This window comes from Marinifilum fragile, assembly GCF_963677365.1.
In the GTDB taxonomy this organism is placed as follows: Bacteria; Bacteroidota; Bacteroidia; order Bacteroidales; family Marinifilaceae; genus Marinifilum; species Marinifilum fragile.
Genome location: NZ_OY781962.1, coordinates 634,387 through 749,729, shown reverse-complemented (window position 1 = coordinate 749,729; position 115,343 = coordinate 634,387). Strand labels below are relative to the sequence as shown.

The window sequence follows — 115,343 nt, the reverse complement described above, 5'->3', positions numbered from 1 at the left end:
TCCACGATTAATAGCCAATAACGCCTCATCATTAGCCGATTCAACACCATACTCTATTGCAATGTAATGGTGCTTCGCCAACTCTTCCAAGTAATCCAACACCTCATTACTTACACAATCAGGTCTGGTTCCAATAACCAAGCCTACCACCTTCTTATGAGCCAATGCTTCCTCATACAGCTCTTTTATTTTATCAATATGACCATAGGTATTAGAATATGCCTGAAAATAAGCCAGGTATTTCTGGGTTTTGTATTTGGCATTAAAAAAATCAATCCCTTCCTCAATTTGCCTTGTAATTGTTTTTCGCGGACTGCAATATTCAGGATTAAAACTATTGTTATTGCAATATGTACAACCCCCAACACCCTTACTCCCATCACGATTGGGACAGGTAAAACCAGCATCTATTGATACTTTTTGAATCCTTTCAGCAAATCGTTTTTTGAAATAAGAAGGAAAATCATTGTAACGTCCTTCATGTCCCCATGGGTAAGTAATGTCAGCCATTTATCATTTATTTTGCGACAAAAATACAAATAGAATTTTAATTCAAAACTGAGCAAGTATATTTTGATTCCTCCCAGTTAATATGGCATATAGAATACTGACTGCTACAAGCCCCTTTTCATTACAATTAAAATAATTTGACTGTATTGCATAATTTTTTTCATTATTAAAGCTACATACTTTTCATTTTTGAAAGTATTCTTTATCTTGCTTCGGACACTTTAATAAAACTTTAAACATGTTTTCAGAACAAGATCTATCTCAATTTCAATCTAAAGGAATTTCTGTTGAAAAAATCGAAGAACAGATTAACAACTTCAAAAATGGTTTTCCAAAGATGAAACTGAAAAAGCCGGCTACCATTGAAGACGGTATTACCAAAATTCAAGATGAAGAACTTGAGATTTACGAAGAAGTGTATAACACACATTCTAAAAATCTTGAACTTTTAAAGTTTGTTCCTGCCTCTGGTGCAGCATCAAGAATGTTTAAAATCCTTTATGATTTTCTAAACACATATCAGGATACTGAAGATGAATACCTGAAGTTCCTATGCAACAAAGGACCTGAAACCATGTTCAATTTCTTTGACCATTTGGAAGATTTTGCCTTTTACGGGGATCTTAAAAATGCAATGATTGAAGAAGGTTTGGACCTGGATAAAATGGCTGATAAAAATAAATTCAAAGAAATTTTATCCATGCTTCTTAACAGCAAAGGTCTTAATTACGGCAACTTGCCAAAAGGATTATTAAAATTCCACAGATACAAGCATTATTCAAGAACAGCCTTCGAAGAACATTTGGTTGAAGCTCTAAACTATGCCAAAGATGAAGCTGGCAATGCCAACATCCATTTAACTGTATCCGAAGATCACAAAGAATTGTTCCAGGAACGTTTTAACAAAACCAAAGATACGTTTGAAGAGAAATATCAAGGCAATTTGAATGTATCCTACTCAGTACAAAAATCTTCTACAGATACAATCGCAGTTGACATTAACGATGAACCTTTCCGCAACGAAGATGGATCAATTCTGTTTCGTCCAGGTGGTCATGGAGCGTTAATTGAAAATCTTAATGAACTTAAGGCAGATATCATATTCGTTAAAAATATCGATAATGTTGTTCCGGACAGGTTAAAGGAAACAACCTACAAGTTTAAAAAGGTTTTAGCGGGTCTATTGTTGGAAATGCAATCAATCATTTTCGATTATTTAAATTTATTGGAAGAAGACCAAGAGATCTCTGAAGATACACTTCAAGAGATGCTAACTTTTCTGGAAGAAAAACTTTGTACTACACCGCCAGCCAAATTGAAAAAAGATAATACGGATAAGGTTAAAAAGTACTTGTTGGAAAAATTCAACCGACCAATTCGTGTTTGTGGAATGGTGAAAAATGAAGGTGAACCAGGTGGAGGTCCTTTCTGGGCCAGAAATACAGATGGTTCAGTTTCTTTGCAGATTATTGAAGGTTCTCAAATTGATAAGTCAGACGTAAGACAGAAAAATATTTTTGAAAGAGCCACACACTTTAATCCTGTTGATTTGATTTGTGGCACTAAGGATTACAAAGGAAACAAATTTGACTTGCGCCAATTTATTGACCCTCAAACTGGTTTCATCTCTGAAAAATCAAACAATGGCAAAGATTTAAAAGCCATGGAACTTCCGGGACTTTGGAATGGTGCCATGTCAGACTGGAACACCATATTTGTTGAAGTTCCTATCATTACCTTCAATCCAGTTAAAACCATTTTCGATTTATTACGAATAGAACACCGAAACTTATAATTAACAAAGGTCTTGCAATGCAAGACCTTTTATTTTTTAGCCCAATGCAAGATTTTTAGTAATAAAAACACCCAATTTGTTAATATCTTACAACTTGGTATTTTTAAAATTAATCCTACTTTTGCAATGCAGTAATCATTTTAATTTGATAAATGATAGATAATACGGAAAACTATCTTGATGGTGATGTACTTACGATAGTAAGTAGATATGAAGAAATGATTAAAGCGAATAAGCTTTACTACTTTGATGTTCACGAATTTGAAAGCATCATAGATCATTATATCGAAAAAAATAAATTTAGCGATGCGGTTAAAGTTACCAACATTGCTTGTAAGCAGCATCCTACTGCCATCTCAATTCAAATTAAAAAAGCTCAGGTATTAATCAATCGTGGGCAACATCTCGAAGCATTGGCAATCCTTAATAAAATTCAGGGAATAGAATCTTCCAACAAGGAGATTTGGCTTTTAAAAGGCAATATCTACAACCTGATGGGAAAACACAAAAGTGCCAAAAAACAATTCGATAAAGCTTTAACGAAAGATCATGAAAACCGGGAAGATCTTCTTTTCAGAATTGCTATGGCTTTCGAACAACTAAATCAATTCGATTTGGCGATTGGTTACTTAGAGGAAGCCTTAAGACTTAATGAAGAAGATTCTGAAGTACTTTTTGAACTGGGATATTGCTACGAGAAACTTGGTTTGGATGAGCAAAGTATCGATACTTACATTAAATTTCTGGATATAAATCCTTTTTCAGATAATGCATGGTACAACATCGGGATTGTTTACAATCGCCTGGCGAAGTTCCCAAAGGCAATAGAAGCATACGAATTTGCTTTGGCGGTAAACCCACAGCACAGTAAGGCTTACTTTAACCTGGCAAATGCACTAGCGAATTCTGGAAAATTTGAGGAGGCCATAAAACAATACATCGAATATTTGGATTTTGAAGATGATCACGCTTCAACCTATTCATATATTGGAGAATGTTTCGAAAAGTTGAATGAATACGATCAAGCACTCAACTATTACGAAACGGCCATAAAAACAAACGAAGAACTTCCTGACCCATGGTTTGGAATGGGACTGATCCTAATGTATCAGGACAAAATTGATGAAAGTTTGGTTTATCTTGAGAAGGCTAATAAATTGGATGATGCCAACCCTGATTATTGGTTTGCTTTGGCATCGGCTTATTCAAGATCACAAACTCCTCAAAAAGCAGTTCGTGCCTTTCGCGAAGCAATTGATTTAGATCCTTATGATCCAACCTTCTCAATAACTTTAGCGGAATTCTATCATCAGAACGAAAAGCTTGAAACTGCCATTGATGTTCTTTTGGAAAGTTGTGGATACAATCCGGAATCGCCAGAACTTTTAAACAATTTGGCTGCCTATTATATGCTTTCGGGTGATTTAAATGCAACAGAGCATTACATTAAGAAATCAACGGATATTGATGCCGAAAACCTGAAAGAAATCTTCATTCAGTTTCCTGAACTAGAAGAAAATTCACAATTCAAGAAGATTATTGCGGCTTACTCCGCTTAAAAACATATTGCACTTAATCTCACGCACAAAACAATTATGCCTAGAAAAATTAAAGATTATGTTCTTATTGCCCTAAAAGGAGTGGGAATGGGAGCTGCTGACGTTGTACCTGGAGTTTCGGGTGGAACCATTGCTTTTATAACGGGAATTTACGAAGAATTAATCAACACCATTAAATCGGTAAATCTAAACACTATTAAGCTTCTTTTACAATTTAAATTGAAGGATTTCTGGAAAGCCGTTAATGGGAATTTTCTTTTGGCTTTACTATCAGGCATTGGATTCAGTTTCTACACATTGGCCAAACTTGTGAAGCACTTATTGGAAACACAACCCATTTTGATTTGGTCTTTCTTTTTTGGTCTAATTGTAGCTTCGGCAATTGTGGTGGCCCGCAAAATTACAGAGTGGAAAGCCAGAACCATAATTGCCATGATTATAGGTACTGTTATAGCTTATATGGTTGTCGAATTAACACCAGCCGAAGCTCCAACCAGCTACTGGTTTTTATTTCTATCTGGCGCTTTGGCAATTTGTGCGATGATTCTTCCGGGAATCTCAGGTGCATTTATCCTGGTTTTGTTGGGATCATACAATCATATTTTAAGCGCATTGAGTAGTTTTAAAATTGATATAATTGCTACAGTGGCTGCAGGTGCTGGTTTGGGTATCCTAAGCTTCTCTCACCTATTAAGTTGGTTGCTTAAAAAATATCACAACATGACTATCGGTTTACTTTCAGGATTCATGATTGGATCATTAAACAAAGTGTGGCCCTGGAAAGAAACCATTACCACAAGAATTGACCGACATGGTGAAGTGGTTCCTGTACTTCAAAAAAACATTTTACCAGGAACTTTTGAATCTTTGCAAGCGCAAGATTCACAACTGTACTTCGCCTTAATTTTAGCTCTAGCAGGATTCTTGCTAATTTGGATTATGGAAAAATATTCTCCTGAAGAATCAAAATAAACATCAACCATTAAATCGAATTAACCACAATGAACACCTACGGCATTCTTGGATATCCTTTGGGACATTCCTTCTCGAAAAAGTATTTTGAAGAAAAATTTAATGAATTAAACATCGAAGCTGAATTTCTGAATTTTGAGCTTCCTTCTATTCAGGATTTGCCTAAAACCTTGGATGAAAACAATCGTCTTAAGGGATTTTGCGTAACCATTCCATACAAAGAAGAGGTTATTCCGTTTTTGGATGAAATCGATCCTTTGGCCGCTAAATTGGGTGCTGTAAACTCGGTTCAGATTATTAAAAATGGTGATAAAATCAAACTGAAAGGGTTCAATACAGATATTTATGGATTTCAGGAATCACTAAAGGAATTTATTGGAGGAAACAGACCAAAAGCCTTGATTCTTGGAACGGGTGGAGCATCGAAAGCCGTAGCGGGTGGCTTGGAGGACTTGGGCATAGCATACCAGTTCGTAAGTCGATCAGCCAAAGAAAACCAATTCACCTACGAGCAATTGACACAGGAAATCATAGAAGATTATAAGTTAATCGTAAACTGCTCTCCTCTGGGCACATTTCCAAAGGAAGACACTTGTCCTGACATTCCATACCAGCACTTAAGTAAGGAACACTTTCTTTACGATTTGGTGTACAATCCTGCCGAAACCCTATTTATGAAAAAAGGCGCAGAACAAGGAGCCAAAACGCACAATGGATTAAAAATGCTGCACCTACAGGCAGAAAAGAATTGGATCATCTGGAACGAATTATAATTACGAATGAAAAATTACGAATTACGAGTAGGGCTAATTTCTATCGTAATTCGTAATTAAAAATTCGTAATTGATTTAAATGTCATACTTCACCGTAAACAAGAAATACCTTGGTTGCACGAAGTAGGTTGACGAAGTAAATGAGAAATCATTCTCACTATTCCTATCCAAAGAATCCGTATCCAAAAGGTTCTTTCCTTTGATGCCAAACTCCCACTTGCTATCCTGCTTTCTGTAGGTTAAATCAGCTTCTAAAAAACTATACTTATTCTCTATAGTCTTGTTCTTATCGGTATAAGAATAAAAATCGTAATCTGCTGTAAGAATAAAGTTTTTTAGGAAAGCCATATCTAATCTTACGAATGGACGCTTGGTATAATAGGTGCTTGTTGTTGCTCCTCTATCATATTTATTGATGCTATAATTATATCCAAATTCAACATTTGGAGCATTCTTAAAATTTGTACCTACAGAACCTGTGTAGTTCTGATTAAACGACTCCGACTTTGTTGGTTGAGATTTCACCAAATTGTTATATTCGCTCCAGGAAACATTAGCTTTAGCCGATACTTTTATATTCTTGAATGTTCGTTGGTATCTTGCATTGGCGCTTAATGACTCATCTGACAAATCAGAATTAATGGTTGAACTAATCTGGTTAATACCAATCGGAATCACATTATTCTTAAATCCTTCTACGCTTTTGGTATAGCTAATATTCGCGAACATGTGTGTAAAGTTGAACATGTTAAAACTAAAGAAGTTCAAAGATACATTGTGCTTTAAAGCGCTTTCCAATTCAGGATTTCCACCGTACACCGAATTGTAATTGTTCAGCACAAATGCTTCTGCATATTTCGCCACATCGGTAAAAGTTCTGGTAATTCTGTAGTTGAATCGCAAATTTTCCGATTTCTTCAACTGCATATTGATATAAACATCCGGCAATACAGAAGTCAAATCATCCTTTACTTTCTTACCATGCTGCGTACTCTTGGTTTCGTATTGATGAAGCGTAAGCCCAGGATTAAAAGTGAACATTCCCGCTTTTAGTTTGTAGTGAAATCCGAAAAACAAATCAGAAACATTGAACTTCACATCATTTTTAAATTCATCACCTGCCATTTCCAAATCAGATCCTTCATCCAATTTTTGGAATATCTCCGTATCGTAATTCTGATGATTCTGCGTAGTTCCCAGCGTAAACTGCAGGTTGCTCTTGTCACCGGTAACCAAATAGTAATCCAGCTTTGCATCTACCTTATTGGTAACAATTCTCTTCTCCTGATTCATATTGTACAAACTCACTGAATTATCTACAGGAAATAGTGTTGTAAAGGCAAACTCATCACGAATCGAATTGTAAAACGGATCCTCATTTTGATACAAATGCTGACCTTCGAAAGCAAATATGTTCTTATCATTTGCGGTATAATAGATTTTAGCAGATTGTTGCAAGGTAATTGGTTCCTGCTGTTTCAACTGATAAATTTTATCCAATTCATCATTAACCGTCGACTCTACATCTTCTTCTTCTTCATCCTTAGATTGCTTCACAAAAATGTCGTAATCAAACTGAAAGTTTGCATTTGGCTTGTACACTGAATTGAATTTGAACAAACCCAGCTCTGCATCCTGATCGTTCCTGGTAATGCTTTTTTCCACCTGCGATTGATTATCCTCCAACTCATATGTAGTTATTTTCTGAGTCTCCATTAATGTTCCCGTATAAGAATAGATTCCAAATCCACCAATATCCCAAGTATCTTTCAACGCATAACTAAAGTTCAAAGCTTCAAATCTGGTTTCGATATCCTTGGCTCGATTATTTTGAGCTGTAGAAATTCCCAAAGAATTCCCTCCCACGCTAATGGAACTTCCTCCTCCTGGATTAAATCCTCTAAAACCACCCGTAAAATTCATGAAGTCTCTTCGGGTAAAAGGAACCTCACCAATATTATTGGCATCGGTAATCAGGTTTAAACTGAATTTAGGGCTGTAATAAAACAGTTTGGGATGCGCCAAATACTTCTCATCAGGACCTGCACCAGCTGTGAACTCACCAAACCAAAACTTATCCTTCCCTTTCTTCAGTCTAATATTCAAAGCAATATTATCCTCGTCGTTTGTAAGGCCTCTCATTTGGCCAATTTCATTGTAGTTTCTTAGCACTTCCACCTTACTTACTGCATCGGCTGGAATGTTATCGGCAGCAATTTTAGAATCGCCATCGAAGAAATCCTTTCCTTCCACCATCACTTTTTGCACCTGCTTCCCTTCTACTTCAATCTGTCCATCCTCGTTCATTTCCACTCCTGGCAGAGTAACCAGAACATCTTTCAGTTTGCGCTCAGTTCCCACAGTAAACGAATCAGTATCGTAAACAATGGTATCGCCTTTCACCATTACAGGCATGGTGTACGTTACATCAACCTCGTTCAACATGCTGTTCTCTTCCGACATGCTAACATCATGACTTCCATCTTCTGTAGTAGCCTCGTATCGGAATTCTTTAGCAGCATAGCCAATAAAACTCACCTTAATATTGTACACCGAACCTGACTTCAACTTCACCTTATACAAACCACTATGATTGGTAACACAATACGATTCCAACAAGTTCGTCTCCGCATTTATTGCAATTACATTGGCCATTTCGATGGCCTTACCAGAATCATCCGTAACGATTCCTTTAAGATTGACATTCTCCTGCGCAAAAGTCATAAGACTTGCACACAACAATACCAATATGAAAAAATACTTTTTCATGATTTTCCTTTTATTAAATGAAGTAGTGGGTTGATATGTTATTTAGTTTAAGCTTTCTTACCCTCCTCTGTCTGTCGACTCCCGATAGCTATCGCGAATCCCCTAAAAGGGGAGAAACTAAAAATCAGCGTTTTTTCCTATAACTGATCATTGTTTACTGATCACTGCTAATGCATTCCTCTTCCGCCTCCAGGTCTCATGCTTCTAAAATTCTCACGCATCTCTTTCATTTTCTTGCGCGATATCTCATCATATTCAGCCTGACTCACCTCTTTTCCTTTCTTAGGTTCTTTGATTTCAATCTTCTCTTTCGGATTCATCACAATTTTTGAACATAGAATACTGGTTCTGCCATCATTCAATTCCATGATTAGACCAGGCAATCCCCAATATTCTCCCGGACCTTGATTCACAGGAATCTCAGGACAATACCAAGCTACAATTTCAATCTCCTTTTCAATCACCTCAGGCTCTTTATCATCCGCTTGCTCGTCTCTACTCCCGCGCTGAAAAAAGGCCCTCATATTAGGCTCACTCACATGTTTCACCGCAGTAGCCTTATAAGCTGTGTAATTGCCAATCTTTTTGGTTTCTGCCTGCATTTGCCATTGTAGCTTTGGCAAACTATCGTTCACTAAAAAAATCTTTCCAAACAAATCTTTTGATACTGCATATTTTCCCGACTTCACATTCTTGTAGTAATCTTCACCACCAGCACCCATCATCATTCCCATTCGCATGCCGCCTCGGCCCTGTCCCATTCCTGGCTGTTCCAACTTTTCTTCCTGTTTGTATACCGATTCGGTTCTGTTAAAACTTAAGATGTAGGTTCTCTCGCTCATCTGTTTCATACGTTCCAGAATCATCTTTTTTCGATCTTCAGGAATTTGTCTTCCTCCAAAATCCATATTAATGGTGGTTTTACTTTCATAGTAAGCTTTACCCTGAAAGTCTTGAGCAAATAAGCTGTTTCCAAAAACAAGGAAACAAGCAAATGCGAATAGAAATTTCTTCATGATGTACAATGTATGTTCGTTATGCTGCTATGACTTCCATTTTTGCAAATGGTTTAAAACTAGAATCTAAAAAATCTCAATAATACCAATTGCAGTATCTAATTAGCCAATTAGTAATTTTGGCTCTGTATAATTTATATTTGGTATCCCTTTATAATTACCCTCTACTTTGTTTGTTCTATTTTAATGGGCATGGGAAGATCAGGCTGCTTATGCACAGAAAACTTTTAGAAAGACGGGGAAGCTGAGAACTTGTTCGAAGATCACCCCGCCGCACTTAAAGTTTTCAAGTATAAGTGGTTTGAGCTTACACGCCCTAGATTTTTTGCATCCTTTTCCATCGATGGAACCGACCGAAGGGAGCTCATGAATTCCTTAATAAAGAAATTATTTAATGAATAAAAAGGATGAGCCTTGCGGCTTGAGCATTATGAATGCTAATAGAAGGAATTAGATTTATAGGGCTCATTTAATAGTGTAATTAGTATTAAACTTTACTTGGGTAGATTTTTGTTAGTTAAGGTGGTTTTAATAATTTCGGGCATTCTTAGGAATTTAAACCTACTGACAACAAATGCAAGCAAGCAAATACATATACACCTACATCTACGACAATCACGAAAGTGATCTTTGCAAACTAGAATCAAAGTATCTTTTCAACCAGGAAGAAAAGGACAAGCTATTGATTTCTGATATCAAGATAGAACCTTCGTGCAGTGCTTTCATCCGAAAAAGAGTTGATGTTCAACTGCAGTCAGAGGATTATTTGGAACTGATCGAGAAAATCAAAAATGAAAAGATCTCGGTAGATGATTTCAAGGTGGAATATGTGGTTTTAAATGGCGACAAAACCAAGTACAAGGATCGTCTGGACAAACTAAGAGATGTTGGCTACAATATTAATGGCATGCCCGAATATTACAAGCCAAAAATCACTTATGCCATTTGTTATCACGAAGGAACCTGGTATTTTGGAACCTTGCTTAAAAATGATTTTGCCTGGGAGAAACACAACAAAAAACCATTCTCCTATAGCAATTCAATCAATATTAACATTGCCAAAGCATTGGTAATCCTGGCTGCCAAAACCAATAAGGAAACAAAACTGTTGGATGCCTGCTGCGGTGTTGGTACCATTATGCTCGAAGCCTGTTTTGCCGGATACCATATTGAAGGTAATGATATCAACTGGAAGGTATGCCGACAAGCGCGCCAAAACCTTGCTCATTTCAACTACGATACAACAGTGTATCGCTCGGATATTAAAGATATCGAGAACAGGTACGATGCTGCCATTATTGATTTGCCATACAATTTGTTTAGCTATGCTGATGAGAACACCATCTCCCATATCATCGAGTCGTCAACCAAACTAACCGATCGATTGGTGATTGTTTCTACCACAGACATTTCTGAAATTGTAAACAATGCAGGCATGAGCATAACCGATCATTGCAGTGTTCGCAAAAAGGAGAAAGCAAATTTCGCCAGAAGAATTTGGGTTTGCGAAAAAGCGAACTGATCCATTATAGAGGAAGAAAATACAAGCTATTAAAAGATAACTTTCAAAGAGGGTGTCCAAAAAGTTCAATATTATTGTCATTCTGAGTTTAGCGAAGAATCTGTCCCTTTGATTAACAGATGTTTCTCTTCATTCAACATGACATTGTATTCGATTGAACTTACTTTTTGGACACCCTCTTTTCTTTTGCCATTCATTTACCATCCATAATCATCACACTTAAACCACAAACTTTAGCAATAGATTGTTTTGTTAATTAATGTGCTTTTCATAAATTCGGAAATCGTAATAGGATCAATCAGTTTGTACAGAAATGCTCTCTTGCAAAAAACAAAAGTGCATTTGAAACAACATAGTCTATTACATACTGAATTCATGACCATTACTCAAAACAACAGATAAGAAAAATATGGTGCATTGCACTTTACACAAATGTTGTGTTTCATGCAAGAGCAGCATTGTAGATATTTAAATCTCAGTTAGAATGAAATGACGATTCCAGTTAAAAAATATGATGTAAAAAAAGGTTTAGAAAAGTACATGCCAAGTTTACTCAGATTGATTGGTAATCAAAATATCTCATGGACTTCAATAAATTCAGGACTTCTAAATCATCTACAAAAAGTAAGGAGTGAACTTAAAGAATCAGGGGAATCGGAAATTATTAAAGAAACGACATTCTATAGTTTTCTGGTTGGTAATACTCAAGGAAAGAAAGAAACAGCACCAATGTTTGATTTCTTTGAGACAATTTTTTCTGAATTAAACGAAAGATTATCAGATAAAGAGCTGGTTCATTTACATAAAATGGTCAAGTTTGTTTTATCCAATTTTGATTATAGGTATTTGAATTTTATTGGTGAATTAGCAACCTTGAATGCATACAAATCAACAGGGAAATATTCACTGCTAAACATTGAAGAAAAAATTTATTCTAAGAAAGGTGTTAGAGCGGATTTGTTTATGCGGAGGGTTTCTGATAAAAGAGAGTTTCTTGTTGAAATTGTAAATATTCATTTGGAAAATAGAAACCTAAATGATTCTTCAAAAATTAAGCATCATATTGAGAGTAAGCTTAAGTTGAAAATAGACAAGACATTCTTTGAATCTCCCAAAAGAGAGATTTATATTCAGCCTGTTGTTTGGATTGAAAGTCTAGAACAAATACAAATTATCTCCGAACTTTATCGTAAGAAGAAGATTGCAATGGATAATGTATATGTTCCTATGTGTTATATGACTTATCAATTAAGCAATGGTGATTATGAGCATAGATTCGAATATGTGACGACTATTTTGGAAGAAGAACAGAAAAAAGGTAATTGGATATCAAGAATGTTGCATGGAATTTCAATTAAGAAAAGATGAATATTATAAAGCACGAAAACACAACAATATGTATAAGTAATAGCGGTTTATGTGGGTATTCGGGCGGTAGTGGTTCTAATCAACCCCGCCAAATCTGCCGATTTGACTATTTAGATAAGGTGCAGCTTTGGCTCCTTAGTAACTTGATACGAAACCGCTTTAAAATCCGCTACTACTCATACATTTAACGTTGTGGGTAATGCAAAAAGAGCTTCGTGCAAAATGACAGAGATAGAAATATATATAAACAAATACGCTCAAGATAAACTGACTGATTCCGAGATTATGGAATGGTTTGACAGTTTTGAATTATCGAAGCAAAAAGAGATTCGTGATAAGTTAATTATATTCACGGAACAATCACATCCAACAGACGAAATGATTTCTACTGCGATTCAGACTGCCCCTATTAATGACACAATGACACCTGTGGTAATTTTCAAAACACAGACTTTTAAAATAGCAATGAATAAAATTGAGAACTTGCCTGATTCTGAGTTGAGGAAGTCATTTGTAATCATGTTGAATATATTTAAAACAGCAGATATGCATAGACGAGAGACTGATTGTAAAAATGGATGTACTCATTTTTGGCATAATATTAAGGACTTATGAATTCTGATTTGATTATAATAAAAGCAAAATTTAAGCTCTATCGAACAGATAATGGTGCTCGAAAAACTCCGATTATTACTGGCTATCGACCTAATCATGTATTTGAGTATAAAGAAAATTCAAATGACTTTATTGCAACATATATCGGAGATGTAAATTTTGAAGGACAAGAGTTTTTAACTCCTGGGGAATCGATTATTACTACAGTCCGATTTTTAAGACATGGTGACATTGAGCGATTTATCCAAATCGGTCGGATTTGGTGGATTCATGAAGGAAGAAATAAGGTTGGAGAAGCAGAAATAATTGAAATATAAAGCACATACCCACGACACTCCGCTATAGCGCATAGCAGGGTCAGCCACTGCTGGTGAGCGATTCTATCGCATTCCATTTTTTAAACAGAACCACACGAGAGGAATAGTGCGGTAGCAGAGGCTGATTTAAAAAAATAAAACAAACATTCATTTGTATCATGAGGTCTGTTTTTACTAATTCCCAATACCTATTTCCGCAACATTAAAAACCTGTTCCGCACACGAAGAAATGGTTTCCGCACACCGAGGTACCCTTTCCGCACAGCCAGGTACCCCTTCAGCACGCCGATTTTCTTCTTCAGCACGCAAAGGTGAGCCTTCCGCACACAAGGGGACCCCTTCCGCACACAGGGGAAGTTCTTCAGCACACAAGTTTGGTTCTTCAGCACACGAGGGAACCCCTTCCGCACACCAAATTACTGCTTCCTTTGCATAAAGGAAATACTCACCTTTGTAGCGGAAAGGGTAAAATACTGTTCTGAAAGATGATTTTCACGAACGGACCAATCACCTAATGTTACGGAATAACAAAAAGGCTTTGCGGAACAAGAAAACCATGTAAAAGAGTCTTACAAACTCAGGATAATTGATCTCAATGAAAACAACTTTTACACATGTCAGCCATTCAAGTATTGAAAGCTAACTGGTATAAGAAGACTTTTATATTCCAATTGAAATTATACGTTTATTCACGTAAGCCTTTCATAAATAATATCCCTAATATTGTAACATGATTTTGCATGTGGCACTTATAATATCAGTACTATTACAATTTGGGGCATTTTATATCACAATAAAATTAATCCCTAAAACAAAGTTCAACAGCTCCTGGATACTAATATCCACTGGGTTTTTGTTAATGGCGATCAGACGATGTATCGAACTGGTTCAGCTGTGGACCGCACCTCCAAATACCGATATTTTTACGCTCGCCAACTGGATTGCTGTTTTTATTTCACTTTTAATGTTCTTTGGCGCGTTCTACATCCGAAGAATTTTTCAGCTTCAGGATCAAATTAATAAACTTCGAAAAGATAGTGAAGCCAAAATATTAAATGCAGTGATTAAAACAGAGGAGAACGAACGTCAGATTTTTGCAAAAGAGCTGCACGATGGTTTAGGTCCAATTTTATCGAGCATTAAGATGACTGTTTCTGCCATAAACAATAGCATGGTTCATCCAAAAAACGCAGAACTACTGCAAAAAGTCGACCATGCTACCAATGAAGCCATTCTTTCGATTAAAGAGCTATCGAACAAATTAAGCCCCCACATTCTTGAGCGATTCGGATTGGAAAAGGCCATTAAAACATTCATTGACGGCATACATCTACCCGAACAGATTCAGATATCTCTAAATTTGAAATTGAATCATGCAAAGGGTGATTATAATATGGAAATTGTGATTTACAGGGTTATTGGAGAGTTAATAACCAACACAATAAAACATGCCAATGCCTCTAAAATTGACATATCTCTTTTACAATACCAACACAAATTGCAGTTAATTTATACTGATAATGGTAAGGCTTATTCTCCTTTACAGGATAACACGGAAGGGATGGGTATCTCGAATATCAAATCGAGGGTTCGATCATTAAATGGCACTGTTCAGATGAATAATAAACAACACAGAGGTTGTTATGTGAAAATTGAAATTCCTGAAAAATGAAATCAGTACTAAAAATTGCTGTAGTCGACGATCATGAACTATTCAGAGAAGGATTAAAGTTTCTTCTTGAACAGCAAATGGAAAATTGTGAAATCAAAGAAGCTGGCAATGGAAAGGATTTAATGACACTTTTATCGGATTGGTATGCTGATATTGTTTTAATGGATATCGAAATGCCTGTAATGAATGGAATTGAATCAAGCAAAGAGGTATGCAAAAAATACCCCAATACAAAAATCATTGCCCTTTCGATGCACGCCAATGAGAACTATTATTCGGAAATGATTAATGCAGGTGCAAAAGCTTTCCTGCTTAAAAACTCCAAATTCGAAGAGGTTCAACAAGCCATTGAAGCGGTAATCAACGACAATAGCTTTTTCTCCACTGAAATTCTCGAAAGCATCTTTAAAAACCTGAGTCATAAATACAACAACAAATCTGATCTTACCCAAAGAGAAATAGAGATTCTTTATAATATCTGTAAAGGGCTATCCAACCACGAAATTGCAAACCAATTATGCATAAGCAAACGCACCGTTGACAAACATCGCGAAAACTTACTCTTAAAAACTCAATCAAAAAACACAGCCTCTCTTGTTGTTTACGCCATCAAGCATCACATTTTCGAAGTGTAATTAATTAGCCAGGTTCAAGCTAAAATACGCACATATACCTACAACATTACGCTTAAGAACTGTTCCATTCCCAATTATCGGATGATATTTTTGTTTTCTATAAAATCAAAATATTCATTCTATGTTAATTCCATTTTTAATACCATTTGTCATTGCAATTTTTTTATCCATTACCATGGGAGGAAGTGGTACTGCTCCTGCGTTTTCGGCTGCCTACGGAGCTAATGTCATCAAAAAGAATTTAATTCCCGGTTTATTCGGCTTAATGGTATTTCTTGGTGCAATTATAGGAGGCAAAGAAACGGCTAAAACCATTGGAAAAGGTTTGCTTAGTCCCGAACTGATGAGCTTTTCGATTGTATCCATTATTTTGCTCTCAGTAGCTTTTTCATTGCTCATTGCCAATCTATTTGGAATCCCACAATCTACCAGTCAGGCAACCGTTATGGCGGTTACCGCACCTGCTTTGTATTTCGATTCCTTAAATTCAGACAAACTACTGTTTGAAATCATTCCAACATGGTTTGTTATGCCACTGCTCTCTTTTGCACTGGCATACATGGCCGGGAAATACATCTACAGGCCCATTCGAAAACGGGGTTATACCATCTCCAAAAAAATAAATAACAGCTATATTTTAAAAGGTTTGATCCTTGCAATGTCGATGTATGTTGCTTTTTCAATAGGAACAAACAATGTTGCCAATGCAGCAGGTCCCCTTTCATCCATGGCGTGTATCGAGCTTAATGTTGCAAAAAATCAATATCTACAAGTGTTAATACTTGCTACACTAATTGTAGCGCCAAGTTTTAGTATTGGCAGTTCCATATTTGGAGATAAAATTGTTCAAAATACAGGAAAGCAAATTGTTCTGTTTGGCAAAATAGAAGCTGTAATTATTGCATTCATTTCGGCCAGTCTTCTTCTTGGTGCATCCTTAATAAAAGGGATACCCACCTCTTTGGTTCAGCTGAACGTTGGAGCAATAATCGGTATTGGAGTTGCCAAACTAGGTTTTCGTAACATATTCAAAAAAACTGAAGTCGATCGTTTTTTTATCATGTGGATCATCGCTCCAATTATCGCATTCTTACTATCCCTGTTTTTCACCTATTTGATCGATCATTCCGGATTACTTCACATTCAATAAAATGTACCTTACAATTTAGCTCTCCTCATTTGAGGAGAATGATCTGCAAGTTTTCTTTTCCAGCTACAAATCTCTAATGGATTCGGGATAATCAATTTCAGCCAAAAACAATCCATGACCGGGAACCGATGAACCTGCATTCGATCGGTTCTTGCTTTCAATTACCTTGCGGAACTCCTCCATGTTCATTTTTCCTCGGCCTACCTCAACCAAAGTACCTACGATGGCACGAACCATATTGCGAAGGAAACGATCGGCCTTAACGGTAAACACCAACTCATCGCCATTATCCTTCCATTCTGCCTGGTAAATTTTGCAGTTATTGGTTTTCACATCGGTGTGCAGCTTGCTAAAGCTGGTAAAATCTTCAAATTCGAACAGAATTTTAGCCGCCTCGTTCATTTTTTGCACATCCAATTCGTAAGTTAGCTTCCAGTGCGATTCCAATCGAAAAGGATTCTTCTCTTTGGTGATAAAGTAATGATAGGTTCTGGCGGTAGCATCAAAACGTGTATGTGCCTCTTCCCTCACCTGAAAAGTTTGCTTAATGGCAATATCGTGAGGCAAAAAACGATTCAAACGAAAGCTTAATTTATCGCAATCAAAAGTCACTTGCTCATCCACATCAAAATGTGCATAAAAATCACTGGCATGAACCCCTGTATCGGTTCTACCACAACCCACCACATTAATTTCACAATTTAAAATGGTAGATAGCGCCTTATTCAACACCTCCTGCACTGTAATTGCATTAGGTTGAATCTGCCATCCATGATAATTTGTGCCTTTATAGCTTAACCTGATAAAATATCGTTTGTTCAAATCGTAGAGTTTTTCTTTAATCTGGGACAAAAATAGTAAAAAGAACAAAAGTCCAACAGTTCAATAGTCGAAGAGTCTTGCAGAGCAAAAAGCATTCAGCTCCTTTATCCTTTATCCTTTATCCTTTATCCTTGGGTTTTGCGAATTGCAATTTGGGATTTAAGTCTTGAAGCATTCAAAACGTTAACACTTTTTAACGGCCTCAAACTTTTATAAAATCATCAAAAATTTATCTTTGTAGAGGTTTTTCGGGAAACCGGAACATTTTATGTCAAAATTAAAGTAAACAAATTAATATTTCTATGATCCAAACAGTTGATATCAAAGAGCTAAATGAGCGTATCCAAAGAGAAAGTTCTTTTGTGGATATGATTTCTATGGAGATGAACAAAGTTATTGTTGGACAGAAACACCTTGTTGAAAGCCTTTTAATTGGTATGCTTTCCAATGGTCACATTCTATTGGAAGGGGTTCCTGGTTTGGCAAAAACACTTGCCATTAACACACTTTCAACTACTATCGATGCGGACTTTAGCCGTATTCAGTTTACTCCGGACCTTTTGCCTGCCGATTTATTGGGTACAATGATCTACAGCCAGAAGAAAGAGGAGTTCGTGGTGAAAAAAGGACCTATCTTTGCCAACTTCATTCTTGCCGATGAGATCAACCGTGCTCCTGCAAAAGTACAGGCTGCTTTATTGGAGGCTATGCAAGAACGTCAGATTACCATTGGCGACACTACTTATAAACTGGAAGAACCATTCTTGGTAATGGCAACTCAGAACCCGATTGAGCAAGAAGGTACCTACCCGCTTCCTGAAGCACAGGTTGACCGTTTCATGCTAAAGGTTGTTATCAATTATCCTAAAAAAGAGGAAGAGCAGTTAATCATGCGTCAGAATCTTTTGAAGGCATTTCCTAAAGCATCACAAATCTTAAAACCAGAAGATATCATTAAAGCACGAGATGTGGTTAAGGATGTTTACATGGATGAAAAGATTGAAAAATATATTGTTGATATCATTTTCGCAACTCGTTTCCCTGGTGATTACGGATTGGAAAAATACAACGAAATGATTGCATTTGGTGGATCGCCTCGTGCAAGTATCTCTTTGGCATCTGCAGCAAAAGCCTATGCTTTTATCAAGCGTAGAGGATATGTAATTCCTGAAGACATTCGTGCTGTAGCTCACGATGTGTTGCGCCACAGAATTGGATTGACTTACGAAGCAGAAGCAAATAACATTACCAGCGAAAATATCATTAGCGAAATTCTAAATACTGTTGAAGTACCGTAGCAAGCAATTATCAATTAGTAATTGTTAATTAATAATTATTCATTCTTAATTGAACTATGGAGACTAGTGAATTATTAAAACGCGTAAGGCAAATTGAGATCAAAACCAGAGGTCTTTCCCGCAATATTTTTGCGGGTGAGTATCACTCTGCGTTTAAAGGTCGAGGAATGACTTTCGCTGAGGTTCGCGAATATCAGTATGGTGACGATATCCGAAACATCGACTGGAATGTTACCGCGCGCTACAACAATCCATACGTAAAGCTGTTCGAAGAGGAACGTGAGCTTACCGTAATGTTGATGATTGACGTGAGTGGTAGCCGTGAGTTTGGTACCATGTCGAAACTGAAGAAGAATCAGATTACCGAAATTGCCGCTGTTTTGGCATTCTCTGCAATCCAAAACAACGATAAAATTGGGGTGATTTTCTTTTCGGATACCATCGAGAAATTTATCCCTCCTAAAAAGGGGAAAACTCATATCCTGAGAATTATTCGTGAGTTAATCGATTTTCAACCTGAACACCGAAGTACTGATATCAGCAATGCATTGCGATATTTGACCAATGCCATTAAAAAGCGTTGTACCACTTTCGTGATATCAGACTTTATCGATGATAAGGATTATGAAAATGCTTTGACCATTGCGAACAAAAAACACGATGTGGTGGCACTTAAAATTTACGATCAACGCGAAACGGAACTTCCTTCCATTGGCTTGATTAAAATTAAAGATGCCGAAACAGGAGAATACTCCTGGGTAGATACATCGAACAAAAAAGTTCGTGAAAAATATGCCGGGTGGTGGCGCAAGCAAGAAGAAAATACCACCGAAGTTTTTAAGCGTTCGGGAGTTGATGTGGCTAACATCAGAACCGATCAGGATTACGTAAGATCACTGATCAACTTATTCCAACGTAGAGGACACTAAAATCAGGTAACTGAGAACTATGGCAAATCAAATAAAAAAACATATTAACTTCCTGACAAAAGCTTTTGCTTTTACATTGGTATTTGCTTCGGTATTATTCTCACACAATTCGTTTGCACAAAACGATGGAGGAATCAATTACGGAGTAAAACTGGATACCAATGTAATTGTAATTGGAGATCAGATTAATTTGCAATTATCGGTTGAGCAACCAAAGGAGCTTAAAATTGGCTTCCCTGTTTTTTCCGATAGCATTGTAAATGGAGTTGAAATTATTAAGCAAACTCCTCAGGATACAACTGCTCTTGACAATGGCGTAATTAAGGTGAATAAGAATTATACCATTACCTCATTCGATGGCGGAGTATACAAGTTAAAACCTTTCGAATTTCAAGTGTACGACAATGTAAATACCATTTTACGTACCGATACCTTGTTGTTAGGCGTTAAAACCATGCAAATTGATACAACAAAAGGAAATTTCGACATTGTTATGCCGATTCAAACGCCAGTATCATTTGCAGAAATTGCTCCTTGGCTATTGGGAGGATTACTGGTACTTGCACTAATTGTATTCCTAATCTGGTATTTCAGATTCCGACAGAAAGATGAACCTTTATTTGCTATATCGAAACCAATTGAACCTGCTCATGTTATTGCGCTGAAGAAATTGGATGAGATCAAACAGCAAAAGTTGTGGCAAGGAGGAAAAGTAAAACAGTTCCACTCAGATTTAACGGATACCATTAGAACTTATCTTGATGAAAGATATAACATGTCTACTCAAGAGTCGACTACTGATGAAATTCTTCAGGCAGTTAAATCGGTTGAAGTAAACAACAAGTGGCATGCGAATCTTAGAGAGATTCTTGAACGTGCCGATTTGGCCAAATTCGCCAAATTCCAACCTCTTCCAAACGAAAACGAACAAAGTTTGAAATATGCCTACCAAATCATTGAATCAACCATTTTGGTAGAAAAGGAAGAGGAGAAAAAAGAGGAAGAATCGGAACAAGAAGATAAATCTGAGGATAACAAGTAAACATTGAAACAATAGACTATGAGTTCTATAGAATTTGCAAATCCGGAATATTTCTACCTTTTGTTGCTTCTGCTGCCATTAATTACATGGTACATTCTGAAGGACAAAAATGCTCATGCAAGTATTCAGGTTTCAACTGTAAAAAGTTTTAATGCTGCTCCTAAAACTTACAAATACTATTTGCGTCATGCGCTGATTGTGTTTCGTGTTTTGGCAATAGCATTTATCGTTATAGCGCTGGCTCGTCCGCAGTCGAGCAATAAATTTCAGGATACCATTACCGAAGGGATCGACATTGTAATGTCTTTGGATATTTCGAGTAGTATGTTGGCTCGTGATTTTGAGCCAGATCGTCTGGAAGCTGCCAAAGATGTAGCAACACAATTTATTACAGGTCGCCCTGAGGATAAAATTGGCTTGGTTATTTTTAGTGGAGAAAGTTTTACGCAATGTCCGCTAACTACCGATCATGCAGTATTGATTAATCTGTTCAAGGATATCCAAAGTGGTATGATTGAAGATGGTACTGCCATTGGTTTGGGTTTGGCAAATGCGGTGAACCGATTAAAGGACAGTGAAGCTAAATCGAGAGTGGTAATCCTACTTACCGATGGTGATAACAATCGAGGTGAAATTGCACCTTTAACAGCTGCTGAGCTGGCCAAATCATTTGGCATTCGTGTGTACACCATTGGGATTGGGACCAGAGGAATGGCTCCCTACCCTGTGCAAACGGCTTTTGGTATCAGCATGAGAAACATGCCGGTTAAGTTTGATGAATCTGTTCTGAAAGAAATTGCAGAAATGACTGGTGGACAATATTTCCGTGCAACAGACAACAACAAGTTAAAGGCAATTTATGCTGAAATTGATAAGCTTGAGAAAAGTAAAATTGAAGTAAAACAATACAGCACCAAAAGTGAAGAGTTCTTAATCTTTGCGATGTTTGGCGCATTGTTTTTACTGTTAGAGATTGCATTACGCAATTCAGTATTAAGGAACATTCCTTAATTGTAATTATTTGATAAACCGAAAATCATTGATAAATGGATCAGTTTCGTTTCGATCATCCTGAATTTCTATACTTATTCGTACTCATACCAATATTGGTGGTGTTGTACTGGGTAAGCCATGTAATTAAGAAAAAAGCTTTACAAAAATTTGGCGAGATGAACATCATCGCTAATTTGATGCCTTATGCATCATTTACCAGGCCTGTTTACAAATTTTCAATTTTGATATTGGCTTTAAGCTTTATCATTATTGGTGTGGCAGGTCCACAATTTGGGTCAAAGCTTCAGAAAATAAAAAGAAAAGGTGTTGAGGTAATCATTGCATTGGATGTTTCCAACTCGATGATGGCACAAGACATTCAGCCCAATCGTTTGGAGCGTGCTAAACGTGCCATTTCGAAAATGGTTGACAAACTAAACAACGATAAAGTTGGCCTGATTGTTTTTGCAGGTGAAGCCTATACTCAATTGCCAATTACAACGGATTACGCTTCAGCCAAACTGTTCTTGTCTTCCATTAGTACTGATATTGTTCCAATTCAGGGAACAGCTATTGGTTCTGCAATTACACTGGCAACCCGAAGTTTTACTCCGGATAGCGAAGCCAGTAAAGCCATTATTGTGATTACTGACGGTGAAAACCATGAAGATGATGCTGTACAGGCAGCTAACATGGCTAAGGAAATGGGAATTGCAGTTCATACCATTGCAATGGGTTCGCCTGAGGGTGCTCCTATTCCATTGGGGGCTGGTTCCAGTGATTTCAGACGAGACGACGAAGGAAACATAGTGATTTCAAAACTGGATCAGCAAATGGTTGAGGAAATTGCAACTGCAGGAGGTGGAAAAGCAGTTATTGCGAACAACACAACCACTGGTTTAAACGTTCTATTTAAAGAAATCAATAAAATGGATAAAACAGAATTGGAAGCTAAAGTGTATACTGCTTACGATGAGAAGTTTCAGATATTTTTGGCCATCGGTTTGTTGCTTTTATTCATTGAATTCCTTGTTTTGGAACGTAAGAATCGTCATTTAAAAGACATTAATTTATTTAATCCATCGAAGTAGAACGATACAAATCCTCACTTATGAAAAAAGTATTATTGATATTCATTAGCTTGATTTGTCTTCTAAGCATGGAGGCAGTAGCCCAAAAGGAAAGAAAGTTTATTCGCTCGGGGAATGAACTTTTCGAGGGAGAGAAATTTGAAAATTCGGAAGTTGAATACCGTAAAGCTTTGGATAAGAAAATCAATTCTTATGAGGCAGGATTCAATTTGGGTGATGCATTGTACAAGCAAAAAAAATACGAAGAAGCTCTAAAACAGTTCCAAACTTTGGCTGTTAATGAAAAGAATCCTGAAAAGCTAGGTCACCTGTTTCACAATATGGGAAACACACTTTTGGAAAATAAAAAGATTGATGAAAGTATTGAAGCTTATAAACAATCTTTGCGTTACAATCCAAATTCCCCGGAAACCAAATACAACCTGGAATATGCTCGCCAAATGAAAAAGAAACAGGAAGAGCAGCAGAAAAAACAAGATCAGAATAAAGATCAAAATAAGGATCAGAAAGATCAGGACAAAAAAGACCAGGACAAGAAGGATCAAGATAAAAAGGACCAGGATAAGAAAGATCAAGACAAAAAAGATCAGGACAAGAAGGACCAGAATAAAAATAAAGATCAACAAGACAAAGGAGATAAGGATAAAGACAAGGAAAAACAACAACAGCAACAACCTAAAATCTCGAAAGATGATGCCAAACGCTTGCTGGAAGCTTTAGAGAACGATGAGAAAAAAGTTCAGGAGAAAGTACAAAAAGCAAAAGCCCAAGCGATGAAAGCGAAAAAAACCAAAATCAAAAAGGATTGGTAATTGCTTGTTCAATATTGAACTTAAATGATGATTTATAAGTACATTTGTGCGAGATTTTTCATCAAGAAAAAATAAAACAAACACATCTGAAAAACAGAATATTACGGATGAAGAAAATATTTTTCTTACTATTAGCAACATTATTCATTACTTCTGCTTCTTTAGCAGAAGAAGTTAAATTTACAGCTACAGCACCCCGAGTGGTTGAAGTGGGCGAGCAATTTCGATTGGTTTATACGGTAAACGAAAAAGCCAAAGACATTCAGTTGCCTTCTTTATCCGGTTTTAGAGTTTTAATGGGACCTTCGACTTCTCGTAACTCCAGCTCACAATACATTAATGGGAAATGGAGTTCGTCAACTACGTATACTTACACATACGTATTATTGGCCGAAAAAGAAGGGAAATTTACTGTAAACCCAGCCAAAATTAAAGTAAAAGGCTATGACTTTAGTTCCAATTCGGTGAGTATTGAGGTGGTTAAAGCCAACGAAAAACCTCAAAACAATCAAAGCAATCAATCTTCACAGGCAGCTGCCAATAAAATTACACAGGCCAATTTGTTTGTAAAGGTTGATGTGGATCGAAAGAACGTTTATATGGGCGAACATGTTGTTGCTACCATTAAGGTTTATACTCGTTTAAACATTGCTGGATTTGGCGACTCGAAATTTCCATCGTTCAACGGATTTCTGAGTCAAGAAATTCCAACATCGGGACAAATATCTCTGCAAAGAGAAAATGTGAATGGCACCATTTACAATACTGGTGTAATCCGTAAATTGATTCTGTTCCCTCAGCATACAGGAAACATTACCATAGATCCATTTGAATTGGAATGTATCATTCGTCAAAGCAGATCCAGTGGTAACAGAGGATTCTTTGATGATTTCTTTGATAACTATCAGGACATTCGAGTTCCAAGAAAAAGTAAGCCGGTTACCATTCGCGTGAAAGAGTTTCCTGCCAACAAACCAGCAAGTTTTGATGGTGCAGTTGGTAGCTTTAGAATGTCAGCAACTATTGACAAAGACTCTCTTCAAGCTAATGATGCGATCACCCTAAAAGTTAATATTTCGGGGAATGGTAACTTGAAACTAATTAATCCACCGGAATTTGATTTTCCTGCAGATTTTGAGGTTTATGATCCTAAAACCAATCAGGATTTAAAGAGCACTGCAAAAGGAATGACCGGTTCAACAACCTTTGAGTATTTGATTATTCCTCGTCATGCCGGGGATTATGAAATTCCTCCTGTAGACTTTAGTTTCTTTGATCCAAAAGCAGGAATTTACCGTACACGATCAACTCCAAAATTCAATATCAAAGTTGGAAAAGGAAGTGGCGATGCGACCAGTGCTGTTATCAGCTCTTTCTCAAAAGAAGATGTGAAATTTATTGGTAAAGACATCCGTTTTATCAAAACCAACGATTTTGTACCGAGATTGAAAGGTGAGGTATTTTTTGGTACAACCAATTTCTATCTTGCCTACCTGATTCCATTTTTGGTATTCATTCTTGCTTTTGTTTTCAACAGAAAACGAATTAAGGAGAATGCTGACCTTGCTCGTGTTAAAAACAAACGTGCCAACAGAGTTGCCATGAAGAGATTAAAAGCTGCTTCGACAAGTCTAAAAGCGCAGAAGAAAGAAGAATTCTACGATGAAATATTGAAAGCTCTTTGGGGTTATACTTCAGATAAGTTGAACCTTCCATTGGCTGATTTGAACAAGGAAAACATTACTGAAATTCTGCAAGGAAAGAATGTGGATGATGAACTGATTCAAGACTTTCTGAACATTTTGAATACATGTGAGTTCGCACGCTACGCTCCTTCTACGGGATCCTCTGAAATGGATGAATTGTACAAGAAAACAATGGATACCATAACCAAATTAGAAAAGAGCATCTAGTAAAATCGAATAGAAATGAAGAAATTATTATATATCCTTATTGCTTTGCTATTTGTTTCTGCTGCTCAGGCACAGGATACTCCTATTCGTGAAGCAAACGATTTTTACCAAAAAGGTGAGTATGAAAAGGCTATTAAATCATATGAGTTCGTATTGGAAACCCATATCGAAGCTCCAGAGATTTACTTTAATCTTGCCAATTCATATTACAAAACAGGACAAATAGCTCCTGCAATTTTAAACTATGAGCGAGCTAAACTTCTTGCCCCTGAAGACAATGATGTGGAGTACAATTTAAAAATGGCTCAAGCTCATGTTTTAGACAAACTTGAAGTATTACCAGAATTATTCATTAAAAGATGGTTTTCTGGAATAAGAAATGCCTTCTCGGCAGATTTATGGTCATACCTGTCCATCGGATTGTTCTTTTTGTGCTTAGTATTTGCATGTTTCTACTTGTACAGCAATAAGGTTGGACTAAAAAAGCTAGGATTCTTTTTCGCAGGAATCAGTTTATTACTAAGCATTGTTAGTTACTCTTTTGCATCGACCCGAACCAATGAAATTACAAATCGTGAGTACGCAATCATCTTTAGCCCTAGCGTTACCATTAAAGGTTCTCCAGATGTGAGCGGTACAGAACTGTTCCTTTTACACGAAGGAACCAAAGTTAAAGTAATCGATCAGTTGGGCGATTGGAGAAATATTCAGTTAAGCGATGGAAACGAAGGCTGGCTAAAGAAAGAAGACATTGAAATGATATAGAAGTTTTCAATTTATAATATTAGCTGTTAGTTTTACTAGCAGCTATTTTTTTATAAAAATGATGAGAGAGTCATTTTTATAATTGAGTGAGACGAGCTTTTCAAATTATCATTTGATAAAAACGAAATTTCATTTTTTCGAATTATCATTTGATAAAAGACCAAAAAATTGATTTTTTGCCCAATTATCATTTAATAAAGAACTGAAAAATTGCTTTTTTGATCGATTATCATTTAATAATAGCATAAATAATTCCTTTTTTGATGTTTTATCATTTGATAAAAGGCCGAAAAACAATTTTTTTGATGCGTTATCATTTAGTAACTACTATCAATTAAAATTTCAAAATCTATAACAAATCAAACAAGCCTAATGAATAGCTTTAGATCTATTCTAATAAATACAAACTCATGATTTACACTATACAAAACAATCGTTTAAAAGTTTCGATTCTTGAAAAGGGAGCCGAACTATGCAGCATACAATCCATTGAAAATGGAACTGAATACATTTGGCAAGCCAATCCTGATATTTGGGGAAGCCATGCTCCTAACCTGTTTCCAATTATCGGATGCCTAAAAGAAAATGCATTTATTCATGAAGGTAAAGAATATGCCATGCCTAAACATGGATTTGTTCGCAACAATACCGATGTAAAACTATTTGAACAAAGGGAAAATTCCTTGACTTTCATTCTAACTTCGAATGAAAACACAAGAAAAGTTTATCCTTTCGAATTCGAGTTCAAGATTCACTTCATTCTGGAATCAAACAAGTTGAATGTCGTTCATGAGATTACCAATACCGGAAGCAATGAAATGCTATTCAATCTGGGTGGACATCCAGCCTTCAATTGTCAATTGAAAGATGGTGAAGAGTACAGCGATTACTATTTGGAGTTTGAGCAAAGTGAAACGCTAAACACCTGGAATTTGGCAGATGGTGGTTTAATTGGATCTGAAGGCAAATCAATTTTAAACAATTCAAACACCATTAATCTTCATCCAGAGATTTTCGCCAATGATGCCTTAATATTGAAAAATTTAAAATCTTCAGCAATTAGCTTGAAGTGCAAAAAATCAGATTTTGAATTGAAAGTGCGCTTTGATGATTTTCCTTATCTGGGACTGTGGGCAAAACCACATGCTCCATATGTGTGCATTGAACCTTGGATTGGAATTGCAGACAATGCTGATACCAACAGAGAATTTTCAAGCAAGGAATTGTTACAAAAGTTAAAACCAGGAAAGAATTTCTCAGCAGAATATTCTATTGAGATTAAGGCCTAAAATAAAGCGGCAGTTCAAATTTGAACTGCCGCTAATTTATTTCTATTTCATACACGGATAATCTGTATATCCAACCTCATTCCCTCCATAAAAAGTATCCTGGTTCGGAAAATTTAATTCTGCATCCAATTCAAATCTCTTTTCCAGATCCGGATTTGCCAAATATTGAACTCCAAAAGAAACCAATTCGGCAATATTCCTTTCAATGGCTTTATTTCCACTATCTTTTGAAAATCCACCATTTACCATTCTAATTCCCTGGTACAACTTGCCAAACTCGGATGCTACATCCTTAACCAACTGTGGATGTTCATCAATTGGCATCAACGGCTCAATTAAATGCAAATAAGCCAGCTTGTATCTATTAAGCTTCTTTATTACATAAGTAAACAAGCTACTTGGATCAGAATCACCCATATCATTAAATAAACCACTTGGCGATAACCTGACTCCTACTCGATTATTTGCCCATACCTCACAAATCGCATCCAATACTTCGAATAAAAAACGAGCGCGATTTTCAATACTATCGCCATACTCATCCTTCCTATGATTGGTTTTGTCGGTTAAAAACTGATCAATTAAATATCCGTTTGCGGCATGAATTTCAATTCCATCAAAACCTGCCTCTTTTGCATTTTCTGCTGCAATTTTATAATCTGTTACAATTGATTTGATCTCCTCCAATTCAAGGGCTCTTGGTGTTTCAAAATCTTTTAATCCTTCGTAGGTAAAAGCTTGACCGGCCGCTTTTATAGCAGAAGGTGCCACAGGCAATTGTCCATTGTGAAAATCCGAATGGGAAATTCTTCCCACATGCCACAACTGAATAAACACCTTTCCACCTTTCTCATGAACTGCATTGGTAACCAGCTTCCAACCTTCTACCTGTTCCTTGGAATGTATCCCAGGTGTTGCTGGATATCCTACTCCTTGAGGCGAAATTTGACTTGCTTCGGTAATGATTAAACCTGCACCAGATCGTTGTCTATAATATTCAGCCATTAATTCAGTTGGGACATTACCTTCCCCAGCTCTATTTCTTGTCATTGGAGCCATAACCATTCTATTTTTCAGCTGTAAATCTCCTATAGAGAAATTGCTTAGCAATGTATTTTTAGTCATATTCTTTTATTATTTTTATTTATACAAGATATAAATAAGAACAGTAATCAAAAAATAAGGTTCATTAAAAAATCTTAAAATGAATTGGTAATAGATATTTTTATTTACCAAACTAAAATATGATCGAAGATTGCTAAGCGCTTTCAACATTGCTTTGTATCTTCGTTTGAAATTAGCGATAAGCATGAAGAAAATTGAACTACTGGCTCCTGCTAAAAACCTGGAAACAGGAATAGCAGCTATAAATTATGGAGCTGACGCCGTATATATTGGAGCACCCAAATTTGGAGCACGCTCTGCTGCAGGAAATACTTTGGAAGATATTGGTAAACTAATACAATATGCTCATAAATACTGGGCTAAAGTATTTATTACCATGAATACCATTCTGTACGATCATGAATTAAACGAGGCAGAAAAGCTAATTCATAAGCTGCATGAAATGGGTGCTGATGCTCTAATTGTTCAGGATATGGGAATATTGGAAATGAATTTACCTCCTATCGAATTGCATGCCAGTACCCAAACTCACAACTACGATTTAGATAGAATTCAATTTTTAGAGAAAGTTGGATTCAAAAGAATCATTCTTGCAAGAGAATTATCTCTTGAAGAGATTAAAAATATCAGAAAAAATACAAGTGTAGAGTTGGAGTATTTTATTCATGGAGCCCTTTGTGTTTCGCTAAGTGGACAATGCTATTTCTCTCATGCTATCGGCGGACGTTCAGCAAATCGCGGAGAGTGTAGTCAGGCTTGTCGTATGAAATATGATTTGGTTGATGATGAAGGAAAGGTAATCGCTAAGGATAAACACCTTCTGTCTCTAAAGGATCTGAATTTGTCTGATCATTTAAGTGAAATTGTAGATGCTGGAGTTTGTTCTTTAAAAATAGAAGGCAGATTAAAGGATAGTTCATACCTAAAGAATGTTACGAGTTACTATCGACAATCTTTGGATAAAATATTCAATAAGAAAAGGGAGTTTGAAAAAGCTTCATCGGGAACAATAAAACCTGGTTTTAAACCTGATCCTGATGTTACTTTTAATCGCGGCTATACACCTTATTTTTTTACGGGAAGAATTCCTGAGATTGCCAATTTCCATACGCCAAAATCAATGGGTAAAGAAATTGGGAAAATCCGAGAAGTGAAAAAAGATCATATTGTTGTTGATAGTAAATTTAAGCTAAACAATGGTGATGGACTTTGTTTCTTCAATAAAAACAAGCTTTTAAAAGGATTTCAGGTGAATGGCGTTCAGGGGAACAAAATATTTCCCAATGATATGAGCATGCTCCAAAGAGGAGCTAGCTTGTTTCGTAACAACGATCATGAATTTGCTAAGCTTTTGAAAAAGGACAATGCCATTAGAAAAATTGGCGTAGAATTCTATCTGGATATTTTCGATGGATGTGTTAATCTTACCGCTATAGATGAAGATGAAATCTCAGCAAACATACAAATTCAGGAGGATTTTGAAAGTGCAAAAAATGAGGAATTGGCTTTAAGCAATATCAAAAAGCAACTTCAAAAAAGTGGCGATTCTATCTTTGAAATCAACAATATCGAAATCAACTTTGATAGAGTTCCTTTTGTCCAAGCCAAGAGGTTAAATGATCTCCGCAGACAATGCTTGGATCAATTGACTCAGACTAGAATAGAAACTGCAAAACAGGAAGAAAGCAGATTACTTATAGCTCATCCACAATATCCTGCAAAAGAATTAACTTATATGGGAAATGTGGTGAATTGTAAGGCTGAAGAGTTCTATCATAAATGCGGTGTAGAAAAAATCGAAAAGGGATTCGAACTACAAAAAAATCATTCAGGTAAAACCATCATGACTACCAAGCATTGTTTGCGTCATGAGTTTGGAATGTGCCAAAAGCTTACCAAAACGGAAAAGAAGGAAAACAAAGCATTGTTTTTGGTGGATAATAAAAATCGCTACAAGTTGGAATTCAACTGTCAACGCTGCGAAATGAAGATTATTTTCGGATAATCACTTCATTAATTTATCAAATATTACGAACCGTTAAAGTCTTACATTATGGTTCACTATATAGAAAAACTAATTCGTGAAGGCGAACACCAACAGCAAGATTTCAAATTTTGCATTACCGATTCACGAAAAATTGCCAAATCATTATCTGCCTTTGCCAATACCGATGGAGGCAGACTACTTATTGGTGTTAAAGACAATGGAAAAATTTCTGGAACCAAGGTTGATGAAGAGTTTCATATGATTCAGGCTGCAGCTGAAATGTATTCTAAACCTAAAATCGAATTTGAAAGTAAGGTTTGGACCGTTCATGGCAAAAATGTACTCGAAATTACAATAGAACCATCAAGTAATATGCCCCACTATGCACAAAATGAAAATGGAAAGTGGCTGGCATATGTCCGAAAAGATGATGAAAATAAACTTGCTAATCGAATACTTTTGGAGGTTTGGAAACGCAAATCGAAACCAACTGGAACTTACCTGGAATATACCGAAACTGAAAGTGTACTGCTGGAACACCTAAAAATTAATGAAAACATTAGCTTGAATAAATTCTGCAAACTGGCAAAAATAAGCAGATATAAAGCGGAACGAATTCTTGTAAAACTAATATGCTGGGAAGTTTTAGAACCCAACTTTGAAGAAAAAGGAACCAGTTATAAATTGAAACAGGTAGAAAGCAATTCTATTTGAAGCACATCACACAAAAAGACATAAAAAAACCGCATCAATTAATGGATTTTAAACTCCTGTATGACAGGATTTGAGTGCCTGCTTGGTCAAGTTTCCCCTGTGCCGAAGCAACCCGAAGGTTGGGGCCTGCTTTTGCAAGCATGTTGCTTTCTCGGTATGTGATAACTGTTGAGTTTAACAATCGCTAATTAATGCGGAATGCTTTTATTCTATATGCAAAGAACGTTCTGTTTCTACTTGCAAAATAAGTAAGAATCTACCATTAAACAAGGGTTTCAGTGATTTTTTCGTCCACTTTTTGACGAATCGCAACAAGAATCAATCGCAACACTCAAATAATTAAATGCTTATTAAAATTTTTATTTGCCACATATTCACTTCACTTTGGCTTACCATGCAATATTCTTATTTTTGCGTTTATTAATTCATAAATATGGCATCAATTCCTTACATAGATATTCATACACATCAAGTGGATTCCGATCCTGAAATCCTTTCTATTATTAATATGACTATTGGTGAATCTAAAATTGAATTGAATAAGGATCAAGCCTATTCCATTGGAATTCATCCTTGGGATATTGAAAAAATAGAGATAGATTCTATCGATAACTATTTAGAAGTATTATCTGCCGACAAGAATAACATGGCCATTGGTGAAATTGGTCTTGATAAATTGATTGGTACCGATATTTCCATTCAAGAAAAGGTTTTTATCGCACAACTTCAATTGGCCAAATTAAAGCAGAAACCCGTAATTATTCATTGCGTTAAATCTCAAGAAGAGCTTCTTAGAATCAAACAAGGAAATGAAACCGGAACAGAATGGATTTTTCATGGCTACAATAAGAGCTTACAATTGGCGAAGGATTTATTAAAATTTGGATTTTTTCTTTCTTTTGGAGAAAGCTTACTAAGAAATGAAAAACTTCAGAATGTTTTTCGTGAAATCCCATTGGACAAAATATTTCTTGAAACTGACGATAAGCATATCAATATTAGAGAGATTTATCAAAAAGCTGCAGAATTGCAAGGAGTTGATATTGAAATATTAAAAAAGCAAATTCTATTAAATTACCTAAAGTGTTTTTAAAATATGAGTGAAGAGTGGTTGAGCAGAACAAATCTGTTATTGGGAAGTGAAAAACTTGAAAAATTACAGAATTCGCATGTTCTGGTAGTTGGATTAGGAGGAGTTGGCGCATATGCAGCAGAGCAGATTTGTCGTGCCGGAGTAGGAAAAATGACCATTGTTGATGGCGATACTATTGATATATCGAATATTAACAGACAATTACCTGCAACAACCTCAAATCTGAACAAAGACAAAGCAGAAGTTATGGGAGCTCGCCTGCTAGATATCAATCCAAATTTGGATTTAAGAATTCTTAATGAGTATCTTAAAGATGAGCGAATGATAGAAGTTTTAAAGGAAGATGAATATGATTACGTGGTTGATGCCATTGATACGCTGGCACCAAAAATTTTCTTGATCTACCACAGTCTGCAAAACAATATAAAAATTGTAAGTGCAATGGGTGCTGGTGGCAAAACAGATCCAAGTAAGATACAGATTGCTGACATTTCAAAATCCTACAATTGTAAATTGGCACGTATGCTTCGAAAACGCCTTCATAAACTAGGTGTATACAAGGGAGTACAAGTTGTATTCTCTCCTGAAGATGTTTCTAAAGATGCTGTAATTCTGGATGAAAGCAGGAATAAAAAATCAAATGTAGGTACGATTTCTTACATGCCACCCTTGTTTGGATGCTTTATCTCATCAGTAGTGATTAAAGGATTATTGGCAGATTCTTAAATTTAAAAATTAAGACATATGCTCTACTTTGATATTATTAATACTCCCATTGGAGACTTATTGCTTTTAGCAAGCGATAATGGTCTAAAGAAGATTCTTTTTGAAAAACAATTCAGATCCTTGGAAATTCCAAACGATTGGGAACAAGATAAAGAGAAACTGTCGCAGGCAAAAGAACAACTCCTTGCCTATTTCGATAATAATCTAATTGAATTTAATTTGCAATTAGATCCTGAGGGAACCGTTTTTCAAAAGCAAATCTGGAAACAATTGGAAGAAATTCCTTTTGGAGAGATTAGGTCGTATCAAGATATAGCAAATGTCATTGAAAAACCTAATGCTTGTAGAGCAATTGGTATGGCCAACTCAAAAAATCCAATTCCAATAATTATTCCATGCCATAGAGTAATTGGTAAAAATGGAAAACTAACAGGATATGCTGGAGGAATTGATATTAAAGCCAAACTATTACAACTAGAAGGTATAGATTTAGGCAATGATTCACAACAGTTCGCATTATTTTAAATTTATTTTTTGAAAAACAACCTAAAGTTTCTTATTCAATTTTAACACACCTTAACTTTAATATAGAGCACTTTCTATTGAATTATCTTTGATTTGATGGCTATTTCATCTAACTTGCCGCTCGATAAAAAAATCAATGCGAGACATTGGTAAAGTATCATTAAATCAATAAAAACAATTCATGGGTAAAATTTTAGGACATAGTTTCCACATTCCTGTTATGGGTACAGGATTTACAGTGGATACTCCTGTTAAAGTGGCTCATTTGGGAATTTCTTCGGTAGTATCAATCGTAGATGATGTTCTTGTAGAGAAAATGCGAGAAATGTACTGCAAGAAGTTAAGCCTTCCATTTAAGCCTATTACAGAAAAAACCAAAGATTTTCGTGCAGAAAGAATTACATCTTATCTGAATTTATTAGATAATTTGGTAAAGGAGAAATTTGAAAATCTTAAAGAATCCATTCAGGAAAAAGGAAAAGAATTAGAAGAATATCTTGACTTACTACCTGATTTTTCAGAAGTAAAAAAAGAATTCAAAGAAAGGTTTGCTGACAATCCATATGTGAAAGAAGCAAAAGAATGGTTGAGTAACAACCTTCCTCTTGGGTCAATTGATGTTAATATCATGACCAAATTAGACAAAGGAAACCAATATGAAGGTGAAGATTTACCAGTTGAATTCAATGATGCCCATGCAGCTCTTCGTGGATTTGCGATGAGTAACCTGGAGAGCTCCATGGTCCTTTCAGCAGGAATGAACCCACGTTTGTATGGTTACCTTGAACAATTCGATGATTTCTATCCGGATCAAAACGGATATATCAAGAAAAAAATTGTTCTGAAAGTGAGCGATTACCGATCGGCTCTAATTCAAGGACGTTTTCTTGCTAAAAAGGGAATTTGGATTTCGGAATACCGAATTGAATCGGGGTTAAACTGTGGTGGACATGCTTTTGCCACGGACGGTTTTTTGATGGGTCCTATTTTGCAGGAGTTCAAAGAGAAGCGAGATGAACTAAAAGATAGTCTTAATCCTATTCTTTTTGACAGCTTAAAGGAAAAAGGGAAATCAGTTCCTTCCGAACCCCTGGGTATAAAAGTTACAGCTCAAGGAGGTGTTGGAACTGCTGAGGAACATGAATTCCTAATGCAACAGTACAATTTGGATTCAATCGGTTGGGGATCACCATTTTTAATGGTGCCTGAAGCTTGTGATGTTGATGAAAAAACATTGTCTTTACTTGAAAAAGCAGATGAAAAAGATCTTTCCTTGAGTCATGCTTCTCCTCTTGGAGTAAGATTCAATAATTTGAATAGCAACACCAGAGATGCCGATGTTTGGGACAGGTTAAAACAAAACAAACCAGGAAGCCCATGTACTAAGCGATACATGATTGCAAATACTGAGTTTACCAAAGAGCCTATTTGCACCGCTTCTCGTCAGTATCAAAAGTTAAAGCTAGCTCACTTAAGAGAGCAAAACTTACCACAAGAAGAACTTGAGAAGGAAATAAGCCTATTGCTTCAAAAGACATGTTTGTGTAAAGGATTATCCACTGCCTCGTACTTGGTGAATCATATTGATACGATGAAAGATGGTGATGGAGTATCAATCTGTCCTGGGCCAAACCTTGCATATTTCACAAAAAAGGCAAAGCTAAAGGAGATGATTGATCACATTTACAATCGTACCAATTTGATCGAAAGGAAAGACAGGCCTCACATGTTTATTAAAGAATTGAATTTGTATTACGATTACTTAAAAGAGCAAGTGTCGGAAATCAAAAATCCAATTCCTAAACAAATTAAATCTCTTGAAGGATTTAAGAAAAATCTTTTAAGCGGCGTTGATTACTATAAAGATCTTTCGCAAAAATTTTCAGATAAGTACAATGACATGAAAAATCAAGTCTCTAAAGATCTGGAAAAACTGGAAGGAGAAATTAGGAATATTCTGATTAAAACAGAATCATAATTTATACAAAAGCCAATCTTTACAATTCATTAAAAGATTGGCTTTTTTCTTATCTACCATACAACTTCATTAAACCTTATCTTTATTTATGTCTCTTATGGCGTAAAACACCCATTGTATTTTGAGTATATAAACTCTGAAGTTTGGGTAAATTCAATCTATTTTCTTGTCACAAAAGCTGGCATATTTGTAATGTGAAAGGGAAATCACAATGCTTAACCATACAATCATTGTGAGTGAGTAGAGAGGTAGTTTAATTTTCAACTGCGAACATACTTCAAATCCTACATTGTTTAGGTAAGGGTTAGAGTTTAGTAGGGTTTGAAGTATTTCCCACTTATTATTTGAACTTATTTATTGGAACTTTTCCATATTGTTAGTTTTTGCTTCAAAACTGTAAAAAGGTTGTCACCAGACTTTTTTACAGTTTTTTTTATAAAAAAAGCTGAAATCAATAAATTGAAATCAGCTTTTCCTCATAGCTAATAATTATTTAACCTTCTTGTGTTTCTATCACTTCTTTTTTTATACCTGCTATTTTCTCCAGCATATCAGTTGTAATCGATTTAGGTCTTTCCAATGGATAACCAAGTGCTCTGTCCCAAATGATGTTGGCACAAATACCAATGGCTCTACCAATACCAAATAAAACAGTATAGAAATCATATTCGGTAACACCATAATGCCATTGAATTACACCTGATTGTGCATCTACGTTTGGCCATGGATTTTTTGCTTTACCATGTTCCTTTAGGATTGGCGGAACAACATTGTAAAGTAAATCTGCATATTTAAAGATTGGATCATCTGGCAAGTGTTTCAAACTAAACTCACGCTGCAACATGTAACGAGGGTCAGTTTTACGCAGTACGGCGTGACCAAAACCCGGAATTACCTGGCCTGAATTTAAAGTATCCCAAACAAATTGTTTCATCTCATCTTCGGTAGGTAATTTATTCCCCATCTTATCCATTACTTCCTGCAGCCATCTTAACACTTCCTGATTAGCCAAACCATGAAGTGGTCCTGCCAACCCATTAATCATTGCTGATATTGACAAGTAAATATCAGATAAGGAGCTCGCTACCAAATGACCTGTATGGGCACTAACGTTACCGCTTTCATGATCACTATGAATGATAAAGTGAAGACGAGACACATCATCGTAAGGAGAATCAATTCCCATCATATGAGCAAAATTCCCTCCCATATCTAAGTTAGGGTTTGATTGAATTCTTGGTCCTTGTCGATACAATTTATTATAGATATAAGAAGCAATTTCCGGAAGTTTAGCCAATAGGTTTAGCGCATCTTCATATGTAGCTTCCCAATAATCTTTCTTATTCAAACCTGCATGATATTGACGATTGAATACCGATTCACGATTCAATGTTAAAATTGCGGTAGAGAAAATTGCCATTGGATGACTGCAACATGGGAAAGAATCAATTACCTCATAAACATAGCGAGGTACAATTCTTCTTTTGCTAAATTCATCTACCACTTGCATTACCTCTTCCTGATTAGGAAAATCTCCAGTTAGTAACAAATAAAACAAACCTTCAACATAAGGCATTGTTCCGCCCTTAGGTTTTGGCAAGTTTTCAATTACTTCTCCCAGAGTATATCCTCTGTAACGGATACCTTCTTCAGGATCCAAATAAGAAATATCAGTAACCAGTGATTTCAATCCCCTCATTCCTCCAATCACTTGAGATACGGTTACATTATCTACAACCACATCTCCATATTCTTTTAACAGGCGTTTCGTTCTTGGTCTGTGTTCTTCAATCTTTTCAGACAAAGTATGTTTTAATGTTTTCTTCATATGGTCTATACTTTAGAGTTGGAATCAAGTGGGGTATTGATTCCAGAATTATGAAATGTTTATTGTTTTAGTTGTTTTGTTTTCTGATTAAATTCAGTGCACTTCCTGCTTTAAACCACTCAATTTGAACCTTGTTGTACGAATGATTTGCAACAATTTGATCGTTTGTACCATCTTCATGTGTTACAACAAGTGTTAATGGTTGTCCAGGAGTAAAATTCGTTAAACCGATAATATCAATCTGATCTTTTTCCTGAATTTTATCGTAATCCGTTTTGTCGGCAAATGTCAGTGCCAATACACCTTGTTTTTTCAAATTGGTTTCATGAATTCGAGCAAAAGAACGCACGATAACCGCTTTAACACCCAAATGACGCGGCTCCATTGCTGCATGTTCTCTTGATGATCCTTCACCATAGTTTTCATCGCCAACTACAATCGAACCTACTCCTTTATCTTTTAAGGCTCTCGCTGTAGCAGGGACTTCGTCGTAAGTACCGCTCACCGGATTGAAAATAGAATTGGTCTCTTCGTTAAAATAATTAACAGCTCCAATCAGCATATTGTTCGAGATATTATCCAAATGACCACGGAACCTCAACCATGGACCAGCCATAGAAATATGATCTGTAGTACATTTTCCTTTGGCCTTTATCAACAGATTTAATCCTTTATAATCCGCACCATCCCATTCTCCAAAAGGAGCTAATAACTGAAGACGTTCCGAATCAGATTTCACATCCACAACTACCTCCGAACCATCTGCCTGAGGAGCCAGATAACCAGAATCCTTCATATCAAAACCATTTGGTGGAAATTCTAATCCTGTTGGTTCATCAAGCTTCACCTCTACTCCATCTTCATTAATCAGAGTATCAGTCATCGGATTGAAACACAAATCTCCCGCAATTGCCATAGCGGTTACCAATTCTGGCGAAGCTACAAAACCATGGGTATTTGGATTTCCATCATTACGTTTGGCAAAATTTCTATTGAAAGAGGTAATGATTGAATTTTTTCTTGTAGGATCATCTGTATGACGCTTCCACTGTCCAATACAAGGACCACAAGCGTTGGCCATGATCACACCACCAATATCCTCGAACTCTTTCAGTATTCCGTCTCTTTCAGTTGTATAACGCACTAATTCTGAACCCGGAGTTACCACAAACTCGGCCTTTACTTTTAGTTTCTTATCCTTCGCTTGCTTAGCCAACGAAGCAGCTCTAGATAAATCTTCGTAAGATGAATTTGTACATGATCCAATCAAACCAACTTCCAAAGTCTGCGGATAATCATTCTCCTTAACAGCTTTAGCAAAAGATGATAATTCATGAGCCAAATCAGGGGTAAACGGACCATTGATGTAGGGTTGCAATTCTGAAAGATTAATTTCAATTAACTCATCGTAATACTTTTCTGGATTCTGATAAACCTCTTCATCAGAACGCAAGTGCTCCATTACTACATCGGCCAAATCTGCAACTTGCTCACGACCTGTATGACGCAAATAGTTACTCATATTCTGATCGTAACCAAAAATAGAGGTAGTAGCACCAATCTCCGCTCCCATGTTACAAATTGTTCCTTTACCAGTACATGACATGGCATCGGCACCTTCGCCAAAGTATTCTACTATTGCACCGGTACCACCTTTTACAGTTAGAATACCTGCTACTTTTAATATTACATCTTTAGGTGAAACCCATCCGCTTAATTTACCTGTAAGCTTTATACCAATTAATTTGGGCATTTTTAGCTCCCAAGGCATTCCGGCCATCACATCAACCGCATCGGCTCCACCAACACCAATGGCTACCATACCCAAGCCACCTGCATTTACAGTATGCGAATCGGTACCAATCATCATACCTCCAGGAAATGCGTAGTTTTCCAGAACAACCTGATGAATAATACCAGCTCCTGGTTTCCAAAATCCAATGCCATATTTGTTAGATACTGATTCCAAAAAGTTATATACCTCATTGTTTTGATCTTTAGCGTCAGCCAAATCTTTTTCAGCTCCTATTGATGCCTGAATCAAATGATCGCAATGTACTGTAGATGGAACCGCTACTTTAGCCTTACCTGCATTCATAAACTGAAGCAAAGCCATTTGAGCTGTAGCATCCTGCATTGCAACTCTATCCGGAGCAAAATTTACGTAATCTACTCCTCTTTCAAATTTTTCCCCTTTTTCTTCAACAGATAAATGTGAATACAATATTTTTTCACTTAAGGTTAGTGGTTTGCCAAGAACTTTTCTGGCTTCATTCACCCTTTCGGGCATCCTCTCGTAAACAGATTTTATCAATTCAAAATCAAATAGCATGTCTAGTGAATTTTTGATTAATTTATATTTCAAATTTTGGCCTTTCAACATTCAACAATCGAAAATCTTAGAATGAAGATCAATTTTTTCGGATTTCCCGATCTTTTTATATGTATTTTTAATACATATTTTCAAATGCTGATATTTCTAAATCTCAATATTTTAAGCCTACTCACAACTTATAAATAGATGTTAAGTAAGGTCAAATTTAGATATCTAAATATAACAAAAACTTGGTATTTTAAAAAGGTGCCAGTTAATTTCTTGTTTAAGAAAACTCAAAATTTACACCTTTGGCACAGTTTTAGTGTATCCCAAAAAATTCCCCCTAATAAATTTGATTTCAGGTTTGAATTTTAATTCGCCTAAAGGGATCTACCCTTTGAACCGAATTCGACCACCTGAAGGTCTTTAATGTCTTTACCATCGATTGTAAACTTCACCAAAGTTTGAACTTTGTGAAATCCCTGTAATCCTGCAGCTCCTGGATTTATATGCAACAAATTCAGTTCTTTGTCGAATATTACTTTTAAAATGTGAGAATGCCCTGAAATAAAAAGTTGTGGTGGATTGTTATAAATTTCCGGCTTCACATTTAAATCATACTTTTTAGGATATCCTCCTATATGAGTCATCCAAACATCCACATTCTCGCAAGTAAATCGATTATGCTTTGGATATTGCGAGCGAACTTCCTGACCATCAATATTGCCATGAACTGCAACGAGAGGTGCGATTTGATCAAGAGTTTCTGCCGTTTCAATATTTCCAATATCGCCTGCATGCCAAATTTCATCACAATCACTCAAATGCTTTAATGCAATGGAATCAAGATGCCCATGTGTATCGGAAAGTAATCCAATTTGCTTCATTTACTTGTGTTTTGAATTTTGGAGGCATGAAGATAAGAAAAAGATTCAATTATTAACCGGAAATTAAAGTTTTAAACCCAATATATCTTACAAGTTGTCGGTATTAATTATTACTTTTGCAAGCTAAATTTTGAAAGTAAATACAATTCTATAAATGGGTTTCAAAGAAGAAATTAAAAGACGCCGTACGTTCGGAATTATTTCACACCCGGATGCTGGTAAAACTACACTAACCGAAAAATTGCTTCTATTTGGAGGTGCAATTCACGTTGCCGGGGCTGTAAAATCAAATAAAATCAAGAAAACAGCAACTTCTGACTTTATGGAAATTGAACGTCAGAGAGGTATTTCGGTTGCGACATCGGTAATGGGATTTGAATACAAAGGACATAAAGTTAATATCCTTGATACTCCAGGTCACCAAGATTTTGCAGAAGACACCTATCGTACCTTAACTGCCTGTGATAGCGTAATTATTGTAATTGACGTTGCCAAAGGGGTTGAGGCACAAACCAGAAAATTAATGAAGGTTTGTAGAATGCGTAAAACACCTGTGATCGTATTCATTAACAAAATGGACCGCCTTGGTAAGGATGCTTTTGATTTGCTTGATGAAATTGAAAAAGAACTGGAGCTAAGTGTGAATCCTTTGAGCTGGCCAATCAACATGGGGCCTGACTTTAAAGGTGTATATAATATTTATAACCGAAATTTAAGCTTGTTTACGCCTGCTACTCAAACCGTAGAAGAGAGTATCGATTTTGATGATCTATCCAATCCAAAATTGGAAGAGTACATTGGTGAAGATGCCGAAGTACTTCGCGAGGAGTTGGATTTGGTATCGGGAGTGTATCCTGAATTTGATGTACAAGATTATTTGGATGCAAAGATTGCTCCTGTATTTTTTGGTTCTGCTTTAAATAATTTTGGGGTAAGAGAGTTATTGGATGTTTTCATTAAAATTGCTCCTTCACCACTTCCTTGTCAGACAGTTGAGAGACAAATTCAGCCAGAAGAAGATAAATTCTCGGGCTTTGTATTTAAGATTCATGCCAATATGGATCCAAATCACCGAGATAGAATTGCTTTTGTGAAGATTGTTTCAGGTACTTTTAAAAGGAACACACCATACTTGCATGTTAGAAATGGAAAGAAATTAAAATTCTCCAGCCCAACTGCATTTATGGCCGAGAAAAAATCAATTGTTGAGGAAGCATACCCAGGCGATATTATTGGTTTGCACGATACTGGTAACTTTAAAATTGGAGATACCTTAACTGAAGGTGAAAAAATCAACTTCAAAGGGATTCCAAGCTTCTCCCCTGAGTTGTTCAAATATATTGAAAATGCTGATCCAATGAAATCGAAGCAATTGGCAAAAGGCATTGATCAGCTAATGGACGAGGGAGTTGCTCAGCTTTTTACTTCTCAGTTTAATGGGAGAAAGGTAATTGGAACTGTTGGTGCTTTGCAGTTTGAAGTAATTGAGTATCGTTTATTACACGAATATAGTGCTTCTTGTCGCTGGGAACCAATTCAGCTGCACAAAGCTTGTTGGATCAAAACCGAAGATGAAGAACAATTAAAAGAATTCAAGAAGGCAAAATATCAATACATGGCTAAAGATAAGCATGGTAGAGATGTTTTCCTGGCAGATTCAGGGTACATGCTACAAATGGCACAATCGAACTATCCGAATCTTGAATTCCATTTTACATCAGAATTTTAAATCAGATAGAATATGGCTTTAAAAGAAGGATTAACTGCCACACAAGAAATGATTGTTGGCGAACAAAATACAGCAAAATATCACGGATCAGGTAAACTAGATGTTTATGCAACTCCTGCAATGGTTGCTTTTATGGAAGGAACTGCAGTAGCTTGTATCGATGCTGATCTAGAAGAAGGAATGGATTCGGTTGGAATCCAAATTGACACCAAACACATCAAAGCCAGCAAACTTGGTGCTAAAATTACTTGCATTGCAAAATTGGTTAAAGTGGATGGTAAAAAGTTAAGTTTCGAAATTGAAGCATCTGACGAAGATGGACAAATTGGTTCTGCTTTCCACGTTCGATATGTTATCGATCCGGTAAAATTCATAAGCAGATTGTAAATAAACCAATACTAAATATGTAAGCCCTGAAAAAATATTACTCTCAGGGCTTTTATTTTACTTTCTCCATAGTTATTTATTCCATCAACCTCTTCTCTCCTTCAAGCTTTTTCAGCTCGGTTAAATCCTGACTCACTTCGATACAACCTTTGTAGTTTCCTTCTTCATCGCGCAAAGCGAAGTATTGAATTAAAATAAACCTGCCTTGCATTTGAATCCAGAAGGGTTCGCTATCTTTTGCTCCCGATTTAAAGGCTTTCAACAGCTCATCTACAACGTGGACACTCTCGGGTGGATGACAGTTCTGAACTGTTCTGCCAATAATTGCTTTAGAACGGGTAAAAAACCTGTCCTTAGGATTAGAAAAGAACCTCACTCTGTCGTTTTCATCAATCATTGTGATATCGACAGGGAGATGATTCAGAAGCATCATTGCCTGGTCCAAAGTCATTAACCCAGTATCAAAATTTAGTAATGTGTTGCCCAATTGGCGAGCATCAAGCTCTTCTCCTTCCAAAGCAAACAATTTCGATTCTTTACTTTTTTGTTCCTGAGAAAAAACAGGAGTATCAATAAAACTAAACCCTAATTCCACACTTTGTTGATTCATTTCATCCCATAAATCAGATGATACAGCATTCAGTGCTACCGGAAACAGCAAGTATTCTTCTCTGAAAATAATGGTATACATCAAAAAAAACAGGTCCCCAATTAACTTATTAATTAAATTGAGGTCTGGTTGATCTGCACCAAGTGCCTGCAGCAATTCCTTTCTGATGCGTCTGATATCGTCATGAATAGACCACATCACCCCCAAACATTTGTATTCTGGATACTGATTTTCAAAATAAGGAAAGAAGATATTCTCTTTTCGTGAATAATGCTTTTCGAATTCTGCAAACTCCTCAATTCTAACACTAATTTCCTGCAGGTCATTCTTTAATTGCTCCTCAGTTTGTGCTTTATTAAAAGATTTAACCAAAGGTTTGATTTCCCCTAATCGTTTCTCCAACTCGCGATTTTCACGCATTAAAATTCCCAAGAAATGATTGAGTTCCAATTCTGGTTTTTCATGATCAAGAATAACATTGTGAAATACATTCAATGATTTATTGATCCCTATCTTCAGATCTCCCATTGGTAAATCTTCCTCAACCAACCTATGAACCACCTGAATAATATCGTTGGGGCATAAATGATCAATCGCCTCCTGATGAGTGCTGATTAATTCTTTCCCATTTTTCCCATTAATAAGGTCTAGACAAAACTGAAAAAGAGAATCAATGCGAGCGGCATTGTTATTAATAAATTCTGACATAGTGATATTTTTCTGTTGATCAGATCAAAATACAACAAATGTCACTTTCGAACAAGCCTAAAATGGATTACTCCACCTTTTCCTGACCGGCATAATGCTGCAAAAGAAATTCAATCACCGACCTTGCATTATCAGGATAGTTAAGTTTCTCAATTGCCCTTCCCCCATCAATCCATTCCTTTATCTTTACCGGACCATCATCCTCCAAATCTGCAATAACAGGAATTCCCAATTCTTTTAATGCATGAGCATTACAGACTTGTTCGAACTGATTTTTCATTGGAATCACTGCAAGCATCTTTCCTAGATACAAACTCTCAGCAGGAGTTTCGAATCCTGCTCCACAAAGAACACCTGCACAATCTTTCAAACTCCTAATAAAAGCCTCTCCGTTTACCGGGTTAATCTCAACATTTTCTGAGCGGTATTTGTTTTTGCTGTGTTTTGAAAAAACCACCCATTTATAATTTGGGAAGTGCGACAGAACTGAAATCAATCTCTCATCAGAGTAAGCAGGCAAATAAACCAGATAGTAGCCATGGTTTTCTGGCTCTAATAATCTTATTTCTCTCCTGATTACCGGGGTAAACATGTTATGCCCATATTCTTTAAAGTGAAAACTCACATTGTGATTGCAAGGGGCATAGTTTTTCAGAACCTGATAGCCAAGAAATTCAATTTTCGCAGGCATTGGTGTCCTTGAATTCAACATGGCTGATTGATGGCTCAAACCCAAACAGAAAACTTTCTTAAGCTTACAAGCCCAGGAAGTAACTGGTTCAAAGTCACTAATCACCAAATCGTATTCGTCAACAGGCAAACTACGAATGTCTTTGATAAATCGAATGACATTAAATTTTCTGATGGTTTTCCAAATATCGATACCTCCATTCTTGCCAAAGAAAAATCCCAATCCTTGTTTTTTGTATCTGATAGGATGATTAAATTCCAAATCATGGTGCAAGCCTGATATTAATATGTCAACTTCGGCTTCTTTCTGAAGATGCGGTATGAGTTCAATGGCACGACTCAAATGTCCGTTACCCGTTCCTTGAATTCCGTATAATATTTTCATTAAATAATTCTAGATCAAATAGTAGTTCCTAAAAATTTTCAAGATTTTTTTTACATTGTGCTTGTTATGAAACTGAAATTGTTTTTCCAGACATAGATGTAAAATCAACAAGCATTTGCTTAAAGATTTTTTCATTATCCTCCAGTTTATAACTTTCCAAATCAGGCTCTAGACTTTTAGCATTCAAATCCTTGTGGTACTCATAAATGCTCCACTCTCCTTTGTGGTACTCCAAAGCACTCAAACTTTCAATCCAGTCACCTGAGTTCAGGTAACATGTCGATCCATTTTTAGATTTTATTTCCTTAAATTCCGGATGATGAATATGACCACACACAACGTAATCATAGCCTTTATCAATTGCAATTTCTGCTGCAGTTTGCTCAAAACTATTGATGTATTTTACTGCAGATTTTACACTGTTTTTTATTTTTCTTGATAAAGAAACTTTCTCACGCCCCATCAATTTTGCAAAGTAATTCACCACTGAATTGATCATGATTAACAGGTCATATCCAATTGAACCAAGCTTTGTTAACCACTTGGCATATTGCATGGTAACATCAAAAACATCACCATGAAACACCCAGGCCTTCTTGCCATTGAGGTTTAAAATCAACTTGTTTACAATTTGTAACTTGCCTAAAGTAAATCCCTCAAATTTCCTCAGCAATTCATCATGATTACCAGTTACGTAGTACACTGGAACTCCTTTTGATAATAAAGATGTAATGTGTTTGATAATACGCATATGGGATTTAGGCCAATATCTTTTTTTAAATTGCCAGATATCCACAATATCACCGTTCAATATTAACTTTTCAGGTTGGATCGAATTTAGATATTTTAGCAGTTCATCGGCTCTACATCCTATTGTTCCCAAATGTATATCCGATAAAACTACAACTTCTACCTTTCGCTTGTTTTTTGTCATAAATTCAACTACTTGATTATAGGTAAAAGTACTTTCTGCTTGTTAACTTATTCAATAAGAAAGTTTATGAAATGATAAATTGTATTCCATATGGAGTTAAGAAATTGTAATAATCCATACCCGAATATTAAGATATTATTACAAAAGATTGACTTGGTAAAAAAATGGCTCGCTATTTGTTTAAGTTTTCTAAACTAATATGGCAAATAAATAGAAACAATCCCATGGCATTGTCGTAGTACTAATCTAAATTTGCCGATGAATAAAACCACTAAACATGAAAAAAACTTTACACTACATTTTTATAGCACTTATTATTAGTTTATCGTCCTGTAGTTCTGGTGAAAAAGCATTACAGCATGGCAATTATTTTGCTGCGGTAAGCAAGTCTATTGATCGATTAAGATCAAATCCTGATAAAGCAAAAGCACAGGAAACACTACTTGCCAGCTATCCTTTGGCCGTTCAATGGTTCGAGAGAGAAATTAATAATTTACAAGCGTCTGCCGATCCTTTTAAGAATACCAAATCTGTGGATAAATATCAATTGTTGAATCGCATATATAATGATATTAACAGATGTCCAACTGCATTGCAATTAATTCCAAATGCCAAATCATATCAAAATGAATTGGAATTGACGAAACAAAATGCTGCACCTGAATGCTATCAAGCAGGATTGAATGAACTTGTAAAAGGAGGAAGACAAAATGGGATTAATGCCTATAATCATTTCCAGAAAGCCAATAGTTTTGTTCCCAACTACAAAGATGTTCAGATCAAACTTGAGGAAGCTGAATACATGGCAACATTAAAAGTGATCATTGAACACATCCCGGTTAATTCACAAAAGTACAAGCTAAGTTCAGAGTTTTTCCAGGATCAGGTTACCCAATACCTTTTTCACAATATCAAAAGAAAATTTGTCCGTTTTTACACTCCCAATCAAGCTGAACTTGAAAAACTTGAATACCCTGATCAAATTATTTCCATGGGATTTGAAGATTTTGTTGTTGGAGAAACTCACGACACCAATTATGAGAAAGACGTAATTAGTGCCGATAGTGTTGAAGTGGGAAGCACAACCCTAAAAAATGGAGAGAAAATTAAAGTATATAATAAAGTAAAAGCAAAATTGCACATCCACAAACGAGAAGTCATTTCGAAAGGATTACTTTCTTTGAAAGTGATTGAGTTTGGGAATCAAAAAATCATCAGCGATAAACAATTTGGTGGTCAGTTCAACTGGTTTTACGAATGGGGGCATTTTAATGGAGATGAAAGGGCTTTGACCAAAGAAGAGCTGGAAATTTGCCAACATGAACCAATATTGCCACCTCCTCACCAGGATTTGTTTGTTGAATTTACCAAGCCAATTTATACAGACCTTACACAGGAGTTGAGAAGGTTTTACAACAGATATTAATAAACAAAAAAGCCATTAGTTTTGAAACTAATGGCTTTTTTAATTTTCCCTGCAATTGTCACAGCTTGATGCTTTCTTTTCATAGTCAATAATCCTTCCTTTTGAATCTTTTTGAAAACTACAACACTTACTTAATGCTTCCTTTAAAAGATTTCTACCACGCTGAACTCTCGATTTAGCAGCAGAATATGATATGTGTAGTTTTTCTGAGAGTTCTTTTTGACTCAACCCATTCAACTCACTTAATAAAAGTGCATCTCGATAATCCTCCGGTAAAGACTTAATCATTGGCACGATGCAAGTTTGAATATCAGCCATAGCATTTGCATCATTTTCGTCTTCCATCTCTAGCACCTGAATATCTGCTTCTTCATGATTTTCGCAACGTCGATAGTGATCAATTATGACATTTCTGGTGATCTGAAATAGCCAGGCTTTTATCTTTTTCCCTTCTTGTAAAGTATCAATATTATTGTGAATTTTTATAAAAACTTCCTGCAATAAATCTTCTGCCAAAGCTGAATCAGATACTCTTTTTCGAATAAAAGAAAGCAATTGTTTGTGATATGTTCTCCAAATGTGCTCTACCATACATACTCCAATTAAACTATTGAGAGCAAAAATATAAATTTTGAAAAACTATCTGTAACGATTCTAAATAAAAAAACCATATACCTATTGTTCCGCTTGCACGAAATAATAAATAAATGGTTTTGTGAAAACTAATTAGTAGTGATTATCCTGAATAGGTATTGCAAATATATTTCAGATATTCTAGCAACCGCAACCTTCGCCACAGCCACACGCTTCAACCACGTATTTCATATCTTTAAATTGATCGGCAAAATCATTTTTTTCTTTGTTCTCCGGAGGACACTGACATGGTCCAAGTCCCTTACAAGCGCAATCCTTAAGAGGTTTATCTTCTAAAGTATCTAGAACTTTAACCAATTCGGCATTTACATTATCATCGTTACAACATCCACCGGTATGATACAATTGAGATCCACAACATTCGTTATTCATATTCTATTTTTTTACTTTCTACATCTTAATTTTTTAATCTCATTTGGGTAGACGCAGAAAATGAAAAATGGACGCAAAAACAATCGACAAAAATTAAATTTTGTCGATTGTTTCTGATTTATAAATCTTTATGAATAAAATTATAATCGTCGATTAAGGTTTGGAAAAATAGTTCTGGTTGCATTTCGGTTTTCATGCCTAATTGCTCCATCACTTTTGCTCTGGCTTTTAAACCAAAGGTTAGCTTTTCTACTGGGTCATTCATCGTTTTCAATTGTTGTATCACCCTTTTGAAAAGCTCCAAATCTTTATCCTCTATTTTCCTTGATTCAGGGAAAACCAATTGATAATTCTCTGGTACCTCAGACAATATGGTGTTGGTAAGTTTCATGGTATGGTTCGTTTTAACCACAGTTGTTTTTGCCAGAATATCTCCTATTCTTTGGCCTTTTTCTCCTATAACAATAGTAAGTATTGCTGCAACACCATTGGTCAATGTAATATCCACCAAACGAAACATCCAACGAATTAAATAGTGAATAAACCCAGGAGCATCTCCATCAACTTTACAAACCTTTATTTTCATGATGCGTTTTCCAGGTGTTTGTCCATTCATAAAGGTTTCAAAAAGCAAAGAATAAAATAAGAGTGGCAACAAGAACACAAATCCTATTTCAAACGCCTCTCCCAAAAAACCAATAATCATGGCAATAAAAAACATACAAACCCCAATAAATACCATATCCAATAAATAAGCAGCTATTCTTTCACCGACACTGGCTAGTGGAAAACTTAGATGTACATTCTGAGTTGTTTCAATTCCAATTTTTGACATAGATAGTTTTGTTTAATACAAAACGAATATACTTATCGGAAACAAAAGATAAAAATTTACACGCATAATTTATTAAACAGAATTCATATACTATTGTTTTTCTACAACTTAAAAAATAAGATGTAAATTATCATCAAGCACCATTTGTTTATTAAACTATTTAAAATAACTTTAGCGATCTAACACAGACTATTGGCTCTAATATTTATGAAAGAAATTGTATTTCTTAACCGAAATAAGGATAAATGGGAAAAGTTTGAGCAATTAATTAATAATCAATCGGCAAGTAACCCAGATACTTTGGCTAATTTATATATCCAACTTACTGATGATTTATCTTACTCCAGAACATTCTTCCCCAAGTCTTCAACTACTGCATACCTTAATCAGTTAAGTATGCGTGTTCATCAACAAATTTACAAGAACAAAAAGGCAAAAAAAGGAGCATTTAGAAATTTTTGGACAACCGAGCTTCCATTAACATTATACGATATAAGAAAGCAATTACTATATGCATTTTTGATCTTCTCTGTATCGGTTCTAATTGGTATTTTATCTTCAAGAGGAGATCAAACATTTGTTCGAACCATTTTAGGAGATGACTATGTAAACATGACCTTGGACAATATTAAAAACAATGACCCAATGGCAGTTTATAAACAGCAGGGACAAACTTTAATGTTCCTGAGTATTACCATTAATAATGTACGAGTATCCATATTGGCTTTTGTGCTGGGAATTTTTACTGCTTTCGGAACTGGATATGTGCTATTTTCAAATGGTGTGATGCTGGGCAGTTTCACTTACTTCTTTATTCGGTACGATTTATTTTGGGAATCAACCAGGGTAATATGGATACATGGAGCTTTAGAAATATCGGTAATTGTAATTGCTGGTGCAGCAGGTATTGTTTTGGGAAATAGTATGATATTTACAGGAACTCTACCTCGAAAAACATCAATCCAAATTGGTGTTAGAAAAGGAGTGAAAATCATTGCCGGAATCTTCCCAATATTCATAGTTGCCGGGTTTTTAGAGGGCTTCGTAACCAGGCATACTGATATGCCCATGGCCTTGAGTTGGGCTATAATCATCAGTTCCTTTTCATTTATCATCTGGTATTTTGTAATAAATCCTGTTAAAGTATATAAGAATCAACATAAATATTAAAAAATGACTACAGAGAATTTTAGACTTGAAAAAGTAAGAGATTTTGGACTTCTTTTTAGCGACACTTTTCTTTTTATAAAGTACAACTTCAAAAACTTATTAAAAGGAATGCTTTACTACGTTGTACCTTTTGGTTTACTGCATGGCGTTGTGATGGGCTTATTGCAATATGAAACTCTACTTTCAATTGGAAACGGTTCTGGAATAGGTGCTAATTATTCATCATCCACTGTTATCTATTCAACTATTGCATCTTATTTTTTCATGCTAGTTTCATACTCAGTAGCAATTGCCTTTATAACCCAATACATTAAGCTATATCGCGATAAGGGTGCGAATAATTTTGAGGTAAACGAAGTTGGAAAATCCATGTTAAATAATATTCCAAAAATATTAGGAGCTATTATTTTGTCAGGTATAATTGTTGTATTGGGATTCATTATTCTTATCATCCCTGGGATATACATTGCAGTTTGCATCAGTTTGGTAGTTCCAATCATTATTTTCGAAGATGAAACCGTAGGAAATGGCATTAGTGCGTGCTTTAATCTGATTAAGAACAATTGGTGGAACACCTTTGCTTTTCTATTTGTTATTGGATTAATTAGTTCTGCTTTAAATTTTGTATTTCAACTTCCATCAACAATTTATCAATTAATGAGCACCATATTTATGGCTAGTGGCGATGCAATGACACCGAGTAAATCTTTACTAATCTTATTTTCGATTATTCAAGGAATTGGATATGCGCTTATACAAGTTTTACCTTTAACGGCCATTGCCATGCAATACTTTAATTTAATTGAGAGAAGACAAAGCCCAGCTTTATTAAAGGATTTGGAATCAGTTGGTAATAATGAATAACTTATTTAAAATACTTCTCATATCAATTTGGTTCCTGATACTATCGGGAACCAAACTCTTTGCTGCCCATATCAATGAGGCAGATACTTTAATTCTTGATAAAGGTCAAGTAGAAATATATAAAAAAGCCATTACCCAAAGTAGAATTGAGAACTATCGTCAACAAAGCGATTTTAACTACGAATATTCTGAGGTAGAAAATATCAGTTTATTCGATAAAATTCGCTTGATGATAAATCGTTGGATGGCCTTTCTTATTAAAAGTCTTGGTGTAGTATGGTTCTTACGATATATCATTCTGGGCGGAATTATAGTTCTTCTTATCTATATTATCCTTAAGAGCAACGCTAGTGGATTATTCAGTCCGCATCAAAAAATTATTAATATTCCATTTGCCGATGATGTAAATCCTGAAAACGTAAATTGGGAGGAAGAAATAGAGAAAGCAGTAAAAATGGGCGAATACAGACTTGCTGTTCGTTACCAGTTCTTGTCCTCATTAAAATCGCTTAGCAAAAACAATTTTATCAATTGGAAAGCTGAAAAAACCAATTACGATTACATCAACGAGATAAAAGACAAGCAGGTAAAAACAGATTTTAATGACCTAAGCAATCTATACGAAGCTGTTTGGTATGGAAATTTTTCAATAATTCATGACGAATATGCACTAATTGGTCAGGATTTCGAAAAATTTAACTCATTGTTTAATACAAGAAAACAATAAAATGAAACTGATAATTCCAAAATCAACTTATCCGTTTATCGTCATCTTAATATTGTTGTTTCTTGTCGAACTCTTCTCACCAACACCTATCGACTGGACGCAAAACTTCAATTCCGATGACAAAAGGCCTTTTGGTTCGTATCTTTTAATGGATTTGATTAAAACTGATTTGTTTTCAAATTACGAAATAGAATTCAAATCAATTCCTGTTTTTAATTATCCTGAAAGTAGCAATTCTGATTCCCTGAAGAACTACATTTTCATTACCAATAACTTGGAAATGCAAAAATGGGACGTTGATAAATTGATAAAACTCGCCGAAGATGGAAACCAAATTTTTATTGCAGCATCATCAATTAGTTTTCCTTTAGCAGATACACTTGATCTTAGTCTTACACCAAATGTATTTTTTTCCAATCTTGGAAAAACAGTGCGCATTCAAAAATTTGAAAACCAAAACATCTCTTTAAACAAAACCTATAGGTACGAAAAAGCTTTTGATGTTGTAAGTATTAAAAACTTTAACAAAGACAGTTTGATTGTACTGGGAAGGGATACCGATAAAAACATACAATTTATTAAAAAGCAATTTGGCAAAGGAAATATCTTTTATTGCTGCCAACCATTGGCATTTACCAATTACAATGTAGTAACATCAAATAATGCTGATTACATTGCCGGAGCTTTTAGTTATCTTCCAAACCGCCCAATCGTTTGGGATGAATATTACAAACCAACTAGAGCATTAAGACACAGTTCACCACTAAAATACCTGTTAACCTATCCGCCTTTAAAATTGGGTTTTTACCTGTTGTTTTTCTGTCTGATCTTCTTACTTCTGTTTCAAGGAAAAAGACAACAGAGAATTGTGCCATTAATTCAACCGTTAAGAAATACTTCTCTTGAATTTATTAGAACTTTAGGTTCCTTGTATTACACAAAGAAAAACCACAAAGACATTGCGGATAAGAAATTCAAGTACTTTAAAGAGTTCATTAGAAGCAGATATCATATTGAATTCAAAAAGGAAAACATTAAAGAATTAAGCAGTCGATCGAGTTTACCGGAAAAAACATTACGAATGTTGTTCGATCAATCCAAATCAATAGAAACACTAACTCATTTAACTCAGGAAGGTTTGGAAGATTTCCACTCCAAAATAGAGTACATTTATAAAAATTGCAAATAAGACAATCACATCATATGGAAAGAAACACACAATTCGAAAATAGAATTGATTTAGGTGAATTAAATCAGCTAATCAATCAAATTAAGTTTGAGATCCAAAAAGTAATTGTTGGACAAGAAAAAAACATTGACTTACTCCTTGTTGGACTATTCGCTAAAGGGCACATTTTAATTGAAGGTGTACCTGGAATTGCCAAAACTTTATCGGCAAAACTATTGGCAAAAGCAATTAGTTCTGATTTTTCAAGAATTCAATTTACACCTGATTTAATGCCTTCGGATGTTTTAGGTACTACTATTTTTAACATGAGTAAATCTGAGTTTGAATTCAATCAAGGACCTATATTCTCGAACATTGTGCTGATTGATGAGATCAACCGTGCTCCTGCCAAAACTCAATCCGCCCTATTTGAAGTAATGGAGGAATACCAGGTAAGTATTGACGGTAATACCTATAAAATGGGTGAACCATTTTGGGTATTAGCAACTCAAAACCCAATTGAACAGGAAGGAACCTATCGATTGCCTGAAGCACAATTGGATCGATTCTTGATGAAGGTTGAGTTTGAATATCCAAGCGAAGAGGAAGAATTAAGCATACTTGAAACCAAACATGAACGAAGAGGTGCATTAGAAACCCAAATCATAAACAAGGTAATATCTGCTAATCAAATTAAAGAAATGCAAAATAGGGTTCAGTCGATTCATATTGATGAGAACCTGAGAAAATACATTGTGCAAATTGTTCAAAAAACCCGAAATCATCCTGGAATCATTTTGGGAGCCTCTCCTCGTGCATCGGTTTCGGTAATGACAGCAGCTAAAGCATTCGCTGCCATTCATGGACGGGATTTTGTGACTCCTGACGATATCAAAAACATTGTTGCTCCAGTTTTACATCATCGCTTAATTTTAACTCCTGAAAAGGAAATGGAAGGAATTAAACCAAAGGAAATCATTAAAAACATTTTGGAAGGTATTGAAATCCCACGATAATGAAGTTTATTAAATCTTTATACCTACACCCTTTTTTCTATTGGCTGATTAGCGCAATTGCTGTGATATCCGTATTGGGTTTTTTTATCCCGATACTCTATACCATAGCTAGATTAGCATGTCTGTTATTTTTGATAGCTTTTGGGTTTGATATCCTTCTCTTGTATCGAATTAAAGATGCTGTTCAGGCAAAAAGAACTTGCCCGGAAAAATTATCGAATGGAGATGAAAATCCTATTCAGATTAAGCTACAGCACAACTACAATTTCACAATTCATATTGATTTGATTGATGAAATCCCAATTCAGTTTCAAAAGAGAGATTTTAACCATTCACTATCGTTAAAAGCAGGAGAAGAAAAGCTGGTTAATTATTCGCTTAGACCCTTAAGTCGTGGAGAGTATCACTTTGGAGTAATTAATGTTTATGCCAGTTCTCTCTTAAAAATCATCAAGCGAAGATTTAAATTGGGGAATTCGGAAATGATTCCCTGCTATCCTTCATATATGCAAATGCGCCAATACGAACTGATGGCTATTTCGAACCGATTAATGGATTTTGGGATTAAAAAGATCCGAAGAATTGGACATCAAATGGAGTTCGACCAGATTCGTGAGTATGTAAAAGGCGATGATTACAGAACCATAAACTGGAAAGCAACCGCAAGAAAATCACAGATCATGGTTAATCAATACCAGGATGAGAAGGCGCAGCCTGTTTATTCAATTATTGATTGTGGTAGATCTATGAAAATGCCTTTTTACGGACTTAGCCTGTTGGATTATGCCATAAATACCAGCTTGGTAATATCGAACACGGCAATTTTAAAACACGATAAAGCAGGTTTGCTTTGCTTTGGCAGAAATGTTCACTCCAATATTCGCGCAGGAGGCAGAAGAACCCAGGTAAAGAAAATCATGGAGGTTTTGTACAATCAGGAAACCGATTATCCAGAACCTAATTACGAATTGCTTTATTCATCGGTGAAGCACTTTGTTAGAGGCAGAAGTTTGCTTATGCTGTATACCAACTTCGAGAGCTTGGATTCTATGAAAAGACAGCTACCCTATTTGCAGGGATTAGCTAAAGACCATCTTTTGGTTGTGATTTTCTTTAACAATTCGGAAATTGAAAAAATGACAAAAAAATCAGCTGACAGCATAGAAGATATTTACGTGAAAACCATTGGTGAAAAATTCTTATTCGATAAAAAATTAATCGCAAAAGAGTTGGAAAAATATGGTATTCATACAATATTAACTGATCCCAAAAACCTAACGGTAAATAGTTTGAATAAATATTTGGAATTGAAATCCAGAGGTTTGATTTAACATGATACAACTATGAAAAACTATAGCATCATTATTATCGCATTTGTGTTAACTGTATTTGCATGCAATTCGAAAAATCCAATAGTTACAATAAGTACTGAATTGGGCGAAATTGAATTGGAAATATTTGAAAACAATGCGCCCATTACAGCCAAACATTTTATGCAAAATATTGACAAGAATGTTTTTAAGGATGCTTGCTTTTACCGTGTCGTCAGATTGGACAATCAGCCAAATAATGATATAAAGATTGAGGTTATTCAAGGGGGATTATTCCATGATTCGATCGTGGATAAGCTACCTACCATAAAACATGAAACTACCAAAGAAACCGGTATTTTACATACCGATGGAGTAATCTCCATGGCCAGATTGGAACCTGGATCTGCAAGTACCGAGTTTTTTATTTGTATTGGCAATCAACCTGAGCTGGATTTTGGCGGAATGCGCAATCCCGATGGACAAGGCTTTGCTGCTTTTGGAAAAGTCACAAAAGGAATGGATGTGGTCAAGAAAATTCAAACACAAAAAAACCAGGGACAGATGCTAGACAAGCGTATTAAAATCCTATCTATAAAACGTAGGTAGTTAAATCTTCAATCTTATCGATCTTTTGAAAATCTGAATTGGAAATTTCCTCCTCTTCAACCATTTCGTGTTCCCAAGTTGTGTGAAACGGCACATGAACAGCCTTACCTCCCAGATTCAAAACAGGCAGAATATCTGATTTTAGAGAATTCCCAACCATTAAAAACTCTTTTGGGTTAATATCAAGATGTTTGATTAGTTTTTCGTAATCACTTTCCTTCTTATCACTCATCACCTCGATGTGATGAAAATATTTAAGCAATCCCGATTTTTTCAACTTACGTTCCTGATCCAGTAAATCTCCTTTTGTAGCAACAATCAAACGATACTTTCCGAACAAAGTCTCTAAAACTGACTCTACCCCATCTATTAGCTCAACAGGTTTATTAATCTGTTCCTTTCCCAACTCCAAAATCGCTTGTACTTTCTCCGAAGAAAGCTTGCCATTGGTAATTTTTAATCCAGTCTCGATCATCGATAAAATAAAAGCTTTTGTGCCATAGCCATACAAAGGAATATTACCAATTTCAATCTTAAAAAGCTCTCTTGTAACCTCGTCCAAACTCATTCCATTGGTTAGCAATTCACAGAATTTCATTTCTGTTTCACGAAAATATGGCTCATTAACCCATAACGTGTCATCTGCATCAAAGCCAATCACCTTAATCTTATCCATAAAAGAAGTATTTTATCTTGTGCGAAATTACGAACAATCCCATAAAATCCAACATCACCCCTTAGCTTGACTTTATCTTAACAATTGATTAATTTTAATTGTAACCGCGAAGTACTGCTATTTTTCTCAACATTTTAAAAACGAATCATGGAACGAAGAACGAATTATCAAGATCATCCATCTCGATTTTTTCTACTGATTGCGAGAATTATAGGTTTTTTAATTGCCGGAGTCTTTCTATTGTTTATGGTTCCTGAATTCATCGAAATCTTGCACAATAAATCTGAATATACTGAATTCTGGATTTTTGTATTTTATATACTTGCAATGATATATGGTGCTGGCTTTCTCCTCTCCTTTTGGAAAATAAAAATCAGTGCCTACATCATGATCGTAAGCAGTGTAGCAATTGCTCTTTATGGATTTTTGGATACTATGAGTTGGGCGATATTCCTAATTTTGATCCCCTTGTCGTTTTCAGGAATCTTATTCTTAATCTATTCTAAAAAAATGGATAAGTAAACCTACAATGCCTCCACCTTCTTCACCTTTTTAATTTTTACGATGTTCTTGGAATCCAATTGCCCACCATTCCATCGATAGGCTACCATAATGCCTCCATTTGCGACACAACCATCAACACAGCAAAGATTCTCGCGAACTATACCTGCTTGTCCATTTAGGCAATAATGCCCGAAAAACACTGGCAACTCATCTTTAGGGTATAGTGGAATGTCGTAACACAATTCGCGCGGAATGGTATAATTGGGAAGTTTAAATTTATTCCCGAATGAAATATCCTCAAACCCCTTTCCTTGCATAGGTTCCCACCATTTTATTCTATAGGCCGTACGCTTAAAACCATAACCATCTTTAAGTACCATATCGTCGGGCATATTAAATTCTCTGCCCTTTAGCAAAAGCATTAAAGCATTAAATACTTTGTCACGCTCAAAATAAATTCTTCTTAAAAACTGCTTACTAAGCCTGTTTTCAGGATTTTCCTTCTTTATAATCTCAATAGCCTCATCATCCCATGAAGCATGAACCACTCTAAATCCATCTAACTCCAGGAAAATAGGAAGAGAACGCAGCCATTTTAGATATTTCTTACGTTTTGCCTTATCCAGCTTAAATTCTTCGTAAGTTTTTTTGATTTGAGTTTTGTTCTTCAGATTATGATCGCGTAAAAATAAACCATCACTGTCTTTTGTATAATAAGCCAGAACATTCAACTCATGATTTCCAACAATTGCGTAAGCATTTCCCGATGTTACCATCTTCATAACAATGCCTAAAGTCTCAAAAATTGCTGGTCCCCTATCTACAAAATCACCCACAAAAACAGCCTTTCTTTCAGGATGTGAATATCCCGAATCCCCTTTAGTATATCCTAAGAATTTCAACAGTTTCTTTAGTGTTTCCGCCTCTCCGTGAATGTCTCCTATTATATCGTACACTTTTTTTCTGATTGGTTAATCTTCACCAAAAATATAAAATTATTTGAATTTGCACATTTATAAATTTTTCGATGAACTTTTGATAATGAGGAATTAAAATCTGCAATATAAAAAATGCTTATCCGAAAATCGAATTCAATCGAAAAATCAGATAAGCATAGAATATTTTAAACGGAATTCCAGTTTACAGATTGAATAAACCGTTCACTTCTATTTTTTTCTTGATATTCTTATCTCCACTGTAGTAAAATTCATTCACTTTACGATTGTAGGAATAATCATTCTTCCACTCCTCATAGTTTTCAATTACCTTTTCCAAAGAATCAATAAAATAAAGTACCTCTTTGTTTGTAGTAGTTGGATGCAAAGACCAGCGCACCCAGCCTGGCTTATGCGACAAATCGCCTGAAGTAATTTCACTGGTAATAGCATCCGATTGTTCCTGACTAACTTCCAACAAGTAATGCCCATACGTACCAGCGCAGGCACAACCTCCTCTTACCTGAATTCCAAAGCGATCATTCAGTAATTTCACCAACAAATTGTAATGAATGTACTCCACGTAAAATGAAAGAATACCTAGTCTTTTCTGAACATTATCAGCAAGGATATGAACATCTTTAACTGCTTTTAATTTACCAAAGGCGAGTTCTAAAAGTTCCTCTTCCCTTTCTGCAATATTCTTGGTTCCCATTTGGTTCTTTACCTCAATTGCCAAAGCGGTACGAATGGCTTGAAGAAAACCAGGTGTACCACCATCTTCACGAGCTTCAATATTATCGACAAACTTGTATTTTCCCCAAGGATTTGTCCAATCTACCGTTCCTCCACCCGGATTATCTGGCACCTCACTATTGTACAAGTTCGAATCGAAAATCATTACCCCGGAAGATCCAGGACCGCCCAGAAATTTGTGAGGCGAAAAGAAAACTCCATCCAGTTTGGCTTTCGGATCGTCAGGATGCATATCAATATCAACATATGGAGCTGATGCGGCAAAATCGATAAAGCAGATTCCACCATATTCATGCATAATTTTAGACATTTCGTAATAGGGTGTAACAATACCCGTTACATTGGAACAGGCCGTAAATGAACCTATTTTCATTTCTCTATCCTTATATTTTTCCAACTCTGCTCTCAGATTATCCACGCTAATGGTTAAATCATCGCCTGGTGGAACAACCACTACATCAACATTGGTTTCGTACCAGGAGGTTTGATTGGAATGGTGCTCCATATGAGTCAGAAAAACAACCGGTTTTTCTCTTTCTTTTTGGCATTGATATCTACCAATCATCCCACAGCCTTTTAATCCAAGAATTCGTTGTAGTTTATTCACAACAGCAGTCATTCCAAAACCAGCATGGATGATTACATCATCCGGTCCTGCGTTAACATGTTTTTTGATTAATTCCTGAGCTCTATGGTAAGATTGAGTCATTAAAGTTCCCGTCTCATTGGTTTCCGTATGCGTATTGGCAACATAAGGGCCAAACTCTTTTAACATCTTCTTTTCCAAGGGTCCGTACAAACGTCCGCTTGCAATCCAATCTGCATATACAATCTTTTGCTTTCCAAAAGGAGAATAAAAGCTAGCATCGTAACCAACTGTATTCTTTCGAAACTTTTTAAAATATTTTTCTAAACTACTCATTGGGTTAGGGTTAGTTTTTATGGTTTTAGGTTTCTTTTAAGACAATCATTAATTCGTTTTGGGTGAAAACAAAATTAGATTTTAATCTTTTTACCTTTTTATAATGAGCTTCAAAATAGATATTTGCACCTGCAAAAACAAGAAGATATATCAGCTTTTTTAAGGGCTTTAAAGATTAGAATTATCCTTAATAACCAATCAAAATGAACAATAACAAAGAATAATGACCATTCCAAGGGTTTAAAGCATGCAAAAACCTATAGCAAACTGATGTTTTAATCTTCAATCACTACCACTCTAACTTGAAACACTCAAATTGAAAATTCTATTGGACTCCATCAACTTGATTGAAGGAAATTCAAGCTTCAATTGGACCCAAACAATTTGATTGGATGTATTTAAACCTTTAAGTTCTGTCAAACAAAATGGAAAAATGGAAATTAAAGCTTAGATCACTCCCCTACAAGTTGCAGTGCCAAATTTCAAGCTTCAATTGGCTTCAAACTTTTCTGAAAAGTACTGGCAAAGTAATTCCTAAATCCAAATCGCATAAGAATAGAATTCAATCACCTTAAACCTTAATTTATTTTAAATGGACTATTTGTTTTGACTCCCGAATCGATTACTTTTGGCTTTCTTAATTCATTATACATCAGACTGACATAATATATCAATGAATACAATAATTCAACTTTTTGAAGAAAGCGTAAAAAAATATGGCTCCAATCCTTATTTGTGGGAACATACAGGAAAGAAATATGAATCGTTAAGCTACAAGGAACTGCATAAACAAGTTAAACTTTTAGCCTATGGTTTATACGCTTCTGGTATTGATAAAGGAGATAGAATTGGTCTTTTATCGGAAGGAAGAAATGCCTGGGTTCTTTCAGAACTAGGGATTTTGTTTTCTGGTGCAGTAAATGTGCCTTTATCCGTGAAACTGGATGCTCAAAATGAATTAAAATTCAGACTTGTTCACTCCGAAGCAAAATATGTGATTGTCTCGAAAAATCATCTCGAAAAAATTCGTTTGATTAAAGATGATATCAAAACGCTAAAACAAATCATTGTAATTGATGAAGATGTTGAAGTGGACGGCATTGAAGTTTACCTTTCGGATATTATGAGCTTGGGTGAAATGCTTGCCGAAGAGGAGAAAAAGGATTTAGATAAGATTCAACAAGAAATTCAAGCTGATGACAATGCAAACATTTCTTACACTTCGGGTACAACCGCTGATCCCAAAGGAATTATTTTAACGCACAACAATTACACTAGCAATGTAATTCAATCGTCGAGCTTAATGCATATTCCTGAGCATTACAAAACCCTATTGATTTTACCTTGGGATCATTCTTTTGCCCATACTGCCGGAATCTATAGCTTTATGTTGAAAGGTGCATCTATTGCTGCCGTTCAACAAGGTAAATCGCCAATGGAGGCATTGAAAAACATTCCTAAAAACATCAAGGAAATTAAGCCTCACATTTTAATGAGTGTTCCTGCTTTGGCAAAGAACTTCAGAAAAAATATTGAGAAAGGAATAAAAGCCAAAGGTCCTAAAGTTGAGAAATTATTCAACAAAGCCTTGAACCTGGCATACAAATACAACGATCATGGATGGAACAAAGGCAAAGGGAGCAGAATGTTCCTGAAACCAATGTACATGTTCTACGATAAAATATTGTTCTCGAAAATCAGAGAGAACTTTGGCGGCAACTTAAAATTCTTTGTTGGAGGTGGCGCATTGCTTGATATCGAATTGCAGAAATTCTTTTATGCCATCGGTATTCCAATGTATCAAGGTTACGGATTATCAGAAGCCTCTCCTATTATTTCTTCCAATGCTCATCACAAGCATAAATTAGGTTCTTCGGGATTTTTGGTTAGCAATATGGACTTAAACATTTGCGACGATAATGGCAATGCTCTGCCAGTTGGTGAGAAAGGTGAGATTGTAATAAAAGGTGGTAACGTAATGAAGGGTTACTGGAAAAATGAGAAAGCAACAGCCGAAACACTAAGGGATGGATGGTTACATACCGGTGATATGGGTTATATGGACAAAGATGGTTTCTTGCATGTGCTAGGACGATTCAAGTCTTTACTTATTGCAAATGATGGAGAAAAATTCAGTCCTGAAGGAATCGAAGAAGCATTTGTTGATCAATCACCATTGATGGAACAGTGTATCTTGTACAACAATCAGGATCCTTATACCATAGCTCTTGTAGTTCCTAATAAAGCAGCTCTTGTAGCCAAACTGAAAGAGCAAAATCTCACTCCTGATTCGGAAGAAGGCCAGAAAACTGCCTTGGAGTTATTGCAATCAGAATTGAACGAATATCGTCAGGGTGGAAAATATGAGGAAATGTTCCCGCATCGCTGGTTGCCTACAGCTGTTGCCATTTTGCCTGAAGGATTTACCGAAGAGAATAAATTGCTGAACTCTACAATGAAAGTGGTTCGCGATAAGGTGATTGAATATTTCAAAGAGTATGTAAACTATTTGTATTCTCCGGAAGGCAAAAACTTCTTTAACGAGAAAAACAAACAAAGCATTGAACGCATGAAATAAAATCTAATATAGATTTAACTTTCTTTTACTATTTAAAACCATTACAGATTAATGTTTTTTTATAGTTTTGAAAAAATTTTAAACCAAAAACATGACACGATTAAAACCAATCACAATTTACCTGATCCTTGCTTTTACATTCTGCATTAGCAATATTTTTGCACAACCTAGCGAAAGAGACAATTATCAGGGGGAATCTCCAAAGTACATTTTCTATTTTATTGGAGATGGTATGGGCTTATCACAAACCAACACGGCGGAAGCCTATTTAGGAGCTATTAACAATACCAATGGTATCAAAAAATTAAAATTAAACACCTTGCCTAAACAAGGTTTTTATACTACCTATGCTACCGACAGATTCATTACAGGATCTGCAGCAGCAGGAACTGCACTCGCTACAGGAGAAAAAACATCGATTAATACAATAGGCATGGATGCAAAAAGGCAAAAACCTTTGCAGACAATTGCTGAAATGGCCAGAGATAATGGATATAAAGTAGGAATTGTATCTTCTGTTTCGATTGATCATGCAACCCCTGCTTCCTTCTATGCTCACCAACCTTCCAGAAGCATGTACTATAACATCAGTCTTGATTTAAGTAAAAGTGGTTTTAACTACTTTGCTGGAGGAGGAATTAACCATCCTGAAGGTGATGGCAAAGTTGATGAAAAGAACATCATGTCCAATTTTGGCATGGGAGGATCAGTTGAATTGGAAAAAAAAGAAACCAACTCTATAAAAATTGCAGAAACCAGAGGTTACAGATTTACAAATACTGTGAACGAATTCCAGGCTTTGAAGAAAGGTGATGATAAAATCATTAGTATTGCTCCAAAATTAGTTGGCGGAAAATCTCTTCCTTATTTCATCGATCAAAATGGAAAATCAGATATCTCTCTTGCAGAATTCACCGCAAAAGGAATTGAGTTACTAAATAACAAAAATGGATTCTTCATGATGGTTGAAGGTGGCAAAATTGACTGGGCTTGTCATGCCAACGATGCGGCAACCGTAATTCAGGAAGTAATTCAGTTCGATAAGGCTGTTGCTGTTGCTTTGGATTTTTACAAAAAACATCCAAACGAAACTTTAATTTTGGTTGCCGGCGATCATGAAACCGGGGGAATGGCTTTGGGCTTTTCTGGTAGTCATTACCATTCGGACTTTGCCATACTTCAGCATCAAAACTTATCATACGAAAGTTTTTCAAACTTAATTTCTGATTACAAAAAGAACAACAAAGGAAATTACAAAGTAGAAGATGGTTTAGCATTGGCGAAAAAACATTTTGGACTAGGCGATACCGAAAAAGGTCTTGAATTAAGTGATTTCGAGATGCAGCAGCTAAAAACTGCATTTGAAAAAAGCATGAACTACAACCAGGAAATGAAGAAAGATGATCAGTTTTATTTGCTGTATGGTAGTTACGACCCATTTACAACAACTACCTGTCATATTTTATCGCAAAAAGCTGGTATTGGTTGGACCTCTTTTTCTCACACAGCTGCACCAATTCCAATTCGTTCCATTGGAGTTGGAGCCGATTTGTTTACCGGATTCTTCGACAATACCGACGTTCCTAAGAACTTAATGAAATTAATAGAGAACAGATAATTCAGGAGCCTCGCAATTGCGGGGCTTTTTTTTGCTTTGACGCAGATTATCATGATTATTTATGATTTGAAATCGTAAATCTTCATCGCTCTTGAATGTATTCAACCCATCAGATCATAAACAATCATACGAAGTCGTAATGATATGCGTCTCCTACATTTTTCTTTTCTAAATTTGCCATATGTTTAAATTCAGCATTCCTCAAAAATCCGATTTAATTCTGATTGTACTTTTAATCGTGTTAAGCTCGATAATTGTACTACTCCCGAATGGTTTTGAAACCCAAGCAGACAAAAACACGACTCGTGTGAGAGCATTGGTTTTAGAAACCGATAACAGTTTAATTGTTGAAACGGGTATTATTAAGACAGGCACACAAAGCTTAAAAATCAAGATTCTAAACGGTAAGTTTAAAGGAGAAGAGTTAACTGCCTTTAATCAGCTGGTAGGAAGAATGGAATTCGACAAATTCTTTTTACCGAAAGACAAAACACTTACTGTGCTTAATTTAAACGAGGATAACTCACAAATTATTAGCGCCACAGTGGTGGATCATTATCGCATTCGTTTGGAGGCATTTCTTTTGGCTCTATTTGTAATCATCTTGGTGGCTTTTGCAGGATGGACAGGTGTTAAAGCCATGTTATCCTTTATGTTTGCAGGCATTGCCATATGGAAATTACTGTTACCAGGTTTGCTAAAAGGTTTTGCGCCTATCCCACTTTCATTGGCTATTGTTGCCTTGCTAACATCGGTAATTATATTTTTGGTAGCAGGTACCAATAAAAAAGGTTTAAGTGCTTTTTTAGGTGCGATGAGTGGAGTTGCCGTTACCTGTATCATGGCTATATTGTTTGGTACACTTTTTAATATTCATGGTGCCATTAAACCTTTTTCGGAAACCTTGCTTTACTCGGGATACAATTACCTGAACCTTACTGAAATTTTCCTTGCCGGGATTTTCATTTCCTCTTCGGGTGCGGTAATGGACATTGCCATGGACATCTCTGCCTCGCAGGCAGAAGTATACCAGGCAAACAAAGAGATCAGCAGAAAAGAATTGCGCCGTTCGGGATTCGAAGTTGGGAAAGCTGTTGTGGGAACCATGACAACTACTCTTCTTCTTGCCTATTCAGGAGGTTTCTCTGCTCTTTTGATGGTATTTATTGCACAGGGAACTCCAATGATTAACATCCTAAATCTGAACTATGTTTCCGGAGAAATCCTTCATACCTTGGTTGGCAGTTTCGGATTGGTATTGGTTGCACCATTTACTGCAATCATTGGCTCTTGGATCTTTACCAGAAGAACCAAAAATCATTAATGATTTATCATTCATCTGGCTAAAGGATATTACAAAAGGTTCTGAATAGAATATAAGGACTGAACTTAGACTAAAATTATAAAAGAGACAAAAGGAAGAATTGACTTCTTTTTGTCTCTTGATTTTATTTCGCATTTAGTAGTTTACACTTAATATTTGCTTTTGCCTGTGTTGGAGTTACATTAAAATTCCGCTCCTCCTCATCTTGTACATACTTAAAAAATTTACAAGTCAAGCAGGTAAGAAATTTCTCCGCAAAAGTTCCACCAGGCTTTCCATGACATAAAGTTCCTGTTATCGTCCAACAAAAACGACCCCCGGCATGTCCATTGTGAACTCCATCAAATTCGTTGGAAAGCGCGGCTGGGCAAACACCCATCTCCTTCACATTCTCACCATTCTCTTCACGTCCACACTGCATTATCTCCCAACAATTCTTCATACACATATTTTGGTAGCAGTAAGCTAGGGTGTGTTACGCAGACATTAAAACTTAGATTCACATCATTGGCCCACTCTTGACAAAAAGTGGCTTTATGGGGATGAAGGCATTTTTTTACTACTGCTTAGGATTTATCATTATAAGTAGCAGTGACAAAAAGAGTTATTTATTCTTTAAGATTTCATCGAGCAGAGCACGCACCTGAAAGTCGCCGAAACCATAGACTTCTTCTCTTTTGCAAAACTCCTGAAATACGGGAGCAAATTCGGTAGTTTCTAAATCGCTAATTATTTTTCGTAAACTTTCCTTTGGTCGGCCTTCATACTTTTCCTTTGACAAACGATCAATTTGCGCATTTACAGCAGGAAGTAAAAAAGGGAACTGCTCTTTTAATTGTTCAGCAATTTCATGCATCCCCATCCAATTCTCATGCTGATACATCCTCCACAATTTGGCCAACAGTTCCAATGATTTGCCAATGATTGCCTTTTTGTGCTCATAAGCCACCGATAGTTCCTGCTGATTCATTCTGCCAAAGCTGTATTCATTCCCTTGATTGGGTCGAACCAGAAAAATGTTCTGTTTCTTATCGTTCTCGAACAGAAGATTCAAGCAAAACCAAAAATTCACCTGGCAAAACAGATCATCTTCGAACCATAGATTCACCTCATCCTTCTCATTTATCTCCAGTATCTTTTTCAGTTCTGCTGAAGTTCCCTGATGATATTCCTCTTCGCTACCTACAGGATACTTGCTGCAAATAAACTTTGCCCTAAGCTGCAATAACTCATCCAAACTGTCACCAGATACATCACCATCCACCAAACATTCGCGTGCTACAATTATTTCGCCCTCGATGTTTTTGGGAAACATCTCTTTTAAACAATCTCCGTTTACAATGTGGTAGGTTCTATGCATATGCTTCAAATATTAAAAATCCTTGTTTTCCTGAATGCCCAATTCTTTTCTCAGTCTGCTTATGGTTACTGGTGAAACACCCAAATAGGAAGCAATATCCTTTAAGGGAACCCTTTCCTTCACATCCTGATTGTTCTCAATGAGCTTCATGTATTTTTCTTTGGTGGCTAACGATTTAAATTCATCCAACTCATGAATGGTATTTATAAAAACACTTTCCATAAAGCATCGTCCCCAATTTGCCCAATCACAATGATCTTTAAACAATGCTTTTACATGATTTATTTTCACCCTGTAAAACAAGCTGTCTTCCAGCAATTCAGTTGTTTCATGTATGTAATTAATATTGATGTATGAATTCATTGAAAAACAGATATTGCCTTCAAATCCGAACCAAACCACCTTCTTGTTTCCCTTCTCATCGATATAATGATTCTTTACTGCTCCTTCTTCAATAAAATACAGGTAAGGCGAGCGAATGTTTTCATGAATTAACACCTCTCCTTTTTTCATGCGAACTTCTTCGAATTCATGAATGATTAAATTTTTGCTTTGCTTCGACAGTTTGTAATACCTATCGATAGCAGAAATCGCATTTCTCATAAAAACATTTTTTGATTCTGACTTAACAAATGTAAAGCAATTTGCCTTTTGACCGAAATATATTTGCAGCCGGAAAATCAGAAAACTGAATTTCAATACTGAGCAATCGGTATTGAAACACAAATCAATTATATACTTACTATGAAATTTTGGAAACAACATTCCACCGAATATAAAAAAACACTATCGCTTAGCATTCCGGTTATTATCGCTCAGGCAGGACAAATTACAGTTGGTTTAATCGATAATGTAATGATTGGTCAATTGGGAACCACTCCCTTTGCTGCGGCATCATTTACAAATACCCTGTTTAGCCTGGTTTTGATATTTGGAATGGGTTATTCCTTTGCATTAACTCCATTAATCGGAAAAAACTATGGAGAGAAAGACTATGCTTCCATTGGATCGTGGATTAGGAATGGTTTAATGGCCAATGCATTTATGGGCGTAGCTTTGGCTGCCGTGTTGCTAATTCTGTATTTTCTGATTCCACATATGGGACAACCAGAATCAATATTGCAAGCCTCACAAGATTATTTGGCCATTCTTATGATATCGGTAGTACCCATGATGATATTCTATGGTTTCAAGCAGTTTGCCGAAGGGGTTGGCGACACCAAAACAGCCATGAAGATTATGCTTTGGGCCAACTTAATCAATGTAGTGGGAAACTACCTGTTTATGTATGGAAAAATGGGCTTACCCGAGTTGGGTCTTATTGGTGCCGGAGTCGGAACCTTAATGGCCAGAACATTTATGGCCATTGCTTTTATCATACTCTTCCATAGAAATGAGAAGTTCAAGTTCTTTGTAAAGCTTTACCAGCAAAGCAGATTTTGTTGGGACAAATGCTTGCAGGTTGTGAAGTTGGGACTTCCATTGGGAGGTCAATTGGTAATGGAAGCCAGTGCATTCGGCTTATGTGCCATCATGATGGGATGGGTTAGTGAAACAGGTTTGGCTGCCCACCAGGTTGCCATTACTCTCTCTACTCTTGGTTTCATGATTTATCAGGGATTGGGAGCTGGAACCACCATTCGTGTGAGTCATTACAAGGGAGAGAACAATAGCCTAGGAATTAAAAGAGCAACCAAAACCGCCATGCATCTTATGTACCTGTATTGTGCACTTTTAATGCTTGTATTTATAGGTGCTCGCAACATTTTGCCACTGATGTTTACCAACAATCACACGGTTATCAACCTGGCAGCACAAATGCTCGTTGTTTGTAGTATTTTTCAGTTGGTTGATGGCATTCAGATTGTTCTGGCAGGAACATTAAGAGGATTTGCCGATGCTCGTATTCCCGTAATGATCACCTTTGTATCCTACTTTGTGATTTCCTTGCCTTTTAGCTACCTATCGGCATTTGTATGGGGCTTTGGTGCAGTAGGAATATGGTTTGGTTTTCCCGTAGGTTTATCCATTTGCTGCACACTATTCCAATTGCGATACAAATATTTACTGAAGAGATTTTAAAAGAAAAGCGAAGCATTTAGCTTCGCTTAATATTTTATTTTACCGTTAAGCGCTTTTTGCTTTCGCAATACACGACCTACAAGCTTACACTATCAGGAGGTTATACTTTCAAATCCAGAATTGCCACCATTTCTTATTTCGTTTTCTTTCTGCACTTTCCAACTCATCCTGTAAAATTTCTTCATGCTGTTTTGAAATTATATCAAGATAATCTGCCCAAGTTTCTGCTTCAACTGTCAAATGCTCCTTTGAACCCTCAAGATCAAAAACATAGACCTTTTCTTCCCCATTTAATTTTATAAAATAATAGAATTCTCCACCATCAGAACCTATTGAAAAACATTTGTCTTCTGGTTCAAATATTCCATTACAATCTATTACATGTTTCACACTGTTACAAAGTGAGAATTCTGCTCCAAACGAATCGTAAGCAAATGGATAGTCCAACATTGTTCTAATATAAAAGTCAGGCAACTTAATATTCAGCTTATCTTCAATTAATTTTATATCTAATTCAGTCATGTTTCAACTAATTATCTGTAGGACTTAAAGTATTTCTACGAGCATTTTAATATGTCACTAATTTAGAAATGGAATCCGATAGAATAACGAACAAGCAACGATTTTTTTACAACTCTTCCACCAGTTGAATATGATTGCCACAGGTGTCATTAAAAACTGCAACTTTTACATTTCCCATTTCAGTAGGTTTCATACTAAACTCAACACCCAGTTTCGTCAATCGCTCATATTCGAAAGATACATCCTCAACGTCAAATTGCGTCCAGGGAATCCCTGCTTCCATTAATGCATCCTGATATACCTTGGAAGGTTCAAAATGATTTGGTGCTGGTTCCAACAAGAGTTCTGGTCCATCCTGCCAATCCTTAGAAACCAAGGTCAGCCATCGATTACCACCTCCTAATGGCTCATCTTTCTTTTTTAGGAAGCCTAATTTCTCTGTATAGAATTGTAAGGCTTTTTCTTGGTTTTGAACTGGAATGCTTATTAGTGTTACTTTCATGATCTGTGATTTTTATATTGCTTCCAACTTGTATATAAAATGTATTTCCCAAGGCTACCGCACGAGTCCTTTTTTATAGTCCTGATTTAAAAATAGAATGCAGTCAAATCGCGCACCAGCATGGGAATAGGAGTCGGTTGAATTACCGGTTGAATCCCGCATTACACATCTATTTTGTTAGCAAAAGTGTTATCCTATTATCTTCTTACGATGTTTTAATCCCCAATCCATTGCTTCGTTAATTAAGTTTTCTAGAGTTCTCCCGTGAGCAGTAAGTTCATATTCTACTGTGATAGGCTTTGTTTCTTTCACTGTTCTTGTAAGTATATCATTGGTTTCCAATTCCTGCAAATCATTGGACAATTTTTTTGGAGCAATACCATTTAATGCTCTTTTTAATTCCATAAACCGCATTGATCCGTTCAAAAGTAAAGTTCCAACAATCTGAATTTTCCATTTCCCTGAAAGTAATTCCATGGTGTCCCCGATAGCTCTTAATTGAGATGCACATTGTGGTGATAGTTCAATTTTATTTTTCATCTTCCTGATAATTAATATAGTTTCGCAATGGAAACTAGTTTCCTAAAGGAAATACATAGTAAAAGTAAACTATTAATTTTTGATTTTTGTAATCTCATTAAAAAATAAAGTGATGAAGAAAATTAATAATCGTACTTTTTTAATTGTACACAGTAGTGTTTATGCAATTTTTGCAATTGCCTTGTTCTTTCTCCCTCAAATTATGTGGCCAACTTATGGTCTTCATTTGAATGATAAGTATGCAATCTTCCTATCTCAACACAATAGTATTTTTTTAGGTGGAATAGCCATACTTGGCTTTTTATTTAGAGATGTAGAAAGCGGAAGTAAAACAGCCCATAAATTATTCACAGGCCTAATGCTTACAAATATCCTGGGAATAATTGTAACATTTTATGCAGCTGTCACTGAGATTTTTGTTGGCTTTGGATGGTCTGATCCTGCATTCTTCATGCTAATGGCTGTAATGAGTTATATGAAACTTAAGGATAACAAATAAGATAGATAAGATGAAAATATTGGATGCGATAAAAAACAGAAGGAGTATACGCAAATACACAAACCAGGAACCTGCCTCTGATTTAATTAAAAATGTATTGCATGCTGGCAACTGGGCGCCATCAGCAGGCAATAGCCAACCATGGGAGTTTATTGTAGTAAAGGGTGAGGTAAAACGTGAAATTTCTCAAGAATTCTACAATTTTGCAAAAGACTATATTCCAAAGGCGGCTTATATTCCTAAAGATCAAAAAGCCCGTATGCTTGAATACTCAAAAGACTTTGGTGGAGCACCAATTCACATTATAGTCAGCTATCCAAATCTAAACGATAAAGAAAAAAAAGAAGAGGCTTTGAAAGCCAGTTGTGCTGCAATTCAAAACATTCTTTTGCAGGCAACAGTAAACGGTTTGGGTACTGTGTGGGTTGATGGTAATATAACTCATTCTAAAACGGTGAAGGAAATTATCGGACTTTCAGATGATCGCTTAATAGCCGGTATCATTCCCATTGGATATCCTGACAGTAATCCGCCGGCACCACCAAGACAAGATCCAGAATTAAATGAAAAAGTAAAATGGCTAGGTTTCTAGTAGAATAATAATGTATTAAGAAATTAAAATTTAAAATTATGGCAGTAATAATGTATGTAGATTTTCCTCACGCAGGAGTTTTTGGAGAGGAAATGGCTAAGCAAATGACAGACCTTGCAAAAAGCATAAACAATGAGCCAGGAATGATTTGGAAAATTTGGACTCAAAATGAAGCAGATAAAACTGCTGGTGGAGTTTACTTATTCGATACCAGAGCCAATGCCGAAAAATATCTGGCAATGCATAGCAACAGATTAAGCCAGTGGGGATATTCCGATATTAGAGGACGAATTTTTGAGGTTAATAAGACGCTTTCTGAAATTAATAAAGGACCTGTGGGTTTATAAGATTTTAGGAAATCGGTATAATAACCCCACACTATGGCACGAGTCCTATCATATGGTCCTGTTTTAAGGCTGGAACGCGATTGAATCGCGCTCCAGCAGTATCATTTATAAAGCATCGGATTTAAACGCTTATTTTAGCTCTGTGATCTTAACCACCACAAATTTACTCTGCTGCAAAGCTTTAAGTGTATTATTTAAGGATGGAGATTCTATAATGAGCACATCACCATCGCTTAGTCTGGCCCCGTTAATTTCAATTAATCCTTTATAAAGGAAAATGAAATTCATTTTACCATCCATATCAATTTTTTGTTCGGTATTTTCCAGAACATTAAAACCTTTTACTTGGCCTTTGGTATTCGATTTGCACATCAGATTAAAGTCGGTACATTTTCCTTTCGAAAAGCTTGTCCATTCACCCTGAAAATGATCTGTATCCAAAGGTTTTAAAACTTTGCTGTGATGATGTTCATGCTCCAGTTTTATTTGGCCATCAAGTACCATAAGGATTCGTTCAACTCCCGGCAATGGTGTAAAGGTTGATTCTTCGATTTCTACCGTCGCGCTTGATATCCTGAAAAGGAAATCTCCATTCTTGTATTGAGAGCCTTCAGGAAAAATATACAATTCGGTAGTTGTTCCACCAGCCCATTTGCTGGCCAGATGCTCTTTTTTAATTCGGTAATTCACATTAAGTTCCTTTAATTCTTCACTACTATCCTCAGGGAAATTTTTATTTATTTTATCTAAGTTCGTCATATAGTGTCTTTGATCTTTTATGCTTGTTTCCGTCTCTGTCCATTGCATAGCAACCGCTCTTGGGCACAGTTATTATTCATTTTTTTTCATATTCAATAAAGTCCCATGGAATTTCTTTTTTGAATATTTGAATTGACTCTTCCATAAGTTCCAAGGGGATATCTTTTTGAAATAATGTCACAGTTCTATTCCGTTTTGTGTCGTCACGGAATATTTCAATAACTAGTTTGTCTTCTCTGTAGATTTCCACTCCAATTCCATCTCGATCACCAACATCACTTGCAACAATTACTCTGTCCTTTGGAAGTGTCATATATACTGTCTTTTTTTTCAATCATGTTTTATTGTCCTTTGAGCTGATCCCTGCCAAGTCTGTTTAAGTTTATAATTATCCAACTCTTTTTCTGGATATTCACCATCAAAAGACCAAATTTCCATGTAATCAATAAGTCCGTTCTTAAAAAATAGACTTGCTTCAGCACCAATTTTGAGTTGTGTAGATTTTATTAATACTCCATTTAGCATTAGGTCCGATTCATCCAACTTATATTTCTCGATACCATCAAGATGTTTAAATGATACGAAAAGTCCAACTCCTGTATAGTTAAAGTCTTCCATGCTAAGGAAATTTATTTGGAGCTTAGCTTTTTGTCCCTCATTATTTCCATCTAATAATAGATCCAAAATGTCGAGTATGTATTGCGAATGAATCAATGTCTCTGGTTTTAATTGTGTCAACTTGTATATAAAGTGCATTAATGCCCTATGCTACCGCACGAGTATCCTCGTGTGGTTCTGTTTAAAAATGGAACGCGATAGAATTGCGTACCAGCAGGGGGCTTCTGCATAAGTATTTTTTGATTCATCAAATCCACTCAAGCCACGTCAACAACCTCGATATTAAGAAGCCTAAAAGAGCAAATAAGATCATACTTATTAATTTGTGATCTGTCCATTTATAAATTTTATTCAAAATATTTTTTGACTTTCTATCTCCTACTTCTGAATACTGGTTAAGTTGATTCTTATCCTCACCTGATGATTGATTGATTTTAGTTTGATTATCACCAACTACCATATTACCATAATTGGTAATATTATTGGTTTTATTGTTCTCATTAATCATATATTTATCATCGATAATTTTTAATGAAGCTAAATACTCAACACCTTCTAAGCTTATTGAATAACTTCTATCAATTGTTCTGTGAAATGGTAGCCCAGGTACAGCACCTCCATCTTTTTCTATTTTAATAATCCATTTCTTAGATTCAAGTTCAGACATAACTGACTCAAACTCATTGATACCTCCACCAGGTAAATTACTTAAAAGTAAATCACTAAAGGAAATTGGTTTATTATTATTATGTAGGATATTCAAATAATGAATTAATAAGTCTTTGCGAGACTCATATTCTCCTGTTTGATGAAATAAATTACTCTTCTCCATTAAAATTGATTAATTAATCTTCAATAACATTGCGTCTAATGTAGCAAAGTGTCACAATTAACATTCATTCTTACCTCCATCCATTCGATACTAAGGTATACATTATAAACCATTGACATTTATGATGGTCTTCTCTCCATTTTTTTCAGTTTATTGTCTTCAAAGTAAACTCTATACATTTTTGTTTTATTTACATCAATAAATTGTCTAACAGCAATATCGTAATTGCGATCTGTTGATAAACCATAATATACACCAGTCAATGACTCTTTGATTTTCAAATTACAGTATTGATTATCTAATATTAGAAGTCTTTTCTCACATTCTTTTTCCCAATAATGTGATTTTGAAAGAAACAGTGATTCTAGATTCCCTTTTATAAAATTATCGATATTCTCTTTTTTTGTTAGGTCATTATTCCAATGAAACCATTTATTTTTCTTTGGTGAATAATCTATATTTTGGAACTTCAAAATATCGATATCGCTATTTTCATTCAGAAATAAATCAGTGTCTATCTCAAGACAAATTCCATTATGATTTTCCGCATATTGTGCCCACATCATCTCGTTTTCATAGCCAGGATAGTCATCAGACTGAACAAAACAAAGAGCTTGAACTTTTGATTTAATTTCTTCACCAAACATATACATACTATCAAAATGTGATTTATCTATTGCAAAGTCTAATTCAGGATACATATCCTCATATGGAACATTCACACCACCAAAAGCCCACTTTTGATTTTCTTTTGGTCCATTCATTCTATTTAAATAGTTTGTTCTCAAGGTCATTGATGGCAATATAAATTCAATTGCTGTGCTTAACTTAGTGTAATGATATATCTTTGGCATCCGTTCTTTTTGAAACTTTTGGTTTTGTATACAACATTCATTTTTTCTCTTTCGAAAAATGAAAATACAAAACAATCCCCCCTGTACAAAGCATTCGTATTAATATTTTACACTCAATTATAAATCAATAATTAAAAACAAATCTTTCCATTAATTCTTGTTACTAAAGCAAGTAACAGTTCTATTTCGAATATCCTACTGCATTACATATTGTCGAGAGCATTTTTTTACGTCAAAATTGCCTTTACATTTTGTCGAGAGCTCATTTTTGTCTCAAATTCGGCTTTACAGATCGTCGAGAGTTCTTTTTTGTGGCAAATTTGGCTTTACAGGTCGTCGAGAGCATTTTTTTACGCCAAAACTGCTTTTACATTTTGTCGAGAGCTCTTTTTTGTCTCAAATTCAGGTTTATAAATCATCGTGAGATCTTTTTTGACTCGAATTAAACTTTACATATCGTCTTGAGCATATTTGCAAAACCAGCTTCTACTTATAAAATATCGGGAGTCCGTCCACTGAAAACCTCTGCCATTACTCGCTTTAATTGATTTACATTCGTGCAAATATTATTGTTACACCATAAAATCATACTATTTTGTTTTTCAACAAATAAAATCAACTAAATTAACATTTAAGCACAAAAGCATCAAGCAATATCGATTTTAGTTTGTTAATATAAATTTTTAACATTTTTCTTGCATATACTTCACAAACAATTTTATAAATTCAACATCGTAATAAACAATAAACCAAATCACAAAACAATGGAAGAAAAAATTTTAAGTTCTTATTCGGCAAAACAAGTGGATAACATGGCAGAAAACATTCTATTCGAAATTGATAAAACCGACTGGAGTGCTGATGTATACTTTACTGAGATTATAGCGAAGTTGCGAAAAGACAAAGAAGTTCTGCAAAATTCTTTAGGTTTGATCCGTAGTGGTGATTATACCGAGGAGTTATCGGAACGAGATGCCATTTTTGATAGGGACATCATCTGTTTTAAAAACTTTGTTGAATCGAACAAGTACATGCGTGAAGAGGCAAAAGCAGTTGCAGCAAAAATAGTTTGGAAACATATTGCTGCCAATGATTTACAAATGTACCGTTTGGGTTATGAGGAGCAAATTGCCTCGGCCAATTCCTTATTTGTCGAACTCGATAAACCTGAAAACAAAGCTTTAATTGATTTGTTAATAGGTGCAAAAGAGGCTTTAGATTTGGCAAAGGAATCGAATGCCAATTTGTTGGAAACCTATCGCAAAAGCAAAGAAGCCAAGTCGGACAAAGAGGCAAGCATTGCTGCATCGCTTCAACAAAAAAAGGTACGCGAAACCATTAACGAAGAGCTTGTACCTTATTTAAGTGTAATGGCAAAGGCAAAACCTGATACTTATGCTGGCACTTACAAGATTATTGCTACGTACATTGATGATGTGAATACCAAAGCCCGTGCAAGATCGACCAGAAATACGGCTGAAGAGCCTGTTACTGAAGAACAGGAATAAATAGAATTATATGTTTGGAATAAGTCTTCATTTTATTTCTATTACAATTAGAGCCGCAACATTTTGCGGCTCTTTTGTTTTAACATGCCAAGCATCTTAAAGATGCCAGACATGTGCATGCATTTTATTATTTTCAAGTTCGTTGATGCTTGGCTTAACACCTCCCTAAATACCCCCTGAAAGGGGGACTTTAGCCACTGCATCAATTGCTGAACACTCCTTCTATTTCAAATCAAATCGATCCAAGTTCATTACCTTATTCCAGGCTGAAGCGAAATCGCAAACAAACTTTTCATGAGCATCGGCACTGCCATACACCTCGGCGATTGCCCTTAGCTCCGAGTTTGACCCGAAAACCAAATCGGCACGTGTAGCCGTGTATTTTACGGCTCCACTTTTGCGATCGCGAGCCTCAAAGTGCTCATTCTTTGCTATCCATGCCAAATTCATGTCCAGTAAATTCACAAAGAAATCATTGCTTAACACCTCCTGTCTATCGGTAAACACACCGTGTTTCGACTCATTGTAATTGGCATTGAGCACACGCAAACCACCCACAAGCACGGTCATTTCGGGTGCTGTTAATGTAAGCAGCTGAGCCCGGTCAATCAACAAGTCTTCGGTAGATACGGCATATTTCTTTTTCTGGTAATTTCGGAAAGCATCGGCAATGGGTTCCAAAACGGCAAAGGATTCAACATCGGTTTGTTCCTGCGAAGCATCCATGCGTCCCGGAGCAAAGGGAACCGTTATATCAACTCCAGCATCTTTCGCTGCTTTTTCCACTCCTGCACAGCCTGCCAACACAATAAGGTCGGCCATCGATAGCTTCTTGTTTCCCGATTGTGAGGCATTGAATTCTTCCTGAATTGCCTCATAAGTTTTCAGCACTTTTTGCAATTGCTTGGGTTGATTTACTTCCCAATCTTTTTGCGGTGCCAAACGAATGCGAGCACCATTGGCTCCCCCTCTTTTATCGGAACCTCGGAAAGTAGAAGCCGCAGCCCAGGCTGTGCTAACCATTTGCGAAACACTTAAACCCGATGCCAGAACTTTTGATTTTAGGTCTGCAATATCATTCTCATCAATCAGCTCATGATCTACTGTCGGAATCGGATCTTGCCAAATCAGATCTTCGGCAGGTACTTCGGGCCCCAGGTAAAGGCTTTTCGGTCCCATATCGCGATGGGTCAACTTGAACCATGCCCGTGCAAAGGCATCGGCAAATTCGAGCGGACGCTCATAAAAACGTCGTGATATCTTTTCGTAAGCAGGATCAAAACGCAATGACAAATCGGTAGTCAACATGGTAGGCTTTCGTTTCTTTGAAGGATCATGAGGATCTGGCATTTCTTCCTTGGCATTTTTTGCCACCCATTGATGTGCTCCGGCCGGACTTTTGCTAAGCTCCCATTCGTATTCAAACAAATTCTTAAAGAAATAATAGCTCCATTTGGCAGGGGTTTGTGTCCATATTACTTCCAGGCCTGAGGTTATGGTGTCGCCTCCTTTTCCGCTTGCATAAGAGCTTTTCCATCCCAAACCCTGTTCCTCCATCGAGGCAGCCTCGGGTTCTGGCCCTACGTGCTCAGCATCTGCCGCTCCATGGCACTTCCCAAAGGTATGTCCACCTGCAATTAAGGCTACCGTTTCTTCATCATTCATCGCCATTCGTGCGAATGTTTCGCGAATGTCTTTTGCCGCAGCAAGAGGATCGGGATTTCCATCCGGACCTTCTGGATTTACATAGATCAGTCCCATTTGAATTGCCGCAAGTGGATTGTCGAGTTTTTCCAGGTCTAAATCGCGCTTGTCATTTTCCAACCATTCAGATTCTGATCCCCAATACACATCCTCTTCGGGTTCCCAAACATCGGCACGACCACCTCCAAATCCAAAAGTTTTAAAGCCCATGGATTCCAATGCTACATTTCCTGCCAGAATCATCAAATCGGCCCATGATATTTTATTGCCATATTTCTGTTTCACAGGCCAGAGCAATCGACGAGCCTTATCGAGATTGGCATTGTCTGGCCAACTGTTTAAAGGCGCAAATCGTTGTTGTCCGGCGCCAGCACCTCCCCTTCCATCGCCAATGCGATAGGTCCCAGCACTGTGCCATGCCATGCGAATAAACAAAGGTCCGTAATGTCCAAAATCGGCAGGCCACCACTCTTGCGAATCCGTCATCAACTCATAAAGATCATTTTTAAGCGCTTTATAATCCAAACTTTTAAAGGCTTCGGCATAATCGAACTTCTCGCCCATAGGATTCGACAAGGATGAATGCTGACGAAGAATGTTGAGCTTTAATTGATTGGGCCACCAATCTCGATTTTTGGGTCCTCCTCCTGCATGACTGTGCTTCCCTACAGCTCCGGTTACCGGACATTTGCCTGTGTTTCCTGTATGATTTTCCATGATATTTTATTTTAAAGTGATTTTTCGAATCTATAATTTACGAAAGAAGTAAGCTTGATCAAAACCTTCTCACTTTTTAATTTACAGATATTTACCGCTTTAAATCAAAACACCATTAAGCGCATATTGTTTTCTTATGTCACAAACATGTCAAGCATCTTCGAGATGCTTGACATGCAAATGCAGTTTACAATTCCAGTGAAAGTAAGCCAATCATTCCATGATAAAAAAAAGCCGCAACATTGTGCGGCTCTATATTTTCACGAACATGTCAGCACCTCAAAGATGCCAGACATGTCAATAAGGTTCATCACCAATCCTTTAATTGCATGTAGGTAAGGTTGGGTAGCAAACCAAGTTCTTTGTAAAAGTCAATTGTATTCTCGTTGCACGAAGCAACATACAAGCCTATTTCTTTACACTGCTTTGATTTTAGCCACTCCAAGTGCATCTGGGTTAGTTTTTTTCCGATTCCATTTCCCCTTTCACTTTCCAACACATGCAGAGATTCTATTTCTCCCTTGCAATTTTCAATACTCGAGATACAATATGCGCAAATGCGATTGTTCTTTTTTGCAATGCTTATTTTCAAGTTCTTTCCACTCTGAACAATGGCGTTCATTCGAGTATCAAAATCCAGACTTGCATACTGAGAGGTAAAGTTCTCATCAATCTCTTCATGAAATTCTTTATTGCATATCCAAACTTCTTTAATCAAAGAGATTTCTTGTGGTTCAATGTCTATATAGTCAATCATATTGGCTTAGTTTATGCTTCCCCCCTAAATCCCCCTAAAAGGGAGACTTTGGCTGCTGCAAATAAATGCTGATTGCTGGAAGCTTTTCCTACCTTGTTACTTGTCCCTTTTTCCTTGGCTCTTGGCCTTTTAATATTGTAAAGAGATCCCTCGTTTCCTCGGGATGACTGTAACTTTATCCTTTATCCTTTATTCCTCTACCCGCTTCAAATCCAAATCCTGAAAGTCGAAACTGAAATCGATATTGGGAGAGATTCCTTTCATTTTAAGAGCTTGCGCCTTGCCTTCCTCATCCAGGGCAAACATGGCAAAAGCATCGCAATTCATATCGCGATAAGCCCATTTTACCGCAAAGCTGTTGGCCTTGTAATAATGCATTTTACCAGTAAGTTTAGGCGATCGCAAGGAGCGCATCCACAATTCACCATCCTTCTCGTACACTTCCATTTTCCCAAACCACTTGTCACAATACAAACCGATGTAGTCTTCCTTATTTATCTCTATTTCTTTTGCAAGATCAACGATATTCCAAACTGCATTCACAACTGAATCTACCTTGTTTTGCGTTCCTTTAAGACGCTCTGCTGCAAAGGCATTCCAGTTGGTTGGTTTGGCTTCGATATAAGAATCGATAATGGCTTGTGGTATCATGTAGTAAGCATATCCACCAGGCAGGGTGTTGGTTAAAACAGCTATCCCCACATTCAGTTCAGGAATCAATACGGTTTTAGAAAGCATGCCTGGCAATCCCCCGGTATGACTGATAATGGTATATCCTTTATAATCCTCGATCACCCAACCTAAACCATAGGCTTTGTAGTGGTTCTCGTATTTGCCATTTCCTTTCGCCGAAAATTGAAGCATGGTGTGAGCTCTCCACATGTTGTTTTGATTCTGCTGCGAGAACAAGTGTTCATCCTCGCCATACTTTCCGCCATTCAAATGCATTAGCAACCATTGGTTCAAATCATTTACACTGGCGTAAATGCCACCTGCGGCATCCATTAATGGATTGGTGTAGGCATCCACAATTTCCAACTCACCATACTCCGACGAATGGGGCAATGCTACATTATCCTTATTCTTAATTCTCTTGAACGATCCTGCAGAAGCATTCATTTGCAGTGGTTTCATAATTTTCTCCTCTACAAATTCTGCCCAGCTCATGCCACTCAATCTATGTATGATTTCACCCGCTACGATGTACAACAAATTGTCGTAATCGTACTTGGTACGAAAGTCCGAAACTGGTGTTTGGTGCTGAAAACTATTCAGGATATCATCTATGGTGAAATCGCTGCCATCAGGGAAGATCATTAAGTCACCTGCGCCCAATCCCAGTCCGCTGCGGTGACACAGCAAGTCTTCCACCGTGAAATTATCTCGCACATAGGAGTTGTACATGGTAAATTCAGGAATGTGCTTCACCACCTTATCCTTCCATGACAATTTTCCCTCATCAACCAATATGGCCAAAGCAGCAGCCGTAAATGATTTGCTGTTTGAAGCTATAGCAAACAAAGTATTTTCATCCACAGCTTGTTTGCTTTCAATGGATCTTAGGCCATAACCTTTGGCGTGAACTACTTGCCCATTGTGCACCACCGATACGGCAAATCCAGCCATTGGAAAGGATTCTAATGTTTGATTGGCAAGGGAATCAATTTGAGATGAGCTTAATCCTTGGGCTTTAACCAAAATACTGCTAAGGCAAAATACCAATAACAGAAGGCAGCTTAATCGTTTTGTTTTAAACATGACAATTTAGTTTAAGGTTCAATTTAGTGGTGTGGTGTTTTGGAATTTTTGGGATAATCAATTGCTTTCCTTTCAAATATAGCTTAGTTGACAGTAATATTCAAATCATAAAAAAGCGAGACGAAATTGCCTCGTTCTTATTTTATGCTTTAATCCGTACTTTATTCTCCTTCCCACTCCTTATAAAACTGATCTAAATATTGCTCCATAAACATATGACGCTGTTCTGCCATGGCTTTACCGGCTCCGGTGTTCATTCTGTCTTTTAAAAGCAACAGTTTTTCGTAGAAGTGATTGATGGTTGGAGCCGTTGATTTTTTGTACTCCTCCTTTGTCATATTTAAATTGGGTTCAATTTCCGGATTGTAAATTTCCCTGTTTTTGTGGCCGCCATAATTAAAGGTGCGTGCAATACCTATAGCACCGATTGCATCCATACGATCCGCATCCTGTATCACATCCAACTCTGGTGATTTGAACTTTTGAGCCTCTTTTCCTCCTTTAAAAGAAATGTTACTGATGATCTGCTCCACATGTACAATTACATCCTCATCAACCTGCTGAGAAGATAAAAATTCTCTTGCCTTTTTTGGTCCAACACTCTCATCGCCATTGTGGAATTTTGAATCGGCAATATCATGCAATAATGCCCCCAATTCAACCACAAACAGATCAATTTTTTCGTCTTGCGCCAAATGCTTGGCCGTTTTCCATACCCGGTAAATGTGCCACCAATCGTGACCTCCTTCGGCATTAGCCAGTGTTTGCTTTACAAATTCTACGGTTTGATTTATGATCTGATCTTTATTCATATTTCATTTTTAATTTGGAATGTGAAGATAGAAAGAGGAACGTAATTATTAAAAAATGCTAGCTTAAACAAACTTATTTATCCCACACTTTTCTAGTAGCTAAAATTTCCTGACAAATGAATCTGGCTACATTTTCATCACGATACATTTCATGTGAAACATTGGGAATGATATTATTTTTCAGTTCTAATTGTTCAAACCAATCTGAATTCGGTTGATATTTATCCTTTTCTCCATAAAACAATCGAATATAACAATTGGGTTTTTCAGTTTCATAACGAAGTCTGGTTGATGAAAGTGCAAAGAACGCACGAATATTCATTTCATTTAATGCAGCTTTCCAACCAATGACACCACCAATGCTAAAAGCAAGTATCTCGATAATTTTATGGCCTTCAGCCTTTAAATTCTCAACTGCTCTGGAAATTCCACCATTCACAAACTGTTCATGAAGCTTACTTTCCTGATAAGCACTTTTATCTACTCCTCCCAATTCACATGAATCGTAGAATTTTACTGTATAAATTGAAGATAACGGTTTGGAGTAAAATTGAATCCAATCCGACTTTTCCCTACCCCACAAGTCAGACAATACAATGAGTACTGGTTTCATGAACTGTTTTTATGAGCGAAGATAATTGAATTATTATTGTTTGAAATCATTAAGTATGATAATGAAAAGCAAAATCAGTATGAAATGTACAATGTATTATGATGTTGTGGTAGTAGTAAAAACGGCACTGGCCATTAAGATCACCATTACCGCCATTAATGCATCATGTATTTCTTTTACTGCCTTTCCTATTGATGAGCTCAACTGTCCTTTTTCTATAATTCCTTTTATTTTCTTCCTGAACTCTTTGGCTCTCTCCTTGCCATAAACCTCATTGTTTAGTTCACACATGTCAATCAGACTGATCAACATGATTTCATTCATATCAACCTCACAATCGTTGATAAGGATATCATTCAAGCGTTTTCTGAGCATATTTTCAGGCTTTGTATTTTCAGCTGGAAATTTATCTACAGAAAAAATCCATAAAATCTTTTGTTCCTCCCTTCTTAGAATGCCTTCCTTTATTAATTTTTCTACTGTTCCTTCTTTAATGGAAGAATATTTTTCCCCGATGGTTTCTACCCAGGTTTGAATGGATCTCTCCTTTTTGGAACCACTAATCATATCCAGGAAATGATCCAATAAGGCATCACCACAAGTTTCAGTTGATTTTACCTTTAGTTTCTTCCCTTCCACAACGATTCGTTCCTGTAAAGAAAGTTCCAGAATAATTGCTCCCGCCAGACCATATGCAAAAGAAAAACTGTCCGTAATGAAATTTCCTTTCTCATCATCCAATGCCAATAGTGTAAGTTGATCAACTAAGTTAAGGTTCATATTTTATAGAATTGCTTGTGAATAATGTGATCTAAATTACAAATTTATTGATACAAAAAATCCCAGCAGGAAATTCTGTTGGGTCAAATCCACCACGGGATAAAACCCGTGGGAATACAGTTCTCCATAGATATTAATAACCTATACCTGCGGCCATAATGTTGTTAGGATCGAAGGCGTGACAAGGTGTAACACCATGCACCATATCGCATTTAGGGCAATGTCCTTCGAATTCTTCCATGGTAAAAGTTTCCTTACAACCATGACATTCAATATCCATAGGCATTGGCATCAATTGCTGAGCAAAACCCATCATTCTAATTTTATCAACTACCTGTTTTCCGTTCTCAAAGCTTCCTGCGCATCCGTCATGCATAATTATTTCCTCCTGATTAGTTAGTTACTGATATTTGGCTTAAGCCACATTCCAGTAATTAATATTTTAATTTATACTTTTAATATTATTTATTTTTGGAGATTTTAACACCCCTCTGGCTATCGCCATCTCCCCTAGAAGGAGAGAAACTGTTTCCAATTGAAAATCTATTATTAATTACTAATTATTCATTCTTAATTAGAAACCTATGTCTTCCTGTCGGATAATTTCACCATGACGAAGACGAGTTCTCATGTTCTGAATCACATTGTCCATTCTTTCCAATTCGGTAAGAAGGTTTTGCTCATCACCACTGGTTTCTATCACCTTATGAATCCCTCCGTTCTTGATAACAATTCTTCGATCTCCCATTAGTGCCAAAATAGGATCGTGAGTCGCCATTAGTACAATTTTCTCTTCGCCTACCAACAGTTCCAATGCTTTCTTGCGATCGATACCTGCATTTTCAATCTCATCAATCAAAATAATTGGAGACTTACTTAGAATGGCAGTATCTGCAATCATTAAGGCTCTCGACTGCCCCCCACTTAAACTGGTAATTGGAGTATCCAAACTAAATTTCTCTCCTGCCAAGTTATTAGCTTGTTCAAATATCTTGTTGATTACACCTTCAACATCTTCAACCAAACGGCTCTGTGCATGTAACTCTATAAACTCATAAACCGAAAGATCCATTACAAAGTTCATGTTCTGAGATAGCTGAGCAACCAACTTATGCCCCGAAGTAACTCGCCATTTCTTATCGCCTTTCTCGCCATTTACCAGAATGGTTCTGGACGTTGGCGTATCATTTTGTGCTACCCATTCAATATCCGCCAACAATCGACTTTTACCCGAACCTGTTGGACCTACAATACAAACAATCTCACTTTTGTTAATGGTCAGCTCTTCAAATTTTTCCTTCTCACCCGACTTATTGGTTCCAGGCAAAAGTGTAATGCTATTCACTCCTTCATCCTCATCTTCACCAAGGAAAGCCAACATTTGCGCAATGTATTCGGTCATGGATTCCAATACCTGAGTCTTATCCATTGCACGATTTTCTTTTTCCTCTTCATCATCCAAAATGTTCAGAAAATCATCCAGTTTTTCATTGATTTGTCCATCTACATCCAAGGTATTTTCTTCGAAAAATCCAGGTAGAAAAGGATACTGCTCAAATAACTCGGCAATTGTTTGTTGTTGTATATCTTGTATTGTAATCATTATGTCTGTTTTTTAATCCACCAGCTAAAGCAAGTGGCTAGTCATTGGATTATTTACTTTCTCCTTTAAACTTATTACTTCTTCCCTTTCTTATCTTCCATGTCGATTTTTCGAACATTACCCATTTGGTAGCTCTCACCAATTCTGGTTTCACCCAAACAGTATGAACAAAGCGCCGATGGCATTGAGAATCGAAGTTTTTCACCAACCAATGTTTTCACCTCTACTTTTTCATCATACAGCAAAGTACTTAATTCGTATGCTCCCTGACCCGTTAATCCATTTACGTGCATAATGCTTGCTCCTGGATTTACTGTATTCACTCTCGATGCAAAAACCTCACGTTCAGCCTGTGATACGATATCACCCTTTGTAATGATTACGATATCGGCAGATTTCAACATCGGACCAATTTTCTTTGGTGTGTTAATTCCACTCAAATTATCGATTACACAAACTGCAGTTACACTCTTAACATATGGAGAACAACGATTACACAATCCGGCACTTTCGGTAATTAAAATATCCAAACCTTCTTTAATTCCCCACTGGGTAACTTCCTCGATATTACTTACGAAATAATGATCAGGGCAAAGAGATCCAGACAATCCTTTCTTTACTTTAACACCCGCCTTCTCATATAAAATATCATCATCGGTATAAAGGCAATCGAATTTTACTACTCCTACTTCCAAACCACGTTTCTGGAAAGAATCTATGGTTTTAAGAATCACTGCTGTTTTCCCCGATGAAGGAGGTCCTGATACTGTAACTAAGTTCATATGTTGTGTTGTTTAAAGTCTGAATGATAAATTAAGATTTCTATTTAGTTGCTAGGTGTATAAGACAATGGCCCCAAATTCTTAAACGATTCATCTCGAATAGAGTTGTTGAAAATCGTTTCACACTTCTTAATTAAAGATCCAATGTCATTGTTATTGATGTAATCCCAACCCAACCACATGAATTTGTTTTCTTCCGGTAGTCTATTGTCAACATTTGGATTGATACTTGGGAACAATCCCTGGTGAGAAAGAATCTCTCCAACACCCTTCGAAGCAAAGAAGTCGATAACTGGTTGAGTTTTTTCCAAACGATCTTTCTTCGTTAGCATAAATATTGGGCTAATAATGGCACCATCTTCAGGCCAAACTGCAATCATTGGACCACCTTGTTTTACCATCTTGGTAAAGAAATATGGCATAATGGTTACCGCAGGTTTTTCGCTCTTTTTGGTATGTGATTTTACCATTTGTGATGGGTGCATACTCTCCAGTAAACAAGCTCCAAGACCTCGTACACCTTCTTCGCCATAAGCCTTGTAGATATGCAACAACATCGAGTTGAACAAATCGAAATCACTAATTGGTAAACTTACACTTCTTTTGAATTCTGGCTTAAAGATATCTGCCCAAGTGCGAGGTACAGGTCTGTCACCCAATTCTGCTGTGTTCACCAAAAATACTGCAGGCACAACTCCAATCATTGAGTAGTGTCCTTCCGGATCTTTCAAGCAAATCTCTTCATTGTCGAAATCTTTATTCAATCGTTCAAAGCCAGTACTATCTTTAAATACACCTTGTTTTTTAAATTTACCCATCAATTTCTCATCGAAGAATAAATCAAATCCTGCCGAAATAAAGATATCTGCTAAATTATCGGTATTCTCCTGGTTGATTACATCATCAATTAACCAATCCAATCCCATTGAAGCAGCCTTTAAATCATACACAATTTCATTCTTGTATTTCTTCTCGTAATCAGTAATAAAAGAATCGATACCTTCTACTAAAGGAACTCGAACCGGACAAGGCAACAAACCTTGAACATGAACCGAATCTTCTTTTTTCTCTTTTGTCTTCTGGTTTAAATCACCATCAACCTGCCCACGAACAGAATCAATACCTTCCACTAGCAAAGCAGAAAAAGTATCCACATTCAGTTTTTTCATCTTCAAAGCCATCTCCAAAGAAAGAGATTTTCCTAAAAGAGCTCTTTTCTTTTCATCCTCTAATTGCTTGAATCCGTTCGAAACAAAAATTTTCACTGTTTCAGGATATTTGGTACAAATATCAAGCAAACTATCTGTGGTATTAAAATATTGATTCTCCATTATGAAATCGATTTTTATTGATTTTCTATTGCAAATGTAGATGCTCCAACAAAAATAAATTGTAACCGATGTTACACATTGTATTTTTTTGCAATCAACCATTGACTTCTATTTAACTCACCTCAATATTCTTTACGGACTAAGACTTTATTTTTACTGACGAATAAGTTGAAATTATTGATTAAAATTCATAGATTGATAATTTTGAAGTATATTTATATCGAAAAACTTAAAGAAAACTTTTCTTGATTTTGAGAAAAATTTATTGCCTATGGCAAATTTACGCCACATATTATTCTATTTCTCTTCTAAGATTTCGATCATCTTTGTTGTGTTAATTTTGCCATTTTTTGTACTTGCCCAGAACAGTGGTAATAACGAAACCCTTGATGCGGTTAGAATTATAGCTAACTATGAAGCCTTGTACTGCTCAGCAACCAATGGAAGAGTTCTGCCTACACAAGAAATAAATCTTTCAATTGAAGGACCTAAGGATAAAAAGTGGTTTGCCAGTTACTCAATAAACAATAGTCCTGCAATAATTCTTAATGGTAACAAAGCAATTGAGTTTTCTGAATATGATTTTTCCCTATCGCTAAGAAACTTAAGTGGTACGATTCAAGATTACACTATAGAATTAAGAGAAGCCTGGTTAGAAGATTTAACCCCTCTGAATATTCCTGAAGATTCCCGCTCTGCCACAATTCAAATATTACCTTTACCAGGCCCAGAATTCAATGATTACTTTCCAAAAGTAAAAACTGGTTCAACCTTGAATTATAGCGCACGGATTGGTAAAAACTCTGCATACCAAGTTATATTACCCGAAGGAGCAATATTACAAGAGAATAACACTAACGTTAAAACCGATTCAAAAGATATTAATTTAAGAATAGAATGGCCTAAAAATGAAGGCACAGGCATTCTCAAATTAATTGAAACAGATATTATGGGTTGTAACAGCGACACTGTATATGCAGGCATTGAATTTGTAAACAGTTTTAAGGTTGATTTGGGTGAAACCAAAAACATTTGTCTAGGAGAATCCTGCGAATTGAATCCAGAAATGGATTTACTTTCTAATTATTCTTTTCAATGGGACAATGGAGAAACAAGTAAATCCATCCATGTTAGCGAACCGGGCATATATAAATTGATTGTTACCGATTTAACTGACCAACAAAAAATAAGTGCATCGGTAGAAGTTAAAGTTCAAAACTCTCCCCAAATACTTATTGATGATTTGGTGGTACTTCAAAATCAAGAGCATAAAATTGACATTTATGAGGAAAATTGCACTTACCTATGGTCCGATGGTTCCACCAATAGTTCAATTATTCTTTCTGAAAGTGGGAAATATTCGGTTACCAAAACCTCAGAATATGGCTGTTCCAGTACTAAAGAGTTTACAGCTAAACTTCAAGATGAGATTTTTACAATTGAATTACCTGAAATTATTCACCTGTGTGGCAATGAAAAGATGTTGCTTAGTCCAAGCTTGTCAATGGATCAGGAATATCGATACAAATGGAGTACGGGAGCTAATGAATCTGAAATAACAATAGAAACGGGTGGAAAATATTCAGTTACTGTAACAGATCCTGATGGTTTTGAAAAAACAGCAAGTACTATTATTCAATATCACCCTAACCCAATTGTAGATTTAGGTCCTGATTTGGTTCTTTGGGAAGGCGAAACTGCCACTTTGGATGCAAAAAATTCTGGATCCAGTTACACTTGGAGCAATGGAGAAACAAGCCAAACAATAGTGGCCAACACAGGAGGAATATTTGTTGTAGAGGTTTCTAATCAGTATGGATGTTCAAATAAAGATACATTATTTATCGATTATAAACATGGCCAAAAGTTTGGTGTCTTTCTTGGCGAAGACCAAAGCATTTGCGAAGGCGATTCAACATTTGTCACTGTAAATCTTGAAGGAAATCCAGCTCCCCCTCTAACTTATCGTTGGAGTGGAATAAATTGTGACGCACCAGAAACTTACCTAAAGAAGCAGGGGCAATTTTGCCTGGAAGTTACAGATGCGAATGGCAATACAGAATCTGATTGTATTGAAATAACCACTAAGGAAGTTCCTGTTGTGGATTTGGGACAGGATTTGATTTCATATCCTGATAAAGGAATAGATTTGGATGCAGGCATACCAAATTGCTATTACACATGGTCAACCGGCGAGATTACACAAAAAATATCGATTAACAAACCAGGAGAATACTGGGTAGAAGTTAGAAATGAACACAACTGTACAGCTCAAGATACAATAGCTATAGAATTTCTTGAAGATTATCCATTTGTCGGTCTACCAAAAGCATTTTCTCCAAATGGCGATGGTCATAATGATAAGTTATTCATTTACGGCAAAGATATCAAAGAGGCAATACTGGTAATATACAATCGTTTGGGACAGAAAATATTCGAAACCAATAGTGTCAATATCGGTTGGGATGGATCATACAAAGGGGAGTTACAAGATATTGACGTATACATTTATGTGTTAGAAGTAACTTATCTTGATGGCAAAAAAATGCTAAAGAAAGGCAATGTTGCTTTACTTCGTTAATTTCCTAAAAATGATTTTATAATTCTAATTAAGTTGTGTAAATTAGGTCATCTCTAACCTTACACAAACTTTATGCTTGTTGCAAAAAATCTATCAAAATCTTACAAAGAAATTAAGGCCCTTACCAATATAAACCTTACCATTCAAAAAGGTGAATTATATGGTATGCTTGGACCCAATGGAGCGGGTAAAACCACTACAATTAGTATTTTAAGTTCACTACTCAAACCTGATGAAGGCGAAATCTTCTACGAAGAAAAATCATTATATCAAAACCTAGCGGAATGCAAAAAGTTGATTGGTGTTGTCCCTCAAGAAATTGCTCTATACGAAGATTTAACAGCCTCTGAGAATCTTAATTTCTGGGGTACCATGTACGGAATCAAAGGTAATCAGCTCCAAAACAAATGTGATGAATTATTAGAATTCCTTGGACTTTCCGATAGAAAAAATCACAAGGTTAAAACCTATTCCGGAGGCATGAAGCGAAGAATTAATATTGCCGCAGCTTTACTTCACGATCCAAAAATCGTATTTATGGATGAACCTACTGTAGGTATCGACCCACAAAGTAGAAATTTGATTTTTGAAGTCATTGAAGAACTCCATTCTCGTGGTTTAACCATGATCTATACCACTCATTATATGGAAGAAGCAGAGCGTTTGTGCGATAGAATTGGAATTATTGATGAAGGAAGAATCATTGCAGAAGGAAGTTTGGATGAGTTGAAGACCAATTCTTCCATAAAAGAAGAAATTCATTTAAAATATTCCAATCCCAATAAAAATGGATTGAATCAATTAATTGATCGATACAAGGGACAACTTCTAGTGAATAAGGATCATATAATTCTATCCTCATCACAGGCTAATGCAGAATTGCCAGAGTTAATTCATCTGTGTTCTCAATCAGAACTTCTGCTTGATAAGATAGACATCAGAAGTCTGAGCTTAGAAAGTATTTTTCTTGAGTTAACTGGTAAATCATTACGCGACTAATCTCTTTCCATTCTAAAACCTAGCAAAATGTTTACAATCGCAATAAAAGATATCAAGCAATATTTTAAAGATAAAACTGCAGTATTTCTATCCCTTCTCTTACCTATCGCATTAATTACAATTTTCGCATTGATGTATGGTGGCATAGGAAAATCGGAGAAATCGAGACCTGTTAATTTACTATTTACAGACCAAGACAAAACTGATCTTTCACAAGAAGTTTTCTCAACCTTAGATGCTGAAGAAGGTCTAAAGTTAGAGCCTAAAACCTATCAAGAAGCCGAAACCTTAATTAAAAAAGGAAAAAGAACTGCTGTTTTGGTATTGTACAAAGGATTTCAGGATTCTGTTGAATCTGGTAAAAAAATACCCATGGAATTGTTTTATGATGAAGCCAAAGAGATAGAAATGGGATTATTACAGCAAGCTTTATGGTCGAATCTTTTTGGAATAACCATGAAGAAAGGCATAAAAGGCAAAGTAAATACATGGATTAAAGATAAAAATCCAGACTTATCGGATTCTGAACTAGAAGATATACAAGCCCAGGTAGCAGAACAGTTTGACGGCTTCAATAATTCGGAGGAACAGTCTGAAATTGAAGAGAATTCGGAACTTCCAATGACAGCACTTGTTGGTGAAAAGAAAAATGGAAACCTTGGATTGGTGCAAGCCATTGCAGGTATAGCAATCATGATGCTGCTATTTAGTGTATCCGCCAGTGGAGCCTCCTTGTTAAAAGAAAAGGAAGATGGTACATTTCGTCGTTTATTAATTGCTCCTATTAGTCCTTCTGGAATTTTGTATGGGAAAATGCTGTCAACCCTTTTCATGGCAGTATTGCAACTAACCGTAATGTTTCTTTATTCCTGGTTGGCATTAGGTTTAGATATTTTCATTAACCTGCCAGCTCTTATTCTAATGATTCTTTGTGCAGCCATCGCTTGCTCGAGTTTCGGAATATTTATGGCATCGGTATGTAAAAGTAGAAAACAAGTAGAAAGTTTATCAACTCTTATTATTCTTGTGATTTCAGCTATAGGCGGAAGTATGATGCCTCTTTTCTTTATGCCAGCAATCATGAAAAAACTGGCGGTAATTTCAGTAAACTACTGGGCCATGGAAGGTTTTTTTGATATCTTCTGGAGGCAACTACCTCTTATCGACATTTTGCCAAAGATGATTGTTCTACTGGGAATTGGTGCCCTCCTTACCACCATTTCGGTAATCAGTTTTAGAAGAAATTTATTGAAAATGGTATAAAAGTTAATGAGTAATGGAGATTTTCGTGACTAAGTATATCTTATTATAGACAATTCAGAGCTTGGTCCTCATTCACCAGAAAAGGACAAAATCCTCTTTTATTTTTTGAAGATTGCTTGGAAACCCGTATCATTGAGAAAATAATAATTGGAACAACAAAATGCTATTTCAACAACTCTCTCAATCACCAGTTTTTAGAGGAATTACTCCGGAAGAAATGGAATCTCTGTTGCTGGGTGCTCAGTATAAAATCAGGAAATATTCAAAAGGTGACATGGTTGCCTTTCGTGAAGATCGTTGTGAACATTTAATGATCGTAATGAAAGGCAGTGTGAAAGGAGAAATGCTCGATCCATCGGGAAAGAGTATAAAAATTGAGGATATTATGGCGCCCTATCCCATTGCTTCCGCCTTTTTATTCGGACAAAGAAATCAGTTTCCAGTAAATGTAACAGCGAATGAAGATGTGGAAATCTTCACTTTGGCAAAAGAGTCGGTTGTTGATTTGTTTCAAAAGAATAAAGTATTCCTTATCAACTATTTGAATCTAATTTCAAATCGAAGTCAGTTCCTGGCCAATAAACTGATGTTTTTAAATTTTAAAACCATTAAAGGTAAATTGGCTAATTACATTTTAAAATTGGCTGCCCCGGACAAGGTACAAGTTACCTTGCCAAAATCTCAATCAGAAATGGCACAGTTTTTTGGCGTAACCCGGCCATCCTTTGCCAGAAGTTTAAAAGAAATGGAACAAGAAGGATTAATAGAAACTCATAGGAGAGATATCAAAATCCTAAATAGGCAACAACTTATCCGACTTCTTCAACAATAGATCATTTTTTTTCAAGAACATGTTGTTTTCTGATTTAAGAAAAAAATTAATTCTTAATTTTGTGCCCTGAAAACAAGGCTTCTCTTTATTTGTTTTTAAATAAGAGAATTGCTTCGTCTTTCAACCTTTTTGATTCTCGAAACAATACAATTATCAAAAAGATTTTAAAGTCTGAAAATGCAAAATATTTCAAAACAATAAGAAATGCACAATAAGAACAACATTACTGAGAAAATTTATTGGGTAGGAACAAATGACCGTAGAACCCACATTTTTGAGAACTACTGGCCATTGCCAAAGGGTGTTGCTTATAACTCATATGTAATTGTAGATGAGAAGGTAGCCATTGTTGACACTGTTGAAAAAGGTACAATGGATGAATACCTTGACAATATTGAGGAAGTACTTGATGGTCGTAAAGCGGATTACCTAATTGTGAATCATATGGAACCTGATCACTCTGGTTCTATTCGTTCTTTGGTGGAGCGCTATCCAGAAATGAAAATTGTAGGAAACAAAAAAACCTTCCCTATGTTGGAACGTTTTTATGGTGTTAAAGACAATTTAATGGAAGTTCGCGAAGGTGATAGTATCGATTTGGGTGAACACAAATTAAACTTCTACATGGTTCCAATGTTACACTGGCCAGAAACTATGGTAACATTCGAATCGAACAATGGAATTCTTTTCTCTGGTGATGCTTTTGGTGCTTTCGGTACTCTTGATGGTGGCATTTTCGATGATGAGCTTGATTTGGATTATCTAGAAGAAGAAATTAGCCGTTACTATTCAAATATTGTTGGTAAATACGGTCGTCCAACTCAAAATGCACTGCAGAAACTAGGTGGCTTGGAAATCAAAATGATCTGTGCAACTCACGGTCCTATCTGGAGAACTCACATTGCTGATATTGTTGCCAAATACGATAAGTGGAGCCAGTACAAAACGGATGAAGGATGTGTAATCGTTTATTCTTCAATGTACGGTAATACTGAAAAAATGGCTGATAACATTGCTCGTCATTTGGTAAGAAAAGGAATCAAGAAAATCCGTATTCACGATTCATCTAAAACTCACCCTTCTTACATCATCAATGATATTTTCAGATATCGTGGAGTAATTTTGGGTAGTTGCGCATACAATGGTGATGTTTTCCCAACAATGGAAACTTTGATCAACGAATTAGAGCACATGGGAGTTAAAGATCATGTACTTGGTGTATTCGGTTCTAAATCGTGGGGAGGCGGTGGCCTTAAACGTTTGAATAAATTTGCTGAAAACATTAAATGGGAAACCATCGAAGTTACTCCTGAAGCATTATGTGCTCCCGGACAAGAAGATTTCGACCAATGTGAAGCTCTTGCAGATGGTATGGCAAAACGATTGAAAGAATTATATTCGTAAGTAAATCAATACCAAATATATAAAACTCCTCCAACTTTTGGGGGAGTTTTTTTGTATTATAACTGTGGTTGATAAATAAAACCTACTTGCAGTCGCATTGAATTGTAATTGTCAGAAATATCAATCGTTGAACTTATTTCTGCAAACATGTACCTTCTTATTTTAAATCGGACACCAAGCGTTGGTACAAACCATGCATTATAATTGAGAAACTTTTGTTTTTCATCATTTCTATAATCAACGTATTCATCTTCCGAGGGGTTTAATGCTTGATCAATAAGTGACAACAAATCCGTTCCAACACCCAAGAAAGGCTGTACATCACCTTTTATCACATAATACTTTATATGCAACAACCAAAGGAATTGTTGATTATTGAAATCAACTCGATCGGCTTTGGAATCATTTAAAATTTCATCCCAAAACCTTAAATTAAATTCTGTTCCAAAGTAAAACTTTCCATCATTCCACCCCATATTCAGACTGTAAACCTGACCAAACCTGGCTATTTTTCTTGTATTCCCTATTGTCCAGTTCGGTCCTGCATGAAAGCCAATTTCAAACTCTGTTATCAAATCTAGATCCACTTTACTTTTACTCGTACTTTTTGAATATTGATAATATTTCTCTTGCGATTTGGATGTTAGCCAGCAAAATATTAATGGAACCAATAGAAAACTAATTTTTTGAAAAAACATACTATTAATGAATTAAAAAACAATACCTACTTGTAATCTTGTATAACTATAATTTCTGGACAAATCTGCACTTAAGCCTACATTACCACTTAAATCTTTGCCCATTTTCCATCTTAAACCGAAACTTGGAACAAACCATGTATTATAATTCTTTTCTTCCTCATAGTAACTGGAATAATAACCGTCTTCTTCCTCATCTTCCGCTGTTAATATGGCTTCACCAAAACTTATCAAATCTGTTCCGCAACCGATATATGGCTGAACATTTCCTTCGCCTAAAAACAGTTTGGTTTGCACCAACCACAGAAAGTTAGTTTCATTAAAATTCAAGTCTTTAGCTTCATGAATTTCCTGGTAATCTTTCCAACTGGTAATACTAAACTCCGTTCCAAAATATACCCTACCATTGTTAGCCCCAAGATTCATGCTAAAGGAACTTCCTCGTCTTGCAAAGTCCTTTGTGTCACCTGAAGTCCATGCTGGTCCATAATGGAATCCCAGCTCAAAATTATCTCCTTTTGATTCCACTTTTCCAGATTGGTCGGTTAAGTGTTTGGCTGTTTTTGGTCTATCGTAGGAATGATAAACATGTTGTGCCATTAAAAAATTGCTTGTCAATAAGACAATCAGTAAGGTTGATAAGATTTTGTTTTTCATGATTATAGTTTATTGCTAAACCAATTTAATCATGCAATCCCCCACCTATCATTTTTGTTTTTTATGATTTTTTAACAATTGATTATAAAGACAAAAAAAGCCAGTACAAAATGTACTGGCTTTATCTTATATGCTTAAGATATTATTTCAATTTCTCAATAGCAGATTTAATTCTTCGAATTGCTTCTGCCATTTGCTCCTCGCTTGTTGCATAAGATAATCGCAAACATTCAGGAGCACCAAAAGCTTCTCCTGTTACGGTTGCAACATTCGCTGATTCCAACAAATACAAACTCAAATCGGTGGCAGTATTTATGGTAATATTGCCATTCGATTTTCCAAAAATCTGGTTTACCTGAGGAAATAGGTAAAAAGCACCTTTCGGCTCGCGAATTTCAAAACCTGGCACTTCTTTTAATTGTGTCAATGCCAAATCTCTTCTCTTCTTAAATGCCTTTCTCATGGATACAACACTAGATTGATCACCATCCAATGCTGATACAGAAGCCATTTGTGCAATCGAAGATGCACCTGACGTCATCTGTCCTTGTAACTTCCCACATGCTTTTGCAATCCATAATGGAGCCGCAATATAGCCAATCCTCCAACCTGTCATTGCATATCCTTTAGAAACACCATTGATCACAACAACACGGTCTTTCATGTCAGCAAATTGGGCCATGCTTTCATGTGTGCCAACATAGTTAATGTGCTCATAAATTTCATCAGATAATACTACAATATCTGGATGTTTTACGAAAACATCAGCTAAAGCTCTTAATTCTTCTTTTGAATAAAGACTGCCTGTTGGATTACTTGGAGAACTGAATAAAAAAGCCTTTGTTTTGGGTGTAATTGCCTTTTCTAACTGTTCTGGTGTAATTTTAAAGTCCTGATCAATGCTTGCCGGAATAAAAACACATTTGCCTTCGGCAAGTTTTACAATTTCGCTGTAGCTTACCCAAAATGGCGAAGGAATGATTACCTCATCTCCTTTGTTCACAATGCTCATCATGGCATTGACAATTGACTGTTTCGCTCCGTTTGATACTACAATCTGATCTACTGTGTAATCTAATCCATTCTCACGTTTTAACTTATTTACAACAGCCTGACGCAACTCAAGAAACCCAGGAACTGGCGAGTAATGCGAATAATTATCATCAATTGCCTTCTGCGCTGCTTTCTTGATATGATCAGGGGTGTCAAAATCAGGTTCGCCAACACTCAGGTTAATCACATCGATTCCCTGAGCTTTCATTTCTCTACTTTTCTGTGACATTGCCAGCGTTGGAGATAATTCCATCGCTGCAATACGGTCCGAAACTTTCAACATTCTAAATTTAATTTAGGGATTTAAAAATTTGGTTAATACTTTTGTTAAAATAATGTCCCCCTGTAAACAAAATATAGTGGTTTACAAAATTTTGCTTACTGCATGTAAAGATACTGTTTTTAAACATACAGGGGATGTACTGAAATCGAAAAATTAAACTAAAACCTAAAAAAATGACAGGTATTCTTGAGATAAGTAAATACATATTGCCATCCTTGGTCGTTTTTGCAACGACATACTTTGTTATAAAAGCATTTTTTAAAAGAGATGAACAAAAAAGAAAACAAGAAATCTTTTTAAACAATCAAAAAAGAATCACTCCCATTCGATTACAAGCCTATGAGAGATTAATTATTTTTTTAGAACGAATTCATCCTGAATCATTAATTGTAAGAGAAAATGTTATTGGAATGAACAATCAGCAGTTGCAGCAAAAGTTGATTTCTGCAATTAGAACAGAATTTGAACACAATTTATCACAACAAATGTATATTTCTGGCGAACTGTGGAAACAAATAAAAGCCGCAAAGGAAAACATCATTCAGCTTATCAATTCCGAAGCATCACAATTGATAACAACTGACTCCTCTCTTGGATTGAGTAAAGCCATAATTGAATCACATATGCAGATTCAGAACGCGGAAATTGATAAAGCCATAGCCTCTTTAAAAAATGAAGTGAGTACAATTTGGAAGTAAGTCATTGATATATAATGAATAGTTCATGAAAAACATTTCCACATGAACAAATTTACGCATTCACTAAAAATTCCCTATTTTTGCGGAACTTTTTCTAAAAAATTTGAGCAATGATTTCATTTGACGATATCAAACTAAGTAAGCAAATTAGAATGGCTTTGGATGAAGCCGGATTTGAAAAACCTACAGAAATTCAACACCAGGTATTTTCTCCTGTTCGTTCGGGAAAAGATATCATTGGTATTGCACAAACTGGTACAGGTAAAACTTTGGCTTACTTGATGCCAATATTGATGAAATTGAACTATGCAAAAGGAATGGATCCAAGAGCATTGATCGTTGTTCCTACCAGAGAGTTGGTATTACAGGTATGTGAAACTATTGAATTGTTGACTCCATACATGGATATTCGTACATTGGGCGTTTATGGTGGTGTAAATATCAATACTCAGAAAGAAAAGGTTTATGAAGGTGTAGATATTTTGGTTGCAACTCCTGGTCGTTTGATGGACATTTACATGACAAGAGTTTTGAAAATGTCTCAAGTTAGAACTTTGGTGATCGACGAAGCTGACAAAATGATGGATCTTGGATTTATGCCTCAATTGAATGCCATCTTTGATATCTTGCCAGAAAAACATCAAAATCTGTTGTTCTCTGCAACCTTTTCAGATACAGTTGCAAAAATGTCAGATGATTTCTTGTTCATGCCAGAAAGAATTGAAGTTGCTCCGCAGGCAACAACCGTAAAGAACATACATCAAATTCAATATCATGTTCCTAATATTTTGAGTAAGGTAAACTTGTTAAAATACCTTTTAGAAGACAAAGAGGAGTTTAACAAGGTGATGGTTTTTACCGAAACCAAGAAAAATGCAGACAGAATTGTTGACAGATTGGAAGCTATTCTAGGAGAAGAGCTAAGTGTAATTCACTCCAACAAAGCTCAAAACACTCGTATTAATGCTTTGAATGCATTTAAAGAAGGTCGAGCAAGAGTAATGGTTTCTTCGGATGTGGCAGCCCGTGGTATTGATATCGAAAATGTGAGTCATGTAATCAATTTTGATATTCCTACCAATTATGTGGAGTATGTTCACCGTGTAGGTAGAACAGGTCGTGCAGAGAAAGAAGGAACCGCAATTAGCTTCGTAAACGAAGGCGAAGAGGAATTGATGGAAAAAATCGAAGATTTGATTCGCAAACCTGTTTCTTTGGAATCCGTTCCTTTGGATGTTGAAATCACTTCACAACTTTTGGAAGATGAGAAAATCCAAACTCGCAATGTAAAGGTTAAGAATACTGTAAGAAGAGATACTGGAGCTTTCCATCAGAAAAAAGCCAAAAACATGAAAACGCCTTCGGGTTCGAAAGGCAGACAAAAGGCTATGGAAAACAAGAAGCGAAATCAGAAAAAAAGAAATAAATTAAAAAAGAAATAAAGAAAGCCCCGATTGGGGCTTTTATTTTATATATGATTCAGGTCATTACTTGATCATCTGAACGCTACGCTTCACGAATTTAGCAAGCTCCTCTCCCTTTAGCATGTTGTTGGCCAACAATGCAAGGTCGATCAATTGTTTAACCAATTGGCTGTCTTTACCAAACTCTTTCAACAAGCCTTCTTTCTCAGCATGTACTTCGGTAATTTGCTTCTGAACATCAGCCATTTTATCCTTTTCTTCCTGAGGAACTTCATCTTCTTTCTTGTCTTTCTTCAGAGCTTCCAAAGCATCTCTCTCTTCAAAAAGTGGAGTCAGTTTCGCTGAAACTTCAGTAAGCTTATCGCTTAACTTCGCATCTTTGTCTTTCAAAATGGTTCCTACCAATTCGTGATCGGTATTTACCACCAAATTGTATGAATCTGGCAATTCACCATAGAATCCCATTCCAGCATTCATGGCAGCCATATCTTTCATACGACGCATAAACTCAGCCTGAGTAATCATTAATGGTTGTGCTTCCTCTCCTAAGGATTCGAAAGTTACCATATAGTTCACACCTTCGGTTGGCAATTGCGAGTTGAATACTGGAATCAAATCAGTTTTTTCTTCTTCTGATAATTTCGATTCTTTCACTTCATCTTTTTGAATCAACTTGTCCACAATATCAGAATCTACACGAACATATTTCTTGTTGGTATCTTTCTGCTCCAAGTGGTTGATGATGTGATTATCCAACTGGCTATCCATCAACAACACATCATATCCTTTTGCTTTGGCAGCCTCGATATATGAGAATTGAGCATCCTTATCGGTTGCATACAAATTGATGATATTGTTGTCTTTATCAGTTTGATTTTCCTTGATGATTGCTTCGTACTCTTCCAAAGTGAAATACTTTCCTTCGGTATTTTTGATTAGGAAGAATTTATTCGCTCTGTCGAAAAATTTCTCTTCAGTCAACATACCGTACTGAACGAATAAACGAAGATCATCCCATTTGTTTTCAAACTCAGTACGATCTTTCTTGAAGATATCCATTAAGCTATCAGCAACTTTTTTGGTAATGTGATTCGAAATTTTCTTCACATTTCCATCCGACTGCAGGTATGAACGAGATACATTCAATGGAATATCTGGTGAATCAATTACACCATGTAATAAAGTCAAGAATTCAGGAACAATTCCTTCTACTGAATCAGTTACGAAAACCTGGTTGCAATACAACTGGATTTTGTTCTTCTGAATTTCTACACTATTCTTGATTTTTGGGAAGTAAAGAATACCAGTTAGGTTGAAAGGATAATCAACATTCAGATGAATGTGAAACAATGGATCCTCGCCCATTGGGTACAACTGACGATAGAAACTGCTGTAATCTTCTTCTTTCAAATCAGCAGGCTTCTTGGTCCAAGCCGGATTAGTGTCATTGATTACATTATCCTCATCGGTTTCCACCTGCTTGCCATCTTTCCAATCTTTTTTCTTCCCAAAGGCAATCTCAATTGGTAAGAATTTACAGTACTTGTTCAGCAATTCCTGAATGCGACTTTCTTCCAAGAAACCTTTCTCTTCTTCAGAAATATGCATTACAATGTCGGTACCTCTTTCTGCCTTCTCAACTTCTTCTAAAGTATACTCTGGATTCCCTTCACAACTCCATTTTACCGCTTTTGATCCTTCTTTGTGCGAAAGAGTTACGATATCAACCTTATCTGATACCATAAATGAAGAATAGAACCCTAAACCAAAGTGACCGATGATTGCATTCGCCTGATCTTTGTATTTATCTAGGAATTCCTCAGCTCCAGAGAATGCAATTTGATTGATATATTTTTCGATCTCTTCTTGAGTCATACCAATTCCACGGTCTGAAATGGTAATGGTTTTAGCTTCTTTATCAATGTTCACACGAACAGTTAGGTCACCCAATTCTCCTTTGAATTCACCAGTTGAAGCCAAAGTTTTCAACTTTTGTGTTGCATCAACTGCATTTGAAACAATCTCTCTCAAAAAGATATCATGATCTGAATACAAGAATTTCTTAATTATCGGAAACAGATCGTTACTGGTAACACCAATTTTTCCTGTTGACATAGTTATATTGTTTTTAAAGATTAATTTTCAATTTTACTCTTGCCTTTGGTCAAAGCCTGTGCCATTACAATAATTATGACATTAAGACAGAAAAGGTGAAAAAAATGCAGAATTCTGTCAGCTTTGCCTAATAAAAACGTGCAAAAACTTCATTTTCTCCTCCATTCCAATATGTAAATCGAAAATTTAACCTCAAACTTATAATACATTTAACATTTTCATACTTTTATATCCATTATTGACACAATGTAAAAAGGCTATGGCAGAAAATCAAAACATAATCATCTCTATAAAAAACCTAGAGAAGAGTTATAAAAATGGAAGATCAGAAAACAAAGTTTTAAAAGGCATTAACCTGGAAATTAAACCAGGACAAATCATTGGATACATTGGCCCCAATGGTGCAGGAAAATCGACCACAGTAAAAGTTCTTTGTGGATTGCTTCAAGATTTCGAGGGTGAAGTCAACATTTTGGGGATGAATTTGCGAGAGGAATCTACCAATATCAAAAGAAAAATTGGATACATACCTGAAAATGCTGCATTGTACGAAACATTAACGCCGAGAGAATACCTAAGGTTTGTAGGTGAACTGCATGGTATGCCAATTCAAGAGATTGATACGAAAACAGAAAAGCTGCTTGATCTTTTTGACATGAAAGCACATGCCGATGAAAGATTGAATTCTTTTTCCAAAGGAATGCGTCAAAAAATTCTGATCATTTCAGGTTTAATTCACAATCCGGAAATCATATTCATGGATGAGCCTCTTTCTGGTTTGGATGCCAATTCTGTGATCATTGTAAAAGAAATTCTGACACAATTGGCCAAGGAAGGCAAAACCATTTTCTACAGTTCGCACATTATGGATGTAGTTGAGAAAATTTCAGATAGAATTATCCTGATTAATAATGGGAATGTAGTTGCCGATGGAAGTTTCGAAGAATTAAACTCGGAAGCCAGCAAAGGTTCATTGGAATCCTTATTTACCGAACTTACGGGTACTTCAGGACATAGCAAGAAAGCAGAAGAAATTATTAATGTATTTGAAAACTAGAATTCGCTATGATTAAATACATTTTACTCCCTTTTAAAGGTTTGATCACACTAATGGGTGTTGATTTTCATCAGCTCAACATTATACTTTCTGCAAAATTAAAAATGGATAACCGTAGAAGTTTATCCTTGTCTCAGAAAGGGAAAAACTCCAGTCATCAATTGCTTTTTCAAACATTCATTTACGGATTCCTAGGTACTTTAATCGGAATTCTGGTTATGTCTATAAAAGATCCAATGGTAAGCTACACCTTTTTCTTTGCATACATCATGATCATGATTGCCATGTTAATGATATCGGAGTTTACCAATGTTTTGATCGACACAAGAGACAATAGCATTTTAATGTCGCGGCCAATAAACAGCAGAACCATTGTATTGACAAAAATTCTGCACATCGCATTTTACATGTTGCACATGAGTTTTTCGCTGTCACTCTTTGTTATTGTAGCTACATTAATTAATCATGGATTTGTTGCCATGTTGGCATTACTCATTCTTATTGTATTGGCAGCATTGTTTACCCTATTTCTTACAAATATTTTCTATCTGGGCTTAATGAATGTGGTAAATGGACAAAAACTGAAAGACATCATCGTATATTTTCAAGTAGTCATGGCCATAATGTTTATGGGAGGGTATCAATTAATTCCCCGCATGATAGGCATATACGACATCACAAACATACATATCCCAATTCATTGGTGGTCATATTTTGTTCCTCCCCTATGGATGAGTGCCAGTATGGATGCATACATTTCAAGTATTTATAACACATCTCACCTAATCTTTTTCCTTTGTGCCGTATTGGTACCTATACTTAGTTTGGTTTTTGTTGTAAAGGTTTTGGCTCCAAGGTTTAACAAAGCACTTGCACAACTTGATGTTGCCAGTAGTAAAGACAAAAAGGTGGTTAAAGAGAAAAGTGAAAACAAAGGTTTTATTTCCAAACTGAGTAGAATATGTACCAATAATAGAGTTGAATCTACTGCATTTAAAATGGCATGGATGATGAGCGGTCGCGAGCGCAAGTTCAAACAAACCGTATATCCTTCTTTTGGTTACATCTTTATTTTCATCCTGATATTTGCTTTCAAATCGGAGGAGGCATTTGATATGGAAAACTTGGCCAACAGTAATAAATACTTGTGGTTTATCTATACAACAATTTTCATTTCTTTCAGCATCACTCAGCAATTGGGCTATAGCGATCAAGACAAATCAAGTTGGTTCTACCAGATTTTGCCTATAGAAAAACCTGGCGAAATTCTCTTGGGATCATTTAAATCGGTAATGATTAAGTATTTTACCCCTGCATTTGCAGTAATCTCTGCCATAGCCTTGTCAATTTGGGGAATACAACTTATCGATGATTTAATTTATGGCTTTCTTTCTGTTTGCCTTGTATCATCATTAATGCAATCGTGGAGCGATCCTATTTTGCCATTCTCAAAAGAAAGAGTTACGCAAGATGCTGGAGGCAATTTTGCAAAAGGAATGCTGTTAATGATATCCACAGCTGCTATTGGATTTCTTCATTATGGATTAAGTTTATTGCCTTTTGGGGTTATTATCGCTTCTCCCATAGTACTTTTGTTATTATACTTTCAGCTCAGAAGTTTCAGAAAAATAAGCTGGAATAAAATCATAAATTAATCGTAAAAAGCTGTTTCGCATGAAGCAGCTTTTTTTTACCTACCATGCTGTTAAAAAAACATAAAACTTCTTAAAGCGTTTAATAAAAAAACATACTTTTCATAAATTCACACTTTCCAATACAAATCCTATTGTTCACAATACAACAATTGAATATGTAACAAAAATAAATACAAAGCCGTCACACACTTATTAAACAAAGCCAAACATGACAAAAATTTACACTATCATTCTCTTCTTCCTGATTTCTTTATCGGGATATGCTCAGAAAATTAGCGGTAAGATCACAGATTTAGATGGAAAACCCATTCCTTTTGCCAACATCTACATCAAGGAATTGGCAACCGGTACCACATCCAATATCGATGGGGAGTATTATATGGATCTTGCAAAAGGAACATGGAATTTACATTACAGGTACCTCGGATATCAGACCAAAGAAGTTGTTGTTAACATGACAGAAAATGACCTGAACATGGACGTTGCCCTGGCTCCTCAAACCTACCAGCTTAAAGAAGTTAAGGTGCTGGCCAGCGGTGAAGATCCTGCTTACTATGTAATGCGTAAAGCCATTGCAATGGGCGATTATTACACCAAGCAGGTTAGCGAATACAACAATATGGTTTACCTGAAAGGATCGGGAAAAGTAACCAGCGTACCCAGATTGTTTAAAAAGAAACTGGCAGAAGAAGGCATTACGGAAGGAAAAACTTTCGTAACTGAAAACATTTCGAAAATTCATTTCGAATTGCCTGATAAGGTAAAAGAAGAGGTGATCTCGATACGATCATCTGGTTTGGGCGAGCAAGCCGATCCTATGCAGTTTATTACTGCCAACTTGTACAACACCAAAGATGACGGATTCATCTCTCCGCTCGATAAAACAGCTTTTGCAGTGTACCGCTTCGAACTTGAATCGGTTTTTGAAGATCAAGGGCGAATGATCAACAAAATTAAGGTTACACCCAAAAGAAAAGGGAAAGATTTGTTTCGTGGTTACATTAATATTGCCGAAAACTATTGGAACATTCACTCAGCTGATTTAAAATTGAATTTACCAATGACCGATGTACACATGCACCAATTGTATGCTCCGGTAAAAGAAGAAGTTTGGATGCCCGTAAGTTTCGATTTCAACATCCAATTTAAAGGCATGGGATTCGGATTGGAAGGCATGTATGTTGCCTCTATTAAGGATTATCAGATTACTCTAAATCCTGATTTGGACCATGACTATTTGAAAAAACTTGACATCTCGAAAAAGCAGGAAGAGGCACAAGTGGCAGAATTAGGCAATCAGGAATCCAAAGTCTTGTCAGTAAAAGAACAAAAGCGCAAGCAAGAAATTCAAACGCTTCTGGAGAAGGATGACATGAGCAATTCCGAAATGCGCAAATTGGCTCGCCTAATGGAAAAGGACACCGAAAAACCTAAAAAGGAAAAGGTACGCGAACCATTGGAAATCAAAATTGAAAAGGTAAAAATGGCCAAGGATGCCAAAGACAAAGACTCCTTGTACTGGGCCGAAATGCGTCCGATTCCTTTATCGGAAGATGAAAAAATCAGTTTCGAGAAAAAGGACTCCATGGAAATCGTTCGTAACACTCCTGAATACAAGGATTCAGTGCGTATGGCCAATCGAAAGTTTAAATTCAACCACCTGCTTTTTGGTAAAACCTACAAATACAAGGAATCAAACTCAAGTTTCACTACTCCCGGATTGTTAAGTTTCGATAAGGTATCATACAATACCGTTCAGGGATTTACTTTTAATGCACCATTTCGATATACCAAATCCGACACTTTGGGTCATTACTTCACTTTAAGTCCGGAATTCACCTATGCATTTTCGAGAGAACATCTCGATTATTCCTTAAGCACATATTATCGTTACAACGGATTAAAACGATCGTACATTGGTTTTGGTTTGGGAAGCAAAGCTATCGATTTTAATGGAAAAACGGGAATCGATCCACTTCTGAATGCCATGAGTTCATTGTATTTTAAGGATAATTACATGAAATTGTACGATAAAAACTTTATAAACATTTGGCACAATACCGACCTTGCAAATGGCTTAAGATTATCTGCCAGTGTTGAATATGCCAATCGCAAACAATTGTACAATAACAACTCCTGGTACATTTCCGATCCTGATGATAATGAATATACCATCAACATCCCTGAAGGAGTTGATCCTTTATTGGTGCAAGACAACAAGGCATTTAGTGTCGAAGCAAATTTGGAATACACGCCACGACATAGATATTCTATCACAAAAGGTGTAAAACGAATGACCTGGTATCACAATCAACCAACATTCGGCTTAAGATACAAACAAGCCATTAAAGATGTTTTCGATTCGGAAGCCGATTACTCTTTGCTCGAAGCCTCGATTAAACAGCAGTTTGAAACCGGATTTAATGATAGATTATCCTATAACGTGAAAGCCGGAAGCTTTCTAACAAGTGATAACATGCACTTTTCGGATTTTAAACACTTTAATACCAGCAAACCTACAGTAATGTTGGGCGGTGGTTTAAACACCTTCCGTTTGTTGGATTATTATCAGCATTCAACCACCGAAGATTACCTTGAGGCTCACCTGCAATATGAGTCTGACCGATTCTTACTGAAACGATTGCCAATTTTGAACAATTCATTGGCCATTCAGGAAAGAGTTTTTGCCAACTACCTAACTCACGAAAACAAGAAAAACTATTGGGAAGTGGGTTACGGATTGTCACAAATCTTCCTATTTATGGATGTTGAAGTTGTGTGGAGCTTTGATGGCAAACATCACAGAGATACTGGCGTAAAATTGAAGTTTAATTTTTAAAAACAATTCTCAAATATCATTGAATAAACCTGTCAGTCTCGATATTTATCAGGGCTGACAGGTTTTCTTTTATGCCACACCGTACAGACGTAGCATGCTACGTCTCTACTACCAAAACAAAAAAGAGCCCTTGCCATTAGCAAAAGCTTTTTGTGTTCCTTTGAGAAAACCTTCGTTTCCCTTTGTGGTAAAAAAGAATTATTTCAATTCCGCATAATCTCTTACCAGCTCAAAAATTCCTTCGAATTAGTTAACATGTGGTAGGAAAGAATACTTTTCACTGTATTCTAACATTTGTTCCATAAAATCCATAGGATAGGATATCTCCACATCAACAATCTCATCATTTTCAATAATTGGATGATAATCCGGATTGATGAAACCAGCATAAGCTGCAAGATTCAATTTTTCGAATCGCTCTTTCACCTCTTTGTGTAGCTCTTCATCCACTTTAACACCGTAATTCTCAACCAAAGCCTTTCCTGCTTCAAAATCACCTTCTGATTTGATTCTTTGTACTTCGGCAAGCAATTCTCCAAATAGCTCTCTCAGTTTTTCGTAATCTTTCACCACAAAGAAAGTTTTATCTTCCTTCTTCACTTTCTCAATTACATGCTCGCCCCTTTCAAATACCCATTTGGCAATCAATTGTCTGTTTCGCATGTGCGATTCCTCAATATCTTTACCCAGTTCTATACGGGTAAGTTGAGTCAACAATCCGTTGCGGATATAACCATCATACTCAGCTTTTGCAACATCCAAACTTGGCATCAAACCGATTTCAACCATTTTCGGATCCATCATATAGTACAGTGCAAACAAATCGGCTCTTGCCTCTTCTAGTGTAGAGTGATAATTCTTTAAGGCATCCATGCCAACACCCGGTAACAATTGTCCCGATCCATGCCCCAAACACTCATGCAAATCGGTATGCAAATTTCCTCCTAAATAGCCATGCTCTTTCGCTCTTGCAACTTCCTCATCGCTATAAGCAAACTCTTCCAACATACCACTCTTCAGTGATGATTGATGATAGGCATGTGTAATGTTATCTATGGTTACCGATTTACTACCATGCTCTTTTCTTATCCATTCGGCATTTGGCAAGTTAATTCCAATAGGCGTAGCTGGATGACAATCACCTCCTAACATGGCTACTGTAATTACTTTGGCGCTCACCCCTTTTACCTCATCCTTCTTAAACCTTTCATCAACAGGAGAATTGTCCTCGAACCACTGAGCGTTATTCGAGATGATTTCGGTTCGCTTGGTCGCTTCAATATCTTTAAAGTTAACCACCGATTCCCAACTTGCTTTAAAGGCTAGTGCATCACCGTAAACTTCAATAAATCCATTAACCACATCTACATGGGCATCCAAATCTTTCACCCAAAGAATAGAATATTCGTCGAATGTTTTTAAATCACCTGTTCTATAAAAATCAACAAGCTTTATTAATGATTCTTTCTGAAGATCACTATCGGCAACCTCTATCGCTTTCTCTAACCAGAAAACTACTTTCTCAATTGCAGGAGAATACATCCCTCCAAGCTTCCAGATTTTCTCAGTTAACTTACCATTCTCCTTAATAAGCTTAGAATTTAAACCAATGGACAATGGTCTCTCAGCATCTCCCTTATCGGCATTAGAGTAAAACTCCTCTACCTCTTTTTGAGTGACTCCCTCGTAGTAATTGTTCGCCGAATCGGCAATCAAATCCAAATCAGGATTTAAAACAACTCTTTTTGCTTCAGTGTTTTCCTCAAAAATTACTGGTACCAATTGATTCATTAGATCTAGAACCTCTTCTTTATCTCCCAATGGCAATAAATCAGAATTGGTATTTGCCAACAAGTCTCCAAAATACTCTTCATCGAAATCTGGCAGAAACTTATCCATCGAATAGTGATGGTGAATACCATTGGAGAACCACACTCTTTTTGTGTAAACCAAAAAATTCTTAAAATCTTCCGATTCTCGATCTCCATCGTACGATTTTACAATGGCTTCTAAAGTTCTTCTTATCCTTAAGTTGTACTTGTTATTCTGATCGAATAGAATATCACGTCCGCACCTTGCAGCTTCAGCAAGAAAGTAAATCAGCTTTTTTTGCTGTAAACTCAAATCTCCAAAGCCAGGTACCTGATATCTTAATATTTTAACGTCGGCAAATTGTTCCGTCTGATATTTAAATGTATCGCTCATAAATTATACCTTTTTATAAACAGATTTTCTTATTGATATTACTTGTTTCTAACATCCACATCTTCCTGTAATACCCAAATTCCCTTCTTCAATTGCAAAGCATCATGGGTAAAATCAGGCCCATAATATTCAAATTGGTTTCTGTATTGAGGCTTGGAAGGCGACAAATGATCAAATACCAATCTCTTTTCTTTTTCCTGATAATTGATACTCATTCGTGCTTGTTTTGCATATTCAAAAACCACACGATTCAGTTGTTTTCCCCTCCAAGAAATTACAGGTTTTCCAAACTTTATTCCTGTCTTTTCAAAACTTAGCACTTCTACCACCTTCTTATTGGTTGAAACATTGTTTCCATCCCATCCCAATAACAAATAACTTGCACCACCTTTTGATTTGAATGGGATGATCTGATAATACAAAGCTCCTGACCAATTTTCCGGCTGATATCTTGAGAACATGTCTGCATCCGTTTTATCAGAAAGAAGTTTCACCTTTATTTTAGATTTCTCCTTGTATTGTAATAGTCCAAAATACCTATAACTTCCATTGGAAAGCACACAGTTCCAATTGTATATTCTAAATGTAAGATCTGGTGATGTAATTTTTCCCATTCGATTGAGTTTGGAAAAAGAATAATCAAAACTCTCCTTTTGAAGCAAAACCCGTTGAAATGAATCTTCAATTTTCTTACAGATTGCAAACTTTAATGAATCATTATCAGCTTGAATCAACTGCTTAAAATCATCCGAAATTTCATTTTCTACTTTCGATAATTGTGCATTAGCATCAAAGCCCATGCACAAAAGAATAATTACAACACCAATAAACCTCATGCTTATTTATTTACTTTATCCATTGCCTGAATCAGAAGATCAGAAGCGTGACGAATTTCCTCATCGGTAATATTCAATGGAGGTGCAATGCGGTAAGCATTATCACAAAAAAGGAAAGCATCCATTATAACTCCTAGTTCATGTGCTTCTTTCATGATCTCCAACATGATTTCCTTCGACTCCACAACCACTGCAACAAAAAGTCCCAAGTGACGGAATCCTTTCACCAATGGATGATCTTTTAGAAGTTCAACAAACAGCTCTCCTTTGCGCTGAACATCATCAACAATATTTTCTTCCAAAAGAACCTCTAATGAAGCTTTGGCAGCTGCACAACAAACCGGATGACCTCCAAAGGTTGTGATATGTCCCAACATTGGATTGGTTTTGAAGGAATCCAAAATTTTCTTGTCCGAAATAAAGGCACCAACTGGCATTCCTCCACCCATTGCTTTAGCCAGGCACAAAATATCAGGCACAACATCGAAATGTTCGAATGCAAATAGTTTTCCAGTTCTTCCGAACCCCATTTGTACCTCATCAAAAATCAACAAAGCTCCTTTCTCTGTACAACGAGCTCTCAAGGCTTGAATGTATTCTTTCGAAGGAATAATCATTCCTCCTTCCGATTGTATAGGTTCCAGAATTACACAAGCAGTCTTCTCTGTGATTTGTTCCAAATCGGCTTCCTTTCCGAATTCGATCATTCGAACATCTGGTAGCAATGGACGAAATGAATTTTTCATTTCCTCATCGCAAAGTATACTTAATGCTCCATGCGTACTCCCATGATATGCTCCTGTAAAGTGAATAATCTCTGATCTGCCTGTATATCTTTTGGCCAATTTAAGAGCTCCCTCATTCGCTTCACTTCCTGAGTTCACAAAGTATACTGAATTTAAGCTTTCCGGAAGATTATCGGATAGTAATTTGGCAAGTTGTACCTGTGGAGTTTCGATAAATTCACCATACACCATCAAGTGCATGTATTTATCTACCTGATCCTTTATGGCTTGCTTTACCTTTGGATGTCCATGTCCCAGGTTACTAACAGAAACGCCCGAAACGAGATCCAAATATGGTTTCCCGCTCGGGTCGTACATATATATACCTTCTGCTCTTTCTATCTCCAATGCAATTGGAAAATCAGAAGTTGTAGCTACGTGTTGTAGAAATAATTGTCTATTGGTAATCATATACAGAATTTTTATTGAATACAAAATTCAAAAAAATCCTGCGATAAAGAAAACTATCGAGTCATTAAATTAATATCACCCATTAATTTATCACGGTACGATTTTCCAATTGGAATTGATTTTGGTCCTCCATCAGTATTTATTATTACTGAATTATCCTCAATCATTTCAATCTTACTTAGATTTACAATGTAAGAACGATGTATTCTTGAGAAACGTGCCGCTGGCATTTTTTCTTCAATAGCCTTCATTGTAAAATGAATGGTATACTTTTCCTGATAGGTATTCACCACAACATAATTCTCCAATGCTTCAATCCAAAGAATGTCATCGTAATTTAAACGAACAAGAGATGAGTTGCTCTTAATAAAGATTTCATTCTTATCTTGAATGAATCCTTCGCTATTTTTATATCGTTTATGAGCCTTGCTAACTGCTTTAAAAAATCTACTGTAACTAATAGGTTTTAATAAATAGTCCGTTACATCATACTCAAAAGCTTCAAGAGCATATTGCTCTTTGGAAGAAATAATAATAATTTGAGGAGTTGTGATAAGGCTGTTTAAAAATTCCATTCCACTCATTTCCGGCATTTCAATATCCAAAAAGATTAAGTCTACCGGCTCATTCTTCTTAATATTGTTAATGGCATCAATTGCACTTGGGTAGGATGCTCCAAATGTTAGGAAATCGGTTCTCTCAATATAACTCTCAACAACTTTTCTAGAAAGCTTATCATCGTCAATTACAACACAATTCATATAGTGGTATTATTTAAATATCAGGAATTAGCGAATAAATTTTATTTATCTACTCTTATAATGTCTTCATCAAAAATAATAATCTTTTTACCATTTCCGAAATATTTGATGAAAATATTAATGGTCTAAATACACAGCTTTTAGAGTCTTTTAATTATTATCATTTTCAGTCGATTCCCCAACGTCTGAATTGCTCTTCTAACAGTTTATCTCCTCTTCTAACTGATTTTTTTAGCCAATCCAACTTAAGCTCTAATTTTTCTTGTTCAGATAACTGCCAATTTACCTTAGTTCTGCGCACTTCCGTCGCCAAATGATTTAACACAAGTGCCGCTGAAACAGAAATATTAAAACTCTCGGTAAAACCATACATTGGAATTTTAACAAACTCATCAGCGTGATCCATAACCACATCCGATAAACCAGTAAGTTCTGTTCCAAAGAAAAATACTGATTTACCCTTTGACAAATCAAAATCTGGCAAAAGAACATCCTTAGTGTGAGGTGTAGTGGCAACAATTCTATAACCTTTCTCTTTCAACGATTTTATGGTATCAAGCGTATTGTCCTTGTTTTTGTTGTACCTATACAAGTCCACCCATTTTGAAGCTCCCATAACAACATCTGGATTTATGGTATATTCGTTTGAGTTTTCTATTACATGCAAATCCTGAATGCCAAAACAATCACATGATCGAATTACAGCACTGGCATTTTGCGGTTGAAAAATATTTTCCAGTGCCACAGTAATATACCTTGTGCGGTTGTCCACATTTTCATTTATCAGATTTTTACGTTTTTCTGTTGCAAATTCTTCCAGAAATTGAATAGATCTGACTAGTAAATCTTTTTCCATCTTTAAAATTTGTGGTATAAAAAAAGGAGGTATTTTCTACCCCCCTAATTTCTTATGACTTACAATATATTTATTGTACTGAGTCTGCTAATTCTGAACCAGCCTTAAATTTAATAACCTTTTTTGCAGGGATATTGATTGGCTTACCAGTTTGTGGGTTTCTACCAGTTCTAGCGTCACGCTTAGATACAGAGAATGAACCGAATCCAACAAGAGCTACTCTATCATCACCTTTTAATGCTTCAGTAGTAGTTTCAATGAAAGCGTCTAATGCTTTTTTAGAATCCGCTTTAGTTAAACCAGCCTTGCTAGCAATTGCATCAATTAATTGAGCTTTGTTCATAACTTTATAAAATTTTAGGGTTAAAAAATGCTTTTAAATTTGATTTCTATACAAATATAAAGGATTTCTGGACGTTTGCAAATTTCAGTTAGGAAAAAATAAGAAAATTCATCTTTTTAAAATCAAAACATAATAAACAAACAATCATTTTTAAATTGTACTGAATATAACATATACAGCATCTATTATTAAATCATAAAACTATTTAGCCTAGATTTTAATTTAACCAAATTCTATTTACGAAAAGCCTTTATAAAAATCAAACATTTAAACAAACCCTACAACACACCTTTCCTTAAGCCTTTATCTTCTGAAAGATAAGATAAATTCACAATCTCTTAATATTTTCCTCAACACTTTAAATACTTAATTCCCAAGCTATTTAAACTCACAAAAAAAACCAAGCCTTTTGGCCTGGTTTAATCTGATCAATTTTTATCTCGATAGATAATTTTTAAACACCTGATATTCTTTTCCGATAACAACACATTTTTTTTCTTTTTTTAAACATTCTTGCAAATAATTGGGTATTTCCACCTCTTTTTCGATTACTTTCTCAACAATGTCTTTAAACTTAGCAGGATGTGCGGTTTCTAAAAATATCCCAACTTGTTTTTCTCTATTAAGGTATTTGTTAAGTCCCAAGTAGCCAACCGCACCATGAGGATCTAAAATATACGACTCTCGCTCATAAACTTCTTTCATAACAGCTTTGGTTTCATCATCGGAATACCATGCTCCATTTATATCTTTAATTACATCAGAGTAATTCTCTTTGTAAATTTCCATCATACGCGAAAAGTTACTAGGAGCTCCAACATCCATTGCATTGGAAATGGTTTGAACCGATGGTTTTGGCTGATATTTTCCACTATCCAAATAGTCTGGCACAATCTTGTTTCTATTTGCAGCTGCAACAAATTTATGAATTGGTAATCCCATTTGTTTTGCCAGCAATCCTCCTGTTAGATTGCCATAATTTCCACTAGGCACGGAAACAATTACCTCCTTGTTTTTTTCTTGCAATTGAGCCCACGCATAGAAATAATAGAAACTTTGAGGCAACAAACGTGCAATGTTAATAGAATTGGCAGAGGTTAGCTTGTATTTATCATTCAACTCTTCATCTGCGAAAGCATCCTTAACCAAAGCCTGACAATCGTCGAATGTTCCTTCCACTTCAAGAGCTGTAATATTTTGCCCCATGGTGGTAAGCTGCTGCTCTTGAATGTGACTCACCTTTCCTTTTGGATAAAGAATAATCACTTTCACTCCCTCAACTCCCAAAAATCCATTGGCAACAGCACTTCCTGTATCACCTGAAGTTGCAACCAGTATGGTTAGCTCTCTTTTACTCTCCTTTGCAAAAGCACTAAGGCAACGACTCATGAATCGTGCTCCTACATCCTTAAATGCACAAGTTGGACCATGAAATAACTCTAAGCCATACACTCCTTCTTCTACCTTAACCAAAGGAATCGGAAAATTGAATACTTCTTCGCAAATATTTTTGAGTTCCTTTTCTTTGATGTCTTCTCCTACAAAATGTTTGGCCACTTCAAATCCTATTTCTGCCAGACTTTTATTAGGCAATTCATTAAAAAACTGATCGCTCAGTTTTGGAATATTAACAGGAAAAAACAATCCTTTATCGGGAGCTAATCCTTTTACAACAGCCTCTTTAAAACTGTAACGCAATTCTTTATTATTGGTACTGAAATACTTCATTATCTTTCAATGTTTTTCTGATTATAAGATTTTAACTCCTCCCTCACTCACTTTCGACACATAAATCTTATAGTCCAATTCTGTTCTTCTGAATACAGTATTCATAGCACCAGCAATTACATCTGCTGTTTCTCTTCCATTTGCCAAAGCAAATACCGATGGTCCCGAACCAGAAATGCTACAACCTAAAGCTCCTGCTTCCATCACTGATAGTTTCAGTTCATCAAACTCAGGAATCAAAACTTTTCTTTGTGGCTCAACAATATGATCTTCC

Annotated in this window: 105 protein-coding genes (2 of these 105 only partly in view); 55 read left to right on the top strand and 50 right to left on the bottom strand. The window is 36.1% G+C overall.

Annotated elements, in window-relative coordinates:
* Positions 1-510 carry the 5' portion of a tRNA modification radical SAM protein MnmL/YtqA gene (gene mnmL, locus ACKPCA_RS02770; RefSeq protein WP_321281252.1) on the bottom strand. It extends 438 nt beyond the left edge of the window, so the window shows 510 of its 948 coding nt (coding positions 1-510); its start codon is at positions 508-510; its stop codon lies off the left edge, out of view.
* Between the two features lie 238 nt (positions 511-748).
* Between mnmL and ACKPCA_RS02765 the strand changes: the two genes are divergently transcribed.
* The 4 genes from ACKPCA_RS02765 to ACKPCA_RS02750 all read left to right on the top strand — a co-directional run bounded on the left by ACKPCA_RS02765 (position 749) and on the right by ACKPCA_RS02750 (position 5,609).
* Positions 749-2,305, top strand: a complete 1,557-nt coding sequence (locus ACKPCA_RS02765; RefSeq protein WP_321281250.1) for a DUF4301 family protein — start codon at positions 749-751, stop codon at positions 2,303-2,305.
* Between the two features lie 152 nt (positions 2,306-2,457).
* A complete protein-coding gene (locus ACKPCA_RS02760; protein WP_321281248.1) occupies positions 2,458-3,864 on the top strand; it encodes a tetratricopeptide repeat protein in 1,407 nt (468 codons plus the stop codon).
* 36 nt (positions 3,865-3,900) lie between these two features.
* Complete coding sequence (locus tag ACKPCA_RS02755; protein WP_321281246.1) at positions 3,901-4,836, top strand: polyprenyl-phosphate transporter; 936 nt, start codon at positions 3,901-3,903, stop codon at positions 4,834-4,836.
* Between the two features lie 29 nt (positions 4,837-4,865).
* A complete protein-coding gene (locus ACKPCA_RS02750) occupies positions 4,866-5,609 on the top strand; it encodes a shikimate dehydrogenase family protein (RefSeq protein ID WP_321281244.1) in 744 nt (247 codons plus the stop codon).
* Between the two features lie 75 nt (positions 5,610-5,684).
* On the opposite strand, the gene ACKPCA_RS02745 is transcribed toward ACKPCA_RS02750, so the two are convergent.
* Together ACKPCA_RS02745 and ACKPCA_RS02740 are read right to left on the bottom strand one after the other, a co-directional pair.
* Positions 5,685-8,378, bottom strand: coding sequence for a TonB-dependent receptor (locus ACKPCA_RS02745; RefSeq protein ID WP_321281242.1), 2,694 nt, complete (start codon positions 8,376-8,378; stop codon positions 5,685-5,687).
* Positions 8,379-8,545: 167 nt separating this feature from the next.
* Positions 8,546-9,394, bottom strand: coding sequence for a GLPGLI family protein (locus ACKPCA_RS02740; RefSeq protein ID WP_321281240.1), 849 nt, complete (start codon positions 9,392-9,394; stop codon positions 8,546-8,548).
* A 574-nt stretch (positions 9,395-9,968) separates the two neighbouring features.
* Between ACKPCA_RS02740 and ACKPCA_RS02735 the strand changes: the two genes are divergently transcribed.
* From ACKPCA_RS02735 to ACKPCA_RS02705, 7 genes are all read left to right on the top strand, one after another.
* Positions 9,969-10,916: a TRM11 family SAM-dependent methyltransferase gene (locus ACKPCA_RS02735; protein ID WP_321281238.1), complete on the top strand. Its 948-nt coding sequence runs from the start codon at positions 9,969-9,971 to the stop codon at positions 10,914-10,916.
* A 489-nt stretch (positions 10,917-11,405) separates the two neighbouring features.
* Positions 11,406-12,284, top strand: coding sequence for a hypothetical protein (locus tag ACKPCA_RS02730; RefSeq protein WP_321281237.1), 879 nt, complete (start codon positions 11,406-11,408; stop codon positions 12,282-12,284).
* A 222-nt stretch (positions 12,285-12,506) separates the two neighbouring features.
* The gene (locus ACKPCA_RS02725) at positions 12,507-12,899 is read left to right on the top strand and encodes a DUF5958 family protein (protein WP_321281236.1); all 393 of its coding nucleotides are present in this window, start codon (positions 12,507-12,509) and stop codon (positions 12,897-12,899) included.
* The gene (locus tag ACKPCA_RS02720) at positions 12,896-13,216 is read left to right on the top strand and encodes a hypothetical protein (RefSeq protein ID WP_321281235.1); all 321 of its coding nucleotides are present in this window, start codon (positions 12,896-12,898) and stop codon (positions 13,214-13,216) included. Before ACKPCA_RS02725 ends, ACKPCA_RS02720 begins: the two co-directional genes overlap by 4 nt.
* Positions 13,217-14,075: 859 nt before the next feature.
* Positions 14,076-14,888 carry a sensor histidine kinase gene (locus tag ACKPCA_RS02715; RefSeq protein ID WP_321281234.1) on the top strand — a complete coding sequence of 271 codons (813 nt, stop codon included), beginning with the start codon at positions 14,076-14,078 and terminating at the stop codon, positions 14,886-14,888.
* The gene (locus tag ACKPCA_RS02710) at positions 14,885-15,523 is read left to right on the top strand and encodes a response regulator transcription factor (RefSeq protein ID WP_321281232.1); all 639 of its coding nucleotides are present in this window, start codon (positions 14,885-14,887) and stop codon (positions 15,521-15,523) included. Before ACKPCA_RS02715 ends, ACKPCA_RS02710 begins: the two co-directional genes overlap by 4 nt.
* 121 nt (positions 15,524-15,644) lie before the next feature.
* Positions 15,645-16,673, top strand: a complete 1,029-nt coding sequence (locus ACKPCA_RS02705) for an inorganic phosphate transporter (RefSeq protein WP_321281231.1) — start codon at positions 15,645-15,647, stop codon at positions 16,671-16,673.
* Between the two features lie 63 nt (positions 16,674-16,736).
* Here ACKPCA_RS02705 and truA read toward each other — a convergent pair whose 3' ends face one another.
* Positions 16,737-17,495, bottom strand: coding sequence for a tRNA pseudouridine(38-40) synthase TruA (truA, locus tag ACKPCA_RS02700; protein WP_321281230.1), 759 nt, complete (start codon positions 17,493-17,495; stop codon positions 16,737-16,739).
* Between the two features lie 302 nt (positions 17,496-17,797).
* Here truA and ACKPCA_RS02695 point away from each other — a divergent pair, with 302 nt between their 5' ends.
* The 9 genes from ACKPCA_RS02695 to ACKPCA_RS02655 all read left to right on the top strand — a co-directional run bounded on the left by ACKPCA_RS02695 (position 17,798) and on the right by ACKPCA_RS02655 (position 27,627).
* A complete protein-coding gene (locus ACKPCA_RS02695) occupies positions 17,798-18,793 on the top strand; it encodes an AAA family ATPase (protein WP_054721996.1) in 996 nt (331 codons plus the stop codon).
* 56 nt (positions 18,794-18,849) lie between these two features.
* The gene (locus tag ACKPCA_RS02690; protein ID WP_321281228.1) at positions 18,850-19,722 is read left to right on the top strand and encodes a DUF58 domain-containing protein; all 873 of its coding nucleotides are present in this window, start codon (positions 18,850-18,852) and stop codon (positions 19,720-19,722) included.
* A gap of 19 nt (positions 19,723-19,741) precedes the next feature.
* A complete protein-coding gene (locus tag ACKPCA_RS02685; protein ID WP_321281226.1) occupies positions 19,742-20,764 on the top strand; it encodes a hypothetical protein in 1,023 nt (340 codons plus the stop codon).
* Between the two features lie 18 nt (positions 20,765-20,782).
* On the top strand, positions 20,783-21,775 hold the full coding sequence (locus ACKPCA_RS02680) for a vWA domain-containing protein (protein WP_218186213.1): 993 nt from the start codon (positions 20,783-20,785) through the stop codon (positions 21,773-21,775).
* Between the two features lie 35 nt (positions 21,776-21,810).
* Positions 21,811-22,848, top strand: coding sequence for a VWA domain-containing protein (locus ACKPCA_RS02675; RefSeq protein WP_321281223.1), 1,038 nt, complete (start codon positions 21,811-21,813; stop codon positions 22,846-22,848).
* A gap of 20 nt (positions 22,849-22,868) precedes the next feature.
* Positions 22,869-23,660, top strand: a complete 792-nt coding sequence (locus ACKPCA_RS02670) for a tetratricopeptide repeat protein (RefSeq protein WP_321281221.1) — start codon at positions 22,869-22,871, stop codon at positions 23,658-23,660.
* 107 nt (positions 23,661-23,767) lie between these two features.
* Positions 23,768-25,573, top strand: a complete 1,806-nt coding sequence (locus ACKPCA_RS02665) for a BatD family protein (RefSeq protein WP_054721989.1) — start codon at positions 23,768-23,770, stop codon at positions 25,571-25,573.
* Between the two features lie 15 nt (positions 25,574-25,588).
* The gene (locus ACKPCA_RS02660) at positions 25,589-26,338 is read left to right on the top strand and encodes a tetratricopeptide repeat protein (protein WP_321281219.1); all 750 of its coding nucleotides are present in this window, start codon (positions 25,589-25,591) and stop codon (positions 26,336-26,338) included.
* A 410-nt stretch (positions 26,339-26,748) separates the two neighbouring features.
* On the top strand, positions 26,749-27,627 hold the full coding sequence (locus tag ACKPCA_RS02655) for an aldose 1-epimerase family protein (RefSeq protein ID WP_321281217.1): 879 nt from the start codon (positions 26,749-26,751) through the stop codon (positions 27,625-27,627).
* A 42-nt stretch (positions 27,628-27,669) separates the two neighbouring features.
* On the opposite strand, the gene ACKPCA_RS02650 is transcribed toward ACKPCA_RS02655, so the two are convergent.
* Complete coding sequence (locus tag ACKPCA_RS02650; protein ID WP_321281215.1) at positions 27,670-28,752, bottom strand: alkene reductase; 1,083 nt, start codon at positions 28,750-28,752, stop codon at positions 27,670-27,672.
* A 184-nt stretch (positions 28,753-28,936) separates the two neighbouring features.
* Between ACKPCA_RS02650 and ACKPCA_RS02645 the strand changes: the two genes are divergently transcribed.
* The 6 genes from ACKPCA_RS02645 (at position 28,937) to ACKPCA_RS02620 (ending at position 35,775) form a co-directional block, all read left to right on the top strand.
* On the top strand, positions 28,937-30,757 hold the full coding sequence (locus tag ACKPCA_RS02645; protein WP_321281213.1) for a peptidase U32 family protein: 1,821 nt from the start codon (positions 28,937-28,939) through the stop codon (positions 30,755-30,757).
* A gap of 48 nt (positions 30,758-30,805) precedes the next feature.
* A complete protein-coding gene (locus tag ACKPCA_RS02640; protein ID WP_321281211.1) occupies positions 30,806-31,453 on the top strand; it encodes an AlbA family DNA-binding domain-containing protein in 648 nt (215 codons plus the stop codon).
* A 433-nt stretch (positions 31,454-31,886) separates the two neighbouring features.
* Positions 31,887-32,546, top strand: a complete 660-nt coding sequence (locus ACKPCA_RS02635) for a TatD family hydrolase (RefSeq protein ID WP_321281209.1) — start codon at positions 31,887-31,889, stop codon at positions 32,544-32,546.
* Between the two features lie 3 nt (positions 32,547-32,549).
* Positions 32,550-33,272, top strand: a complete 723-nt coding sequence (locus ACKPCA_RS02630; RefSeq protein ID WP_321281207.1) for a tRNA threonylcarbamoyladenosine dehydratase — start codon at positions 32,550-32,552, stop codon at positions 33,270-33,272.
* An 18-nt stretch (positions 33,273-33,290) separates the two neighbouring features.
* Positions 33,291-33,797, top strand: a complete 507-nt coding sequence (locus ACKPCA_RS02625; protein WP_321281205.1) for a methylated-DNA--[protein]-cysteine S-methyltransferase — start codon at positions 33,291-33,293, stop codon at positions 33,795-33,797.
* A 181-nt stretch (positions 33,798-33,978) separates the two neighbouring features.
* Entirely contained in the window at positions 33,979-35,775 is a 1,797-nt protein-coding gene (locus ACKPCA_RS02620; RefSeq protein ID WP_321281204.1) for a hypothetical protein, read from the top strand.
* 493 nt (positions 35,776-36,268) lie between these two features.
* On the opposite strand, the gene ACKPCA_RS02615 is transcribed toward ACKPCA_RS02620, so the two are convergent.
* From ACKPCA_RS02615 to ACKPCA_RS02605, 3 genes are all read right to left on the bottom strand, one after another.
* The gene (locus tag ACKPCA_RS02615) at positions 36,269-37,603 is read right to left on the bottom strand and encodes a citrate (Si)-synthase (RefSeq protein ID WP_054721975.1); all 1,335 of its coding nucleotides are present in this window, start codon (positions 37,601-37,603) and stop codon (positions 36,269-36,271) included.
* Positions 37,604-37,670: 67 nt separating this feature from the next.
* On the bottom strand, positions 37,671-39,935 hold the full coding sequence (locus tag ACKPCA_RS02610; RefSeq protein WP_321281201.1) for an aconitate hydratase: 2,265 nt from the start codon (positions 39,933-39,935) through the stop codon (positions 37,671-37,673).
* 365 nt (positions 39,936-40,300) lie between these two features.
* Positions 40,301-40,807 carry a metallophosphoesterase family protein gene (locus ACKPCA_RS02605; RefSeq protein WP_321281199.1) on the bottom strand — a complete coding sequence of 169 codons (507 nt, stop codon included), beginning with the start codon at positions 40,805-40,807 and terminating at the stop codon, positions 40,301-40,303.
* Positions 40,808-40,961: 154 nt separating this feature from the next.
* Here ACKPCA_RS02605 and ACKPCA_RS02600 point away from each other — a divergent pair, with 154 nt between their 5' ends.
* Both ACKPCA_RS02600 and ACKPCA_RS02595 read left to right on the top strand, forming a co-directional pair.
* Positions 40,962-42,536 carry a peptide chain release factor 3 gene (locus ACKPCA_RS02600; RefSeq protein WP_321281196.1) on the top strand — a complete coding sequence of 525 codons (1,575 nt, stop codon included), beginning with the start codon at positions 40,962-40,964 and terminating at the stop codon, positions 42,534-42,536.
* A gap of 12 nt (positions 42,537-42,548) precedes the next feature.
* Complete coding sequence (locus ACKPCA_RS02595) at positions 42,549-42,923, top strand: thioesterase family protein (protein WP_321281195.1); 375 nt, start codon at positions 42,549-42,551, stop codon at positions 42,921-42,923.
* A gap of 76 nt (positions 42,924-42,999) precedes the next feature.
* Here ACKPCA_RS02595 and ACKPCA_RS02590 read toward each other — a convergent pair whose 3' ends face one another.
* From ACKPCA_RS02590 to ACKPCA_RS02580, 3 genes are all read right to left on the bottom strand, one after another.
* Entirely contained in the window at positions 43,000-44,241 is a 1,242-nt protein-coding gene (locus ACKPCA_RS02590; RefSeq protein WP_321281194.1) for a DUF438 domain-containing protein, read from the bottom strand.
* A 67-nt stretch (positions 44,242-44,308) separates the two neighbouring features.
* Positions 44,309-45,316, bottom strand: a complete 1,008-nt coding sequence (locus tag ACKPCA_RS02585; RefSeq protein WP_321281193.1) for a glycosyltransferase family protein — start codon at positions 45,314-45,316, stop codon at positions 44,309-44,311.
* 64 nt (positions 45,317-45,380) lie between these two features.
* Positions 45,381-46,250 (bottom strand): UDP-2,3-diacylglucosamine diphosphatase, encoded by an 870-nt coding sequence (locus tag ACKPCA_RS02580; RefSeq protein ID WP_054721960.1) that lies wholly within the window; start codon positions 46,248-46,250, stop codon positions 45,381-45,383.
* Between the two features lie 277 nt (positions 46,251-46,527).
* On the opposite strand from ACKPCA_RS02580, the gene ACKPCA_RS02575 reads away from it, so the two are divergent.
* Positions 46,528-47,676, top strand: a complete 1,149-nt coding sequence (locus ACKPCA_RS02575; RefSeq protein ID WP_321281192.1) for a hypothetical protein — start codon at positions 46,528-46,530, stop codon at positions 47,674-47,676.
* Positions 47,677-47,715: 39 nt separating this feature from the next.
* On the opposite strand, the gene sigZ is transcribed toward ACKPCA_RS02575, so the two are convergent.
* The 3 genes from sigZ to ACKPCA_RS02560 form a co-directional block, all read right to left on the bottom strand.
* Positions 47,716-48,267: an RNA polymerase sigma factor SigZ gene (gene sigZ, locus ACKPCA_RS02570; RefSeq protein WP_321281190.1), complete on the bottom strand. Its 552-nt coding sequence runs from the start codon at positions 48,265-48,267 to the stop codon at positions 47,716-47,718.
* 183 nt (positions 48,268-48,450) lie between these two features.
* A complete protein-coding gene (locus tag ACKPCA_RS02565; RefSeq protein ID WP_321281189.1) occupies positions 48,451-48,702 on the bottom strand; it encodes a hypothetical protein in 252 nt (83 codons plus the stop codon).
* A gap of 118 nt (positions 48,703-48,820) precedes the next feature.
* The gene (locus ACKPCA_RS02560) at positions 48,821-49,537 is read right to left on the bottom strand and encodes an RDD family protein (protein ID WP_321281188.1); all 717 of its coding nucleotides are present in this window, start codon (positions 49,535-49,537) and stop codon (positions 48,821-48,823) included.
* 207 nt (positions 49,538-49,744) lie between these two features.
* Here ACKPCA_RS02560 and ACKPCA_RS02555 point away from each other — a divergent pair, with 207 nt between their 5' ends.
* From ACKPCA_RS02555 to ACKPCA_RS02525, 7 genes are read left to right on the top strand one after another with little or no spacing between them, the layout of a single operon-like run.
* Positions 49,745-50,707, top strand: coding sequence for a stage II sporulation protein M (locus ACKPCA_RS02555; RefSeq protein ID WP_054721949.1), 963 nt, complete (start codon positions 49,745-49,747; stop codon positions 50,705-50,707).
* A 3-nt stretch (positions 50,708-50,710) separates the two neighbouring features.
* The gene (locus tag ACKPCA_RS02550) at positions 50,711-51,571 is read left to right on the top strand and encodes a hypothetical protein (protein ID WP_321281186.1); all 861 of its coding nucleotides are present in this window, start codon (positions 50,711-50,713) and stop codon (positions 51,569-51,571) included.
* Positions 51,564-52,298: a hypothetical protein gene (locus ACKPCA_RS02545; RefSeq protein WP_321281183.1), complete on the top strand. Its 735-nt coding sequence runs from the start codon at positions 51,564-51,566 to the stop codon at positions 52,296-52,298. Before ACKPCA_RS02550 ends, ACKPCA_RS02545 begins: the two co-directional genes overlap by 8 nt.
* Before the next feature lies 1 nt (position 52,299).
* A complete protein-coding gene (locus ACKPCA_RS02540; protein ID WP_321281181.1) occupies positions 52,300-53,487 on the top strand; it encodes a hypothetical protein in 1,188 nt (395 codons plus the stop codon).
* 14 nt (positions 53,488-53,501) lie between these two features.
* Positions 53,502-54,482 (top strand): AAA family ATPase, encoded by a 981-nt coding sequence (locus tag ACKPCA_RS02535; protein ID WP_321281180.1) that lies wholly within the window; start codon positions 53,502-53,504, stop codon positions 54,480-54,482.
* Complete coding sequence (locus ACKPCA_RS02530) at positions 54,482-55,813, top strand: DUF58 domain-containing protein (protein ID WP_321281179.1); 1,332 nt, start codon at positions 54,482-54,484, stop codon at positions 55,811-55,813. Before ACKPCA_RS02535 ends, ACKPCA_RS02530 begins: the two co-directional genes overlap by 1 nt.
* Before the next feature lie 12 nt (positions 55,814-55,825).
* Entirely contained in the window at positions 55,826-56,401 is a 576-nt protein-coding gene (locus ACKPCA_RS02525; protein ID WP_321281177.1) for a peptidylprolyl isomerase, read from the top strand.
* Here ACKPCA_RS02525 and ACKPCA_RS02520 read toward each other — a convergent pair.
* The gene (locus ACKPCA_RS02520) at positions 56,385-57,077 is read right to left on the bottom strand and encodes an HAD family hydrolase (protein WP_321281175.1); all 693 of its coding nucleotides are present in this window, start codon (positions 57,075-57,077) and stop codon (positions 56,385-56,387) included. The two genes, ACKPCA_RS02525 and ACKPCA_RS02520, sit on opposite strands and share 17 nt — an antisense overlap.
* Positions 57,078-57,224: 147 nt before the next feature.
* On the opposite strand from ACKPCA_RS02520, the gene ACKPCA_RS02515 reads away from it, so the two are divergent.
* Complete coding sequence (locus ACKPCA_RS02515) at positions 57,225-57,599, top strand: hypothetical protein (protein WP_054721934.1); 375 nt, start codon at positions 57,225-57,227, stop codon at positions 57,597-57,599.
* Between the two features lie 2 nt (positions 57,600-57,601).
* On the opposite strand, the gene ACKPCA_RS02510 is transcribed toward ACKPCA_RS02515, so the two are convergent.
* Both ACKPCA_RS02510 and ACKPCA_RS02505 read right to left on the bottom strand, forming a co-directional pair.
* Entirely contained in the window at positions 57,602-58,537 is a 936-nt protein-coding gene (locus ACKPCA_RS02510) for a metallophosphoesterase (protein ID WP_172677461.1), read from the bottom strand.
* Between the two features lie 184 nt (positions 58,538-58,721).
* Positions 58,722-60,194: an aminotransferase class V-fold PLP-dependent enzyme gene (locus ACKPCA_RS02505; RefSeq protein WP_321281174.1), complete on the bottom strand. Its 1,473-nt coding sequence runs from the start codon at positions 60,192-60,194 to the stop codon at positions 58,722-58,724.
* A gap of 673 nt (positions 60,195-60,867) precedes the next feature.
* Between ACKPCA_RS02505 and ACKPCA_RS02500 the strand changes: the two genes are divergently transcribed.
* The 3 genes from ACKPCA_RS02500 to ACKPCA_RS02490 all read left to right on the top strand — a co-directional run bounded on the left by ACKPCA_RS02500 (position 60,868) and on the right by ACKPCA_RS02490 (position 65,714).
* Positions 60,868-62,772, top strand: coding sequence for an AMP-dependent synthetase/ligase (locus ACKPCA_RS02500; protein WP_321281172.1), 1,905 nt, complete (start codon positions 60,868-60,870; stop codon positions 62,770-62,772).
* A gap of 91 nt (positions 62,773-62,863) precedes the next feature.
* Positions 62,864-64,390, top strand: a complete 1,527-nt coding sequence (locus ACKPCA_RS02495; RefSeq protein ID WP_321281170.1) for an alkaline phosphatase — start codon at positions 62,864-62,866, stop codon at positions 64,388-64,390.
* A gap of 181 nt (positions 64,391-64,571) precedes the next feature.
* Positions 64,572-65,714 carry a YibE/F family protein gene (locus ACKPCA_RS02490; RefSeq protein ID WP_321281168.1) on the top strand — a complete coding sequence of 381 codons (1,143 nt, stop codon included), beginning with the start codon at positions 64,572-64,574 and terminating at the stop codon, positions 65,712-65,714.
* Positions 65,715-65,838: 124 nt separating this feature from the next.
* Here the strand turns inward: ACKPCA_RS02490 and ACKPCA_RS02485 are convergent, their stop codons facing one another.
* The 3 genes from ACKPCA_RS02485 to ACKPCA_RS02475 form a co-directional block, all read right to left on the bottom strand.
* Positions 65,839-66,156, bottom strand: coding sequence for a two-CW domain-containing protein (locus ACKPCA_RS02485; RefSeq protein WP_321281167.1), 318 nt, complete (start codon positions 66,154-66,156; stop codon positions 65,839-65,841).
* Between the two features lie 162 nt (positions 66,157-66,318).
* Positions 66,319-67,074: a DUF1835 domain-containing protein gene (locus tag ACKPCA_RS02480; protein WP_321281166.1), complete on the bottom strand. Its 756-nt coding sequence runs from the start codon at positions 67,072-67,074 to the stop codon at positions 66,319-66,321.
* A gap of 12 nt (positions 67,075-67,086) precedes the next feature.
* The gene (locus ACKPCA_RS02475) at positions 67,087-67,677 is read right to left on the bottom strand and encodes a Crp/Fnr family transcriptional regulator (RefSeq protein ID WP_321281165.1); all 591 of its coding nucleotides are present in this window, start codon (positions 67,675-67,677) and stop codon (positions 67,087-67,089) included.
* A gap of 141 nt (positions 67,678-67,818) precedes the next feature.
* On the opposite strand from ACKPCA_RS02475, the gene ACKPCA_RS02470 reads away from it, so the two are divergent.
* Positions 67,819-69,156, top strand: a complete 1,338-nt coding sequence (locus ACKPCA_RS02470) for an MATE family efflux transporter (RefSeq protein ID WP_321281164.1) — start codon at positions 67,819-67,821, stop codon at positions 69,154-69,156.
* A 108-nt stretch (positions 69,157-69,264) separates the two neighbouring features.
* On the opposite strand, the gene ACKPCA_RS02465 is transcribed toward ACKPCA_RS02470, so the two are convergent.
* The 3 genes from ACKPCA_RS02465 to ACKPCA_RS02455 form a co-directional block, all read right to left on the bottom strand.
* On the bottom strand, positions 69,265-69,678 hold the full coding sequence (locus tag ACKPCA_RS02465; protein ID WP_321281163.1) for an SMI1/KNR4 family protein: 414 nt from the start codon (positions 69,676-69,678) through the stop codon (positions 69,265-69,267).
* Between the two features lie 106 nt (positions 69,679-69,784).
* Positions 69,785-70,180: a VOC family protein gene (locus tag ACKPCA_RS02460; RefSeq protein ID WP_321281161.1), complete on the bottom strand. Its 396-nt coding sequence runs from the start codon at positions 70,178-70,180 to the stop codon at positions 69,785-69,787.
* Positions 70,181-70,369: 189 nt separating this feature from the next.
* A complete protein-coding gene (locus tag ACKPCA_RS02455; protein ID WP_321281160.1) occupies positions 70,370-70,720 on the bottom strand; it encodes a winged helix-turn-helix transcriptional regulator in 351 nt (116 codons plus the stop codon).
* Positions 70,721-70,832: 112 nt separating this feature from the next.
* Between ACKPCA_RS02455 and ACKPCA_RS02450 the strand changes: the two genes are divergently transcribed.
* Genes ACKPCA_RS02450 through ACKPCA_RS02440 form a run of 3 tightly spaced genes read left to right on the top strand, consistent with a single transcriptional unit; the run spans position 70,833 to position 72,158 of the window.
* Positions 70,833-71,219 (top strand): hypothetical protein, encoded by a 387-nt coding sequence (locus ACKPCA_RS02450; RefSeq protein ID WP_321281159.1) that lies wholly within the window; start codon positions 70,833-70,835, stop codon positions 71,217-71,219.
* Between the two features lie 10 nt (positions 71,220-71,229).
* Positions 71,230-71,811, top strand: coding sequence for a nitroreductase family protein (locus ACKPCA_RS02445; RefSeq protein ID WP_321281158.1), 582 nt, complete (start codon positions 71,230-71,232; stop codon positions 71,809-71,811).
* 38 nt (positions 71,812-71,849) lie between these two features.
* Entirely contained in the window at positions 71,850-72,158 is a 309-nt protein-coding gene (locus ACKPCA_RS02440; RefSeq protein ID WP_321281157.1) for a monooxygenase, read from the top strand.
* A 129-nt stretch (positions 72,159-72,287) separates the two neighbouring features.
* Here ACKPCA_RS02440 and ACKPCA_RS02435 read toward each other — a convergent pair whose 3' ends face one another.
* From ACKPCA_RS02435 to ACKPCA_RS02415, 5 genes are all read right to left on the bottom strand, one after another.
* Entirely contained in the window at positions 72,288-72,917 is a 630-nt protein-coding gene (locus tag ACKPCA_RS02435; RefSeq protein ID WP_321281156.1) for a HutD/Ves family protein, read from the bottom strand.
* Positions 72,918-72,993: 76 nt separating this feature from the next.
* A complete protein-coding gene (locus ACKPCA_RS02430; protein ID WP_321281155.1) occupies positions 72,994-73,230 on the bottom strand; it encodes a hypothetical protein in 237 nt (78 codons plus the stop codon).
* 17 nt (positions 73,231-73,247) lie between these two features.
* Positions 73,248-73,535 (bottom strand): hypothetical protein, encoded by a 288-nt coding sequence (locus ACKPCA_RS02425; protein ID WP_321281154.1) that lies wholly within the window; start codon positions 73,533-73,535, stop codon positions 73,248-73,250.
* 247 nt (positions 73,536-73,782) lie between these two features.
* Complete coding sequence (locus tag ACKPCA_RS02420; protein WP_321281153.1) at positions 73,783-74,367, bottom strand: hypothetical protein; 585 nt, start codon at positions 74,365-74,367, stop codon at positions 73,783-73,785.
* Positions 74,368-74,486: 119 nt separating this feature from the next.
* Positions 74,487-75,221, bottom strand: coding sequence for a DUF2971 domain-containing protein (locus tag ACKPCA_RS02415; protein ID WP_321281152.1), 735 nt, complete (start codon positions 75,219-75,221; stop codon positions 74,487-74,489).
* A gap of 764 nt (positions 75,222-75,985) precedes the next feature.
* On the opposite strand from ACKPCA_RS02415, the gene ACKPCA_RS02410 reads away from it, so the two are divergent.
* Positions 75,986-76,729 carry a DUF6261 family protein gene (locus ACKPCA_RS02410; RefSeq protein ID WP_321281151.1) on the top strand — a complete coding sequence of 248 codons (744 nt, stop codon included), beginning with the start codon at positions 75,986-75,988 and terminating at the stop codon, positions 76,727-76,729.
* Positions 76,730-76,951: 222 nt separating this feature from the next.
* Here the strand turns inward: ACKPCA_RS02410 and katG are convergent, their stop codons facing one another.
* The 10 genes from katG to ACKPCA_RS02360 all read right to left on the bottom strand — a co-directional run bounded on the left by katG (position 76,952) and on the right by ACKPCA_RS02360 (position 87,586).
* Positions 76,952-79,150 (bottom strand): catalase/peroxidase HPI, encoded by a 2,199-nt coding sequence (katG, locus tag ACKPCA_RS02405; RefSeq protein ID WP_321281150.1) that lies wholly within the window; start codon positions 79,148-79,150, stop codon positions 76,952-76,954.
* Positions 79,151-79,460: 310 nt separating this feature from the next.
* The gene (locus ACKPCA_RS02400; RefSeq protein ID WP_321281149.1) at positions 79,461-79,907 is read right to left on the bottom strand and encodes a GNAT family N-acetyltransferase; all 447 of its coding nucleotides are present in this window, start codon (positions 79,905-79,907) and stop codon (positions 79,461-79,463) included.
* A gap of 189 nt (positions 79,908-80,096) precedes the next feature.
* On the bottom strand, positions 80,097-81,665 hold the full coding sequence (locus ACKPCA_RS02395; RefSeq protein WP_321281148.1) for a serine hydrolase: 1,569 nt from the start codon (positions 81,663-81,665) through the stop codon (positions 80,097-80,099).
* Positions 81,666-81,826: 161 nt separating this feature from the next.
* Complete coding sequence (locus ACKPCA_RS02390) at positions 81,827-82,477, bottom strand: HD domain-containing protein (RefSeq protein ID WP_321281147.1); 651 nt, start codon at positions 82,475-82,477, stop codon at positions 81,827-81,829.
* A gap of 73 nt (positions 82,478-82,550) precedes the next feature.
* Complete coding sequence (locus ACKPCA_RS02385) at positions 82,551-83,090, bottom strand: hypothetical protein (protein ID WP_321281146.1); 540 nt, start codon at positions 83,088-83,090, stop codon at positions 82,551-82,553.
* A 96-nt stretch (positions 83,091-83,186) separates the two neighbouring features.
* On the bottom strand, positions 83,187-83,870 hold the full coding sequence (locus ACKPCA_RS02380; protein ID WP_321281144.1) for a GOLPH3/VPS74 family protein: 684 nt from the start codon (positions 83,868-83,870) through the stop codon (positions 83,187-83,189).
* A gap of 133 nt (positions 83,871-84,003) precedes the next feature.
* Positions 84,004-84,246 carry a hypothetical protein gene (locus tag ACKPCA_RS02375; protein WP_054717872.1) on the bottom strand — a complete coding sequence of 81 codons (243 nt, stop codon included), beginning with the start codon at positions 84,244-84,246 and terminating at the stop codon, positions 84,004-84,006.
* Between the two features lie 198 nt (positions 84,247-84,444).
* A complete protein-coding gene (locus ACKPCA_RS02370; protein ID WP_321281143.1) occupies positions 84,445-85,473 on the bottom strand; it encodes an ATP-binding cassette domain-containing protein in 1,029 nt (342 codons plus the stop codon).
* A 74-nt stretch (positions 85,474-85,547) separates the two neighbouring features.
* On the bottom strand, positions 85,548-86,255 hold the full coding sequence (locus ACKPCA_RS02365; protein ID WP_282014588.1) for a GTP-binding protein: 708 nt from the start codon (positions 86,253-86,255) through the stop codon (positions 85,548-85,550).
* Positions 86,256-86,299: 44 nt separating this feature from the next.
* On the bottom strand, positions 86,300-87,586 hold the full coding sequence (locus tag ACKPCA_RS02360) for an ABC transporter substrate-binding protein (RefSeq protein ID WP_321281141.1): 1,287 nt from the start codon (positions 87,584-87,586) through the stop codon (positions 86,300-86,302).
* A 271-nt stretch (positions 87,587-87,857) separates the two neighbouring features.
* Between ACKPCA_RS02360 and ACKPCA_RS02355 the strand changes: the two genes are divergently transcribed.
* The 5 genes from ACKPCA_RS02355 to ACKPCA_RS02335 all read left to right on the top strand — a co-directional run bounded on the left by ACKPCA_RS02355 (position 87,858) and on the right by ACKPCA_RS02335 (position 94,665).
* Positions 87,858-90,167, top strand: a complete 2,310-nt coding sequence (locus tag ACKPCA_RS02355) for a T9SS type B sorting domain-containing protein (RefSeq protein WP_321281139.1) — start codon at positions 87,858-87,860, stop codon at positions 90,165-90,167.
* A 72-nt stretch (positions 90,168-90,239) separates the two neighbouring features.
* Positions 90,240-91,166, top strand: a complete 927-nt coding sequence (locus ACKPCA_RS02350) for an ABC transporter ATP-binding protein (protein ID WP_321281138.1) — start codon at positions 90,240-90,242, stop codon at positions 91,164-91,166.
* A 27-nt stretch (positions 91,167-91,193) separates the two neighbouring features.
* Positions 91,194-92,429 carry an ABC transporter permease gene (locus ACKPCA_RS02345; protein WP_321281137.1) on the top strand — a complete coding sequence of 412 codons (1,236 nt, stop codon included), beginning with the start codon at positions 91,194-91,196 and terminating at the stop codon, positions 92,427-92,429.
* A 160-nt stretch (positions 92,430-92,589) separates the two neighbouring features.
* Complete coding sequence (locus ACKPCA_RS02340) at positions 92,590-93,261, top strand: Crp/Fnr family transcriptional regulator (protein WP_321281135.1); 672 nt, start codon at positions 92,590-92,592, stop codon at positions 93,259-93,261.
* 204 nt (positions 93,262-93,465) lie between these two features.
* Positions 93,466-94,665 carry an FprA family A-type flavoprotein gene (locus tag ACKPCA_RS02335; protein WP_054717851.1) on the top strand — a complete coding sequence of 400 codons (1,200 nt, stop codon included), beginning with the start codon at positions 93,466-93,468 and terminating at the stop codon, positions 94,663-94,665.
* Positions 94,666-94,721: 56 nt separating this feature from the next.
* Here the strand turns inward: ACKPCA_RS02335 and ACKPCA_RS02330 are convergent, their stop codons facing one another.
* The 3 genes from ACKPCA_RS02330 to ACKPCA_RS02320 all read right to left on the bottom strand — a co-directional run bounded on the left by ACKPCA_RS02330 (position 94,722) and on the right by ACKPCA_RS02320 (position 97,356).
* Positions 94,722-95,363 (bottom strand): hypothetical protein, encoded by a 642-nt coding sequence (locus ACKPCA_RS02330; RefSeq protein ID WP_321281134.1) that lies wholly within the window; start codon positions 95,361-95,363, stop codon positions 94,722-94,724.
* A 12-nt stretch (positions 95,364-95,375) separates the two neighbouring features.
* A complete protein-coding gene (locus tag ACKPCA_RS02325; protein WP_321281133.1) occupies positions 95,376-96,020 on the bottom strand; it encodes a hypothetical protein in 645 nt (214 codons plus the stop codon).
* Positions 96,021-96,162: 142 nt separating this feature from the next.
* Entirely contained in the window at positions 96,163-97,356 is a 1,194-nt protein-coding gene (locus ACKPCA_RS02320) for a pyridoxal phosphate-dependent aminotransferase (RefSeq protein ID WP_321281132.1), read from the bottom strand.
* A 173-nt stretch (positions 97,357-97,529) separates the two neighbouring features.
* Between ACKPCA_RS02320 and ACKPCA_RS02315 the strand changes: the two genes are divergently transcribed.
* The gene (locus tag ACKPCA_RS02315) at positions 97,530-98,054 is read left to right on the top strand and encodes a DUF7935 family protein (protein ID WP_321281131.1); all 525 of its coding nucleotides are present in this window, start codon (positions 97,530-97,532) and stop codon (positions 98,052-98,054) included.
* A 110-nt stretch (positions 98,055-98,164) separates the two neighbouring features.
* Positions 98,165-99,496 (top strand): DEAD/DEAH box helicase, encoded by a 1,332-nt coding sequence (locus ACKPCA_RS02310; protein ID WP_321281129.1) that lies wholly within the window; start codon positions 98,165-98,167, stop codon positions 99,494-99,496.
* Between the two features lie 45 nt (positions 99,497-99,541).
* Here the strand turns inward: ACKPCA_RS02310 and htpG are convergent, their stop codons facing one another.
* Entirely contained in the window at positions 99,542-101,593 is a 2,052-nt protein-coding gene (gene htpG / locus ACKPCA_RS02305) for a molecular chaperone HtpG (protein WP_321281127.1), read from the bottom strand.
* Between the two features lie 259 nt (positions 101,594-101,852).
* Here htpG and ACKPCA_RS02300 point away from each other — a divergent pair, with 259 nt between their 5' ends.
* The 3 genes from ACKPCA_RS02300 (at position 101,853) to ACKPCA_RS02290 (ending at position 107,144) form a co-directional block, all read left to right on the top strand.
* Positions 101,853-102,650 carry an ABC transporter ATP-binding protein gene (locus ACKPCA_RS02300; protein ID WP_321281125.1) on the top strand — a complete coding sequence of 266 codons (798 nt, stop codon included), beginning with the start codon at positions 101,853-101,855 and terminating at the stop codon, positions 102,648-102,650.
* Between the two features lie 8 nt (positions 102,651-102,658).
* Positions 102,659-104,305 carry a hypothetical protein gene (locus ACKPCA_RS02295; protein WP_321281123.1) on the top strand — a complete coding sequence of 549 codons (1,647 nt, stop codon included), beginning with the start codon at positions 102,659-102,661 and terminating at the stop codon, positions 104,303-104,305.
* Positions 104,306-104,513: 208 nt separating this feature from the next.
* Entirely contained in the window at positions 104,514-107,144 is a 2,631-nt protein-coding gene (locus ACKPCA_RS02290) for a DUF5686 and carboxypeptidase regulatory-like domain-containing protein (protein WP_321281122.1), read from the top strand.
* Positions 107,145-107,390: 246 nt separating this feature from the next.
* Here ACKPCA_RS02290 and ACKPCA_RS02285 read toward each other — a convergent pair whose 3' ends face one another.
* From ACKPCA_RS02285 to ACKPCA_RS02250, 8 genes are all read right to left on the bottom strand, one after another.
* Positions 107,391-109,349, bottom strand: coding sequence for a dipeptidyl-peptidase 3 family protein (locus ACKPCA_RS02285; protein ID WP_321281121.1), 1,959 nt, complete (start codon positions 109,347-109,349; stop codon positions 107,391-107,393).
* A gap of 38 nt (positions 109,350-109,387) precedes the next feature.
* Positions 109,388-110,185, bottom strand: coding sequence for a hypothetical protein (locus ACKPCA_RS02280; protein ID WP_321281120.1), 798 nt, complete (start codon positions 110,183-110,185; stop codon positions 109,388-109,390).
* A gap of 2 nt (positions 110,186-110,187) precedes the next feature.
* The gene (locus ACKPCA_RS02275) at positions 110,188-111,381 is read right to left on the bottom strand and encodes an aspartate aminotransferase family protein (RefSeq protein WP_321281119.1); all 1,194 of its coding nucleotides are present in this window, start codon (positions 111,379-111,381) and stop codon (positions 110,188-110,190) included.
* 53 nt (positions 111,382-111,434) lie between these two features.
* The gene (locus tag ACKPCA_RS02270; RefSeq protein WP_054717821.1) at positions 111,435-112,142 is read right to left on the bottom strand and encodes a LytR/AlgR family response regulator transcription factor; all 708 of its coding nucleotides are present in this window, start codon (positions 112,140-112,142) and stop codon (positions 111,435-111,437) included.
* A 166-nt stretch (positions 112,143-112,308) separates the two neighbouring features.
* Entirely contained in the window at positions 112,309-112,998 is a 690-nt protein-coding gene (locus ACKPCA_RS02265; RefSeq protein WP_321281118.1) for a TrmH family RNA methyltransferase, read from the bottom strand.
* Between the two features lie 70 nt (positions 112,999-113,068).
* The gene (locus ACKPCA_RS02260; RefSeq protein WP_054717818.1) at positions 113,069-113,341 is read right to left on the bottom strand and encodes an HU family DNA-binding protein; all 273 of its coding nucleotides are present in this window, start codon (positions 113,339-113,341) and stop codon (positions 113,069-113,071) included.
* 435 nt (positions 113,342-113,776) lie between these two features.
* Complete coding sequence (gene thrC, locus ACKPCA_RS02255; RefSeq protein ID WP_321281117.1) at positions 113,777-115,069, bottom strand: threonine synthase; 1,293 nt, start codon at positions 115,067-115,069, stop codon at positions 113,777-113,779.
* Positions 115,070-115,090: 21 nt separating this feature from the next.
* On the bottom strand, positions 115,091-115,343 hold the final stretch of the coding sequence (locus tag ACKPCA_RS02250; RefSeq protein ID WP_321281116.1) for a homoserine kinase. The gene runs 731 nt beyond the window's last position; only the last 253 of its 984 coding nucleotides appear in the window; the start codon falls outside the window, past its right edge; its stop codon occupies positions 115,091-115,093.

Coding starts and splice junctions, on each gene's coding strand:
- ACKPCA_RS02765 (WP_321281250.1), top strand. CDS start 749: ATGTTTTCAGAACAAGATCTATCTCAATTTCAATCTAAAGGAATTTCT.
- ACKPCA_RS02760 (WP_321281248.1), top strand. CDS start 2,458: ATGATAGATAATACGGAAAACTATCTTGATGGTGATGTACTTACGATA.
- ACKPCA_RS02755 (WP_321281246.1), top strand. CDS start 3,901: ATGCCTAGAAAAATTAAAGATTATGTTCTTATTGCCCTAAAAGGAGTG.
- ACKPCA_RS02750 (WP_321281244.1), top strand. CDS start 4,866: ATGAACACCTACGGCATTCTTGGATATCCTTTGGGACATTCCTTCTCG.
- ACKPCA_RS02745 (WP_321281242.1), bottom strand. CDS start 8,378: ATGAAAAAGTATTTTTTCATATTGGTATTGTTGTGTGCAAGTCTTATG.
- ACKPCA_RS02740 (WP_321281240.1), bottom strand. CDS start 9,394: ATGAAGAAATTTCTATTCGCATTTGCTTGTTTCCTTGTTTTTGGAAAC.
- ACKPCA_RS02735 (WP_321281238.1), top strand. CDS start 9,969: ATGCAAGCAAGCAAATACATATACACCTACATCTACGACAATCACGAA.
- ACKPCA_RS02730 (WP_321281237.1), top strand. CDS start 11,406: ATGACGATTCCAGTTAAAAAATATGATGTAAAAAAAGGTTTAGAAAAG.
- ACKPCA_RS02725 (WP_321281236.1), top strand. CDS start 12,507: ATGACAGAGATAGAAATATATATAAACAAATACGCTCAAGATAAACTG.
- ACKPCA_RS02720 (WP_321281235.1), top strand. CDS start 12,896: ATGAATTCTGATTTGATTATAATAAAAGCAAAATTTAAGCTCTATCGA.
- ACKPCA_RS02715 (WP_321281234.1), top strand. CDS start 14,076: ATGGCGATCAGACGATGTATCGAACTGGTTCAGCTGTGGACCGCACCT.
- ACKPCA_RS02710 (WP_321281232.1), top strand. CDS start 14,885: ATGAAATCAGTACTAAAAATTGCTGTAGTCGACGATCATGAACTATTC.
- ACKPCA_RS02705 (WP_321281231.1), top strand. CDS start 15,645: ATGTTAATTCCATTTTTAATACCATTTGTCATTGCAATTTTTTTATCC.
- ACKPCA_RS02695 (WP_054721996.1), top strand. CDS start 17,798: ATGATCCAAACAGTTGATATCAAAGAGCTAAATGAGCGTATCCAAAGA.
- ACKPCA_RS02690 (WP_321281228.1), top strand. CDS start 18,850: ATGGAGACTAGTGAATTATTAAAACGCGTAAGGCAAATTGAGATCAAA.
- ACKPCA_RS02685 (WP_321281226.1), top strand. CDS start 19,742: ATGGCAAATCAAATAAAAAAACATATTAACTTCCTGACAAAAGCTTTT.
- ACKPCA_RS02680 (WP_218186213.1), top strand. CDS start 20,783: ATGAGTTCTATAGAATTTGCAAATCCGGAATATTTCTACCTTTTGTTG.
- ACKPCA_RS02675 (WP_321281223.1), top strand. CDS start 21,811: ATGGATCAGTTTCGTTTCGATCATCCTGAATTTCTATACTTATTCGTA.
- ACKPCA_RS02670 (WP_321281221.1), top strand. CDS start 22,869: ATGAAAAAAGTATTATTGATATTCATTAGCTTGATTTGTCTTCTAAGC.
- ACKPCA_RS02665 (WP_054721989.1), top strand. CDS start 23,768: ATGAAGAAAATATTTTTCTTACTATTAGCAACATTATTCATTACTTCT.
- ACKPCA_RS02660 (WP_321281219.1), top strand. CDS start 25,589: ATGAAGAAATTATTATATATCCTTATTGCTTTGCTATTTGTTTCTGCT.
- ACKPCA_RS02655 (WP_321281217.1), top strand. CDS start 26,749: ATGATTTACACTATACAAAACAATCGTTTAAAAGTTTCGATTCTTGAA.
- ACKPCA_RS02650 (WP_321281215.1), bottom strand. CDS start 28,752: ATGACTAAAAATACATTGCTAAGCAATTTCTCTATAGGAGATTTACAG.
- ACKPCA_RS02645 (WP_321281213.1), top strand. CDS start 28,937: ATGAAGAAAATTGAACTACTGGCTCCTGCTAAAAACCTGGAAACAGGA.
- ACKPCA_RS02640 (WP_321281211.1), top strand. CDS start 30,806: ATGGTTCACTATATAGAAAAACTAATTCGTGAAGGCGAACACCAACAG.
- ACKPCA_RS02635 (WP_321281209.1), top strand. CDS start 31,887: ATGGCATCAATTCCTTACATAGATATTCATACACATCAAGTGGATTCC.
- ACKPCA_RS02630 (WP_321281207.1), top strand. CDS start 32,550: ATGAGTGAAGAGTGGTTGAGCAGAACAAATCTGTTATTGGGAAGTGAA.
- ACKPCA_RS02625 (WP_321281205.1), top strand. CDS start 33,291: ATGCTCTACTTTGATATTATTAATACTCCCATTGGAGACTTATTGCTT.
- ACKPCA_RS02620 (WP_321281204.1), top strand. CDS start 33,979: ATGGGTAAAATTTTAGGACATAGTTTCCACATTCCTGTTATGGGTACA.
- ACKPCA_RS02615 (WP_054721975.1), bottom strand. CDS start 37,603: ATGAAGAAAACATTAAAACATACTTTGTCTGAAAAGATTGAAGAACAC.
- ACKPCA_RS02610 (WP_321281201.1), bottom strand. CDS start 39,935: ATGCTATTTGATTTTGAATTGATAAAATCTGTTTACGAGAGGATGCCC.
- ACKPCA_RS02605 (WP_321281199.1), bottom strand. CDS start 40,807: ATGAAGCAAATTGGATTACTTTCCGATACACATGGGCATCTTGATTCC.
- ACKPCA_RS02600 (WP_321281196.1), top strand. CDS start 40,962: ATGGGTTTCAAAGAAGAAATTAAAAGACGCCGTACGTTCGGAATTATT.
- ACKPCA_RS02595 (WP_321281195.1), top strand. CDS start 42,549: ATGGCTTTAAAAGAAGGATTAACTGCCACACAAGAAATGATTGTTGGC.
- ACKPCA_RS02590 (WP_321281194.1), bottom strand. CDS start 44,241: ATGTCAGAATTTATTAATAACAATGCCGCTCGCATTGATTCTCTTTTT.
- ACKPCA_RS02585 (WP_321281193.1), bottom strand. CDS start 45,316: ATGAAAATATTATACGGAATTCAAGGAACGGGTAACGGACATTTGAGT.
- ACKPCA_RS02580 (WP_054721960.1), bottom strand. CDS start 46,250: ATGACAAAAAACAAGCGAAAGGTAGAAGTTGTAGTTTTATCGGATATA.
- ACKPCA_RS02575 (WP_321281192.1), top strand. CDS start 46,528: ATGAAAAAAACTTTACACTACATTTTTATAGCACTTATTATTAGTTTA.
- sigZ (WP_321281190.1), bottom strand. CDS start 48,267: ATGGTAGAGCACATTTGGAGAACATATCACAAACAATTGCTTTCTTTT.
- ACKPCA_RS02565 (WP_321281189.1), bottom strand. CDS start 48,702: ATGAATAACGAATGTTGTGGATCTCAATTGTATCATACCGGTGGATGT.
- ACKPCA_RS02560 (WP_321281188.1), bottom strand. CDS start 49,537: ATGTCAAAAATTGGAATTGAAACAACTCAGAATGTACATCTAAGTTTT.
- ACKPCA_RS02555 (WP_054721949.1), top strand. CDS start 49,745: ATGAAAGAAATTGTATTTCTTAACCGAAATAAGGATAAATGGGAAAAG.
- ACKPCA_RS02550 (WP_321281186.1), top strand. CDS start 50,711: ATGACTACAGAGAATTTTAGACTTGAAAAAGTAAGAGATTTTGGACTT.
- ACKPCA_RS02545 (WP_321281183.1), top strand. CDS start 51,564: ATGAATAACTTATTTAAAATACTTCTCATATCAATTTGGTTCCTGATA.
- ACKPCA_RS02540 (WP_321281181.1), top strand. CDS start 52,300: ATGAAACTGATAATTCCAAAATCAACTTATCCGTTTATCGTCATCTTA.
- ACKPCA_RS02535 (WP_321281180.1), top strand. CDS start 53,502: ATGGAAAGAAACACACAATTCGAAAATAGAATTGATTTAGGTGAATTA.
- ACKPCA_RS02530 (WP_321281179.1), top strand. CDS start 54,482: ATGAAGTTTATTAAATCTTTATACCTACACCCTTTTTTCTATTGGCTG.
- ACKPCA_RS02525 (WP_321281177.1), top strand. CDS start 55,826: ATGAAAAACTATAGCATCATTATTATCGCATTTGTGTTAACTGTATTT.
- ACKPCA_RS02520 (WP_321281175.1), bottom strand. CDS start 57,077: ATGGATAAGATTAAGGTGATTGGCTTTGATGCAGATGACACGTTATGG.
- ACKPCA_RS02515 (WP_054721934.1), top strand. CDS start 57,225: ATGGAACGAAGAACGAATTATCAAGATCATCCATCTCGATTTTTTCTA.
- ACKPCA_RS02505 (WP_321281174.1), bottom strand. CDS start 60,194: ATGAGTAGTTTAGAAAAATATTTTAAAAAGTTTCGAAAGAATACAGTT.
- ACKPCA_RS02500 (WP_321281172.1), top strand. CDS start 60,868: ATGAATACAATAATTCAACTTTTTGAAGAAAGCGTAAAAAAATATGGC.
- ACKPCA_RS02495 (WP_321281170.1), top strand. CDS start 62,864: ATGACACGATTAAAACCAATCACAATTTACCTGATCCTTGCTTTTACA.
- ACKPCA_RS02490 (WP_321281168.1), top strand. CDS start 64,572: ATGTTTAAATTCAGCATTCCTCAAAAATCCGATTTAATTCTGATTGTA.
- ACKPCA_RS02485 (WP_321281167.1), bottom strand. CDS start 66,156: ATGAAGAATTGTTGGGAGATAATGCAGTGTGGACGTGAAGAGAATGGT.
- ACKPCA_RS02480 (WP_321281166.1), bottom strand. CDS start 67,074: ATGCATAGAACCTACCACATTGTAAACGGAGATTGTTTAAAAGAGATG.
- ACKPCA_RS02475 (WP_321281165.1), bottom strand. CDS start 67,677: ATGAGAAATGCGATTTCTGCTATCGATAGGTATTACAAACTGTCGAAG.
- ACKPCA_RS02470 (WP_321281164.1), top strand. CDS start 67,819: ATGAAATTTTGGAAACAACATTCCACCGAATATAAAAAAACACTATCG.
- ACKPCA_RS02465 (WP_321281163.1), bottom strand. CDS start 69,678: ATGACTGAATTAGATATAAAATTAATTGAAGATAAGCTGAATATTAAG.
- ACKPCA_RS02460 (WP_321281161.1), bottom strand. CDS start 70,180: ATGAAAGTAACACTAATAAGCATTCCAGTTCAAAACCAAGAAAAAGCC.
- ACKPCA_RS02455 (WP_321281160.1), bottom strand. CDS start 70,720: ATGAAAAATAAAATTGAACTATCACCACAATGTGCATCTCAATTAAGA.
- ACKPCA_RS02450 (WP_321281159.1), top strand. CDS start 70,833: ATGAAGAAAATTAATAATCGTACTTTTTTAATTGTACACAGTAGTGTT.
- ACKPCA_RS02445 (WP_321281158.1), top strand. CDS start 71,230: ATGAAAATATTGGATGCGATAAAAAACAGAAGGAGTATACGCAAATAC.
- ACKPCA_RS02440 (WP_321281157.1), top strand. CDS start 71,850: ATGGCAGTAATAATGTATGTAGATTTTCCTCACGCAGGAGTTTTTGGA.
- ACKPCA_RS02435 (WP_321281156.1), bottom strand. CDS start 72,917: ATGACGAACTTAGATAAAATAAATAAAAATTTCCCTGAGGATAGTAGT.
- ACKPCA_RS02430 (WP_321281155.1), bottom strand. CDS start 73,230: ATGACACTTCCAAAGGACAGAGTAATTGTTGCAAGTGATGTTGGTGAT.
- ACKPCA_RS02425 (WP_321281154.1), bottom strand. CDS start 73,535: ATGGAAGACTTTAACTATACAGGAGTTGGACTTTTCGTATCATTTAAA.
- ACKPCA_RS02420 (WP_321281153.1), bottom strand. CDS start 74,367: ATGGAGAAGAGTAATTTATTTCATCAAACAGGAGAATATGAGTCTCGC.
- ACKPCA_RS02415 (WP_321281152.1), bottom strand. CDS start 75,221: ATGCCAAAGATATATCATTACACTAAGTTAAGCACAGCAATTGAATTT.
- ACKPCA_RS02410 (WP_321281151.1), top strand. CDS start 75,986: ATGGAAGAAAAAATTTTAAGTTCTTATTCGGCAAAACAAGTGGATAAC.
- katG (WP_321281150.1), bottom strand. CDS start 79,150: ATGGAAAATCATACAGGAAACACAGGCAAATGTCCGGTAACCGGAGCT.
- ACKPCA_RS02400 (WP_321281149.1), bottom strand. CDS start 79,907: ATGATTGACTATATAGACATTGAACCACAAGAAATCTCTTTGATTAAA.
- ACKPCA_RS02395 (WP_321281148.1), bottom strand. CDS start 81,665: ATGTTTAAAACAAAACGATTAAGCTGCCTTCTGTTATTGGTATTTTGC.
- ACKPCA_RS02390 (WP_321281147.1), bottom strand. CDS start 82,477: ATGAATAAAGATCAGATCATAAATCAAACCGTAGAATTTGTAAAGCAA.
- ACKPCA_RS02385 (WP_321281146.1), bottom strand. CDS start 83,090: ATGAAACCAGTACTCATTGTATTGTCTGACTTGTGGGGTAGGGAAAAG.
- ACKPCA_RS02380 (WP_321281144.1), bottom strand. CDS start 83,870: ATGAACCTTAACTTAGTTGATCAACTTACACTATTGGCATTGGATGAT.
- ACKPCA_RS02375 (WP_054717872.1), bottom strand. CDS start 84,246: ATGCATGACGGATGCGCAGGAAGCTTTGAGAACGGAAAACAGGTAGTT.
- ACKPCA_RS02370 (WP_321281143.1), bottom strand. CDS start 85,473: ATGATTACAATACAAGATATACAACAACAAACAATTGCCGAGTTATTT.
- ACKPCA_RS02365 (WP_282014588.1), bottom strand. CDS start 86,255: ATGAACTTAGTTACAGTATCAGGACCTCCTTCATCGGGGAAAACAGCA.
- ACKPCA_RS02360 (WP_321281141.1), bottom strand. CDS start 87,586: ATGGAGAATCAATATTTTAATACCACAGATAGTTTGCTTGATATTTGT.
- ACKPCA_RS02355 (WP_321281139.1), top strand. CDS start 87,858: ATGGCAAATTTACGCCACATATTATTCTATTTCTCTTCTAAGATTTCG.
- ACKPCA_RS02350 (WP_321281138.1), top strand. CDS start 90,240: ATGCTTGTTGCAAAAAATCTATCAAAATCTTACAAAGAAATTAAGGCC.
- ACKPCA_RS02345 (WP_321281137.1), top strand. CDS start 91,194: ATGTTTACAATCGCAATAAAAGATATCAAGCAATATTTTAAAGATAAA.
- ACKPCA_RS02340 (WP_321281135.1), top strand. CDS start 92,590: ATGCTATTTCAACAACTCTCTCAATCACCAGTTTTTAGAGGAATTACT.
- ACKPCA_RS02335 (WP_054717851.1), top strand. CDS start 93,466: ATGCACAATAAGAACAACATTACTGAGAAAATTTATTGGGTAGGAACA.
- ACKPCA_RS02330 (WP_321281134.1), bottom strand. CDS start 95,363: ATGTTTTTTCAAAAAATTAGTTTTCTATTGGTTCCATTAATATTTTGC.
- ACKPCA_RS02325 (WP_321281133.1), bottom strand. CDS start 96,020: ATGAAAAACAAAATCTTATCAACCTTACTGATTGTCTTATTGACAAGC.
- ACKPCA_RS02320 (WP_321281132.1), bottom strand. CDS start 97,356: ATGTTGAAAGTTTCGGACCGTATTGCAGCGATGGAATTATCTCCAACG.
- ACKPCA_RS02315 (WP_321281131.1), top strand. CDS start 97,530: ATGACAGGTATTCTTGAGATAAGTAAATACATATTGCCATCCTTGGTC.
- ACKPCA_RS02310 (WP_321281129.1), top strand. CDS start 98,165: ATGATTTCATTTGACGATATCAAACTAAGTAAGCAAATTAGAATGGCT.
- htpG (WP_321281127.1), bottom strand. CDS start 101,593: ATGTCAACAGGAAAAATTGGTGTTACCAGTAACGATCTGTTTCCGATA.
- ACKPCA_RS02300 (WP_321281125.1), top strand. CDS start 101,853: ATGGCAGAAAATCAAAACATAATCATCTCTATAAAAAACCTAGAGAAG.
- ACKPCA_RS02295 (WP_321281123.1), top strand. CDS start 102,659: ATGATTAAATACATTTTACTCCCTTTTAAAGGTTTGATCACACTAATG.
- ACKPCA_RS02290 (WP_321281122.1), top strand. CDS start 104,514: ATGACAAAAATTTACACTATCATTCTCTTCTTCCTGATTTCTTTATCG.
- ACKPCA_RS02285 (WP_321281121.1), bottom strand. CDS start 109,349: ATGAGCGATACATTTAAATATCAGACGGAACAATTTGCCGACGTTAAA.
- ACKPCA_RS02280 (WP_321281120.1), bottom strand. CDS start 110,185: ATGAGGTTTATTGGTGTTGTAATTATTCTTTTGTGCATGGGCTTTGAT.
- ACKPCA_RS02275 (WP_321281119.1), bottom strand. CDS start 111,381: ATGATTACCAATAGACAATTATTTCTACAACACGTAGCTACAACTTCT.
- ACKPCA_RS02270 (WP_054717821.1), bottom strand. CDS start 112,142: ATGAATTGTGTTGTAATTGACGATGATAAGCTTTCTAGAAAAGTTGTT.
- ACKPCA_RS02265 (WP_321281118.1), bottom strand. CDS start 112,998: ATGGAAAAAGATTTACTAGTCAGATCTATTCAATTTCTGGAAGAATTT.
- ACKPCA_RS02260 (WP_054717818.1), bottom strand. CDS start 113,341: ATGAACAAAGCTCAATTAATTGATGCAATTGCTAGCAAGGCTGGTTTA.
- thrC (WP_321281117.1), bottom strand. CDS start 115,069: ATGAAGTATTTCAGTACCAATAATAAAGAATTGCGTTACAGTTTTAAA.